This window comes from Streptomyces mangrovi, assembly GCF_900114215.1.
Classification (GTDB): Bacteria; Actinomycetota; Actinomycetes; order Streptomycetales; family Streptomycetaceae; genus Streptomyces; species Streptomyces barkulensis.
Genome location: NZ_FOSG01000003.1, coordinates 1 through 113172, shown reverse-complemented (window position 1 = coordinate 113172; position 113172 = coordinate 1). Strand labels below are relative to the sequence as shown.

Sequence of the window (113172 nt, the reverse complement as noted above, 5' to 3'; positions counted from 1 at the left end):
TACCAGGACGTGATCCTGGACCACTACAAGCACCCGCACGGACGGGGGCTGCGCGACGGCGACGCCGAGGTGCACCACGTCAACCCGACGTGCGGCGACGAGATCACCCTGCGGGTGAGGATGGACGGCTCCACCGTCGCGGACGTCAGCTACGAGGGGCAGGGCTGCTCCATCAGCCAGGCCAGCGCCTCGGTGCTGAACGACCTGCTGGTCGGCAAGGAACTGGCCGAGGCGCGCCGGGTCCAGGAGACCTTCCTGGAGCTGATGCAGTCCAAGGGCCGGATCGAGCCGGACGACGCGATGGAGGAGGTCCTGGAGGACGCGGTCGCGTTCGCCGGGGTCTCCAAGTACCCGGCACGCGTGAAGTGTGCCCTGCTGAGCTGGATGGCATGGAAGGACGCCACCGCCCAGGCCCTGGGCGACGGCTCCGCTGAGCACGTCGAAGACAAGGCCGGGCGCAAGGCCGAGGAGAGGACCGCATGAGCGAGACGCCGACCACGACGAAGCCCGCGAGCGAGGACGAGGTCCGCGAGGCGCTGTACGACGTGGTGGACCCCGAGCTGGGCATCGACGTCGTCAACCTGGGCCTGATCTACGGCATCCACGTCGACGACGACAACACCGCCACGCTGGACATGACGCTGACGTCCGCGGCCTGCCCGCTGACCGACGTGATCGAGGACCAGGCGAAGTCGGCGACCGACGGCATCGTCAACGAACTGCGCATCAATTGGGTCTGGATGCCGCCGTGGGGCCCGGACAAGATCACCGACGAGGGCCGCGAGCAGCTGCGCGCACTCGGCTTCAACGTCTGAGGCGCCGGGCGGGACCCCTGTGGGCCCCGCCCGGCGCCCAGCGCCTTCCCCGCCGGCCGGGCGGGGGCGGCGTGCGCGGGGACGGGGCGGCCGACGGCTCCGCCGCACCGCTGCGTAGCCTCGGCGCATGGCGTATCTGATGCTGGCCTGCGCGATCCTGGCCGAGGTGCTGGCGACCACCTCGATGAAGTACAGCGACGGCTTCACCCGGCTGTGGCCCACCCTGGGCACCGCCGCCGGGTACCTCGTCGCGTTCGTCCTGCTCGCGCAGACGCTCAGGACCATGTCGGTGGGCACCGCGTACGCGATCTGGTCGGGCGTCGGCACCGCCGCCATCGCCGTGATCGGCATGGTCTTCATCGGTGAGGCGGTCAACGCCGTCAGGATCACCGGAATCCTCCTGGTCATCGCCGGAGTGGTGGTCCTCAACCTCGGCGGCGGCGGTCACTGAGCGGACCTGCTCACGCGAACCGGTCCCACCGGCCCGTCCGGCCGGTGGGACCGGTTCGCGCTCGCGGAAGGTGTCCGGTTAGCGTTTGGCCATGACCGAAGCACCCGCATCCGCACCCCGTACGACCGGCGCAGTCGCCGCCGGACTGGCCACCGTCGCGCTGGAGGGGGGCGCCGTCCTCGACACCTGGTTCCCCGCGCCCGAGCTGACCGACGCACCCGGGCCCGCCGGCACCGAGCGGCTGAGCGCCGAGCGTGCCGCCGAGCTGCTGGGCGACGCCGCGCCGCAGGCCCTGGGCCCGGACCGGGTCCGCGGTGTCGAGGTCATCGCCGTCCGCACCGTCATCGCCTCGCTGGACGACAAGCCCCTGGACGCGCACGACGCCTACCTGCGGCTGCACCTGCTCAGCCACCGCCTGGTGAGGCCGCACGGCCAGAACCTGGACGGGATCTTCGGCCTGCTCGCCAACGTGGCCTGGACCAGCCTCGGCCCCGTCCCCGTCGAGAGGGTCGAGCAGGTCCGCCTCGCCGCCCGCGCCGAGGGCAGGCAGCTCACGGTCACCAGCGTCGACAAGTTCCCCCGGATGACCGACTACGTCATCCCCAAGGGCGTGCGCATCGGCGACGCCGACCGGGTGCGCCTGGGCGCCCACCTCGCCTCCGGCACCACCGTGATGCACGAGGGCTTCGTCAACTTCAACGCCGGGACACTGGGCACCTCCATGGTCGAGGGCCGTATCAGCGCGGGCGTGGTCGTCGACGACGGCTCCGACATCGGTGGCGGCTCCTCGATCATGGGCACCCTCTCCGGCGGTGGCAAGCAGACCATCTCCATCGGCAGGCGCTGCCTGCTGGGCGCCGAGGCCGGCATCGGCATCTCGCTGGGCGACGACTGCATCGTGGAGGCGGGTCTCTACCTGACGGCCGGCACCCGCGTCGCCCTGCCCGACGGCAAGGTCGTCAAGGCGCTGGAGATGTCCGGCGCGAGCAACCTCCTGTTCCGCCGCAACTCCACCACCGGAGCCGTCGAGGCCCTCCAGCGCTCCGGCTCCTGGGGCGGTCTGAACGAGGCCCTGCACAGCCACAACTGACGCCGTACCGGGCACACCCCGGCGCCGGACAGCCGGCCGGGCCCGCCGCTCCCACCGGGCGGCGGGCCCGTTACGCTGTGCGGTCATGGGCGATCTCATGACCGGAGCGCGATACCTGGGGCGGGGCCAGAAGTGGATCCTGCGCAACGGACGGTGGTTCGGCTTCGGGCTGCTGCCCGCGCTCATCACCCTGGTGCTCTACACGGCGGCCCTGGTCGCCCTCGGCTTCTGGGCCGACGACCTGGCCGCCTGGGCCACGCCGTTCGCCGACGACTGGTCCTCGCCCTGGGCCGGCCTGCTGCGCGGCACCTTCACCGTGCTGCTGTTCGCCGGCGGCCTGCTGATGACGGTGCTCACCTTCACCGCCGTCACCCTGCTGGTCGGCGACCCCTTCTACGAGTCCCTGTCGGAGAAGGTCGAGGAGGCAGAGGGCGGCTGCCCCGAGGGTCCGGAGGTCTCGCTGCTGCGCGGACTGTGGATCTCCCTGTGCGACAGCCTCTACGTTCTGGCGTGGGCCCTGCCCTTCGGCGTGGTGCTGTTCCTGCTCGGCTTCGTGCCCGTCGTCGGCCAGACCGTCGTCCCCGTCACCGGTCTGCTCGTCGCGGGGTTCTTCCTGACGCTGGAACTCGCCTCGGTCGCCATGCAGCGCCGTGACATCCCCGTCCGCGAGCGGCTGCGGATGCTGCGCGGGCGCAAGGCGCTCGCGGTCGGCTTCGGGGCGCCGCTGGCACTGTGCTTCCTGGTGCCGCTGGCCGCGGTCCTCCTGATGCCGGGCGCGGTCGCGGGCGCCGCCCTCCTGGTGCGTGACCTGACGGACGCGCCCGCGGACGGACAGCCGGCCGCGGGGGAGCCGCGGGGGCCTCACGGGTCGCAGGGGATGTGGGCCAAGCCGGACCACCGGAGCGGACCGACCGGACCGACCGGACCGGCCTGATCACGCCCGGGGCCGCCGGGCCGGATCACCGGGACAGCGTCGCCCTGAGGGCGTCTGCCAGCCGCGCGGTCAGCGCCTCGTCGGCCGGCAGCAGCGGCGGGCGCACCGGCCCGCCCGGCAGTCCCGCCGCGGCGAACAGCGCCTTGACCGACACCGCGCCGGGCACCTGGGACATCATCGCGTCGACCAGCGGCACCAGGGCCCGATGGCGCCGGGCGGCCCCGGTGTGGTCGCCGGCGTCGAAGGCGTCCAGGACGCCGCGTACGGCGGGCCCCGCCACGTTGGCGACCGTGCTCACACAGCCGTGGGCGCCGATCGCGCGCAGCGGCAGGGTCGTCTCGTCGCAGCCGGAGTAGTAGACCAGCCCGGTGGAGCCCAGCACCTTCGCCGTCTTCATCAGGTCGTAGGCGCAGTCCTTGACCGCGCGGACGCGCGGGTGCTCCGCGAGCCGCGTCAGCGTCTCCACCGTCAGCGCGGTGCCCGCCCCGGTGCGGGCGGGGATGTCGTGGAGCATCACCGGCAGGGCGGTGGCGTCGGCGACGGTGGCCAGATGGCGGGCGACGGCCTCCTGGGTGGGGCGGGAGTAGTACGGCGTGACGACCAGCAGGCCGTGGGCGCCCGCCTCCTCGGCGGCCCGGGCCAGCTCCGCCGAGTGCCGGGTGTCGGCGGACCCGACGCCGGCGACGATCCGGGCCCGGTCGCCGACCTCCTCGGCCACGGCCCGTACCAGGGCGGTCTTCTCGTCGTCGGAGGTGGTCGGCGACTCGCCGGTGGTGCCGCTGAGCACCAGGGCGTCGCAGCCGCCCCGGTCCACCAGATGGGCGGCCAGCCGCCGGGCGCCGGGGAGGTCCAGCGCGCCGGAGGAGTCGAACGGGGTGATCATGGCGGCGGCGACGCGGCCGAAGGGGGAGTCGGGCATGGGGGCGAGTCTGGCCCACGCCGAAGCGGCCGGTCCAACCGGCCGTCCGACCGGTTCGTTCAGCGGTCGCCCCGGCCCGAGGCACGTTCCCGTGGGAGGCCCCGATGCGCCGGCCGTGCCGCCTCCCCGCTTTCCGGGGAGACGGCACGGCCGGTTCTCACGGGGACGTCCCGCCTCAGGGGCGGAAGCGGATCACCTGGGGGTCGTGGTCGCTCGCCTGGTCGGCGAACTCCGCGTTGACGTGCACGATGTCGTAGTCGAAGCGGCGGATGCCCGGGGAGACCAGGGTCTGGTCCAGCACCTGGGCGTTGCCGTCGTAGACGTAGGTGTAGCGCTCGTCCTCGGGCAGCGAGAACACCGCGCTGCGCAGCGCGCCGCCCGCGGTCAGCTCGCGGGTGGTGGTGGAGAACTCGAAGTCGTTGATGTCGCCGAGAACGACGACGTTCGCCTTCCGCTGCACCGCCAGCACCTGCCGCACGAAGTGGTTGACCACCCTCGCCTGCGCGGTGCGCTGGACCTCGGAGGAGCGCTCGGGCGGCTGTACGGCCGCGTGCAGGGACTGGTCGCCGCCCTTGGAGGCGAAGTGGTTGGCGACCACGATGACGGTGCGGCCGCGGAAGCGGAACTCGCCGGCCAGCGGCTTGCGGCTGTCCTCCCAGGCCATGTCGTTCGGCGCGACGCGGGCGGGGGAGTGGGTCAGCACGGCCCGGCCGCGCTCGCGCTCCACGCCGACCGCGGTGGTGGCGTCGCCGCCGGGGCGGTCCACGAAGGAGACCCGCCCGGGGTTGAAGAGGAAGACGTTGCGGATGTTGCCGCCGGGCTGGCCGCCGTCGGCGTCGTCGACCGGGTCGACGGTGCGCCACTCGTAGCGCGGGCCGCCCGCGGCCGCGATGGCGTCGGTGAACTTCGCGAGTGTGGCGTCGGCGGAGACCACCTCGTCGTTCACCGGGCCGTTGTCGTCCTGGATCTCCTCCAGGGCGACGATGTCGGGGGAGGCGAGGCTGTCCACCACGCCCCGGGCCAGCCGGTCGAACTTCTCCTGGTCGTTGCCGGGGTGGAGGTTCTCCACGTTGTAGGTGGCCACGGCCAGTTCGCCGCGGCGCTGGGCGCGGGTGCGCTCGCGCTCCGGGCCGCGGTCCTCGACCTCGCCCAGCTCGCGGGCGGCCACCAGGTAGCCGCCGTACTGCTCGTAGTCCAGCGGGCCGGTGGTGGCGCCGGCCAGCACGTCGCCGGTGTTCGCGGCGGGGAAGGGCTGCTGGGACAGCGGGACGAGCGACTCGACCTTGAGACGGCCGGAGTTCTGCTCGTCGTAGCCGCCGTAGACGGTGCCGCCGCGCACCGAGGGGTTCTGCTCCGGCCTGACGGTCACCCACAGCTCGGCGTACCGGGTGCTGGGGCCGGCCACGCGGGCGTCGCGGATCTGTACGTCCATGCCCTCCAGGGACTCGTACAGGTCCAGCGCGTAGGCGCCGGGACGCAGTTGAAGCCCCTCGATGCTCCCGTCCGCGGCCGGGTCGCCCTGGGGCGCGTAGGCCTCGGGGACGGAGGCGGAGTCCAAGGCCACCGGGGCGGGCAGCCGGTTGCCGGAGGAGACGACGGTCACCTGGGGGCGGGATATCTGGGTGAGGGTCTGGTTGCCCGAGGAGTTGCCGCCGGGACGGTACTCGGTGACCGTGCCCGAGACGCTCACCAGGTCGCCGACGGCCACCTGGGGCGCGGAGCCGGTGTAGACGAAGAGGCCCTCGCTGGTGGCCGGGTCCGAGTCGGGGGCGGTGTCCTGCATCCAGAAACCGCGCGAGCCGTAGGTGCGTACGCCGGTGACGACGCCGGACACCTGCGACACCCGCTCGCCGGCCAGCGGCGAGAGGCGGGTGGCGCCCTGGATGTCGTGGATGCGGACCGCGTCGGCCGGTTCCGCCGCCGAGGCGGGGACGGCCAGCAGCGTCGAGGTCAGGGCTGCGACGGTGAGTGCGGCGGTACGGGCCGCCTGGGATCTGCTCAAGGGGTCCCTCCGGGACGGTGCTGTGGGTGCCGGACGCGCTGGACGTGCCAGGTGTGCCCGGCGGAAAGCCGAAGTGCGGCGCCGGGGAAGCGGTGACGCTGCCCACGGTTCGCACGGTGCGGTTTCTACGCGCGTAACGTGCCGCTCTGGTCAGGTGCTTGTCAAGCGACCCCCGGTGTACGCGGGCGGAAGGGCCGGTGAACCCGACGGCGGAAGCGGAAGCCGTCTACGCTGGGGCATCGATCACAACGCCCGCCTCATCGAATCGAGGAGCCCCTCCCCCATGACCGGTGACGACCGTCCCACCGTGCCGCCCGTACGGCTGCCCGCCGAAGCCGAACTGGCGCGGGACGCGCTGGCCTCGCCACTGCTGTCCCGGGCCGCCCGGCTCGCGCGCTGGGCCGGGGAGGGAGTCCGGGTCGGCGCCGGGGGCGAGCTGTCCGACGAGTCGCTGGAGCGGGCCGCCGCCCACCTCGGCCTCGACGGGGAGGACGGGCTCGCGCACGCCGAGCGGGCCTGGGACACGGCCCTGGACACCGGTCTGCTGGAGATCCGCGAGGACGACGGGGCGGACGGGGACAGCGGGGCGGACGAGAACGACGGAGCGGACGGGGATGGAGAGGCCGGGGACGGCACGGCGGTCCCCGGCGAGGAGCTGTCCCTGCTCACCGGGGGCGCTCCCGGTGACGTACTGGACGTCTGGCGCGACGGCCTGGAGGCGGCCCTCGCGGACGCCGCCGCCCCCGCCCTGGAGGATCTGCTCGGCGAACTGGGTGCCGAGGGCGAGGACGGCCGGATCGACCCGGACTCCCTCGACCTCGACGCGCTCGACTGGGACCCGGAGGAGGAGGCCGACTTCCTCGACGGCGCCCTGGGCAACCTCTACGTCCTGACCGCGACCGACCCCGCCGTGACGGACGGGGCGATGGTGCCGCTGCCGGTGCTCGCCGCCTCGATGGTCGCCCCGGAGGACATGGAGCACCCCACCGACTCCGTTCTGGAGGACGTCTCGACGGCGATGGTGAGGCTGGACGAGCAGTTCCGGATGCTGGAGCCGATCGGGATCGTCGACTACCGGCCCGTGGACGAGGCCCTGATCGAGGAGGCCGACGGCGGCGAACCCGGCGGACCCGACGAACCGGACGACTTCGGCGGCCCGGACGAGGAGGACCTGGCCCGCTACGGCATGGTCCGCCTGACCCCGCTCGGCCTGTACGGCTTGCGGCAGCGGCTGCTGGAGGCGGGCGTCCACGCCCCGGTCGTGGGCGATCTGGCGCGGGAGAGCGCCCGGGAGCTGCTGGCCGCCCTGCCCGGCCACGGCGAGGAGGCGGCCCGCCACGAGATCGAGCTGTGGCTCGCCCGGCGCGCCCCCCTGGAGGCCGCCCGCGAACTCCTCGCCGCCGCCCGGGGCGACGACCGGGACGCGCCGCGCCGTCGCCTGGCCTGCCAGCAGGCCCTCTCGATCACCGGCGCGGAGGCCGAGCCCGCCCTGCGCGAGGTCCTCGACGACGGCCACCTGGGAGGACTGGCCCGGGTGTGGCTCTCCGAGCGGGGCTTCGCCGACGTGCCCGCGCCGTCGGAGGAGATGGTGTTCTGGCTGACCGTGGACACCCTGGCCGCCCAGCTGGCCACCGAGGAGGGCGGGGACGACTCGGAGGAGCTGCGCGAGCTGGTGCGGGGCCTGGTCGACCAGCACAGCGGCTTCTTCGACAAGGCGTGGCGCGTCGACCACCCGGCGACCGGGGAGGTGCTGGAGGCGATGAGCCGTGTGCATCCCGACCGCAAGGCGGCGAAGGACGCCCGCAAGGCGGCGTACAGGGCGCGGTCGCGCGGCTGAGCCGCCCGGTTCGGCCCGTGTTCAACCCGCGTTCGCCGGAGGGCGGGATCGTGGTCGGCGCCGTGCCATCGCGCAGAGCCGACGGGAGAGACGATGCCGACCAGCAGCGAAGTCAGTCGCCCAGACCTCAGCAGGCGGTCGGTCGTGGCCGGGGCCGGGATCGCCCTCACCGGCAGTGCGGGCATCCTGGCCGGCACCTCGGGCGCGTTCGGCGTCCCGGGCCGCGACGACCGCGACGACCGTGACGGACACCGCGGGCGGGGGGAGGACGACGCACCGCGGGGCTACGGGCCACTGCTGCACGACCCCGAAGGGGTGCTCGCCCTGCCCGCGGGCTTCTCGTACCGCGTCCTCACGCACTGCGGCGTCACCCGGCTGGAGACCGGCGAGCCCACTCCGGCCGGGCACGACGGCACCGCCGCCTTCGACGGACCCCGGGGCAGCACGCTGCTGGTCAACAACCACGAGCTGAAGGGTCCCCGCGGCGACTGGGAGCATCCGGTGCCGCTCGCCGAGGGGCTGGTCTACGATCCGGCCGCCGCGGGGGGCTGCACGGTCGTGGAGGTCTCGCACGACGGGGAGAAGCTCGCCGAGTGGGTGGGCATCGCCGGTACCTCCACCAACTGCGCGGGCGGGGTGACCCCCTGGGGCACCTGGCTGACCTGCGAGGAGAACTCCGACCGGGCCGGCGAGAGGGGCATGACCCGCGACCACGGCTACGTCTTCGAGGTCGATCCGCGCGACCGGCGGGCCAATCGCGACCCCAGGCCGCTGAAGGCGCTGGGCCGCTTCGACCACGAGGCCGTCGTCGTGGACCCGCGGCGCGGTCACATGTATCTGACGGAGGACGACTCCGGCCCCAACGGCCTGCTCTACCGGTGGGTGCCGCCGCACGGCTTCCGGCACGGGCGGGGGATGCTGCGCTCACTGGCCGACGACGCGGGTGTCCTCCAGGCGTTCCGCTGCTTCGACTCCGGCGGCCGGTTCGTCGACGACCTCTCCCGCGCGGTGCGCCCCGGCACGGTGTACGGGGTCGACTGGGTGGACGTCCCCGACCGCGACGCCCGCGAGGTGCCCGTCCGCAGGCAGTTCACCGGGAACGAGGTCACCCGCGCCCGCAAGCTGGAGGGCATGTGGTGGGCCGACGGCGGCGCGTACGTGGTGGCCTCCTACGCCCGTGACGAGGACAGCCCCGGCGAGCCCCACGACGGCCAGGTGTGGTTCTACGACCCCCGGCGCCGCACCCTCACCCTCAGACTGCGCTTCGGGGTCAACCGCGACCCGCACGAGCCCGGCGGCCTCGACGGCCCCGACAACATCACGGTCTCGCCGTACGGCGGAGTGATCATCGCCGAGGACGGCGAGGGGCTCCAGCACCTGATGGCCGCGGACGACCGCGGCCGGGCGTTCCCGATCGCGCGCAACGAGGTGAACATCGGCACGGAGGAGGAGCCGGAGTACAGCGAGTTCGCCGGGGTCTGCTTCTCGGGGGACGGCCGGACGCTGTTCGCCGGGATCCAGGAGCCCGGCATCCTGCTGGCGATCACCGGCCCCTGGCGGCGCCACTGAGCCGCCGCCGCGCGGCTGTGACCGTGCGGAAGGGCCCGCGGGAGATGATCTCCCGCGGGCCCTTCCGCGCCGCGCCGTGTCCACGCCGTGCCGGTGCCGTGCCGGCGGCTTCAGGCCGCGGCGGTCATCCTGTGCCGCTCGGCCGCCCGCCACAGGCTCCGCAGCCGGTCCAGCTCGGCGAGCTCCGCCCGGGACCAGGGACGGTCTCCGTGAGCGCGGACGAAGGCGCGGAGCGCCTCGTTCGCCTGGGCGGGAGTCTGGGACCCGGGAGCCGGGGATCCTTGCTCGGGAGTGGTGGACATATGACCAGCGTAGGGGCTGGGTATGACAGCGGCAGGTCCCGCCGATTTCCCTTCTGCCGTGTAGTTCAAACCTCAATCGCTCCGCAAATGCCCGAAATCGTCGCTGACCTGCGAATATGACTGCCGGTGCGGGGAGTTGGGTCCATCGGGCCGGCCGACGGATGCGACGGATATCACTCCCGCCGCCTCTCCGCGGGGGTGGCGGGCGTCCCGCGGCAAGGGTCTTCACGACTCCTGCGCGACTCCTGTGCGATTTCCTCTCCGCCCTCTCCGCCCTCTCCGCCCTCTCCGCCTTCCTCCGCGACCGGCGCTCCCGCGGTCGGCCTGCGGCCCCGGCTCTCCTACAGGGCCGCGCCGCCCGGCTTCACCATGCCGCGGACGGTGCGGGAGTCCACGTAGTCACCCAGCGCCGTCATCTCCCACTCGCCCGAGAACTGGCGGATCAGCTTGCACATCAGCACGCCCGTGCGCGACTCGGACCCGGTCAGGTCGAAACGGACCAGCTCCTCGCCGGTGGCGGCGTCCAGCAGGCGGCAGTAGGCCTTGGCGACCTCGGTGAACTTCTGCCCGGAGAAGGAGTTGACCGTGAAGACCAGGCCCGTCACCTGCGGCGGCAGACCGCCCAGGTGGACGGTGATGGCCTCGTCGTCCCCCGCGCCCTCGCCGGTGAGGTTGTCGCCGGAGTGCTGGATCGTTCCGTTCAGGATGGCGAGTTTGCCGAAGTAGCAGTTGTCGATCTTCTTGCGGTTGGCGTCGTAGGCGATGACCGACGCGTCGAGGTCGACGTTCTTGCCGCGGAAGGCGGGCTCCCAGCCCAGCCCCATCCGGACCGAGGTCAGCAGCGGCTTTCCGCCCTTGACCAGGGAGACCGTCTGGTGCTTCCGCAGGTCCACCCGGCCCTTGTCCAGGTTGATCTTCCCGGTGGCGGCGGGGGCGGGAGCGGCGGCGGGCGGAGCGGCCGGCACGGCCGGAGCCGCGGGCGCGGTGGGAGGAGCCGCGGGCGTGGTGGGTGCGGCAGGCGCGGCGGGCTCCTCCACCGTCACGCCGAAGTCCGTGGCGATGCCCGCCAGCCCGTTCGCGTATCCCTGGCCGACCGCGCGGACCTTCCAGGCGTCGCCCCTGCGGTACACCTCGACGACGACCAGCGCCGTCTCCGGACCCAGCCGGGGCGGGGTGAAGGTGGCCACCACCGCGCCGCTCGCCGCGTCCCGCACGGTCGCGGTGGGCTCGGTGCCGGCGAAGGTCGCGCCCGGGGCGTCGAGGCTGGCCGTCACCACGATCTTCTCGATGCCGGCGGGCACCGCGGCGGTGTCCACGGTGATGGTGTCGAGACCACCTGCGGAACTGTGGGCCACTCCCGGGGCGGAGGGCTGGTTGTAGAAGACGAAGTCGTCGTCGGAGCGCACCTTCCCGTCGGCGGTGATCAGCAGGCCGGAGACGTCGAGCCGCGCCGGCGCGGTGACGTCCACCGCCACACGCGCGGTGGACAGCGGGAGGTTCGAACCGGGAGTCATTGCAGTCATGGTCCGGATAACGGACCGCACCGCTTTACGGTTCCATTACCCTCCGCCGTCCGGTGACACGCTCCGTACCGGCGGGGCCGGGGCGCGGGGCGGGCCGGCCTCAGCGGGACGGGCGCGAGTGGCCGAAGAGCAGACGGTAGGCGATCAGCAGCACCAGGGAGCCGGCGACCGCCGAGACCCACAGGGCCGGGTCGTAGAAGTCCCGCTCCACCGGGCGGTCCAGATAGGTCGCCGACAGCCAGCCGCCCACGAACGCCCCGACGATGCCGATGAGCGTGGTGCCCACCAGCCCGCCCGGGTCGCGGCCCGGCAGCAGGATCTTGGCGACGACCCCCGTGACCAGTCCGAGCACCAGCCAGCTCACGATGTCCACGACCGTACCCCTCCCCGCCGCGGGACTCCGCCCGCGGTCCGTGATCTTCGCGGGCCATCATGCCCGAACGGGGGCTCCCCCGAACACCGTCCGGTCAGGCAGCCGGGAGCGGTGCGGAACGCGCCGCGCCGACGGGCGCGTTCCGGGACCGTCGGAGCGGCGTGTGCCCCGGGGCCGCTCCGGGCCCGCGGCCGCACGGCGGTGCCAGCGGCCGGGGCGTGCGAGGGCGGGGGCCGACGTCTCCGTCACCGAATCCCGTTCATGTCCTTGGGAGGTGACGAGGGGTCGCTCCGCCCCCGCCCGGGGTGCCGTGAGCTGGATTCACTGGTAAAGCCCCGGACTCCGGGAAGCGGGCGGATGCCACGCACTGTTCAGGTGTGCGCACACGCGACACCGTTGTGGACGGCCGCTCAGGGGTGGGCGAGGCTGTCGCGGTCCGGTCCTCTGATCTAGCCTTCGCCCGTCCCGCCCTTCCTGTTCGTCCGGTCCACCCGGTCCACCCAACCGAACCCATCTCACACCAAGGAGCCGTCGATGCGCGCTTCCGCGTTCGTCTACCCCTGGGACGTCGTCGGTGACCCGGCCGCCGCCCGCCGGATCGCCGACCTCGGCGTCGAGCAGGTCACCCTCGCCTCCGCCTACCACTCCACCAGGGCGCTCACCCCCCGCCATCCGCGCCACCGTGTCGTCTCCGCCCGGCACTCCGCCGTCTACTACCCGGTCGACCCGGCCCGCTGGGAGGGCCGACGACTGCGTCCGTACGCGCAGGACTGGGTCGCGGGCGAGGACCCGTACGGTGAGGCCGCGGCGGCTCTGGCCGACGCCGGGCTGGAGGTGCACTCCTGGGTGATTCTCGCCCACAACACCCGGCTCGGCGGCGAGCACCCGGATCTGACCGTGCGCAACGCCTACGGCGACCGCTACCCCTGGGCGCCCTGCGTCGCACGGGAGGAGGTGCGTGCCTACGCAGCCGCCCTGGCCGCCGAGGCCGCCGTGCGGCCCGGTGCGCGCGGGGTGGAGCTGGAGTCCTGCGGCTGGTACGGGCTGGGGCACCTGAGCGCCCACGACAAGACCGGCGGGGTGCGGCTGGACGGAGCCGGCCAGTACCTGATGTCGCTGTGCTTCTGCCCGGAGTGCGAGGCCGGGTACGCCGCGCACGGCGCCGATCCCGAGCGGCTGCGGCGTGCCGCGGTCGCCGCGCTGGAGCCGCTGTGGCGCGGGGAGCGTGAGAAGCACGAGGGGCGCGAGGAGCGCGGGAGGGCGTCCGGCGGACGCGCCCAGGAGTGGGAGGAGGTGGAGAAACTGCTGGGGCAGGAGCTCGCCGGGGCTGCGGCAGCCTGGCGCGACCAGGTAGCGAGCGCTTTCCAAACCGAGGTTGTGACAGCCGTGCGGAAGGCTGCCGAGGCCCGGCGGACGGAAGGATTCCGGGTGCTGCTGCACGCCGATCCGGCGCCCCATCGCTGCGGCGCCAACGTCGGTGTGGACCCCGCCGCCGTCCTCGCCCTGGCCGACGGGGTGGTGCTGCCGTGCACCGGGGACGGCGCCGGACGCGAGGCCGTCCTGGCGCCCTTCGCCCCGTACCGCGCCCCCTTCACCGTGCTCGCCGCCAACTTCACGGTGGTCGGCGGGATGGGCGGGCGCCCCGCGGAGCTGGCCGGGGACGCCGCGCACGCCCGGGAGCTGGGCGCGACCGAGCTTCGGCTGTACCACGCCGGCCTGGCCGGTGACGCGGACCTGGCGGCCGTGCGCGCCGCGCTGTCCCGCCTGGACTGAGCCGCGCCGAGTCGGACCGGAACGCGCCGGATCGCGCCGGCGTACGAGTGTGACGCGCGACAGCTCCGCGTGATCGTCGGCGCACCTGTCGTCGCATACGGTAAGCGCTTTCAAGACGGTCCCCGAAAGTTCTGTCGGAACCGTTGACGGAGCCCGGGGGCCGCCCTACTTTCATCCCACCGCACGTCGTACGCGATACCTCATACGCCATATCTCGTGCGTCATATACGAGATATGGCGTATGCGGGCGCGTGCCGCGCCCACAGCGCCGCCCGTAAGCCCGTACGCCACAGCCGACCTGAGAGCCGACCGCATGAGAGCCCCCCTGACCGGTCTCGCACCGGTACCCGTCCCCTCCAGGACGCAGTACGTCATGGAGCATCTGACCCACGCCATCCTCACCGGGCAGCTTCCCCCCGGGCAGCCGCTGGTGGAGACCGAGCTGGCCGCGAGATTCGGCGTGTCCAAGACCCCGGTCCGCGAGGCGCTGAAGACCCTCGCGGGCCGCGGGCTGGTCGTGATGAGCGAGTACAAGGGCGCCACCGTGCGCACCGTGGACGCCTCGATGGCCCGCTCGGTCTACGACGTGCGGCTGCTGCTGGAGCCGGAGGCGCTGCGCCGCACCGTCACGGCGAAGGCGGATCTGGCCGGGGCCCGGGCCGCGCTGGAGCGGGCCGACGCCGCCGCCGACCGGGCCGACCGCTCGCTGGCCAACCGGGACTTCCACCGGGCCCTGTACCTGCCCTGCGGCAACCCGCTGCTGACGCGGATGCTCGACGACCTGCGGGACCAGGCGGCCCTGGTGTCCACCGTCGCCTGGGAGGCCGTGCCCTCCTGGGAGCACGAGGCCGCCGAGCACCGGGAGATCCTCGCCCGTGCCCTGGACGGGGACGCCGACGGCGCGGCCCGGCTGCTGCGCGACCACATCGAGGGATTCGTCCGCCGGGCCTTCCCGGTCATGGAGAACCAGGAAGGTCAGGTCCAGGCATGACGGACTTCTCCCACCGGCGGGCCGCACTCGCCGATGTCGTGGCGATCCCGGTCACGCCGTTCGACGAGCAGGGCCGGCTGGACGCCGACACCTACCGGGCCCTGGTCCGCCGGCTGCTGGACGCCGGGATCCGCGCCGTCACCCCCAACGGCAACACCAGCGAGTTCTACTCCCTCACCCCCGCCGAGCGGCGGCTGGAGGTCGAGCTGACCGTGGCCGAGGTCGAGGAGGCCGGAGGGAGCGCCGAGGTCGTCGTGGGCGTCGGCCACGATCCGGCCACCGCGGTCGCCGCCGCCGAACAGGCCCGCGCCGCCGGGGCCGGCATGGTGATGGTCCATCAGCCCGTCAACCCCTATGTCTCGCAGGCGGGCTGGGTGGACTACCACCGGGGCATCGCCGAGGCCGTCCCGGAGCTGGGCGTCGTCCCCTATCTGCGCAACCCCCTCATCGACGGCTCGGCCCTCGCCCGGCTCGGCGAGGCGTGCCCCAACGTCATCGGCGTCAAGTACGCCGTCCCCGACGCCGCGCGCTTCGCCGCCTTCGCCCGCGACGCCGGCGCGGACCGCTTCGTGTGGGTGGCCGGGCTCGCCGAACTGTACGCGCCGGCCTACTTCGCCTGCGGCGCCACCGGCTTCACCTCGGGCCTGGTCAACGTCTCCCCGCGGATCTCGCTGGAGATGCTCCGTGCCCTGCGGGCGGGGGACTTCGGCGCCGCGATGGAGGTGTGGGAGAGCATCCGCGTCTTCGAGGACCTGCGCGCCGCACAGCAGTCGGCCAACAACGTCTCCGTCGTCAAGGAGGCCCTGGCCCACCTCGGCCTGTGCCGCCGCGACGTCCGCCCGCCGAGCCGGACGCTGCCCGAGGAGCAGCGCGCCGAGATCGCCGGGATCGTCAAGGGATGGGAGGCGGCATGACCGACCAGCGCGACCGGAACGACCGGCACGAACAGTACGACCGGCACGGCCGGAGCGACGGCCCCCGCGCCCGCCGCGCCCCCGAGGAGCTGCGCAGCCACCAGTGGTACGGCACCGACGGGCTGCGCTCCTTCAGCCACCGCGCCCGCACCCGGCAGCTCGGCTACCTTCCCGAGGAGCACCTGGGCAAGCCGGTCATCGCGATCCTCAACACCTGGTCCGACATCAACCCCTGCCACCAGCATCTGCGCGAGCGCGCCGAGGCGGTCAAGCGCGGGGTGTGGCAGGCCGGCGGCTTCCCCCTGGAGTTCCCCGTCTCCACCCTCTCGGAGACCTTCCAGAAGCCCACCCCCATGCTCTACCGCAACCTGCTCTCCCTGGAGACCGAGGAACTGCTGCGCTCCTACCCGGTGGACGGCACGGTGCTGATGGGCGGCTGCGACAAGACCACCCCCGCCCTGCTGATGGGCGCGGCCGGCGTCGACCTGCCCACCGTCTTCGTCCCCGCCGGGCCCATGCTGCGCGGCCACTGGCGCGGCGAGACCCTCGGCTCGGGCACCGACATGTGGAAGTACTGGGACGACAAGCGCGCCGGTCTCATCGGCGACTGCGAGATGGCCGAACTGGAGTGCGGCCTGGCCCGCTCGCCCGGACACTGCATGACCATGGGCACCGCCTCCACCATGACCGGCGCGGCCGAGGTGCTGGGCGTGACCATGCCCGGAGCGTCCTCCATCCCCGCCGTCGACTCCGGCCACTCCCGGATGGCCGCCGCGGCCGGGCGCCGGATCGTGGAGATGGCATGGACCGACCGCAGGCTCTCCACCGTCCTGACCCGTGAGGCGTACGAGGACGCCGTCGCCGCCGTGTGCGCGCTGGGCGGCTCCACCAACGCCGTCATCCATCTGATCGCCATGGCAGGGCGGTCGGGCGTCGGCCTCACCCTGGACGACTTCGACCGGATCGCCCGCACCACGCCCGTGCTGGCCAACCTCAGGCCCGGCGGGAAGTACCTGATGGAGGACTTCCACTACGCGGGCGGCATGCCGGGCTTCCTCTCCCGGCTGCGAGACCACCTCCACCTGGAGAGGCCCACCGTGGCGCACGACACGCTGCGCGAGCAGATCGCCGGCGCCCTCGTCCACGACGACGACGTCATCCGCACCACCGGCGACCCGCTCGCGGCCGAGGGAGGCGTGGCCGTACTGCGCGGCAACCTGGCCCCGAACGGCGCGGTCATCAAGCACATCGCCGCCGAGCAGCACCTGATGAAGCACACCGGCCCGGCGGTCGTCTTCGACGACTACCGCACCATGCAGGCCACCATCAACGACCCGGACCTGGGCATCACCGCCGAGAGCGTGCTGGTGCTGCGCGGCTCCGGACCGCTGGGCGGGCCGGGCATGCCGGAGTACGGGATGCTGCCGATCCCCGACCACCTGCTCAAGCAGGGCGTGCGCGACATGGTCCGTCTCTCCGACGCCCGGATGAGCGGCACCAGCTACGGCGCCTGCGTCCTGCACATCGCCCCCGAGTCCCATGTGGGCGGGCCGCTGGCCCTGGTGGAGACCGGCGACCTGATCACCCTCGACGTGGCCGCGCGCACCCTGCGCCTGGAGGTCGACGACGCCGAACTGGAACGCCGGCGCACCGCCTGGCGCCCGCCCGGGCGGCGCTACGGGCGCGGCTACGGGGCGCTGTACGAGGAGCACATCACCCAGGCCGACACCGGCTGCGACTTCGCCTTCCTCGCCCGGCCCGGCGAGGTCCCCGATCCCTACGCGGGCTGACCGCCCGCACCGCACCACCGCACCACAGACCGTTTGAACCACCCGCCGACACGACATCTCGAACGACGTTCGACAGTCATTCGACGACAGAACGGAGCACCGGCAATGGCCCTCACCGCCGTGCCGAAGAAGCGCCCCCTGCCGGGGAGGCCGGGGAAACCGGGGAAGCCGGAGAAACAGGGGAAGCCCGGGCTCACCGGGAAGCGCGGCCTGCCGTACCTGCTGATCGCGCCCGCCGGGCTGCTGATGCTGGGCTTCATCGCCTACCCGATGCTCAGCGTCCTCTACTACAGCCTCCAGCACTACAACGTCACCAAGCCCTGGCGGAACGGCTTCGCGGGTCTGGACAACTTCCGGGAGATCTTCTTCGAGGACCCGCTGTTCTGGCAGACCCTCGCCTTCAGTGCCAAGTGGGTCGTCGCCGAGGTCGGCCTCCAGCTCGTCTTCGGCCTGGCGCTCGCCCTGATCGTCAACCAGACGTTCGTCGGCCGCGGCATCGCCCGGGCCCTGGTCTTCTCGCCCTGGGCCGTCTCCGGTGTGCTCACCACCACCATCTGGATCCTGCTGTACAACCCCTCCACGGGCCTGAGCCGCTACCTGGCGGACGCCGGCATCGGCGAGTACGGCACCTCCGTCCTCTCCGACACCGGGACCGTCTTCTGGGCCGCCGTCCTGGCCGAACTGTGGCGCGGCGTCCCCTTCTTCGCGATCCTCATCCTCGCCGACCTGCAGTCCATCTCCAAGGACCTGTACGAGGCGGCCTCGGTGGACGGCGCGGGCCGCTTCCGGCAGTTCTGGCACATCACCCTGCCGCACCTGAAGGACGCGATCATCCTCTCCACCCTGCTGCGCGCGGTGTGGGAGTTCAACAACGTCGACCTGCTCTACACCCTCACCGGCGGCGGACCGGCCGGCGTGACCACCACGCTCCCGCTCTACGTCGCCAACACCGGGATCGAGGGCCACGACTTCGGCTACGCCTCCGCGCTGACCACCGTGGCCTTCGTGATCCTGCTCTTCTGCTCGATCCTCTATCTGCGCCTGAGCAAGTTCGGAGGCGACGACAAGTGACCGCGGCGATCGTGGAGAAGGGCGCCCAGGCGCCCGCCCCGGCCGACGGGGAGACCCCGCCCCCGGCCCGCAGGAAGGCACGGCAGCGCAAGCTCGACGACGGGCCGCCGCGCTGGCAGATCTACGTGCCCCTGGGCGTCTATCTGCTCTTCACCCTCATCCCCTTCTACTGGATGCTGCTGTTCGCGCTCCGTCCCTCCGGTTCCACCTCACTGGTGCCCTGGCCGATGACCGGCGAGCACTTCGAGAAGGTCTGGACGGAACGCAGCTTCGGCACCTACTTCCTCAACAGCACCCAGGTCGGCATCGCCTCGATGGTGATGACGATGGCGGTGGCCCTGGCCGGCGGGTACGCCCTGGCGCGCTTCCGGTTCCGGATGAAGAACGTCTTCATGCTGGCGCTGCTGTGCTCGCAGTTCATCCCCGGCGCGCTGATGCTGGTCCCGCTGTTCGAGACCTTCCGGGGCCTGCAGCTCATCAACTCCATGTGGAGTGTGATCATCGCGGAGACGGTCTTCCAGCTTCCGCTGTCGATGATCCTGATCAGCGGCTTCATCAAGAACGTCCCCGAGTCGCTGGAGGAGGCCGCCTGGGTGGACGGCTGCTCCCGGCTGCGGGCGTTCGCGGCCATCGTGCTGCCGATGCTGCGGCCCGGGCTGATCGCGGTGGGCTCCTTCGCCTTCGTGCACAGCTGGAACCACTTCCTGTTCGCCCTGATGTTCCTCTCCTCGCAGGACAAGCAGACGATCCCGGTGGGCCTGAACACCCTCATCGGCTCCGACAGCGTGGACCTGGGCGCGCTCGCGGCGGGCGGCGTGGTCGCCGCCGTGCCCGTGGTGATCATCTTCGCCTTCATCCAGAAGTGGCTGATCACCGGCTTCAGCGCTGGGGCGGTGAAGGGCTGATGGCACCCGCCTCCACCGCGGCCGGCGCCGCGACCCCCGCCCTGCCGGTGGTGCTGGCCGGCGCCCGCGGCCACGGCCGCCGGCACCTGGACAACATCCGCCGCCTGGCGCGGGAGGGACTGGTCCGCCCGGCCGGGATCTGCGAGCTGACCCCGCTGGACGACGGCGAACTGGAGGGCCTGGGCAGCCCGGAGCAGTCGGCCGACTTCGCCGCACTGCTGGAGAGCACCGGCGCGCGGATCGCCGTGGTCTGCACCCCGATCCACACCCACACCGACCTGGCGCTGACCGCCGCCGAGCGGGGGGTGCACCTGCTGCTGGAGAAGCCGCCCGCGCCCTCGTACGCGGAGTTCGAGCGGATGGTGAAGGGGGTGCGGGCAGCGGGCGTCGCCTGCCAGATCGGCTTCCAGTCGCTGGGCTCGCACGCCGTCACCGCGGTGCGCGACCTGATCGCCGACGGCGCGATCGGCGCGGTGCGCGGCATCGGCGCGGCCGGCGCCTGGAGCCGGGACCTGGCCTACTGGGAGCGCGCGCCCTGGGCAGGCCGGCGCCGCCTGGAGGGCCGGGACGTGGTGGACGGCGTCCTCACCAACCCCCTGGCCCATGCGGTGGCCACCGCGCTGCGCATCGACGGCGGCGACCGCGCCGAGGACGTCGCCGGCATCGAGCTGGAGCTGTACCGGGCCAACGCCATCGAGTCCGACGACACCTCCTGCGTCCGGCTGCGCACCGCGCACGGCGACGGGACGGCGGGCGAGATCACCGCGGCCGTGACCCTGTGCGCCGAGCGGCCCGGCGAGCCCTACGTCGTCGTCCACGGCACCGGCGGCCGGATCACCTTCTGGTACAAGCAGGACCGCCTGCTGCTGGAACGCGACGGGCACGCGCCCGAGACCACCGAGCACGCCCGCACCGACCTGCTGCGCAACCTCGTGGCCCACCTCACCGGCGGCGAGGAGCTGCTGGTGCCGCCCGAACGGACCGGCGCCTTCATGCGGCTGGTGGAGGCCGTGCGCACCGCGCCCGAGCCGGCCCCGCTGCCCGGCGGCGCCTGGCGCACCGAGCCCGGTACCGGCAACGGTACCGGCGCCGAGGGCTCCGCCCGGCGCATCGTCACCGGCATCGACGAGCTGGTCGCGGCGGGGGCCGAGGAACTGGCCCTGTACTCCGAGCTGTCCGACGGTTCCGGCCCGCGCGCCCCCTGGGCCGCCGCGGCGGCCCGGGCGGGAGCCCGAGCGGAAGGGAGCCGTGGCATGACCGTGCCGCGCCCGGAAACCCCCGAAGGAACCGGCAACCCCGAAGGCACCGGTACCGAAGCCGCCGGGTCCGTCGAACTGCGCTGCGCCGGACGGGCCGTGGCCCGCTACGAGTACCGGCCGCTCCTGGCCGGGAGCCAGTCGCCGCGCCCCTACCTGCACCCCGTACGCACCCTGGGCGGCACCGCCGTCACCGAGCTGCGGCCCGCCGACCACGTGCACCACCTCGGGGTGAGCATGGCCGTCCCCGATGTCGGCGGCGCCAACTTCTGGGGCGGGCGCACCTTCGTCCGCGGCCGGGGACCGGTCGAGCTGGACAACCACGGGCGCCAGGACCACCTGGGCTGGATCGACCTGCGAGAGGACGGCTTCACCGAGGAGGTCGCCTGGCAGCGGGACGGGCGGCGGCTGCTGACCGAGCGCCGCACCGTCACCGCGCGGGCGCTGGACGCGGACTGCTGGGCGCTGGACTTCACCACCGAGCTCACCAACGTCTGCGGCGAGGAGCTGTCGGTGGGCAGCCCGGCCACCAACGGCCGCCCCGGCGCCGGCTACGGCGGCTTCTTCTGGCGTCCGCCCGTCGGCCCCCGCCCGCCGGAGGTGTTCACCGGGGACGCCGAGGGCGAGGAGGCGGTGCACGGCTCACGGGCGCCCTGGCTGGCCATGGTGACCGACGCCTGGACGCTGGTGTTCGCCGGGGCCACCGAGGACACCCGCCGCGACCGGTGGTTCGTACGCGCCGCCGAGTACCCGGGGGTGGGATCCGCGCTGGCCTGGGACGGCAGACTGCCGCTGCCGGCCGGGCGGACGGTGGTGCGGCGGGTGGTCACCGGTGTCGCCGACGGGCGGCTGGAGCGGACCGCCGCCGCCGGGGTCGCCGCCCGGCTCACCGGGAAGGAGGGGCCCCGATGACGGCCCTCCCGGTGGCCCCGGCCCCCACCGCACCCGGACCACCGCCCCGGAAACCCCGCACGATCCGTCCCCGGGACACCCCGCAGCCCCGACCCACGAACACCCAAACGGAAACGCACGACCAGGAAAGAGACTCGACGATGAGTGGAAACAACAGCCGCAGACCTCGTGCCCGCACCCTGCTGGCCCTGGGCATCAGCGCGTCCCTCGCCCTGACCGCCACCGCCTGCGGCGGCTCGGGCACCGAGACGGGCAGCGAGGGCGAGGGCGAGGGGAAGATCGTCTTCTGGGACAACAACGGCGGTGTGCGCACCGAGGTCTGGAAGAAGATCATCACCGAGTTCGAGAAGGAGAACCCCGAGATCGACGTGGAGTACGTCGGCATACCCATCGCCGATGTGCAGTCCAAGTACGACACTGCCATCCAGGGCGGCGGCGACAGCCTGCCGGACGTCGGCATGGTCGGCACGGCCTACCTCGCCAACATGGTCGCCCAGGGCGCCCTGGACCCGGTCGGCGACAGGATCGAGGACAGCCCTCTGAAGGGCAAGCTGGTCAACGGCATGGTCGAGAGCGTCAAGGCCGCCGGGGGCGAGAAGGACCAGATGTTCACCGTCCCGACCTCCGCCAACCAGGGCGTGCTGTGGTACCGCAAGGACATGTTCGACAAGGCGGACCTGCCGGCCCCCGACACCTGGGAGAACTTCTACCGGGCGGCCGAGGAGCTGACCGACCGGGAGAACAACCAGTTCGGCTTCACCATCCGCGGCGGCGCGGGTTCCGTCGCCCAGGCGCTGGAGATGATGTACGCCCAGTCGGGCATCGAGAGCTTCTGGGACGGCGACAGGACCACCGTCAACGACCCGAAGAACGTCGAGGCGCTGGAGAAGTACGTCGCTCTGTACAACGAGTACACGCCCAAGGCCGACCTGAACAACGACTTCACCAAGATGGTCGCCACCTTCACCGGCGGTGAGGTCGGCATGCTCCAGCACAACCTGGGCTCCTACACCGACCATGTGAAGGCGTTCGGCGAGGAGAGGATCGGCGGACTGCCGATGCCGCCCTCCTCCGAGGGCGGCCCGCGCACCCTGGTCTCCAACCCGGTCGACGGGATGGGGCTGTTCAAGTCCAGCGGGAACAAGGCGGCGGCCTGGAAGTTCATCGAGTTCGCCGCGTCCGCCGAGATGAACAGCCTCTGGAACGAGTCGGCGGGTGCCATCCCCGCCCACACCGACGCCGCGGACGACGAGTGGATCAACAAGGCCGAGCCCACCAAGGCGGCCATGGAGTCGCTCGACGACCCGAACACCAAGATCGTCCAGCTGCCGTACTACCTGCCGGACTGGAACAGCATCAGCAAGGCCGACACCGAGCCCAACTTCCAGAAGCTGCTGCTGGGGCGGATGACGGCCGAGGAGTTCGCCGACGACCTGGCGAAGCGGCTCAACGAGGCCCAGGTCGAGTGGAGCGAGCAGAAGGGCTGACGCCCCGCCACGGCGGGGCGGTACCGGACCGCCCCCGCCGCGGCGTCCGCGACCACCGGGCGCCCCCGGGCCCGGAGATCCCCGGGCCCCGAATGGCCAGAGAGCCCCGGACACCCCGAACGACCCGTATGACCCAAGGAGTCGCAGTGCAGAGAAAAGTGTGCCAAGCACGTGTCATGGCCCTGGCAGGATGTACCTCGCTCGCCCTGGCGGCCCTGGCCGTACCCGCCCAGGCCGCGCCGCGCCACGGCGGTGACCAGGTCCGCGCCGTCCTGCCGAAGAACGACGGCTGGGCCTCGGCCGAGGGCGGCACCACCGGCGGCGCCGCCGCCGACGCCGACCACGTCTTCACCGTCACCAACCGCGCCGAGCTGGCCGCGGCGCTGAACGACGGTGACGACACGCCGAAGATCATCAAGGTCAAGGGCACCGTCCACGGCAACGCCGACGACCAGGGGAGGCCGCTGACCTGCGAGGACTACCAGCGCGACGGCTACACCCCGGAGAAGTACCTCCAGGCGTACGACCCCGAGGTCTGGGGCGAGAACGAACCCTCGGGACCGATGGAGGAGGCCCGAGCCGCCTCGGCCGCCGAGCAGAACAAGCGGGTCAAGCTCCACGTCGGCTCCAACACCACCCTGATCGGGGTGGGCGACGACGCCACCATCCTCGGCGCCAGCCTCCAGATCCGGGGCGTGGAGAACGTCATCGTCCGCAACATCACCTTCGAGGACACCTACGACTGCTTCCCGCAGTGGGACCCCACCGACGGCGAGAACGGAGCCTGGAACTCGGAGTACGACAACGTCGTCGTCCACGGCTCCCGCCACGTCTGGATCGACCACAACACCTTCACCGACGGCCGCCGCCCCGACAGCGAGCAGCCGCGCTACTTCGGGCAGCTCTTCCAGCAGCACGACGGCCTGCTCGACATCGTGCGCGGCGCCGATCTGGTGACGGTGAGCTGGAACGTCTTCACCGAGCACGACAAGACCATCCTGCTGGGCAACAGCGACAAGGCCGAGGCCGACGACCGCGGCAAGCTGCGCACCACCTTCCACCACAACCTCTTCGAGGACGTCAACGAGCGTGCCCCGCGCGTGCGCTTCGGCCAGGTGGACGCCTACAACAACCACTTCAAGCAGAACGAGGGCGCCAAGTACGGCTACACCTGGGGCATCGGCAAGGAGGCCGCGCTCGTCGCCGAGCACAACGCCTTCACCCTCCACAAGGGCCTGACCCCGGCCGACACCATCCGCCAGTGGACCCCCGGCACCTCCATGACCGAGCGGAACAACTGGGTCAACGGCCGGTACGTGGACCTGCTGGGCGCGTACAACGCCGCCAACCCCGACCGCCTTCTGGGCGGCGACGCGGACTGGACTCCCATCCTGCGCACCCGCGTCCACCACCCGCTGGCCGTCCCGTACCTGGTGGACCGGTACGCCGGGGCAGGGGAGATCAAGGTGAAGGACGGGAAGGGCCGCAGGTGAGCGGGGCGCCGACGAGCAGGCCACGAGTGGGCACCACCCGGCGCGGCGCGCTTCTGGCCGGAGCCGGCGCCGCCCTCGGTGTGGCCCTGGCGGGCCGGGCCCACGCCGGGCCCGCCCACGCCGGTCCGCGGCTGAGGGTCGCGCCGGACGGCAGCGGTGACTTCGCCACCGTGCAGGAGGCCGTCGACGCCACGCCCGACCGTCCCGGAACGCCCTGGACCATCGCCCTGGCCCCCGGCGTCTACCGCGAGACGGTGAAGATCCCGGAGAGCAAGACCGGGCTGACCCTGCTGGGCGGCACCGGCGATCCCCGCGACACCGTCATCGTCCACGACAACGCGGCGGGAACTCCCAGGCCCGACGGGTCCGGGACCTACGGCACCTCCGGCAGTGCCACGGTCACCGCACGGCCCGACGGGTTCACCGCGCGGCGGATCACCTTCGCCAACGACTGGCTGCGCGCCGACCATCCGGAGGTCACCAGCGGCACCCAGGCGGTGGCGATCAAGGTGATGGGGGACCGGTCGCTGTTCGACCGCTGCCGATTCCTCGGCCACCAGGACACCCTGTACGCCGACACGCGGCATGTCTCGCTCACCGCGCGGCAGTTGTTCCACCGCTGCTATGTCGAGGGGGACGTGGACTTCGTCTTCGGCCGGGCGACCGCGGTCTTCCACGGCTGCGAACTGCGCACCCTGGACCGGGAGGTGGACTTCACCCCGTACGGGTTCGTCTTCGCGCCGTCGACGGCCGCCGGCACCCGGTACGGCTACCTCGCCCACCGCTGCCGGATCACCACCACCGCGCCGTCCGGCGCGTACAAGCTGGCCCGGCCCTGGGTGCCCAGCAGTGATCCGGCGGCCCGGCCGAGCCTGGTGGTGCGCGACAGCCTGCTGGGGGCCGGCATCGACGCGGCCCGGCCGTACGCGAACATGCGGGAGCAGTACCCGTGGCAGGGGTTCTTCTTCCGGGAGTGGGCCAACCGGGGGCCGGGGGCGGCCGTCGCCGATCCGGCCGAGCGTCCGCGGCTGACGGCGGCCGGGGCCGCCGAGCACACGCCGGCGGCCTACCTGGGCGGCTGGTGTCCCGCGGTCGGCTGAGCCTCCTCGCGGTGGGGTGCCGCGTCCGTCCGGCCCGTGCCGGCCGGGCGCGGCACGGGCCGGACCGGTGCGGGCCGTGCGGGGGCCGGCGCCCTTCGGGCCCGGGGCGGGAGGGGCTACAGGTGGCGGGTGGCCAGGGCCAGTCGGTCGCGCGCGTCGAACAGGGCGTCCTTGATGGTCTGTTCGTGGGCGGGGGTCAGCCGTGCCACCGGGACCGAGCAGCTGATGGCGTCCCGTGCGGGGGTGCGGTAGGGGATGGCGACGCCGAAGCAGCTCAGTCCCAGGGTGTTCTCCTCGCGGTCGACCGCGTAGCCCTGTTCGCGGATCTGGTGCAGTTCCTCGATGAGCTTGCCGCGGTCGGTGACGGTGTGTTCGGTCAGCGGTGCCAGGGTCTCGGGGAGCATCGCGCGGACCTGGTCGTCGCCGTAGGTGGCCAGCAGGGCCTTGCCCAGCGAGGTGGAGTGCGCGGGCAGGCGTCGTCCCACCCGGGTGAAGGGGCGCAGGTAGTGCTGCGACTGGCGGGTGGCGAGGTAGACGACGTTGGTGCCGTCCAGCCGGGCGAGGTGGATGGTCTCGGTGGTGTCGTCGGAGAGCCGGTCCAGGGTGGGGCGGGAGGCGGCCACGACCTCGTCGCCGTCGATGTAGGAGGTGCCCACCAGCAGGGCGCGCACTCCGATGCCGTAGCGGGTGCCGGTGGCGTCGGTCTCGATCCAGCCCAGTTCCACGAGTGTGCGCAGCAGCATGTAGAGGCTGGACTTGGGGTAGCCGACGGCTTCCTGGACGGCGGCGAGGGTGTGCATGCCGGGCTGTCCGGCGAAGAACTCCAGCAGTTCCACGGTGCGTACCGCCGACTTGACCTGTGCCCCGCCCGCCTCCGGTTTCCTGCCGGGGGCGCCCCCGTGCGCAGAAGGCATCGACCTTGACCCTTTCGCTCGACCGGCCATAGAGTCCCAGATGGTTATTCACACATAGGGACGGCGTTCAGTATATCGAACGAGGTCTCCGGGGGGACAGTCTCCGGCGCCCGGTGTCCCGGACGCGCCCCCGCCGGTCCCGTCGCCCCCTGCCGCCGCCCGGTCGGCGGCCGTTTCGAAGGAGGAGTTCAGCGGTGGCAGTACCAGTGTGGAGCGTCGACCCCAGGACGGGGAAGCGGCGTGAACAGGTCGCGGCCGAGGCCACGGCAGCCGACGTCGACGCGGCCGTACGCGCCGCCCACGCCGCCCGCGGCGAGCTGGCGGGCCGCACCGCGCGGATCGCCCTGTTGCGCGCGGCCGCTGAGGAGCTGGAGGCCGCCCGCGGTGAGATCGTCGCCGCCGCGGACGCCGAGACCGCGCTGGGCGAGGTCCGGCTGAACGGTGAGCTGGGCCGCACCACCTACCAGCTGCTCGCCTTCGCCGACGAGGTCGCCGACGGCGCGTACCTGGACGTCGTCATCGACCACGCCGACGCCTCGCTCACCCCGCCCCGGCCCGATCTGCGCCGCTACAAGATCCCCCTGGGCGTCGTGGCGGTCTACGCGGCCTCCAACTTCCCCCTGGCCTTCTCCGTCCCCGGCGGCGACACCGCCAGCGCGCTCGCGGCGGGCTGCCCGGTCGTGGTCAAGGCGCACCCCGACCATCCGGCCACCTCCGAGCTGTGCGCGGCCGCGCTGCGCCGTGCGGCCGCCCGCGTCGGTCTGCCCGAGGACGTCGTCCGTGTGGTGCACGGCTTCGACGCGGGTGTGGAGCTGGTGAAGCACCCGCTGGTCGCCGCGGCCGGGTTCACCGGCTCGATCCGGGGCGGCCGGGCCCTGTTCGACGCCGCCGCGGCACGCCCGGTGCCCATCCCCTTCCACGGCGAGCTGGGCAGTCTCAATCCGGTCGTCGTCACCGAGGCGGCGGCCAAGGAGCGCGCCGAGGAGATCGGCGGCGGGCTGGCCGGGTCGATGACGCTGGGCTCGGGGCAGTTCTGCACCAAGCCGGGGCTGGTCCTCGCCCCCGAGGGCGAGTCCGGCGACCGGCTGCTGGAGGCCCTGGCCGGTTCCGTCGCCGGGGCCGCCCGCGGGCCGCTGCTGGACACCCGGATGCGCGAGGCGTTCCTGGCCGGGGTGCGGGCCCGGGCGGAGCTGGAGGACGTGACGGCGCCGGTCGCCGCGGCCGAGGGCGAGGAGCAGACCGTGGGCGCGGGCTTCCTCACCGTCCCGGCGGAGCGGCTCGCCGGCTCCGAGCGGCACGCACTGCTGCTGGAGGAGTGCTTCGGGCCCGTCACCGTCGTCGCCCGCTACCGGGACGCCGGCGAGGTCAGCGCGGTGCTGGCCAGGCTGTCCGGCAACCTCACCGCCACCCTCCACATCGCCGGGGAGGAGGCGGGGCGGGAGGACGGCACCGCGGCCCGGCTGCTGGCCGAGCTGACGGCGCTGGCCGGGCGGGTCCTGGTCAACGGCTGGCCCACCGGTGTCGCGGTCGCCCCCGCCCAGCACCACGGCGGCCCCTACCCGGCCACCACCTCCACCTCCACCTCGGTCGGCGCCACGGCCGTCGAGCGCTGGCTGCGTCCGGTCGCCTACCAGGACACCCCGCCGGCGCTGCTGCCCGAGGAACTGCGCGACGACAACCCGCTCGGCCTGCCGCGCCGGGTGGACGGACGCCGCGAGGGCTGAGCGCCCGGGGGCCCGCCCTCCGCGGAAACGCCCGTGGCCGCCCTCCGCGGAGGGCGGCCACGGGCGTTTCCGCGGAGGGCGGGCGGAGGACGGGAGGACGGGTGGGAGGGGAGGAATCCTCTGTCCATAAGCGAGGCTTGGAGATCGTCCAAGACAATTCGCCATGGACAGGAGCGAACCGGGGCGACACAGTGGCGTGCATGGAGACCTCACTGCCGGGAGCACCGGACCTGCCGGACCTGCGGGACCTGCGGGACCTCGCGCGGGCCGAGTTCGCGCCGACGACCGTCTATCTGAACACCGCCTCGCACGGCCTGACACCGGCCCGTACCGCCGATGTCCTGCGGGAGGCGGTGGAGGAGACGGTGGAGGGGCGCATCGACATGACGCGCTGGTTCGCCGTGATCGAACAGGCGCGTGCCCGCTTCGCCCGGCTGGTCGGCCTGACTCCGGACAGGGTGGCGCTGGGAGGGGCCGTCTCCGCGCATGTCTCGCTGGTCGCGGGTTCGCTGCCGCCCGGTGCCGAGGTGCTGGTGGCCGACGGCGACTTCAGCTCCCTGGTCAACCCGTTCGCGATGCGCGCCGACCTCAAGCTGCGCACCGCCCCGCTTCAGGACCTGGCGGACGCCGTCCGGCCCGGCACCGCGCTGGTGGCCGTCAGCGCCGTGCAGTCGGCCGACGGCCGCCTCGCGGACCTCGCCGCCGTCGCCGGGGCCGCACGGGCCCACGGAGCCCGCACCCTGGTGGACACCACCCAGGCCGCCGGCTGGCTGCCGCTGGACGCGGGCGCCTTCGACTACACCGTGTGCGGCGCCTACAAGTGGCTGCTGTGCCCGCGCGGCACCTCCTTCCTCACCGTGCCCGGGGACGGCGGGGGACTGGTGGCCTCGCAGGCCGGATGGATGGCGGGGGAGCGGCCCTGGGACAGCTGCTACGGGACGGTGGAGGAGCCGGCCCGTTCCGCCCGCCGCTTCGACGTCTCCCCGGCCTTCCTGCCCTACCTGGGCGCCGAGCGCTCCCTGGGCCTGGTCGAGGAGGCCGGGCCGGAGGCGATCGGCGCCCACGACCGGGCCCTGGCCGCCCGCTTCCGCGCCGGCGCCGCCGGGCTGGGCCACCGCCCGGTGCCCGGCGACTCGGCCATCGTCGCGGTGCCCCACCTGGGCGGGGCGGTCGACGCGCTGAGGGAGGCGGGGGTGGAGGTCTCCGTCCGGGAGGGGAACCTGCGCGCGGCCTTCCACCTGTACAACACGGCCGAGGACGTGGAGCGGCTGCTGGCGGCGCTGCCCCGGGTGTGACCCCGAGCGGCCGAAGGCCCCGGGGCCGGCGTGCCCCGGGGCCTTGCGGTCACGCCGACTGCCTGCGCACCAGTTCGGTCGGCAGGATCACCGCCGACGGCTCCTCGCCGCCGATCAGACCCAGCAGCACCCGCACCATCTCCGAGCTGATCCGGTCCCACGGCTGGCGGACGGTGGTCAGCTCCGGGAGTCCGGCGACGGCGGCCGGCGAGTCGTCGAAGCCGCCGACGGCGACATCGTCGGGCACCCGCCGCCCGGCCCGCTCCAGCGCGGTCAGCGCACCGCGCGCCATCAGGTCGGAGGCGACGAACAGCGCGTCCATCCCCGGTACCCGCTCGAGCAGTTCGGCGGCGGCCCGCCGGCCGCCGGCGCGGCTGTAGTCGCCGTGGGCGACCAGCTCGTCGCCGGCCGGGAGCCCGGCCTCGGCCAGCGCCTCGCGCCAGCCCGCCAGCCGGTCCACCCCGCCGGGGGTGTCCGGCGGCCCGGCGACCGTGGCGATGCGGCGGCGCCCGAGCGAGACCAGGTGCCGCACGATGCCGCGGGCGCCGTCGCGGTCGTCGGCCGTCACATGGGCGATCCTGACGGTACGCCCGCCGCGGTCGACCGGTCTGCCGCCGGCGACCACCGGTACGCCGGCCTTCAACAGCTGCTCGGCCACCGGATCGCCGGTGTGGCTGGACACCAGCAGGACGCCGTCGACATGGCCCGCGGTGACGTAGCGCACGACACGGCGCCGCTCGGCGGGCGTACCGGCGGTCATCAGCAGCAGCGGGATGTCGTGAGCGGCCAGCGCCCGGGTGCAGCCGCGCAGCAGCACGTTGAAGTTGGGGTCCTCGAACAGCTTCTCCTGCGGTTCGGTGAGCAGGAAGGCCACCGAACCGGAACGGCCGGTGATCAGGCTGCGGGCGTGCCGGTTGACGACGTAGCCCGTTTTGCGTATCGCGGCCCTGACCGCGTCCGCCGCGGCCGGGCTGACGTTGTGCCCGCCGTTGAGGAACCGCGAGACCGTGCCTCGGGAGACCCCGGCCTCCCGCGCCACGTCGTGGATCGTCGGCGGGCGCCGCCGCTCACTGCCGCTCATGCGGTACCCATCCTCGCGTCCGTCCCCATCTCCCCATCTCCCCGTGTCCCCGTCTCACGTGCAATTGTCGGTGATCCCCGCGCACTCGCCGGCCGCCCTTCAGCGTGATCCGGCGCGGAACCCCGGGCGTTCACGCCCGGGTGCACGGGGGGCGCGGCGGTTCGTGTTCCCTCCCCGACAAGATGCTGTGAACGTGCACAGGAGGGAGAGTCGGCTGACTCTTGTCAATGGTTCGAAGCTTGGTGTTGTCTGGGTGACACAGTCGGCAAGCGTCTGTGAACGTTCCCATTCCCGTCCCGGTCCGGCCCACTCGGGCCGGAGCTTCCACCCAGGAGGTCGCATGGTGCGCCTCGCCTACGGCGGCGACTACAACCCCGAGCAGTGGCCCGAGGAGGTCTGGCACGAGGACGTCGCGCTGATGCGTGAGGCCGGTGTGACCACGGTCAGCGTCGGGATCTTCTCCTGGGCGTCGATCGAGCCCGCCGAGGGCGTCTTCGACTTCGGCCGGCTCGACCGGATCGTCGGTCTGCTGCACGAGGCCGGAATCGGCGTCGACCTGGCCACCCCCACCGTGGTGCCGCCCGCCTGGTTCTACCGGGCCCACCCGGAGGCGCTGCCCGTCAGCCGGGAGGGCGTGCGGTGGGAGTTCGGCTCACGCGGCGCGATCTGCCACAACTCGCCCGCCTACCAGGAGGCCTCCGCCCGGATCACCCGCGCGCTGGGCGAGCGCTACGGACGGCATCCCGCGGTCGTGATGTGGCACGTCCACAACGAGTACGGCGTCCCCGTCCTGGAGTGCTACTGCGAGATCTCCGCCGCGGCCTTCCGCACCTGGCTGCGGGAGCGCCACACCACCCTGGAGAAGCTCAACGCCGCCTGGGGGACCGCCTTCTGGGGGCAGACCTACGGAGACTGGGAGGAGATCGCCCCGCCCCGGGCGACCCCCACCGTCTGCAACCCCGCCCAGCGCCTGGACTACGCCCGCTTCGCGAGCGACAGCGCCCTGGCCAACTTCCGCCGCGAGCGCGACCTGCTGCACGAGCTGTCCCCGGGCGTCCCCGTCACCACCAACTTCATGGTCTCGCCCACCCAGTGCGACACCATCGACTACTGGGCCTGGGGCCGCGAGGTGGACATCGTCACCAACGACCACTACCTGGTGGCCGAGGACGAACGCAACCACGTCAACCTGTCGATGGCCGCCGACCTGACCCGCTCGGTCGCCGGCGGCGAGCCGTGGCTGCTGCTGGAGCACTCCACCAGCGGCGTCAACTGGCAGCCGCGCGGCATCGCCAAGCGCCCCGGCGAGATGGCCCGCAACTCCCTGGCCCACATCGCCCGGGGCTCGGAGGGCGCGATGTTCTTCCAGTGGCGCGCCTCCCGCTCCGGTGCGGAGAAGTTCCACTCGGCGATGGTCCCGCACGCCGGCACCGACAGCCGGATCTGGCGCGAGGTGGTCTCGCTCGGCGCGGACGTCGCGGCGCTGGAGGAGATCCGCGGTACCCGCACCGTCGCGGACGTGGCGGTGGTGTGGGACTGGCAGTCGTGGTGGGCGCAGAGGCTGGAGTGGCGCCCCAGCCAGGACCTCGACGCCCGCGAGCACGCCGAGGCCTGGTACGCGGCTCTCTTCGACCGCGGTCTGACGGCCGACTTCGTCCCGCCGCACACCGGGGCGGCCGCTCTGGCCGCCTATCCGCTGGTGGTGGTCCCCGCCCTCTACCTGGCCACGGCACAGGCCGGGGAGAACCTGCGCGCCTACGTCGCCGGCGGCGGCACCCTGGTGGTGTCGTACTTCTCCGGCATCGTCGACGAGCACGACGCCGTCCACCCCGGCCCGCACCCGGGCGCGCTGCGCGAGGTGCTGGGGCTGACGGTCGAGGAGTTCCAGCCGCTGCGGGCGGGCCGGAGCGTGCCCGTCCTCGGCCCCGGGGTCCCCTCGCTGGAGGCCGACGTATGGGCCGAGACCGTCGTGACGCGGGGCGCCGAGACGGTGTGGTCCTACGGCTGCGGACCGGCCGCGGGCGGCCCCGCCGTCACCCGTAACCGGCTGGGCGAGGGCACCGCGTGGTACGTCTCGACGCGGCTGGGGCAGGGCGGGCTCGACGCCGTGCTGGCCGCCGCCTGCGCGGACGCGGGCATCGCCCCGCGCGACGAGATCCCCCACGACGTGGAGGTGGTGCGCCGCTCCGGGGAGCCGGGCACCTACCTCTTCGTCCTCAACCACACCGACGCCGACGCCGAGGTGCCGCTGGAGGCGCCCGGCACCGAACTGCTCGGCGGCGCCCGCGTGGCCGGCCGGCTCGCGGTCCCCGCGGGCGGGGTCCGCGTGGTCCGTCTCGACGGCTGAGCCACAGGAGCCCCGCCCCGCTCGCCGACCCGCGGGCGGGTCGGCGAGCGGGGAAGGCGGAAGGGGGGCGGAACCGCCGTGGCGGTCCCGCCCCCCTTCCGCCTTCGCGTCCCGTTTCCCCGCCGGGCCGTACGGAACGGCCCGGCGGGGAAACGGGACGCCGCGCACTCCTCACCTCATGTGAGCGGCCACCTCGCGGGAGATGGTCACCTCACGGGGGTGAAGTCCCGTGCGCCGAGGAACCCCGGGCGCGGGACGGGCGCCGCGAACGGCTCCACCGCGGTGTTCTCCACGCTGTTGAAGACGATGAAGACGTTGCTGCGCGGGTACGGGGTGATGTTGTCCCCGGAACCGTGCATGCAGTTGCAGTCGAACCAGGTCGCCGAACCGGGCTTGCCCGTGAACAGGCGGATGCCGTGCTCACCGGCGAGCCGGGCCAGCGCCTCGTCGGACGGCGTGCCCGCGTCCTGCATCTGCAGGGACTTCTTGTAGTTGTCCTTCGGCGTGGCGCCCTCGCAGCCGAGGAACGTCCGGTGCGAACCGGGCATGATCATCAGAGCGCCGTTGGTCTCGTAGTTCTCGGTCAGGGCGATCGAGACGGAGACCGTCCGCATGTTCGGCAGACCGTCCTCGGCGTGCCAGGTCTCGAAGTCGGAGTGCCAGTAGAACCCCGAGGCCCCGAAGCCCGGCTTGACGTTGATCCGGCTCTGGTGGACGTACACGTCCGAGCCCAGGATCTGACGGGCGCGGCCCACCACCCGCGGGTCCCTCACCAGGTTGGCGAAGACCTCGCTGATCTTGTGGACCTCGAAGACGGAGCGGATCTCCTGGGACTTCGGCTCCACGATCGAACGCTCGTCCGCACGGATCAGCGGGTCCGAGACCAGCCGGTTCAGCTCCCGGTTGTAGATCTCCACCTCATCGGGGGTGATGAGCTGGTCGATCGCCAGGAAGCCGTCCCGGTCGTAGGACTCCAGGTCCGCGGTCTCGATCGGCCCCGGGGTACCGGGGGCGGACCACACCGTGGGGTCCTGCCGGGGGGTGATCACCTCGGAGGCGCCCCGGGTCGGGTAGAGGTCTGCGGTGCGTTCGGGTGCGGTGGTCATGGTTCTGCCTTCCTCTCCTCATCGTGCGGCCCTGTACCCGCGTGTGGCCGCTTCGCTGCGGGTTCTCTCGCCAGGGCCTCCCGTGTGGTCTCGGCTGCCGTCCGCACCGGCCCGTCTGGCTCGGCCGGTGCGGTGCGTCAGCTCTCGTCCGGTTCGGTGAGCAGGGGGTAGACGCCGTTCTCGTCGTGGTCCTCACGGCCGGTGACCGGCGGGTTGAAGACGCAGACGCAACGGAAGTCCGTCTTGGGACGAAGTGTGTGCTTCTCGTGCCCGTCCAGCAAGTACATGGTGCCGGGGGTGATCCAGTGCTTCTCGCCGGTCTCGTCGTTGGTGAGCTCGGCCTCGCCCTCCACACAGAGGACGGCCTCCACGTGGTTGGCGTACCACATCGAGGTCTCCGTGCCCGCGTAGAGCACGGTCTCGTGCAGCGAGAAGCCCACACGCTCCTTCGCGAGCACGATCCTCTTGCTCTCCCAGGTGCCGGAGGCGGACCTGACGTGGCGGTCGGTGTCCTCGATTTCCTGTAGCGATCGGACGATCACGGTGAAGTGGTGCCTTTCCGGTCAGAGGCCCATCCGCGGGAAAAGCCTGCGGGATGGGCCATTCGGGTGGTGCGTGCGGCGACCGGACGCCCCCGGCGCCGGAACGGGCGCCGGGGACGGGCGGTGCCGCGGGTGTCAGGCGGTCTCGCGGACCGCGCGGGCCAGGATGCGCAGGCCCTCGTCCAGCTCCTCGGGGGAGATCGTCAGTGCCGGGAGCAGCTTGACGACCTCGCTCTCGGGGCCGGAGGTCTCGATGAGCAGTCCGAGCTCGAAGGCGCGGGAGGCGACGGAGCCGGCACGGTCCTTGTCGTGGAACTCCATGCCCCACACCAGGCCGCGGCCCCGGACGTCGGCCACCTCCTCGGGGTGCTCGGCGGCGATGGCGCGCAGTGCGGCCTCGACCTGCTCGCCGCGGGCGAGCGTCTGCTTCTCCATCTGCCCGTCCGCCCAGTAGGTATTCAGGGTGGCCGCGGCGGTGACGAAGGCGGGGTTGTTGCCGCGGAAGGTGCCGTTGTGCTCGCCGGGCTCCCACACGTCCAGCTCGGGCCGGAACAGGGTCAGCGCCATCGGCATCCCGTAGCCGCTGATGGACTTGGAGACGGTGATGATGTCGGGGGTGATGCCCGCCTCCTCGAAGGAGAAGAAGGCGCCGGTGCGGCCGCAGCCCATCTGGATGTCGTCGACGATCAGCAGCATGTCCTGCCGCTTGCACAGGTCGGCCAGGGCGCGCAGCCACTCGGCCCGGGCGACGTTGATGCCGCCCTCGCCCTGGACCGTCTCGACGATCACGGCGGCCGGCCGGTTCAGGCCCGAGCCGGAGTCCTCCAGCAGCCGCTCGAACCACAGGAAGTCCTCGACCTTGCCGTCCAGGTAGCGGTCGAAGGGCATCGGGGTGCCGTGGACCAGGGGGACGCCGGCGCCGGCGCGCTTGAAGGCGTTGCCGGTCACGGCCAGGGAGCCCAGCGACATGCCGTGGAAGGCGTTGGTGAAGGAGACGATCGACTCCCGGCCCTTGACCTTGCGGGCCAGCTTCAGGGCCGCCTCGACGGCGTTGGTGCCGGTCGGGCCGGGGAACATCACCTTGTGGTCCAGGCCGCGCGGCTGGAGGACCACCTCCCGGAAGGTCTCCAGGAAGGCGCGCTTGGCCGTGGTGGACATGTCCAGGCCGTGGGTGACGCCGTCGCGCTCGAGGTAGTCCAGCAGGGCGCGTTTGAGCACCGGGTTGTTGTGGCCGTAGTTCAGTGATCCGGCGCCGGCGAAGAAGTCGAGGAACGCGTGGCCGTCCTCGTCGTACATGTAGCTGCCGCGCGCCCGGTCGAAGACGGTGGGCCAGCCGCGGCAGTAGCTGCGCACCTCCGATTCGAGGGTCTGGAAGATGCTCAGGTCGGGCTGGGTCATGGTCACAGCGATCTCCTGGGAGATGGATTGCGAGAGGAGTGGGAGGTCTTTCGGGTGCCGGGGCGCGGTGCGGCGCGCCGCGCGGCGGTCAGCCGTCGGCGGCGGCCGGTGGGGGCGCGGCGGCGGCCAGGGTGGGGACGGGCCCGATCCGGTACAGCACCTCGGGCTCGTGTCCCTCCTCGGGGAACAGCGCGCCCTCGAAGAGGACCTCGCGCCGCACCGGCGCGCCGTGGCGCTCGGCGTAGGAGGTGAACAGTCGGTTGGAGGCGGTGTTGTCAGGGGTGATCGTGGTCTCGATCCGGTCGACGCCCAGTTCCTCGGCGGTACGGATGGTCAGCCCGTCGAGCATCGCCGCGGCGAGGCCGCGTCCGCGCTGCCCGTGGTCGACGGCGACCTGCCAGACGACCAGGGTCCGCGGGTGCTGCGGCCGGACGTAGCCGGTTATGAAACCGACCGGCTCACCGGCGCCGTCGCGCGCCACCACCGAGGTGGCGGCGAAGTCGCGGCACCACAGGAGGTAGCTGTAGGAGGAGTTGAGGTCGAGGACCCGGGAGTCGCGCGCGATCCGCCAGATCGCTGCGCCGTCCTCCACGCGGGGCGCGTCGAGCTTCAGTCCCTCCGGCATTTCGACGGTCTTTCTGTGGGCACCTGCATGGTCTGCTTGTGCGGCGGTCATGCAAATCCAATTTACCCAGAGCGAACTCAAATCACATCGAGGGAAGGGGTTACGCAGGAGCGCGTCATATGTTATCGCGCGTGGGTGCGCACGCGCACGAAGGGCGCTGCGTTATGCCTGGTATGCCCCGTATTTTCCGGGCAAAGAGGAATCACTGTTGAGTCCGTCACAGATCCATAACGAGCACGGAACCTGTCCGAAATACGAGGTTCGCCGATATCAAATCTTAGTGTTTAAGGATCGCGCGAGCGGGCATGAGGATATGGGATTCTATTCTCGTCAGGTGCCCGTAAATTCATCTTTGATTCATGGAAGATACCTCAGCGAAACCTGATCGTGAGGTTCTTCGGGGAACTCGGCGGAAGTTCCCCCTCCGCCGCCACCGGTCCGGCCGGGCGGACCGGTCGGCCACCACGGTCACCAACCGCTCCGTCCCGCGGATCCGGCGCGCAGCGCCCCCGCGGTCCCGTGCGCGCGGCCGGAACCCGTCCGGGCCGGCGCCAGCATCCGTTCCAGTTCGGCGATACCGCGCGAGGTCTGGCTCTTGACGGTGCCGACCGAGACGCCCAGGGTGCGGGCGGTCTCCTTCTCCGACAGGTCGAAGGCGTGCCGCAGAACGACACACGTCCGCTTGCGCAGCGGCAGCCGGGCGAGCGCGTCACGCACGTCCAGTACCGCGGGCACGTCCGGGTCGTCGATGCGGTCGGGCCGGTGCGACCAGAACAGGGCGACCCGGCGGTGCTCGCGCAGCAGGCTGCGCAGCCGGGTGCGTGCCATACCGGCGACCACGCTGCGCGCGTACGCCAGCGGGTGTCCGCCGACGCGCACGCTGTCCCACCGGCGCCACACCGCGACGAGTGCGTCGGCGGCGAGGTCGTCGGCTCCCTCGGAGTCTCCCAGCAGCAGATGGGCGAAGCGGGACAGATCGGCGTAGTGCCGGTCGAAGAAGGCGTGGAACTCTTCGGCGGGGGCGTCCACGTGGCCTCCTCAGGGCTCGACGGATCCTGTGAAGTGGTGTGCCACGACCCCCTGCGGCTGCGTGAGCGTAACAGGGGACTCGTACAGTGCGGCATATGAGCGAGCGCGGGAATTTCCACATCCGGGGACGGGTCCTGACCGGGCCCGGCCCCGATGACGTCCAGGGCGAGATGTGGGTCGTGGACGGGCGGATCACCTACCAGCGGCCCACCGGGCCGCTGGAGGCGACCACGGTCGAGGGCTGGGTGCTGCCCGGCCTGGTGGACGCACACTGCCACGTCGGACTCGACGCCCACGGCGCCGTCGACGACGCCACCAGCGAGAAGCAGGCACTCACCGACCGCGAGGCCGGAACGCTGCTCATCCGGGACGCGGGATCGGCGGCCGACACCCGGTGGATCGACGACCGCGAGGACCTGCCGCGCATCATCCGGGCCGGCCGCCACATCGCCCGAACCCGGCGCTACATCCGCAACTACGCCCACGAGATCGAGCCCGGCGATCTGGTGGCGTACGTGCGGCGCGAGGCGCGGCGCGGCGACGGCTGGGTCAAGCTCGTCGGCGACTGGATAGACCGCGAGCAGGGCGATCTGACCGCCTGCTGGCCGCGCGGCGCGGTGGAGGCCGCCATCGCCGCCGCCCACGAGGAGGGCGCGCGGGTCACCGCGCACTGCTTCGCCGAGGACTCGCTGCGCGATCTGGTGGAGGCCGGGATCGACTGCGTCGAGCACGCCACCGGCCTGACGGAGGAGACAGTCCCGCTCTTCGCCGAGCGAGGTGTCGCCATCGTCCCCACCCTGGTCAACATCGCGACCTTCCCCCGGCTCGCCGAGGGCGGCGAGGAGAAGTTCCCGCGCTGGGCCGATCACATGCGGCGGCTCCACGAGCGCCGCTACGACACCGTGCGCGCGGCGTACGACGCGGGCATCCCGGTCTTCGTCGGCACGGACGCGGGCGGCTCGCTGCCCCACGGGCTGGTCGCCGACGAGGTGGCGGAGCTGGTGGCGGCGGGCATCCCGCCGGTGGACGCCCTGTCGGCGGCCACCTGGGCGGCCCGAGCCTGGCTGGGGCGCCCGGGGCTGGAGGAGGGCGCCGAGGCGGATCTGGTGGTGTACGAGGAGGACCCGCGGGCCGACGTACGGGTGCTGGCCGCGCCGCGGGCGGTGCTGCTCAGGGGGCGTCCCGTGAGGTGACGGGGTGCGTGAGGGCGTGCGGTGCGCCGGCAGGGGCCGCAGGCGGAGGGGGCGTCGTGGGCCCGCGTCTGCCCGCGTTGCGAAGAAAATAGGCGCTACCCAGGATCCACGAATCGAAAACTACCCCTGGTGTGACTCTTTCGAGTGAACTAACGCTATGTATTCGCTCTTTCGCTCTACGTGGGTCAACAATGGCGTGGTCTCAGTCACCGGTGCGGGCGATGTCCCCTATTGGCCGCCGGTGACGTCATGCAATCCGTGGGGGTTTCACCTGTGAACAAGTCTGTCTACGGCCTGCTCGCCGCCGCTCTGGTGGGGGTCACCGCCGCGCCCGCGAACGCCGCCGGCGACGAGGGCTCGGCGAGCGCGGCCGTACTCCGGGCGAACCTGGAGGTCTCCCTGCTCAAGGGCGGCGCCGCCGTACCGCTGAACATCGAGCTCAACTCGGTCAAGGCTCCCAGGAGCGCCGACGAGACCCTGCTGGAAGCCCGGGTGGACGGCGCGAACGGCGGAAAGCCGTTCACCATGCTGGACGCGAAGGCCGCCACCTCGAGGGCGACGGTGGAGGAGGGGAGGGCCGAGGGGTACTCCAACCTGGCAGAGGCCAAGGTGTACCTGCCCGGAACGGCGAAGGGGATCCCTGGTACGAAGCCGCTCGTCCACGTCGAGAAGGTCACCTCCGAGGCGGTGTGCGAGGCCGGTGCCGAGCCGACCGCGCGGTCCCTGTTCGTCGGCAAGGTCAAGGTGCTCGGCGAGAAGGTCGCGGTGACGGCCGGCGGCACCACCTCGGTCCGGGTGCCCGGTGTGGGCACGGTCGAGCTGAAGCCGGCCGAGACCGTCACCACCTCCAGCACCGCGGCCGCCACCGCGCTGAGGCTGGATGTCGCGGTGGACCCGGCGAACCTGGGCGTGGCCGAGGTCAAGGGCCGGGTGACGCTGGTGGAGGCGGCCTGCGAGACGCCCGGCGGCGGAATCGGTGACACCGGTGGCTCCACCGAAGGCGGCTCCACCGAGGGCGGGTCCACCGAGGGCGGGTCCACCGAGGGCGGCTCCGCCGCCGGGGGCTCCACGAGCGGCAGCGGCGGCTCCACAGGCGGTTCCACCGGTGGCTCGACCGGTGGGGACGGCGACTCGGCCGGTTCCACCGGTGGCTCCACCGACGGCAAGGGGAACGACCCGCAGCCGCAGACCGGCTCGGAGGCGTCCGGCGGGAAGCCCACCGGCAACCTCGCCGAGACCGGTGGCAGTTCGGCCACGCCGTACATCGCCGGCGGAGCCCTGGCGCTCGTCGCCGCGGGCGGCGGGCTGCTGATGCTGCGCCGCCGCCGTGCCGCCGGCGCGGCCGACGCCTGACCCGACCGCCGCCGGGCCGGCCCGAGGCTGGCCCGGCGGCGGTGAACGGCGGCGGTGAACGGCGGCGGGACCCCGAGCGGGATCCCGCCGCCGTTTCGCGCGTCAGCGCACCCCGAGGGCGGCCAGCGTCCGCACCAGACGGTCGGTCGTCGCCCGGTCGCGTACGGCCAGCCGCAGCCACCGCGCGTCCAGACCGGGGAAGGTGTCCCCGCGGCGTACCGCGATGCCCTCCGCGCGCAGCCGCTCCCGCAGCCCGGCCGCGTCCGCGTGCCGCACCAGGACGAAGGGCGCCCGCGGGTCCCGCGTCGCCTGCCCCAGCTCACCGAACTCCGCCAGCCGGCCGAGCAGATGGGCCCGGTCGGCGGCGGTTCGCCGTGCCGCCAGCTCCGCCTCGGCCAGGGCCGCGGGCTCGCAGCACGCCTCGGCCGCGGCGAGCGCGGGGGAGGAGACCGGCCACAGCGGCTGGTGCCGCGCCAGGGCGGCGACGGTCCGCGGGTCGGAGAGCACATAGCCGATGCGCAGCCCCGCCAGCCCCCAGGTCTTGGTGAGGCTGCGCAGCACCACGGTGCGGCCGGGAAGCTGCGTCACCAGCCCCGCCAGGGACTCGCGTTCGCCCGGCACCGCGTCGATGAACGCCTCGTCCACCACCAGGGCCCGCCCCGGCCGCGCCAGCGCCGCCAGGGCGGAGGCCGGGTGCAGCACGGAGGTGGGGTTGGTGGGGTTGCCGACGACCACCGCGGCGGCCCCGGCCGGAACGCGGGCGGGATCGAGACGGAAGCCGTCCCGTTCGCCCAGGACGACGCGCTCCACCCGGTGGCCCGCGTCCAGCAGGGCGGCCTCCGGCTCGGTGAACTGCGGATGCACCACGACCGGGCCGCCGTCGCGCCAGGCGTCCGAGCCGGGCGGGGGCAGGAACCGGGCGAGCAGGACGAACGCCTCCGCCGCGCCCGCCGTCAGCAGCACGCACTCCGGCGGCAGCCCGTGCCGGGCCGCCACCGCCCGCCGGGCCGCCCGCCCGTCGGGGTAGGCGGCCAGCGAGCCGAGCGAGGCGGCCACCCGCTCCTTCAGCCAGGCGGGGGGCGTGCCGGCGCGGACGTTGACCGCGAGGTCCACCAGATCCGCTCCGGCGCCGCGCACCTCCGCGTCGCCGTGGTGGCGCAGGTCGTGCGTGGCCTCGGGGGGCCGGAGGGGATCCAGGGGCTCAGTGGGCGTGTGCATGGCCACCATTGTGGTGATGGTGGTGCCCGTGCCCGTCGTCGTCCGGGTGGTGGTGGGGCCGCTGGGGCATGCCCACCTTCTCCTCGAAGCCGGGCAGCGCGACGCGGTAGACGCACGAGTCGCAGTTCATCCGCAGATCGCCCTGAACGGCCTCCGTGTAGCGCTCCCAGACCAGTTCCGCCAACTCGTCGGCGGGACCGATGACATCGGCGCAGAGCACCTCGGTCTCCGGGTGCGCCGCGGCCCAGCTCCCGGTCTGCTCCCGCACCCGGTCCGGCAGGATGCCGGTGAACAGGAAGTACGGCAGCACCACGATCCGGCGGGCGCCCAGCATCCGGCAGCGGTCCAGGCCGGCGGGGACGTCGGGGGCGGCGAGCGAGACGAACGCCGTCTCCACGCCCGCGTAGCCGCGCCCCTCCCACAGCAGCCGGGCCGCCTTGTGCACCTCGGCGTTGGCGTCCGGATCGGTGGAGCCGCGGCCCACCAGCAGCACCGTGGTGCCGGCGCGGCTGCTCGTGCCGTCCTCGCCGTTCGCGCCGCGCAGCGCCTCGTCCACCCGGCGCTCCAGCACGTTCAGCAGCGCCGGATGGGGGCCGAGGGGGCGGCCGTAGGCGTAGGTGGTGCCCGGGTGACGCTGCTCCTCGCGGGCCAGGGCGGCCGGGATGTCGCCCTTGGCGTGCCCGGCCGACACCAGCATCAGCGGGACGGCGGCGAACCTTCGCACGCCTTCCCCGGCCAGTCCGGCGACGGCTTCGGCGAGCGGCGGCGGGGACAGTTCGATGAAGCCTCCCGCGACGGGGAGGCCGGGCCGCCGCTCGCCGAGGTCGCGCACGAAGGAGCGGAACGCCTCGGCGCCGGCGTCGTCACGGGTGCCGTGGCCGACGAGGAGCAGGGCGGGCGGGCTGGTCACTGGGTCTTCTCCTTGGATGTGGCGGGGGCGGTACGGGGGTCGGCGGCGCCGGCGTGCTGTGCGGCGCCGGCCGGGGTGTACAGAAGGGCGTTGAGGGCGGCCGCGGCCACCGCGCTGCCGCCCTTCTCCGAGACGTTGCTGACGGCCGGCAGGCCGCTGGCGCGCAGCGCCGCCTTGCTCTCGGCCGCGCCGACGAAGCCGACGGGCAGGCCGATGACCAGGGCGGGGTCCGCGTCCAGGGCGAGCAGTTCGAACAGGGCGGTGGGCGCACAGCCGACCACCCACACCGCGCCCGGCCCGACCTGCTCGTAGGCCAGCCGCACAGCGTGCGCGGAGCGGGTCAGGCCGCCCGTCGCGCGGGCGTCGGCGAGCCGGCACACCGTCTCGCGGCGGGTGATCCCGGCGGCGACCATCTCGACGTCCGCCACGACCGGCGCACCGGCGTGCAGCGCGGTGTGGGCGGCCCGCAGCGCGCTCTCGTCGGTGACCAGGTCCTCGGCGTACGCCGGGTCGGCGCTGGAGTGGATCACCCGTTCCACCACGGCCCGGGTCAGCGGCGGGAGGTGGGAGGTGTCCAGCCGCGAGCGCAGGATGCGGTACGACTCCTCCTCGATGGGGTGGACGGTGCGGGGCGTCAAAGGCGTCACGACGGCTCCTGGGGGTCGCGTACGGGGGTCTCCTCGACGGCGTCGACCGGGCACACCTCGACGCACTCCAGGCAGCCGGTGCACAGCTCGGCCCGCACCAGCAGCCTGCCGCCCAGCGGACGTATCGCGTGGACCGGGCAGGTCAGCAGGCAGGCGCCGCAGCCCGCGCAGCGGGAGGTGACGGAGACGGGGGCGGTCGCGGTCGCGGCCGCGGGCGGGACCGGGGTCGCGGGCGCGGTCACCGGGACTCCTGCCAGCGGTAGCCGCGCGGGGTGACCATACGGCCGGCCACGGTGCGGGTGGCGGTGTTGCCGACGGTCACCACCGTCATCATGTCGACCGAGGCCGGATCGAGTTCGCCGAGGGTGGTCACGGTGGTGCGCTCGCCGGGGCGCGAGGCGTTGCGCACGACCCCGGCCGGGGTGTGCGGGGCGCGGTGCCCGGCCAGCAGTGCGAGAGCCTTGGGGAGCTGCCAGTCGCGGCCCCGGCTGCGGGGGTTGTAGAACGTCACCACCAGGTCGGACTCGGCCGCCGCCCGGACCCGGCGCTCGATCACCTCCCAGGGCGTGTGCAGGTCCGACAGGCTGATCGAGACGTGGTCGTGGCCCAGCGGAGCGCCCAGCAGCGCGGCGGCGGCGAGCGCCGCGGTGACGCCGGGGACACCGACCACGTCGATGTCGGCGGAGGCCTCGGCCAGGGCGGGCGAGGCCATCGCGTACACCCCCGCGTCGCCGCTGCCGATCAGCGCCACCGCGCGGCCCGCGCGGGCCTCGGCCACGGCGGTGCGGGCGCGCTCCTCCTCCGCGCCGAGGCCGGACTCCAGCACGCGGGTGCCCGGGCGCAGCAGATCGCGGATCTGGTCCACGTACTGGTCGAGGCCGACGACCACCGAGGCGCGGCGCAGCTCGTCGCGGGCGCGCGGGGTGAGCAGGTCGCGGGCGCCGGGCCCGAGCCCGACGACGGCCAGCCGCCCGCGGGGGCGCCGCCGCGCCACGGCGCAGGTCGCCATCGCCGCGCGTCCCTCGGGGGCGGACTTCCGCTTGGGCACGACCAGTTCGGCACCCTCGCCGCAGGCGAGCAGCGCGGCGGCCTCCGCCACGCTCGGGGTGCCCACGGCGGCCAGCGGCGCGTCGGAGGGGTGGGGCACGGGCACGGCGGCCAGCTCGTCGGCGGGGTACGTCCGCAGCGGTACGCCCAGGCGCCGGGCCGTCTCCACGACGCCCTCCTCGCCGGCCTTGGCCTCGACGGTGGCCAGCTCGGTGACGGACAGCGGCGACAGACCGGCGTCGGCGAGGGCCTGCCCGACCAGGGCGGCGACCTCCTCGGCGGGTGCTCCCCGGCTGGCGCCGACGCCGACGGCGAGGGTCGGCGGGCGCAGGACGGCCGTGCGGTCGCCGGGCGCCACGGCCCGGTCGGTGACCAGCAGGGTGTACCCGCCGTCCGCGCCTTCCCCGCTGTTCCCGCCGCCCCAGTCGTCGCTCTCCGTGTCGTTGTCGGTGGTCTCGGTTACGTTGGGTGGCAGTGCGGGGAGGGGGAGGATGTGATGACGCACCAGACGGACGGGCTCGCCGTCGAGGACCGCCCGCGACACCGCCGCGACGGAGCCCTCGACGGGCAGACCGAGGGTGTCCAGACCGGGGACGCCCGTGGCGTCGGTGGCGGTGGTGACGACGGGACGGCAGCCGGGCAGGACCTCGGCCACCGCGTGCGCCAGGTCGTTCGCGCCGCCCGCGTGGCCGCCCAGCAGTGCCACGGCGTACTGCTGCGCCTCGTCCACGCACACCACGCCCGGGTCGTCCGCCTTGTCCGCCAGCAGCGGGGCGATCAGGCGTACGGTCGCGCCGGTGGCGAGGAAGCAGACGAGGCGGTCGCACTCGGCGAAGGCGCGGGTGACCGCCTCGCGGACGGTGCCGGGGCCGTCCGTGCCGCCGGCGCCGTGGGCGCCGCCTGCGCCGCCGGTGTCGTAGACACGGACGGCCTCCGGCCAGGCGGCCGCCAGGCGGTCGCGGGCGCGCCGCCCCGCGGCGGTGGCGGAGACGAGGCCGATCAGGCCGGCCGGGGCGTTCGGGGCGTTCACGAGGATGCTCCTTCGGTGCCGGGGCGGGTGCCCCACAGGACGAAGACGGGATTGCCGGCGGCGAGCCGCACCACATCGCCGGGCAGGGGAGCCAGCCGGGAGGACTGCAGCAGCACGCCGTCGGCGGCCAGACCGGCGGCGCCGAGCGCGGCCCGCACCGCCGGTACGCGGTCCAGCGCGGCGAGCGTGACGACGACCGTACGGCGGGCGCGGAGCGCGCAGGCGGCCACGATCGCCTCCAGCTCCCGCCCCCCGCCGCCGACGAACACGGCGTCGGGCTCGGGCAGTTCGGCGAGGACGCCGGGGGCCGTGCCGTGCACGGTCTGGAGGTCCACACCGTGGGCCGCGGCGTTGGCGCGGCAGCGTTCGGCGCCGTCGGCGGTGCGCTCCACGGCGACGGCCGCCGCGCCCAGGCGGGCGCACTCCACGGCGACGGAGCCTGAGCCCGCCCCGACGTCCCAGACCAGGTCGCCCGGGCGCGGCCCGAGCCGGGCCAGCGCCAGCGCCCGCACCTCGTACTTGGTGATCATCGAGTCGCGGTGGGTGAAGGCGTCCTCCGGCAGCGCCCAGCCGGCCGGCTGGCGCCGCGGTCCGGCGAGCGCCCGGGGCGCGGGGGCCAGAGTGCGGGAGGTGTCCAGGCACAGCACCACGCTGACCTCGCCGGGCCAGGTGCGGGCGGCGGCCTCGGCGGGGGAGAGGCGCTCGACGCGTTCGCCCGCCGTGCCCAGCGCGCTCGCCACCACCAGGGTGCGCGGCAGCCCGGCGGCGGCCAGGGCGGCGCCCAGCTCGGCGGGTCCCGCGCCGGGTCCGGTGAGCACGGCGGTCTTGGGATGCGCGCGGCAGACGTTGACGGCGGTGCGCGGGTCGCGCCCGTGTGCGCTGACCACGGCGGCGTCGTCCCACGGCAGTCCGGCGCGGGCGAAGGCCACCGCGACGGACGGCGCGGTGGGCCGTACGTCCAGGGCGTGCGCGCCGAAGCGTTCGGCGAGCGAGCGGACGATCCCGAAGAACCCGGGATCACCGGAGGCGAGCACCACCACCGGCCCCCCGTCCTCCGACAGCTGCCGCTCTACGGCGTCCAGCGCCGGGGCGAGCGGCCCCAGGACCACGCGCCGCACTCCGGGGGGAGGGTCGGCCGCCTCCAGATGGCGGCGCGCTCCCACGGCCAGGCGGACCCCCTGCCAGGACAGCGCGCCGGGCCCGTGGGCCCCCGCCCCTGTCCCCGCGCCCGTACCTGTGCCCACGACCGTGATCACGGCAGCAGCCCTCCGTCGTCGGAGCACAGGGCGACCACCGTGCGGCCGGTGAAGTCCACCATGGCCGCCTCCGCGGCGATCCGGTGGTCGGTGAAGCGCTCCAGCACGTCCACCACCCGGCGGCACAGCTCCGGCGCGGCCGACTGCAGCAGCCCCGCCGCGTCCCACAGCTCGTACGCGTGGCGGGCGGTGTTCGCCTCCGCGACCTCGGCCGCCAGCGCGTCCGCGCCGCCCACCGCGCGGGTGACGTCGGCCAGGACGCTCGTGTCCACCTTCGACCGCGTGTAGTGCGTCATCAGCACCCCGGAGGCCAGCTTGGTCAGTTTCCCCACCATGCCGACGAACACCACCCGGCCCACACCGTGCTCCACCGCACGCCGCAGCGCGGCGCCCGTGAAGTCGCCGACCTCGATGAAGCACACCGGGGGCAGCCCGGGCAGCAGCTCCATGGCGCCCTTCTCGGTGCGCCCGCCGGTGCACAGCACCACGGCCGGGACGCCCTGCGCGGCGGCCACCGACACCGCCTGCTCCACGCTCGCCCGCCAGGAGGCCGTCGAGAACGGCCGGACGATCCCGGTCGTCCCCAGGATGGAGATGCCGCCGAGGATGCCGAGCCGGGCGTTGGTGGTCCTGCGGGCGCGCTTCTCGCCGTCGGGCACGCTGATGGTGACGTCCACGCCGCGCTCCGCGGTGTCGACGACCTCGCCCACCGCCTGGCTGATCATGGCACGGGGCACCGGGTTGATCGCCGGGCCGCCCACCGCCAGGCCGAGCCCCGGCCGGGTGACGACACCGACGCCGACGCCGCCGTGCAGCTCGATGCCCGGCTCGCCGCGCCAGCTCACCGTGGCGGTCAGATGCGAGCCGTGGGTGACGTCCGGGTCGTCGCCCGCGTCCTTGACCACCACCGCCTCGGTGCGGCCCGGCCGCAGCTCGGCCGAGCGTTCCACGGCGAAGGTCACCCGCCGCCCCGAGGGCAGCGCGACCTCGACCCAGGGCTGGGGTTCGCCCGTGACCAGGTGCAGCGCGGCGGCGCGGGCCGCCGCCGAGGCGCAGGTGCCGGTCGTCCAGCCGGTGCGCAGCGCCTTCGGCCGCTGCTTGGCGGTACGCGGCAGGTCCGGCTCCCGCAGCTTCGGTCCCCGGGCGGGCCCGTGCTCCGGCTCCTCAGCCACGGCCCGCCGCCTCCCGGGCCGCGCGCAGCGCCCGGCGCGCCTCCGGCCGCGCGCGGCGGTGACCGTGGAAGTGCCCGGGGTGGTACAGGTGCGAGCGCGTGCCGGAGGCGGACAGCGCGGGGCCGACGAGGAACAGGGTGTGCTTCCACAGCCGGTGCTCCTTGACGGTCTCCTCCAGGGTCCCCACCGTGCAGCGCAGCACCAGCTCCTCCGGCCAGGTCGCCTGGTGGGCGATCACCACCGGGGTGTCGGTCGGATAGCCGCCCTCCAGCAGCTCCACCGCCAGCTGCCCCGAGCGCGCCGCCGACAGGAAGACCGCCATGGTCGTGCCGTGCCGGGCGAACTCCCGCACCTCCTCGCCCGGCGGCATCGGCGTCTTGCCGCCGCCGAGCCGGGTGAGGATCACCGACTGGGCGACCTCCGGGATCGTCAGCTCCCGCCCCGCGATGGCCGCCACCGCCGAGAACGACGACACTCCGGGGACGATCTCCACCTCGACGCCCAGCTCCGCGCAGCGGTCCACCTGCTCCTGGGTGCCGCCCCACAGCGCCGGATCGCCGGAGTGGACGCGCGCCACCCGCAGCCCCTCACGGGCCGCGCGCTCGTAGACGGCGATCACGTCCTCCAGGGACATCGAGGCCGAGTCCAGGATCTGCGCGTCCTCGCGGGCGTGCTCGAGGACCTCCTCGCGCACCAGGCTGGCCGCCCACACCACGATGTCGGCCTCGGCGATGGCGCGGGCGGCGCGGAAGGTGAGCAGATCGGCGGCGCCGGGGCCGGCGCCCACGATGGTCACCTTCCCGGCACTCCCCGGGGTCCTCCCGGTGGCCTTCGGGGTCCTCCCGGTGGTCTGTGCGGCTCCGGCCGCACCGGCGGTTCCGTCGGGGGTCGTGGCGGTCACAGCTTGCCTCCTCGGCTCTCCCGGCGGGCGGGAGCGATGAGCGTGGACAGATAGGGGAGTTCGGTCCCCCCGGCGGCCGGGCCGGCCCCCGCAGCGGCCTCCAGGTCGGCCGCCGGGCGGATCGACTCCTGCGGCAGCCCCAGCGCCGAGCCCCACACCGCGCCCTCGGTACGACCCGTGGCGCGCAGCGCGGCGGCGACCTCGCCCGCCCGCCGCCCGAACTTGTAGGCCACCACCGTCCCCGGCCCCTCCAGGGCCTGCCGGAGCACCGCCGTCCCGGCCGTCACCGGCACCAGCGTCAGCGGCTCCGTCCCCTCGGTGAGCACCGCCCCGCCGCGCGCGGCCAGGTCCTGCATCGCGGTGATGCCCGGCACGGTCTCCACGACCGCCTCCGGCACCAGGGCGCCGACGGTCTGGGCGAGATAGGTGAAGGTGGAGTAGACGTTCGGGTCGCCGATGGTCGCGAACGCCACCGAGCCGTGGGCGCGCAGCAGTCCGGCGACGCGTTCGCCCGCCGCGTCCCACGCCGCCTCCCGGCGGGTGTGGTCATCACGTTCGTTGAGCGCGAAGACCACCCGCACGATCCGCTCGCGCGACACGTAGTGCAGGACGGTGGCCTCGGCGCGTCCCGTACCGCTGCCCTCCATCACGGGCACCACCACCACGTCCGCCGAGCGCAGCGCCTTGACGCCCTTGACCGTCACCAGGTCCGGATCTCCGGGGCCCACCCCGACGCCGACGAGCCGTGGCCCGCCGGCCTCCCGCGCCTCACCGCCGCTACCGTTCACGCCGCTGTTCACGCCGCACACCCTCCGACACAACTTCCGACGAAACGCCGGGCCACGGACGGCTCGGCGGCCCAGTGCACATGCAGATACGAGGCATGCACGCCGTTCTTCACAAAGCCTTCGACCCGGCGCCCGGGCCGGGAGCCGCGCGAGGTCAGCCCCCATGCCGGCGCGGCCCTGTTCCCCGGCTTCGCGTTCTCCTGCTCCCCGGTCTCCGGTCCCCCGGCGCCGGGGTCCACCGCCGTGCGGTGGAACTCGTGGCCGCGCATCCGCGTCCCCGCGGCGGCCAGGACGCTGTCGCCGACCGCCACCGCGTCGCGGTAGCCGAGGGTGAGCCGTTCGGTCATCCGTGCGGTGGCGTCGAGCACCCCGCACATCGGCTCGCCGTCCAACTCCCTGGCCAGATACAGCAGTCCGGCGCACTCGGCGGCGACCGGCGCCCCCGAGGCGGCCAGCTTCGCCACCTCCCGGCGCAGCGGCTCGTTCGCCGACAGCTCCGGCGCGTACACCTCCGGGAAGCCGCCGCCCAGGACCAGCCCGGCCGTGCCCGGCGGCAGCGCGGTGTCCCGCAGCGGGTCGAAGACGGCCACATCCGCTCCCGCCGCCCGCAGCAGCTCGGCGTGCTCGGCGTAGGAGAAGGTGAACGCGGCCCCGCCCGCGACGGCCACCACCGGACGCCCGCTCGGCCGGCTCGCGGGCACGGGCGGCGCCCACGGCTCCTGCGGCAGCGGCGGCGAGGAGTGCGCCAGGGCGAGCAGCGCCCCCAGATCGCAGCCGGACCGCACCCGCTGCGCCAACTCCGCCACCGCCCCGGTCGCCTCCGCCCGCCGCTCGGCCACCGGCACCAGACCCAGATGACGCGAGGGGGTGCGCACCAACGGTGCCCGGCGCAGCACGCCCAGCACCGGCACCCCGCAGGCGTCCAGCGCCTCGCGCAGCAGCTCCTCGTGGCGGTCGGAGGCCACCTTGTTGAGGATCACCCCCGCGACGCGGACCTCCGGATCCCAGGACGCGAAGCCGTGCACCAGCGCCGCCACCGAACGCGACTGCGAGGAGGCGTCCACCACCAGCACCACCGGCGCCCGCAGCAGCTTGGCCACCTGCGCGGTCGAGGAGAGCTCACCGAGGCCCGCCGCCCCGTCGTACAGCCCCATCACGCCCTCGACCACGGCCACGTCCGCGCCGGCCGCCCCGTGCAGGAACAGCGGCGCGACCAGATCCGGGCCGCACAGGTACGCGTCGAGGTTGCGGCCGGGACGGCCGGTGGCCAGCGCGTGGTAGCCCGGGTCGATGTAGTCCGGGCCCACCTTGTGCGGGGAGACCTCCAGCCCGGCCGCCGTGAAGGCGGCCATCAGACCGGTGGCGACGGTGGTCTTGCCGCTGCCCGAGGAGGGCGCGGCCACGACCAGCCGGGGAAGCGCGGTACTCACGATCCGATCACCACTCGATGCCCCGCTGGCCCTTCTGGCCGGCGTCCATCGGGTGCTTGACCTTGGTCATCTCCGTCACCAGGTCGGCGGCGCCGAGCAGCGCCTCCGGAGCGTTCCGCCCGGTGATCACCACATGCTGGACGCCGGGACGGGTCCGCAGCACCTCGACCACCTCGTCGGTGTCCACCCAGCCCCAGTGCATCGGGTAGGCGAACTCGTCCAGCACGTACAGCCGGTAGGTCTCGGCCGCCAGATCGCGTTTGACCTGCTCCCAGCCCTCGCGCGCCGCCTCCTCGGAGGACTCGATGCCGCGCTGCACCCACGACCAGCCCTCGCCCATCTTGTGCCAGGCCACGGTGCCGCCCTCGCCGCTCGCGCCCAGTACGCGCAGCGCCCGCTCCTCGCCGACCCGCCACTTGGCGGACTTCACGAACTGGAACACCCCGATCGGCCAGCCCTGGTTCCAGGCGCGCAGTGCCAGCCCGAAGGCGGCCGTCGACTTGCCCTTGCCGGTGCCCGTGTGGACCGCCAGCAGCGGGCGGTTGCGGCGCTGGCGTGTGGTGAGACCGTCGTCGGGGACGACACTCGGCTGTCCTTTCGGCACTACGCGGCCCTCCTGCCGGTGTTCCTGTCGGTGTTCCTGTGGGTGTTCCTGTCGGTGTTCTCGCGGTCGGTCCTGTGAGTGCGGCCGGGGGTCTGCAGGGAGCGGACGAGCCCGGTCACGGTGTCGGCGCGCAGCTCCTCCAGCGTCACGGCGGGGCCGCCCAGTTCGGCGGCGAGCGCTCCGGCCAGTCCGAGCCGCACCGGTCCGGACTCGCAGTCGATCACCACCGAGGCGGTGCCGTCGGCGGCCAGCAGCCGCGCGGCCTGCCGGGCGCGCGGCACCGGCCGCGGACCGCCCGTCGCCCGCCCGTCGGTGACGGCGACCAGCAGCGGGCGCCGCGAGGGGTCGCGCAGCCGCTCGGTCCGCAGTACGTCGCGGGCCTTCAGCAGTCCGGCGGCCAGCGGGGTGCGGCCACCGGTCGGCAGCGACTCCAGACGCGCCGCGGCGGCGTCCACCGACGAGGTCGGCGGCAGGGCCACCTCGGCGCCCGAGCCGCGGAAGGAGATCAGGCCGACCTTGTCGCGGCGCTGGTAGGCGTCCAGCAGCAGCGACAGCACCGCGCCCTTGACCGCGCCCATCCGCTGCCGTGCGGCCATCGAGCCGGAGGCGTCCACGACGAACAGCACGAGATTGGACTCCCGGCCCTCGCGCACCGCCTCGCGCAGATCCTCCCGGCGCATCAGCAGCCCGGGTCCGGAGCGGCCCCGCGCCCGCTGGTGCGGGGCGGCGGCCCGGACGGTCGCGGCCAGGTGCAGCCGGGACAGCGCGCCCCGCGGCCGGCGGGCGCCGGTGGTGCGGCCCTGCGTGGTACGGGCGCGCGAGCGCCGCCCCGCCGTGCCCTCGCCCACACCCGGTACGTGCAGCGTGCGGGCGCGGAACGGCTCACCGGCGCGGGCGGGGGCCTGCTCGCCGCCCTGTTCGCCGCTCTGCTCCGGTCCGGTGCCCTCTCCGTCGCGCGACTGCCCGGGGAGAGAGGGCTCGGAGGGCTTGGAGGTCTTGGAGGGCTCGGGTGCGTCGGCCGGTCCCTGCGGGCTGTCCTGCGGCGGCTGCCCGCCACCGTCCCCGCCACCGTCCCCGCCACCAGGGCCGCCGTCCGGCCCGTCCGGGTCCGGCTCGTCGTCCGTGCCGCCGCTGCTCCGCAGCGTCTCGTCCAGCTTGTCCTCGTCCAGGCCGGGCGCGTCGAAGGGGTTGCGGCGCCTGCGGTGCGGCAGGGCCAGCAGCGCCGCCCGCCGTACGTCCTCGGCCACCACGTCGGTGCGCCCCGCCCAGGCCGCCAGCGCGGTGGCGGTACGCGCCATCACGATGTCGGCCCGCATCCCGTCCACCTCGAAGGCCGCGCAGGTGGCGGCGATCTGCCGCAGCGCGGTGTCGCCCAGCCGCACCCCGGGCAGCAGTGCCCGCGCGGCCGCGATCCGCTCCCGCAACCCGCTCTCCTCGCCGGCCCAGTGGGCGGCGAAGGCCGCCGGATCCTCCTCGTAGGCCAGGCGCCGCCGCACGACCTCCATCCGCTCTCCGGTCTCCCGGGAGGCGGCGACTTCCACGGTCAGCCCGAAGCGGTCCAGCAGCTGCGGGCGCAGCTCGCCCTCCTCGGGGTTCATCGTCCCCACCAGCAGGAAGCGGGAGGAGTGCCGCACCGAGACGCCCTCGCGCTCGATGTGGACCACGCCCATCGCGGCGGCGTCCAGGAGCGAGTCGATGAGGAAGTCCTGCAGCAGATTGACCTCGTCCACGTAGAGGACGCCCCGGTGGGCCTGTGCCAGCAGCCCCGGCTCGAAGGCCTTCACCCCCTCCGACAGGGCCCGCTCGATGTCCAGCGATCCCACGAGCCGGTCCTCGGAGGCGCCCACCGGCAGCTCCACCATCCGGGCCGGCCGGCTCGTGCCCGGCCCCGCCTCGTGCGGCCCGTCCGGGCAGGCGGGGTCGGGGCGGCGCGGGTCGCAGGAGAAGCGACAGCCGGGTACGGCCTCGACCGGCGGTATCAGCGCCGCCAGAGCCCGTACCGCGGTGGACTTCGCCGTCCCCTTCTCGCCGCGCACCAGGACGCCGCCGACGGCCGGCGAGACCGCGTTCAGCAGCAGTGCCAGCCGCAGGTCGTCCATGCCGACGATCGCGGTGAACGGATAGGCGGTCGTGTTCGCGGGGACCGCCGTGTTCCCGGTGGTCGCCGTGGTCGTGTTCGCCGTGGTCGTGTTCGCGGTGGTCACGCGTCGCCCTCCAGATCGTCGGAACCGCTCTCCAGGTCGCCCTCGAGTTCGAGGTAGATCTCGCGCAGCCGCTCCAGGGTCCGTGCCTCCGGCTCGGCCCACAGCCCGCGGTCGGCGGCCTCCAGCAGCCGCTCGGTCACGCCGCGCAGCGCCCACGGGTTGGAGCGCTTCATGAACTCCTGGTTGGTCTCGTCGAAGACGTACTCGGCCGCGAGCCGCTGGTACATCCAGTCGTCCACCACCCCGGCCGTCGCGTCGTAGCCGAAGAGGTAGTCGACGGTGGCCGCCATCTCGAAGGCGCCCTTGTAGCCGTGCCGCCGCATCGCCGCCATCCAGCGCGGGTTGACCACCCGGGCACGGAAGACCCGGTGGGTCTCCTCGCCCAGCGTCCGCGTCCGCACCTGGTCGGGGACGGCCGAGTCGCCCACGTACGCCTCGGGGGAGTCCCCGGTCAGATGGCGCACCATCGCCACCATGCCGCCGTGGTACTGGAAGTAGTCGTCGGCGTCGGCGATGTCGTGCTCGCGGGTGTCGACGTTCTTGGCCGCCACCTGGATCCGGCGGAACGCCGTCTCCATGTCGCCGCGCGCCGGGCGGCCGTCCAGCCCGCGCCCGTACGCGTAACCGCCCCACACGGCGTACACCTCGGCCAGGTCCGCGTCCGAGCGCCAGTTGCGGGCGTCGATCAGCGGCAGCAGCCCGGCCCCGTACGCGCCCGGCTTGGAGCCGAAGATCCTCGCCGTGGCCCTGCGCCGGTCGCCGTGCGCGGCGGTGTCCTCGTCGGCGTGGGCGCGTACGTGGTTGGACTCGGCGGGCTCGTCCAGCTCCGCCACCGCCCGCACCGCGTCGTCCACCAGCGCCACCACGTGCGGGAATGCGTCCCGGAAGAAGCCGGAGATGCGGACGGTGACGTCGACGCGCGGCCGGCCCAGCTCCTCCAGGGGGACGATCTCGAAGCCCGTCACCCGCCGGGAGGCGTCGTCCCACACCGGGCGGCAGCCCAGCAGCGCCAGGATCTCCGCGATGTCGTCGCCCTGGGTGCGCATGCAGGAGGTGCCCCACACCGTCAGGCCCACCGACCTCGGGTACTCGCCGTGGTCGGCCAGATGCCGGGCCAGCAGGGAGTCCGCCAGCGCGCTGCCGACGTCCCACGACAGCTTGGACGGGATCGCCTTGGGGTCCACGGAGTAGAAGTTCCGCCCCGTGGGCAGCACGTTGACCAGGCCGCGGGTGGGCGAACCGGAGGGGCCGGCGGGCACGTAGCCGCCGGCCAGCGCGTGCAGCACGTTGCCGATCTCGTCCCCGGTGCGCTCCAGCCGGGGCACGACCTCGTCCGCGGCGAACTCCAGGACGCGCACGGCGCCCGGCAGTTCGGCCTCCAGCACCTCGGCCACCACCTCCGGGGCCGCCTCGCGCGCCCAGCCGCGGGCCTCCATCGACTCCACCAGCCGCCGCGCCAGGTGTTCCAGCAGGTCCACCGCGTCGGAGGCGGTACGGGCAGGGCCGTCCGCGAGCGCGGTCAGGGCCCCCGGCACCTTCAGGCGCGCCCCCGGCTCGGCCAGCAGTTCGGACTCCACCAGTCCCACGTGTTCGGCCAGCACCGCCCGCAAGCCCGGCAGCGCGCCGCCGACCCCGCCCCACACCTGGGCCGAACGCAGTACCGCCAGCACCAGGTTGACGCGCGGTTCACCCACCGGCCCGCCGCCCAGCACATGCAGGCCGTCGCGGATCTGCACATCCTTGATCTCGCACAGCCAGCCGTCGATGTGCATGACGAACTCGTCGAACTCGTCCTCGTCCGGCTGCTCCTCCACCCGCAGGTCGTGGTGGAGCTCGGCGGCCCGCACCAGCGTCCAGATCTGGCTGCGCACGGCCGGGGCCTTGGCCGGGTCCAGATCGCTCACCAGCGCGTACTCGTCCAGCAACTGCTCCAGTTTGGCCAGATCGCCGTAGGAGTCGGCGCGCGCCATCGGAGGCACCAGATGGTCGACGACCGTGGCGTGGCCGCGGCGCTTGGCCTGCGTCCCCTCGCCGGGGTCGTTGACGATGAACGGGTAGACCAGCGGCAGGTCGCCCAGCACCGCGTCGGGGGCGCAGCCGGCCGACAGGCCCAGGCCCTTGCCCGGCAGCCACTCCATCGTGCCGTGCTTGCCCATGTGGACCACGGCGTCGGCGCCGAAGCCCCCCTGCTCCGGCGGGGCCTCCATCCAGCGGTAGGCCGCCAGGTAGTGGTGGGAGGGCGGCAGATCGGGGTCGTGGTAGATCGCGATGGGGTTCTCGCCGAAGCCGCGCGGCGGCTGGATCATCACCACCACGTTGCCCAGCCGCAGCGAGGCCAGCACGATCTCGGCCTCCTCGCCCTCACCGTCCACGTACAGCGAGCCCGGCGGCTCGCCCCAGTGCTCGCGCATGGCCTCGCGCAGCCCCGGGTCGAGCGCGGCGAACCACCGCCGGTAGTCGGCCAGCGGCACCCGGGCGGGCGCGGCGGCCAGCTGCTCCTCGGTCAGCCACTCCACGTCGTGACCGCCCGCCGCGATCAGCCGGTGGATCAGCTCGTCGCCGGTCCCGGGCAGCTCGCCGGTGTCGTAACCGGCCTCGCGCAGGGCGCGGAGCAGTTCCACGGCCGAGGCCGGGGTGTCCAGGCCCACGGCGTTGCCGACGCGCGAGTGCTTGGTGGGGTAGGCGGTGAAGACCAGGGCGATCCGCTTGTCCGCGTTCGGCCTGTGCCGCAGGGCCGCGTGCCGCACCGCGATCCCGGCCACCCGGCGGGCCCGCTCGGGGTCGGCGACGTAGACGGGCACCCCGTCGGGGCCGTCCTCCTTGAAGGAGAACGGCACGGTGACCAGCCGCCCGTCGAACTCCGGGATCGCCACCTGCATCGCCGCGTCCATCGGGGAGAGGGCGGCGTCGGAGGCCTCCCAGACGGCGCGGGAGCCGGTCAGGCACAGGCCCTGGACCACGGGGACGTCCAGTTCGGCCAGCGCGCCGACGTCCCAGGTCTCGTCGTCGCCGCCCGCGCTCGCGTCCGCCGCGTGGGCGCCGCCGGCGGCGAGCACGGTGGCGACCAGCGCGTCGGCGCGACCCAGCAGCTCGTACAGGCCGGGGTCGGCGCTCCTGAGCGAACCGCAGTACACCGGCAGGGCGTTGGCGCCGCGCTCCTCGATCGCGTCGCACAGCGTGTCGACGAAGGCGGTGTTCCCCGACAGCTCGTGGGCCCGGTAGAACAGCACGCCCACCGTCGGCCGGGACGGGTCGTGCCCCCGGTCGCCGCGCACGCCGTACTCGGGCATCGGGCGCGGCCCGGCGAAGCCGTGGCCGGTCAGCAGCACGGTGTCGGACAGGAAGCGCACCAGCTCCGCCAGGTTCTCCGGCCCGCCCGCCACCAGATACCTCAGCGCCTCGGCGACCACACCGGCCGGGACGGTGGAGGCGGCCATCAGCTCCGCGTCCGGGACGGACTCGCCGCCCAGCAGCACCGTCGGGATCCCGGTGGCGCGCAGCGCCACCAGCCCGTCCTCCCAGGCGCGCCGGCCGCCCAGCAGGCGTACGACGGCGATGTCCGCGCCCTCCACGAGCGCGGGCAGCTCCCCGGCGACATCGACGCGCGCCGGGTTGGCGATGCGGTACGGGGCGCCGGAGGCGCGGGCCGCCAGCAGGTCGGTGTCGGCGGTGGACAGCAGCAGTACCGTGCTCATCGAGCTCCCATCGGTTCGTACGTCCTTCGCATCGGTCGCATCGGTCGTTCGGCTCGCGCCGCTCACGGCGCACCCGGCGGCACGAACGGCAGGCCCTCGGGCGCGCCGCCCTCGATCAGCCGCAGCAGCGCGGCGGTGTCGGCGTGCTCCTCCACCAGATCGCCCAGCCGGTCCAGCTGTTCCTCGCGCAGCGCGGCGAAGGAGGTGTCCGGGGCGGGGACGAACGCCCGCCCCGCGTCGGCGGCCACCCGCCGCAGGAAGGCGCGCCGGAAGCCGTCGCTCTCCAGCGAGCCGTGCCAGTGCGTGCCCCACACCGAGCCGGTGCGGCAGCCGTCCAGGAAGGGCTCGTCGCCGCCGGCGACCTCGGCCACGCCGTGGTGGATCTCGTAGCCCTCCACCCGCTCGCCCAGCGCCTCGCCCACCGGCCGGGCCAGGGTCTTCTCCGCCTCGAAGCGCACCCGCACCGGCAGCAGGCCCAGACCGTCGACCGTCCCGGCGCGCGACTCCACCTCGTCCTCGATCCGTTCACCCAGCAACTGGAAGCCGCCGCAGATCCCCAGTACCGGGCGGCCCTCGGCCGCCCGGCGGGCCAGCGCGCCGGCCAGCCCGCGTTCGCGCAGCCAGGCCAGTGCCCGCACGGTGCCGCGGGTGCCCGGCACGACCGCCAGATCGGCGTCGGCCAGTTCCTCGGGCCGGTCGGTGAACCGCACCACCACGCCCGGCTCGGCCGCCAGCGCGTCCACGTCCGTGAAGTTCGACATCAGCGGCACGGGCACCACCGCGACCCGCAGCACGTCGCGGCCGTGCGGCGGCGCGACGGCCGACTCGCGCACCCCTCCGCGCAGCGACAGCCGCAGCCCGTCCTCCTCGTCGATGCCCAGGCCGTGCGCGTAGGGCAGCACGCCCAGCACCGGCCGGCCGGTCAGGCCCCGCAGCATCTCCAGACCGGGTTCGAGGAGCGTGACGTCGCCGCGGAACTTGTTGACCAGATAACCCGCCACCAGCGCCTGGTCCCCGGGCGCCAGCAGGGCGGTGGTGCCGAAGAGGGAGGCGAAGACGCCGCCGCGGTCGATGTCGCCGACCACCACGACCGGAAGCCGCGCGGCGCGCGCCAGACCCATGTTGACGATGTCGGTGCGCCGCAGGTTGATCTCGGCCGGGCTGCCGGCGCCCTCGCAGATCACCGCGTCGTGGGTGCGGCGCAGCTCGGCCAGGCAGTCGGTGACCGTCTCCAGCAGGTCCTCCCGCCGGCCCGCGCGCCGCGCCCCGCCGGGGGACGGCGGCACTCCGGGGTCCCCGAAGTAACCGCGCGCGCTCATCTCGCCCACCGGCCGGCCCAGCAGCACCACCTGGCTGGAGCGGTCGCCGCCCGGTTTGAGGAGCACGGGGTTCATCAGCGCGCTCGGCTCCACACCGGCCGCGGCGGCCTGCATGGCCTGGGCACGGCCGATCTCGGCGCCCTCGCGCGTCACGAAGGAGTTCAGCGACATGTTCTGCGCCTTGAACGGCGCCACCTTCACACCCCCGCGGGCCAGCCAGCGGCAGATGCCCGCCGTGACCACGCTCTTGCCCGCGTCCGAGGTCGTTCCCGCGATCAGCAGCCCGCCGCCCGTCACAGCCCGCCCCCCGACGTCCTGCGCCGCCCCCGCCGCTTTCCCGGCCGTACGGCACGGGTCTCCCGCAGGGCCCCGGCGGTGCCGCAGACCGCCAGCGCCAGCGCGCACACCCGGCGCGAGAGCCGCACGGCGCGCTCGATGTCCTCCACTCGCACCGGGCGGCCGCCGGCGCCCAGGACCGGCCGGTGCTCGACGCGCCCGCCGTACGACAGCGTCCCGCCCAGCCGCAGACCCAGCGCGCCCGCGAACGCCGCCTCGACCACACCGGCGTTGGGGCTGGGATGGCGGCGGGCGTCCGCGCGCCGGGCGCGCAGTGCGCCGCGCGGATCGGGACCGGCGAGCGCGGCCAGCAGCGCGGTCAGCCGGGCGCCGGGCCATCCCGCCACGTCGTCCAGCCGGGCCGAGGCCCAGCCGAAGCGCAGATGGCGCGGTGAGCGGTGGCCGACCATCGCGTCCAGGGTGTTGACGGCCCGGAAGCCCGCCAGCCCCGGCACACCGGCGGCAGCCCCCCACACCAGCGCGCCCACCACGGCGTCGGAGGTGTTCTCGGCGACGGACTCGACCACCGCACGGGCGATGCCGTCGGCGTCCAGCGCCTGCGGATCGCGTCCGCACAGGTGCGGCAGCCGGGCGCGGGCCGCCTCCAGGTCGCCCGCCTCCAGCGCGGCGGCGATCTCGCGGGCCTCGCGCGCCAGCGTCGTACCGCCGACCACCGCCCAGACGGCGGCGGCCGTGAGGGCGGTACGGGCGGCGGGGGAGCGGCGCACGGCACGGTCCAGCGCCGCCGCGGCGGCCGTGGCGCCGCCCGCGCACACGGCGGTGTACAGCGCGCCCGCGCCGCGGTGGTCGCGCCACAGCAGGCGCTCGGCGGCCGCGGCCGCGCGCCCGAAGGCGGCGACGGGGTGCGCGCGGCGCGGATCGCCGGCGATCAGGTCGAGCAGATACCCCAGGGCCGCCCCGCACACGTAGCCCGCGGCCGGAAGGCCGGAGGGAGGGGGGAGGTCGGTGTCCGCCGGAGCGATGGCCGGGTGGAGGGCGTGATCGGCACGCATCGCGTCAGCCGGCCGTCACACCTCGTACGGGAACGGTGGCACAGCGCAGTGGAGGCGGTGCGGCAGGCAGGATGCCGGGCATGGCGGTATGTCCTCACTCAGGGTCCTCGCCCTGGCTCGACGTGACCGGCGGTGAGAGTCTCCTGGCTCCCGGATCGGCGCCTCCCCCGGCCTTCCAGCCCGGTGTGCGGGCCGTGACGCTGGGTGGGGGAGCGCTCCCCGGTGACAGTGGCGGGACCGCGCCGGATTCGCACCGGCTTCCTCTCCTGCCGCCGTTTGGCAACGGGAAGTCCACCACGGCCGGGAGGGCGCGTCAACTCACCCGTGACCTGCGGCGGCGCACTGTGCGGAAGCGCACACGGCGCACGCCGGGGCGCGAGGGGCGCGTCGGGACGCTCGCGCCCCGGGCGGGCCGGGGACACGGGAGATGCGCCGGGAAAACGCACCGGCGCCCGGCGGTGTCCGCCGGGCGCCGGTGAAGGCGTACCGATGCCTGAGGGGCCGCGGGGGTCCTGGCAGGCCCGCTCGGACCTCAGGCCGCGATGATGTAGATGCCGTACGCCACCGCGGCCGCGCACAGGGCGTAGCTGGCGTAGGCGCCGACGCGGGCCAGGGCGAAGGAGCCGCCCCGCGCCTTGCTGTTGGTACCCAGGCCGACGATGCCGAGGGTGAACAGGCCCACCAGGCCGACCGTCATCACGAGACTGACGCCGAAGACCTGGCCGAGGGCCGCCCAGTCGATGTCCATGGTGCTTCTTCCTTCGCGGGGCTCGGGCTCAGGGAGCGGAGACGGTGGTCTTCGCCGGGGTGTCGGAGGCCTTCTCGGCCTCCTCCATGGCGGCGGTGGGCGGCGGGGAGACGGCCTGCATCGCGGCCGTGACCACGCCCGTGTCCTCCGCCTCGGCCGGCTCGACGTCGTTGACGTTGGTGTGGTCGACCGGCTCCCGGCGGGAGGCGAACCAGATGGCGGCGATGGCGGCGGCGCAGACGACCGCGACCACGGTGACACCCCAGTCGCCCTGGACGGCCAGCAGCGCGGAGCCCGCGGCGATCAGACCGGCGGCCGGGAGGGTCAGGCCCCAGGCGGCGACCATGCGGCCGGCGGTGCTCCAGCGGACCACACCGCCCTTGCGGCCCAGGCCGCAGCCCATGATCGAGCCGGAGCAGACCTGCGTGGTGGAGAGGGCGAAGCCCAGGTGGGAGGAGGCCAGGATGGTGACGGCCGAGCTGGTCTGGGCGGCGAAGCCCTGTGCCGGGCGGATGTCGGTCAGGCCCTTGCCCATGGTGCGGATGATCCGCCAGCCGCCCAGGTAGGTGCCGAGCGCGATGGCGATGCCGGCCGAGGCGATGACCCACAGCGGCGGGTCGGCGTCGGCGCCGAGCACGCCGCCGGAGATCAGCGCGAGGGTGATGACACCCATCGTCTTCTGCGCGTCGTTGGTGCCGTGGGCCAGGGAGACCAGGCCGGCCGAGGCGATCTGCCCGGCGCGGTAGCCCTTGGCGACCTGCCCTTCCTCGGTGTTGCGGCTGATCCGGTAGGTCAGCCTGGTCGCGAGCATGGCCGCGATGCCGGCGACCAGGGGCGCGACGAGGGCCGGGATCAGCACCTTCATGAAGACGGCGCTGATGGAGACGGCTCCGATGCCGACGGCGGCGATCGTGGCGCCGAGGAGGCCGCCCATGAGGGCGTGCGAGGAGCTGGAGGGGAGTCCGGCCAGCCAGGTCAGCAGGTTCCACAGGATCGCGCCGACCAGCCCCGCGAAGATCACCGCGGGTTCGATGCCGGAGTCCTCGTTGATGAGGCCTTTGGAGATCGTCGCGGCGACCTCGACCGAGATGAAGGCGCCGACGAGGTTGAGGACCGCCGACATCGCCACCGCGGTCTTGGGCTTGAGTGCCCCGGTGGAAATGGTGGTGGCCATGGCGTTGGCCGTGTCGTGGAAACCGTTGGTGAAATCGAACACCAAGGCCGTGACGATCACGATCCCGATGAGAAGCGTGATGTTTTCCATTCACCCAGGCAATCGGTCGAGGGGGCAGATACTCGGTGAAGGTAAGGATGCAGGGTGAACGCAAGGTGAACTGGGAACGGCATCACGGTGTCTCATATCGCCTGTGTGCGCAGGGTCGCACGGTGCGGTAAGCCGGGCGCTCCACGCGCTCCGGCGCACCGTCCGCCCCGGCGCATCGCGTGCCCCGGCGGATCCCGCCGTCCGCCCCACCGCGCGCCCCGCCGCCGCTAGAGTGCTCCGTCGGAGGTGGCGCGGATGCGGTCGGCCTGGGCGGACGCCTGGAGGGAACTGGTGGCCACGGCCCGCCGGACGGTGGCCGACGGCCTGGTCGTGGGCACCTCGGGCAACGTGTCGGTGCGGGTCGGCGACACCGTCCTGGTCACCCCGAGCGGCATCGCCTACGACCGCCTCGGTCCGGACGAGCTGTGCGCCGTCGATCTGGACGGGCGGCCGGTGGCCGGCGACCTCGTGCCCACCAGCGAGCTGCCGATGCACCTGGCGGTGTACCGCTCCACCGGCGCCGCGGCGGTCGTCCACACCCACGCGGTGCACGCCACCGCCGTCTCCACCCTCGTCGACGAACTCCCGGCGATCCACTACATGGCCGCGGCCCTGGGCGGCCCGGTCCGCGTGGCGCCGTACGCCCCCTACGGCAGCGAGGAGCTGGCCACCCACGTGCTGGAGGCGCTGCGCGACCGCAGCGGCTGCCTGCTGCGCAACCACGGCACGGTCGTGCACGCCGACAGCCTCGGCCGGGCGTACGACAACACCGCCCAGCTGGAGTGGATGTGCCAAGTCTGGCTCGCCGCCGCCTCCGTGCCCGGCCGCACCCCGTCCCTGCTGCCGCCCGGGGAGCTGGACCGCGTCGCCGAGCGGCTGCGCGGCTACGGGCAGCACGGCCGGCCCTCCCGCGCCGAGTCGCGCGGCACCCGTCCGCCCTCGGGCGGATGACGCCGCGCGGACGGGGTACGAGGTGGGCGACACCGGCGCCGGCGGCGCCGGGCGAGGGATCCGGCCCCGGCCCGCCCCGCTCACCCGCCGGAGCCCGCCCGCTGGCCCCGGCGACACCACGCCGTCATCCTTGGAGACGATGAGTCTGCGCAGAACGGCGGCCCTGACCGCCCTCACCACGCTCGGTGCCGGAGCGGCCGCTGTCGTGGCCGGCCGGTACGCGGCCACCGCCGCCCTCAGGCCGTCCTCCGGGCGCACCCTGCCCGCCGGCTTCGAGGGCCCGCAGCTGACCGTCCACGCCACCGCGGCGGGGCAGGTCACCCTGACCCGGTCCCTCATCTCCCAGCTCCCCGGCACCTACGCCCTCACCGGTCCGGGCCGGCACGCCGTCGTCGGAAACGTGCTGGAGGTCCCCTCCTCCGCCGACACCGTCGTACGGCGCCTGGAGCGGGTGGACCGCGGCCGGCTCGCCACCGGGGACCGGGTGCGGCTGACCCCGCAGCTCCACACCGGAAACCCCGGGGACGCGCTGGGCCTGGACTACGCGGACGTCGAGGTGCCGGGCGAACTCGGCCCCCTGCCCGCCTGGTACCTGCCCGCCCTGCGCGACGTGTGGATCATCGCCGTGCACGGTCTGGGCGCCACGCGCGAGCACCCCATGAACGTCCTGCCCTTCCTGAACGCCATGGGCGTCCCCGTGCTCGTCCCCGCCTACCGGGGCGATCCCGGGGCGCCCCGGTCGCCCGACGGCACCGCGCACCTGGGCGACTCCGAGTGGCGGGACCTCGATGCGGCCATCCGTCACGCGCTCGGCCGCGGCGCCCGCGGCATCGTGCTGTACGGCTGGTCCACCGGGGCCACCATGGCGCTGCGGGCCGCCGCGAGATCCCCGGTCCGCGACTTCCTCACCGGGCTGATCCTGGACTCGCCCGTGCTCGACTGGCGGGCCACCCTGCGCGCCCTGGCGGGCGCCCGCCACGTCCCCGCCCCCCTGCTGCCGCTGGCGGTGCGCGCCGCACAGGGCCGCGCCCGGCTGCGCCCGGAGCCCCACTCCGAACTGAGCGACCCCGGCACGCTGCGGCTGCCCACACTCGTCCTGCACGGCCCGGACGACGCCGTCGCGCCCTGGGAACCCTCCCGCGAACTGGCCGAACGGCGCCCGGACCTGGTCTCGCTGCACATCGTCGGACAGGCTCCGCACGCCGCCATGTGGAACGCGGACCCGCAGGGCTACCAGGAGGCGCTGCGCCGCTTCCTCACTCCGCTCATGTGAGGCGCCGCGACCGGCGTTTGGGCTTTCGGGCCGTCATCAACAACACTGCTCCCGTGACGTCCCGTACCCCGCGAGACACCCGGCTGCGCCTCGTATCCCGTCAGCCTCTCGCCGCCGCGCGCCGAGCCGTGGGCGCGCGCCGCCGGCGGAGTGCGCCCCGGCCCCCCGAGGGGGTGCCCCCACGCGACCAACTGGCCCGTCAGGCACGGGCCTGCCTCAGCGAGGCCGTGCGCCTGGCCCGCTGGGCCGACGGCGCCGGGCTGTCGCCGGTGGCGGCCGCCGAGCGGGCGGCCGGGGAACTGCGGATACCCGTGGAGCAGATCCCCGCCCACTGGGACCGCGCCCGGCTCGCCGGTCTCATCGAACTGCACGACGGCACCGCCATGCCCGGCTGGCGGCTGCGCGCCTGGGACCGCGACGACTCGGCCGTGCTGCGCGGCTGGGTCGCGCTCTTCGACGCCTGGTCGCTGGCCCATCCCGCACCCGAAGGCGCGGATCCCGGGGCGGTCGGGGAGGTGGTCGTCGCGGCGCCGCAGTTCCTGTCGGTGATGCACCTGTCCTCCGGCCCGGTGACCGTGCCGGCCCTGCTGGACCTGCTGAGGCGGCGCATCGCGGAGATCCGCGCCGAGCGCGGCGGCGCGGTGTCCCCGGCCTGTTCCCCGGCGGGCGAGGCGGCCGGGGGCGCGGACGACTGCCTGCCCGCGCTTCTGGACTGGGCCCTGGACGGCCTCGCCTCCGTCGGCGCCCTCACCCGCTGCGCCGAGGACGACCGGGGCCGTCCCGGGCAGGCGGTGCTCACCCCGCTGGGCAACTGGGCGGTGTGGGTGAAACTGGAGCAGATCTGCGTCGCGGCCCAGAGCCCGGCGGGGAACATCGAGCAGCACGCCGAGGACATGCTGCGCGGCTGCGCCAGGCTCTCGCCCGGGGAGGCCCGTGCCGAGTACCGCGCCTGGCTGGCCGCGCGCCCCACCGGCCCGGCCGTCGCCGAACTGATCGATGCCGCCCGCGGCGACGACGCCCTCATCCGCGGCCTGGCCTTCGAGGCGCTGCGCGCCGTGGGCGCCCCCGCGGAGTCCGCCGTCCGCGAGGTGGCCGACGAGCCCGTCCTGCGCCCCTACGCCCTGCTCTGGCTCGCCGAGCACGACGGCGCCGACCCGGCGGACCTGGCGAACGGTGCCCCCGGCGTCCTGACCCGGGAGGAGGCCACCTGGCTGTGGGTGGACACCGCCGCGGCCGTCGCCGACCACGGAGAGGGAAAGGTGCTGGTGGAGCATCTGGACTCGGCCGTGCAGAACACCGTCCCCGAGCTCTTGGAGGCGGTCCGCGCCACCGGCCACCCCCGTACCGTCCAGGTCCTGGTCGCGCTCGCCGCGGCCCACCCCGACCCGGCGCTGGCCAGGGCGGTGCGCCGCGCGGCCTTCCAGGTCCACACCGGCGAGATGTGACGGGCGTCCTGGGGCCCGCGTCCCCGGCTGCCCGGCGCCCCGCACGGCCGCCGCCCGCCGTGCGGGGCCCGCGCGGCGCGGGGCTCACGCGGCCCTGCCGCCCCGGGCGCGGAAATCCGGTTGCGCGCCGCCGTTAGACTGAACCGCATGGTGAACCTCCTCGTGCATTAGCGGCGTACGCCCGTCTCCCAGCCCCCGACCGACGACGTACGCACGTCCACCCTGCCCAGGAGTATTTCCGTGATCACCGCCACCGGAGTAGAGCTGCGCGCCGGCGCCCGGATCCTCATCGAGTCCGCCTCCTTCCGCATCGCCAGGGGCGACCGCATCGGCCTGGTCGGCCGCAACGGGGCGGGCAAGACGACCCTCACCCGCTGCCTGGCCGGCGAGGGCGCGCCCGCGGCCGGGACGATCACCCGTACCGGTGAGGTCGGCTACCTGCCCCAGGACCCGCGCACCGGCGACCTCGACGCCCTCGCCCGCGACCGCATCCTGTCCGCCCGCGGTCTGGACACCGTGCTGCGCAGGATGCGCGAGAACGAGGACCGGATGGCGAACGGCCGGGGCGCCACCCGCGAGAAGGCGATGAAGAAGTACGAGCGGCTGGAGACGGAGTTCCTCACCAAGGGCGGCTACGCCGCCGAGGCCGAGGCCGCCACCATCGCCGCCAGCCTCGGTCTGCCCGACCGGGTGCTCGGCCAGCCGCTGCACACCCTCTCCGGCGGCCAGCGGCGCCGGGTGGAGCTCGCCCGCATCCTCTTCTCGGACGCCGACACCCTGCTGCTGGACGAGCCGACCAACCACCTCGACGCCGACTCGATCGTCTGGCTGCGCGACTTCCTGAAGACCTACCGCGGCGGCTTCGTCGTCATCTCCCACGACGTCGACCTGGTGGAGACGGTCGTCAACAAGGTCTTCTACCTCGACGCCAACCGCTCGGGCATCGACATCTACAACATGGGCTGGAAGCAGTACCTGACCCAGCGCGAGGCGGACGAGAAGCGGCGCAGGCGCGAGCGGGCCAACGCCGAGAAGAAGGCCGCGGCCCTCAACGCCCAGGCCGACAAGATGCGCGCCAAGGCCACCAAGACGGTGGCCGCCCAGAACATGGCCCGCCGGGCCGAGCGGCTGCTGGCCGGGCTGGAGGGGGAGCGGCAGGCCGACAAGGTCGCCAAGCTGCGCTTCCCCGACCCCGCGCCCTGCGGCAAGACCCCGCTGATGGCCGAGGAGCTGTCCAAGTCCTACGGCTCGCTGGAGATCTTCACCGATCTCTCGCTCGCCATCGACAAGGGCTCCCGGGTGGTCATCCTCGGCCTCAACGGCGCGGGCAAGACCACCCTGCTGCGGCTGCTGGCCGGGGTGGAGAAGCCCGACACCGGCCGGGTGGTCCCGGGCCACGGGCTGAAGCTCGGCTACTACGCGCAGGAGCACGAGACGCTCGACGGCGACCGCACGGTGCTGGAGAACATGCGCTCGGCCGCCCCGGACATGGATCTGGTCGACATCCGCAAGACGCTGGGCTCGTTCCTGTTCTCCGGCGACGACGTGGACAAGCCCGCGCGGGTGCTCTCCGGCGGTGAGAAGACCCGGCTGGCACTGGCCACGCTGGTGGTCTCCTCGGCCAACGTGCTGCTGCTGGACGAGCCGACCAACAACCTCGACCCCGCCAGCCGGGAGGAGATCCTGGGCGCGCTGCGCACCTTCACCGGCGCGGTGGTGCTGGTCACCCACGACGAGGGCGCGGTGGAAGCGCTCCAGCCGGAGCGGATCATCCTGCTGCCCGACGGTGTGGAGGACCTGTGGGGCGAGGAGTACGCGGACCTCGTGGCGCTCGCCTGAGCCCTGAGCGGAACCCGGTTCCGGCGCCGTCGACGCCCGACCGCACCGGGACACCCGTCCCGGCCCCGCCTCCACCACGCCCCGGCCACGCCGCGAGCGCGTTGTGATCACACCGTTCTGGATCATTCGGCCGACGCTTGATCCATCATCTGAGTGAGATCGGCTCGTATTCCGGCGCGGTCGGGCGTCGATGGCGCCAGTGATGTGGCATAGACCTCCCATTCCCGGTGCCTGAACGCCAACCAGGCCTCTGACCTGCTCTTTCTTCGTGTCGCAGGGAGGTGCGCGCCCAGGGAGCGCCGCGGAACGCCTCGCTCCGGGCCCCTTCGGCCCTTGCCCGGCCGCCGATGACGTTTTACGGACCTTGTCGAATGGGTGGCCAGAAAACCGGCAAGGGGTGATCATGAGAGTCCAGAGCGCACTTCCCATGAGGAGGCACGGGTGGCCGAGACTCTGAAGAAGGGCAGCCGGGTGACCGGCGCCGCGCGCGAGAAGCTCGCGGCTGACCTCAAGAAGAAGTACGACTCCGGTGCGAGCATCCGGGCGCTGGCCGAGGAGACCGGCCGCTCCTACGGATTCGTGCACCGGATGCTCAGCGAGTCCGGCGTGACCCTGCGCGGTCGCGGCGGTGCCACGCGGGGCAAGAAGACCGCGACGTCCTGAGACCCAGGGTGTCCCGAGGGGCGCCACCCGGTCGGCCATCCGACCGGCCGGGTGGTTACTCTTCAGTCACTTGACAGTCGTCCGACTGCGGACTGCCCCGGGAGATCCTCATGACCCTGCTCGACAAGGACGGCGTGCGGCTCGTCGCGGACGGTGCCGTGGCCACGGTCACGCTCGACCGACCGGCCAAGCGCAACGCCCAGACCTTCGCGATGTGGCGTGCCCTGGCCGAGGCCGGACGGCTGCTGCCCGGCGAGGTCCGCGTCGTCGTCCTGCGCGGAGAGGGGCAGTCCTTCTCCGCCGGACTCGACCGGCAGGCCTTCACCCCCGAGGGCTTCGACGGCGAGCCGTCCTTCATCGACCTGGCGCGCGGTTCCGACGCCGAGGTCGACACGGCCATCGCCGGCTACCAGGAGGCCTTCACCTGGTGGCGGCGCAGCGACATCGTGAGCATCGCCGCCGTCCAGGGCCATGCCGTAGGCGCGGGCTTCCAGCTCGCGCTCGCCTGCGACCTGCGGGTGTGCGCCGACGACGTGCAGTTCGCGATGCGGGAGACCAGCCTCGGACTGGTCCCCGACCTCACCGGCACCCATCCGCTCGTCTCCCTGGTCGGGTACGCCCGCGCGCTGGAGATCTGCGCGACGGGTCGTTTCGTGCGCGCCGAGGAGGCCGAGCGGACCGGCCTGGCCAACCTCGTGGTGCCCGCCGCGGAACTGGAGGCGGCCACCGCGGACCTGGCCGCGGCGCTGCTCGCGGCCCCGCGCGACGCGGTGATCGAGACCAAGGCGCTGCTGCGCGGCGCGGTGGACCGCACCTACGACGAGCAGCGCGCCGCCGAGCGGGCGGCCCAGACGCGCAGGCTGCGCGACCTGGCCGGCATCGGCGACTGACCGCTCTCACCCCGGGCCCCGCCCCACCTCCGTCACCACGGCGGCGACCGTCACGGGCCCGGGGGCGCCGGTCGCCGCGGCGCGTGCCGCCGCGGCGCGGACCGTGCGCGCCACATCGAGCGCGCGGTGGTCCGCGGCGACCGCGAACTGGATCTGTACATGGCGGCCGGGGGCCGCGCCGGCCCCGTCGCCGGGGCCGGCGTCCACGATCCGCAGCGCCCGGGCCGCGCCCCCCAGCTCGGGGGCCAGGCGTGTCACGCCCACAACGGCCAGTGCCGCGGCGCCCACCGCGGTTCCGGCCTCCCCGGTGTCCGGGACCTCCCCGGCACCGGTCTGCCCCCTGGAAGGCTCCTCGGGCCGGGGCTCGTCGCCCGGCCCGTCCAGCAGCCCGGTGATCCGCAGGTCGACCGCCGCCACCACCAGGCCCAGTCGGCTGTCGGCCGCTTCGGCCAGGGCCGAGCGCAGCCGCTCGGCCGCTGTCGGCAGCGGCTCCTGCGCACCGGCCTCGAACTCCGCGGAGATCCTGAGCGGGCCGGGCGGAAGGGCGCTGGGAGGCATCGGTACAGCCGGCTTCCCGCCCGCGCCGGGCTCGGCCGGGGAGAGCCGCAGCCTGCCCGGCCGAATCCCCGGCAGTTCGTCCGCCGCCTGCCGCAGCACACCGGCCGCGGCCCGTTCCGCGATCCAGGCGCCGTCCTCCGCCCCGCCCAGCGGAAGCAGGCGTCCGAAGCCGATCTGCCGCCGTACGGCCTGAGTCAACCGGTCCGTGGCCATGCTCTGCGCTCCTCTCCGGGGTCCCGGCGTCCGTCCCAGGGCCTCCGGTGCTCTGCTGGGGCTCTCCGGGGTTCTCCATCAACGGTGCCCAGCCTTGCGCCGCGGGCTCCCCGCAGACACGTGCTTCCTCCAGGTGGCGGTGCATTCATGAGGCAAAAGTGGGCGATCGTGTCTAGCGTGGACATATCGGAAGCAATATTCCCGTAGCGAAGGCAAGGGGTGACGGAGATGGCGGAGATGGCTGAGACCGCACAGCAGAACCGCTCGGGCCCTTCCGGCGGACGGCTCGGTGAGGGGCGGGGCGCGAGCGACCCGCGGGTCCGGGGGAAGACCACGATCGCCGACGGTGTGGTGGAGAAGATCGCCGGGATGGCGGCCCGCGAGGTCGACGGCGTCCACGCGATGGGCGCCGGCGCGAGCCGGGCCTTCGGCGCGATGCGCGACCGCGTCCCCGGGGGCGGAGGCGGCCAGTCCGTCACGCGGGGGGTGAAGGTCGAGGTCGGCGAGACCCAGGCGGCCATCGACCTGGACATCGTGGTCGAGTACGGGGTGTCGATCACCGATGTGGCGAACGACGTGCGCGAGAACGTCATCGGCTCGCTCGAGCGGATGACCGGGCTGGAGGTCGTCGAGGTCAATGTCACGGTCGACGACGTCAAGCTGCCCGACGACAAGGACGAGGAAGAGCAGCCGGAGCAGAGGCCGCGGCTGCAGTAGTGCGCCGCGGACCGCAGGGGCCCGGCGGAGCAGGAAACTGAGGAGCGCACGATGAGCATGGCCGCAGTCGGCTTGATCGCAGGCATGGCGCTGGGCTTCGCCGGATACTTCGGCGGTTTCTGGGCCTTCCTCCTGGTGGCGGTACTGGGTGCGGTCGGCTTCATCGCCGGCCGGGTCCTCGACGGCGATCTGGAACCGGGAGAGATCTTCCGCTCCGGCGGCGGACGGCGGTGACCGGTGGCACAGGAATTCCGCAGGCCGGAGATCTCCTGGGTCCCCGCGGCCGAGCGGGGGGCGACGAGAATCGCCGACCGGGTCGTCACCAAGATCGCCGCGCGGGCCGCCCGCGAGGCGCTGGACGAGGACTCCGAGACGTCCGGGGTACCGCGCGCGGGAAAGGATCCGCGGGCGAAGGTCGCCGTCCGCCGCCCTCCCGACCGGAACGGGCTGAACGGCGAGGCCCGGGTGGTGGTCGCGGTCGAACTTCCCTACCCCTGCGACATCGGCGCACGGTGCGGCTCGGTGCGCGGAAGGGTCGCCTCACGAGTGCGGGAACTGGCCGGTATGGCGGTCCGGCAGGTGACCGTCGAGGTCACACGGCTGCACACGGACCCGCTCGGCGGCCGGAGCGGAGGGAGGGTGCGGTGAGGGCACGATGAGTCACGACGCCCGGCGGCAGCAGGCCCCGGAGAGCGCCGCCGGCACGGACCCGGACGGTGTGGAACCGCCCTCACCGAAACCCTCCGGCGCGGACCGCCGACCGGACGACGGCGGGAGTGACGGCGGAGGCGGAAGCACCCGGCGCTTCTGGTCGGCTCGGCGGGTGCCGGCCGCGATCGTGGCACTGGTGCTGGCCGTCGCGGCGGCCGTACTGCTGTACGAGGCCGTCGCCGCGAGCATCGACAAGGCCCCCTCCGCATGGCGGCGCGAGATCACCGCGGACCTGGCCGCCCGGCCGCTCGACGACCCCTGGGCGATCGCCGGTGCGGCGCTCGCGGTCCTGCTGGGACTGTGGCTGGTGGTGCTGGCGGTCACCCCCGGGCTGCGCGGTCTGCTGCCGATGCGCGGCGGTTCCTCCGACGGGGTCCGGGTGCGCGCCGGACTGGAGAGATCCGCCGCCGAGGCGGTGCTGCACGACCGGTTGCTGGACGTGCCGGGGGTGCGGTCGGTCCGGGTGGACACCGGGCGGCACCGGGTCAGGGTGCGGGCGCGGGCGCACTTCCGGCCCCTGGAGGAAGTGCGGGGAGATCTGGACAGGGTTCTGCAGGAGGGCGTGCGGCAGCTCGGGCTCGCCCGGAGGATGCGGCGCTCGGTCCGGGTGCGGCGCCCGAAGAAGGGCTGAGGAAGGGCGAGGTGGACCGGATGCTCACGGTGGTGAACCGGATTCTGCTGGGGCTGGTCGGACTGGCGCTGCTGGTGCTGGGACTGGCGGCCCTGGTGGGCGGGCTCGACCTCCAGCGGCGCTGGGGCTTCGACATGCCCCGGGAGCTTTTCTGGGACGGGCCGGACGAGGTACTGCTCGGACAGGGGGAACCCGCCTGGTGGCGGGACGCGGACTGGTGGCGGTGGCTCCTGGCGATCGGCGTGCCCGCCGCCGCGCTCCTGCTCGCCCTGTGGTGGCTGTCGGCGCAGCTGTGGCGGCAGCGGCCGGACACCGTACTGGTCGACAGCGGCGACGGCTACGGCGCCCTGGTCGGGACCCGGACCCTGGAGGACGCCGTGGCCGGGGAGGCCGGGGCCCTGCCGGGCGCGGAACGGACCCGGGTGAGGCTGGGCCGCCGCCGCGCCGGGGTGCGGGCCCGGGTCGCACTGGTGGTGGCCGCTCACGCGAGCCCCGCCGAGATCCTCGCGCGGGTGCGGGACGAGGCGCTGGAGCACGCCCGTGTCTCGGCGGGCCTGGACGGACTGGCCGCGGAGGTCCGGCTGCGTTCGGCGCGGCGGTGGGGCGCAGGGGCGGGCTGAGGCACCGTCCCTGCCCGAGCCCCCGCCGAGCCCCCCCGCCGTCCCTCTCCGGCGCAGGTCGGGGGGAGGGCGGCGGGGCGTGCCCGGCGGGGACGATCAGAAGCCGCGGCGGGCGCCGCCGTCGACCGGGAACATCACACCGGTGATGTACGAGGCGGCGGGGGAGAGCAGGAACGCCGCCGTCCTGCCGAACTCCTCCGGGGTGCCGTAGCGGCGCAGCGGGATCGCGGCCGAGGTCCGCCTCCGAGCGGCGTCGGCGTCCCCGGTCATGGCGTCCAGGCCGCGCACCCGGTCGGTGTCGATACGGCCCGGCAGCAGCCCGACGACCCGAATGCCGCGCGGCCCCACCTCGTCCGCCAGCGACTTCGCGAAACCGGCCAGCCCCGGCCGCAGTCCGTTGGAGACCGTCAGTCCGGGGATCGGCTCGTGCACCGAGCCGGAGAGGACGAAGCCGATCACCCCGCCCTCGCCCAGCCGTGCGGCCGCGGTGCGGGCCAGCCGCACCGCACCGAGGAAGACCGTCTCGAAGGCCGCCTGCCACTGGTCGTCGGTGACCGTCTCGTGGGATCCGGCCGGCGGCCCGCCGACGCTGATCAGCACCCCGTCCAGGCGCCCGTGGCGCTCATGGGCGGCCGTCACCAGGCGGTCGGCCGCGGCCGGATCGGCGTTGTCCGCCACCATGCCGAAGGCGTCGTCGCCCAGCCGTCCGGCGGCCTCGGCCACCGTCTCCTCGCTCCGGCCGGTGACGATCACCTTCGCGCCGTCGGCGGTCAGTTCCCGTGCGGTGGCGAAGCCCAGCCCGCGGGTGGCGCCGGTGACGAGGTACACCCTGTCCTGAAGTCCGAGATCCATGGGGATCAGTCTGCCGGTCGGTCCGCCGTTTGGGCAGCGGAGGGGGCCGGAACGGCGGACCGGCCGACAGCGGCCTCACCGTCCGCCCGTTCATCCGTCCGCCCGTCCGCGGCGGCCTGCGCCCCGAGGTCCCGCGCCAGGCGGTCCCGGCGCTCGCGGCGGACCAGCACCACCCAGCCGACGGGGACGGCGGCGGCGAACAGCCACCACTGGAACGCGTACGCCAGGTGCGGGCCGATGCCGCTGTGGTCCGGTTCGGGAAGGCGTTCGGGCTGCTCGGCGGAGGGCTCGGGCGAGGTCTCCTCCAGCGCGACGTAGCCGCCCAGGACCGGCCGGTCCAGTTCCTCGGCCATCCGCGCGCTGTCGATCAGCATCACCTGGCGGGGCGGCAGCCCCCGCTTGTCCTTGACGCCGCTGCCGGCCTTCTCGTCGGCCATCAGCCGCCCGGTCACGGTGACCTCGCCGGAGGGAGGCGCCGGCACCTCGGGGAACTTCGTCAGATCCTCGCCCGCCGGGATCCAGCCGCGGTTGACCAGCACGGCCGTGCCGTCCTCGCGGACCAGCGGGGTCAGGACGTGGTAGCCGATGCTCCGGCCGTCCCCGCCGGTGCGCTGGCGCACGACCGTCTCGCCGCCGGTGTCGTAGACGCCGGTGGCCGTCACCCGGCGGTACCGGTCGGCACCGGCCGGGCCGCGGCCCGGAGCGGCCAGCTTCCCCACGGGCACCGGATCGGCGGCCAGGCTCTCGGCCACCAGTTCGTTGCGCGCCACCCGGTCCTCGTGCCTGTGGAGCTGCCAGAAGCCGAGTCTGACCATGCCCGGGATCAGCAGCAGCGCGACGAGGGTGAGGACCAGCCACTGCCGGGACAGCAGGAAGCGGTACGCGGAAGCGGACGGTGCGGACGATACGGGTGGCACAGTCATCGACGGTACCCCGCCGGCCGTTATTCCCCCGGAGCGGGGGCCACCTCCCGCAGCAGCTGGGTGAAGGCCGCCTCGTCGATCACCGGGGTGCCGAAGGCGCGCGCCCTGGCCACCTTGGAGGTGCCGGAGTCGGGGTCGTTGGTGACCAGGAGGCTGGTGAGGCGGGAGACGCTGCCGGCGATGTGGAGCCCGGCCTCGACGGCCCGGTCCTCCAGCAGCTCCCGGTCCACGGAGGTGTCCCCGGAGATCGCCACCCGCATGCCCTGGACCAGCGGCTTGCCCGGCTCGTACCGGCCGGGGTTGGGGTACGGGCACGGGGGGCGCTTGCGCGAGGGGCGCCAGCTGCCCGCGTAGGGCCGCGTGTCCCGTCCGCCGAAGGCGCCGGAGGAGGGGCCCGGGGAGACGATGGAGTCGGTCCACTCGGTCAGCGGCCGGCAGGCCAGCAGGGGCAGGCGTATGCGGTCGGCGGCCGCCAGGTGCAGGCTCGGCCGGAACGCCTCGGCCAGCACCCGGGCGTCGTCCAGCGCGTGGTGCGCCCGGCGCTGGACGACGCCGTAGTGCGCGGCGAGGGTCTCCAGCCGGTGGTTGGCCAGCGGCAGGGCCAGCTCCTTGGACAGGGCGATGGTGCACAGCCGCTGCCGCACGGGGACCGGCAACCGGGCACGGGCGTACTCGCGGGCGATCATCGACCAGTCGAAGACCGCGTTGTGCGCGACCAGCACCCGGCCCCGCAGCCGCTCGGCGAACTCCTCGGCGATCTGCGGGAAGAGCGGGGCGTCGGCCAGCATCTCGCTCGTCAGCCCGTGTATCCAGGTCGGGCCGGGGTCCCGCTGCGGATTGACCGGGGTGTACCAGTGGTCGATCACATCACCCCGTGCGTCCAGCCGGTAGACGGCCGCGGAGACTATGCGGTCGTCCCGGGCGAGCCCCGTGGTCTCCACGTCCACCACCGCGTAGGCGTCGGGGTATTCGGTGGGCCAGGCCGGGGTGCTGGGCTGCGCTGCGGGCCGCGCTTCGGCCGCCGACTGGTCATCGAGCATGGTTCCAGAGAATACGGGCCGCCACTGACACCCTCGCATCACCGCAGGTCGCCCCGGGCGAGCGGAACTGCTGACGGCCCGTCTCGCATACTTGTCGGTAACAGACCCTGGCCGCCGGCCCCGGGCGGTCCTACGGTGCATGCATGCCGAGCGTGCCGAACCTCCCCGACGTCGTGCTGTGGTCCATCCCCGCCTTCCTGCTGCTGACGGCCCTGGAGGTGGTCAGCTACCGCCTGCACCCCGGGGAGCCGGCCGGCCCCGTCGCGGGCTACGAGGCCAAGGACGCCGCCACCAGCATCTCCATGGGCCTGGGCAGCCTCTTCTTCGACGCCCTGTGGAAGATCCCGATCGTGGCGGTCTACTCGGCGGTCTACGCGCTCACCCCGCTGCGGATCCCCGTCGAGTGGTGGACGCTGCTGCCGATGCTCCTCGCACAGGACTTCTTCTACTACTGGTCCCACCGCGGCCACCATGTCATCCGCATCCTGTGGGCCTGCCACGTGGTGCACCACTCCAGCCGGAAGTTCAACCTCACCACCGCGCTGCGCCAGCCCTGGACGTCCCTGACCGGCTGGCCCTTCTATCTGCCGCTGATCCTCCTCGGCATGCACCCGGCCGTGCTCGCCTTCTGCCACTCGGTCAACCTGGTCTACCAGTTCTGGATCCACACCGAGCGGATCGGCAGACTGCCGGGGCCGGTCGAGTACGTGTTCAACACGCCCTCGCACCACCGGGTCCACCACGCCTCCCAGGGCGGTTACCTGGACCGCAACTTCGGCGGGATCCTCATCGTGTGGGACCGGCTCTTCGGTTCCTTCGCGCCCGAGACCGAGCCGTGCGTCTACGGGCTCACCAAGAACATCGACACCTACAACCCGCTGCGCGTGGCCACCCACGAGTACGCGGCGATCGCCCGGGACCTGCGGGCGGCACGCGACTGGCGCGAGGCCGCCGGGCGACTCTTCCGCGGTCCCGGCTGGCGGCCGCCGGTGCCGGGACCCGCCTTCGGGCCGGCCTCCGCGGCCTCCACGGCCCCCGGGACCGTCCCGGGCGCGTCGCGGACGGCGGGGGCGGCGGAAACCGCGGAAACCGCGGAGGCGGCCGGAACCGCGGAAGGGGCCGGGCCCGCCGGGCCCGACCCCTCGATGTCCGCCGCTTCCTGACGGACCGCCGGGCTACTCGACGGCGTCCAGGGCGTCGACGATGCCGTGGCCGTAGAAGCCGTTGACGCGCTTGCCGCCCTCGCAGGTGGAGTCCTCGACGCCGTTGCCGTCCGGGTCGTAGGTCTCCGGGCAGCCGGGGTTGTCCGCCTGGGCCTTCATCATGAGCTGGAGCATCGCCGGGCTCGCCCAGGGGTGCCTGCTCTTGAGCAGTGCCGCCACGCCCGCGACGTGCGGGCTGGCCATTGAGGTGCCCTGCAGGAAGGCGTAGGAGTCGTTCGGCATGGTCGACAGGATCCGGCCGTTGCCCGACGGGGTGTCCGGGATCTGGAACCGGTCGCCGCCCGGCGCCGCCACGTCGGCGACGCGGTGCCCGTAGCTGGAGTAGTACGACTTCAGATCCTGCACGCCCGTGGCCGTCACCGTCACCACGCCCGGCAGCTGGGTGGGCAGGTCCAGGCACTCCGACGGGTCGATGGTGCGCTCGACCGGGGTGGTGTCGTTCGGGCTGGAGCCGTCGACGATCGCGTCGGAGGCCAGGTCGTGGTTGGAGTTGCCCGCCGAGGCGACGTGCAGCGTGCCCCTGCGCTCGGCGTGGCGAGCGGCCCGGCGGATCGCCTCCACGACCGCGCCCTGGTCGGCGTCGTCCTCGCAGTTGTACAGGTACGGGTCGACGTAGTAGCTGTTGTTGGTGATCTCCACCCCCTTGTCGGCGGCGAAGACGAACGCGCAGATCACGGCCTCCGGGTAGAAGAGGCTGGTGTCGGGCTCGCTCACCTTGATGGAGGAGACCTTCACGCCCGGCGCGACGCCCGCCACGCCGATGCCGTTGCGCGCCGCCGCGATGGAGCCCGCGACGTGTGTGCCGTGGTAGTCGCCGTCGGTGTACGGCCGCCAGGCGCCCTCGGAGGTGTCGGCCACGCCGCCGACGCAGTTCGCCGACTGGCCCGCCGAGAAGTTCGGGGCCAGATCCGGGTGGGTGTCGTCCACACCGGTGTCGATGACCGCGACGGTGACCTTGTCGCTGCCCGGGTTGACCTTCGCGGCCTCGTCCGCGCGGATGGCGCGCAGGCCCCACAGGTCGGCCTCCATCGGCTCGCCCTCGGCGGCGGCCGTGGCCGCGCCGGTGCGGGCCGACTCCGACACGTACTGCGGGGCGCCGACCTCGGTGGTGCCCGCCGACCTGAGCGGCGCGGTGCGGGTGGCGCCGGCGGAGTGCACCCCGCGCACCTCGCGCATCCGCTCGGCGAAGCCGGGGTTCGCCGAGTGGACGACGATCACGCCGATGTCCCGGTGGGTGACGACGACCGTGCCGCCCGCCCTGGCTATCTCCCGCTCCACCCGCCTGATCGTGCCGGGGTGTGAGGAGGTGTTGACCACGTACGACAGCTGCTCACCGTCGGCGGCCGCCGTCGCGGCCGCCGGGACGCCGGCTTCCTGCGCCAGCGCCGTTCCGGCGCCCGGCAGCAGGGCCAGGGAGGCGGTCAGCGCCAACCCGACCGGCACCGCGATGGCGCGGCGTCGGCTGGAAGGTCTCGATGCCATGGGTTCTCCGTGTCTGTGTGAACGCAGGGGTTCTCAACAACCCGTTCGGTTATCGGACTTGACCGTACGGATGTATGACGACGGAAGCTATCGCTCACACGGGGGGAGCGGCAATGGCCGAACCGCCTCCCGGACACCGAACCCCCGTTCCCGCCGTGGCGCCCCCGACGGACGGCGCGGGCGTCGCGTACGCTGCGAGGCAGATGTCCAACCGCGGGAGGGTACTGTCGGCATGCTGCTGGACACCTACGGCCGGGTCGCCACCGATCTGCGCGTGTCGCTCACCGACCGGTGCAATCTGAGGTGCACCTACTGCATGCCCGAGGAGGGCCTGAAGTGGCTCGCCAAGCCCGAGCTGCTCACGGACGACGAGATCGTCCGCCTGGTCCGCGTCGCGGTGACCCTGCTCGGCGTGGAGGAGGTGCGCTTCACCGGCGGCGAGCCGCTGCTGCGCCCCGGACTGGTGGGCATCGTCGAGCGCTGCGCCGCCCTGGAGCCGCGCCCGAGGCTGTCGCTGACGACCAACGGCATCGGCCTGGGGCGCACCGCCGACGCGCTGCGCGCGGCCGGACTGGACCGGGTCAACGTCTCCCTGGACACCCTCGACCCCGAGGTCTTCTCACGGATGACCCGCCGCAGGCGCCACGCCGACGTCCTCGCCGGTCTGGCGGCCGCCCGCGCGGCGGGGCTCTCCCCGGTCAAGGTCAACGCCGTGCTGATGCCGGGCCTCAACGACACCGAGGCCCCCGACCTGCTCTCCTGGGCCGTCGAGCACTCCTACGAACTGCGCTTCATCGAGCAGATGCCGCTGGACGCCCAGCACGGCTGGCGCCGCGAGGGCATGATCACCGCGGGCGACATCCTCGCCTCCCTGCGCACCCGCTTCTCCCTCACCCCGGAGGGGGAGGACAGCCGGGGCTCGGCGCCCGCCGAACGCTGGATCGTCGACGGCGGTCCGCACCGCGTCGGCGTGATCGCCTCCGTCACCAGGCCCTTCTGCCGTACCTGCGACCGCACCCGGCTGACGGCCGACGGACAGGTGCGCACCTGCCTCTTCGCCCGCGAGGAGTCGGACCTGCGCGGCGCGCTGCGCTCGGGCGCCGACGACACCGAGATCGCCCGGCTGTGGAAGGCCGCGATGTGGGGCAAGAAGGCCGGCTCCGGCCTGGACGACCCTTCCTTCCTCCAGCCGGCCCGCCCGATGTCAGCGATCGGCGGCTGACCCCTCCGGATCCTGTCCGCCCTCCCGGCCCTCCCACTCGGCGAGGGGCACCACGTCCTTCAGGAAGCTCCGCACCCCCAGGAACCGTGACAGGTGCTCGCGGTGCTCCTCGCACGCCAGCCAGGTCTTGCGGCGCTCCGGAGTGTGCAGCTTGGGATTGTTCCAGGCCAGTACCCACACGGCGGCCTCACGGCAGCCCTTGGCGGAGCAGACGGGGGCGGCGGCGCCGGGCGGGGGGGCGGTCACGGGATCGGTCACGCCCCCATCCAAACACGGTCCGAACATGATCCGAACACGACGACGCCGGGCAGCCACGGGGGGAGCCGCCCGGCGTCGGTCTGTCGCTCCGACGGGGGATGCGGAGCGTGTACGCAGTATGGCACGCGCACCCGTCGCCGGGGCACCGGAACAGCATGATTGATCTGAGGTTTTCCTGAGCTTCCGGGCCGCGGTGGATCAGTCGCGCCGGCCGGGGCCCGAGCGGCTCGGCTCCTGCCCCGGTTCCGGGCGCCGGTACTCCTGGCGGCCCGGATCCTGCTCACCGCCTGCTTCCGCCCGGGGATCCGGTCCCCGCCCGGCCTCCGGTTCGTCCTGCTCCAGCGGATCCTGCCGTATCGTGCGCGCCTTCGGACCGCCCTCGCGCTCCCCGGCGTCCGCCGGGCGTCCGGCCGGCCCCAGCGCCTGCCGGGGCGGGGCGGGGACGAGGGAGTCGGGGAGCGCGGGCGTGTTCTCCCGCCCCGCGTTGGCGATCACCACCGCCACGTACGGCAGGGCCGCGCCGAGTACCAGGGCGGCCACGGCGAGCGGACGCTGCACGTCCCACAGCACCACGGTCAGAAGGACCGCCGCGGTGCGTACCAGCATCGAGACCACGTAGCGCCGCTCCCGGCCCCGGACGTCCTCCGCCAGCCCCTGACGGGCTCCGGTGATCCGGAAGACCTCGGGACCGCGCTGCCTGCGCCTCACACTCACCACCTGCTCCTGCGGCCGGTATCCGGGAGCGTTCCCGCCTGGTTCCCGGCCTTTTCCACACTACGCCCGGACTCCGCCGCATACGACGCCGGGTAGAGGGCACCCGATGCGCCGGGGACGGCTCCCACCCGGACGGCTCAGCGGCCGTGCGACGGAGGCGCCCCACCGCACGAACCGAACGCGCCGCGCACGGAGCGCACCGCACGAGGAGGCGACATGAGCTGGTTGTGGGCGATCATCGTGGGTCTGGTCCTGGGTGTGCTGGCCCGCGCCATCCTTCCCGGCAAGCAGAACATCCCGCTGTGGCTGACCGCCATCTTCGGGATCATCGGCAGCGTCATCGGGAACGCCGTGGCCAGCGGGATCGGAGTGGACGACACCGCGGGCATCGACTGGATCCGGCACCTGCTCCAGCTTGCCGGCGCCGTCCTGATCGTCGCGCTGGGCACGCCCCTGTACGCCAAGATCAGGGGCGGAGGCAAACGGACGGCCTGACGGACCGGACCTTCCGGCGCGAGCGCGAGAGGGAAGCCTCCCGTCGCCGGGGGAGGGACCGGCGGAAGGGGACGGTGCGGGAGAACGCACCGTCCCCTTCCGCCGCCGCTCACACACCCCGGCTGACGGAACTCATGTTGAAGTCCGGCACCCGCAGGGCGGGCATCGCCGCCCGTGTGAACCAGTCCGACCACTCGCGCGGCAGGGTGCGCTCGGTCCGTCCCGCCTCGGTGGCCCGCGACAGCAGGTCGACCGGCGACTCGTTGAAGCGGAAGTTGTTCACCGCGCCCGTGACCTCGCCGTGCTCCACCAGATAGACGCCGTCGCGGGTCAGCCCCGTCAGCAGCAGCGTCGCCGGATCCACCTCGCGGATGTACCACAGGCAGGTCAGCAGCAGGGCCGGGCCGTCGTGCCCGGAGCCGGCGACCATCTCCTCCAGCGACGCGGTGCCGCCCGCGTCCAGAAGCAGGTTGTCGATCCCCGGCGCCACCGGCAGACCCGTCAGCTCCGCCGAGTGCCGGGTGGTCAGCAGATGACGCAGCTCGCCGTCGCGCATCCAGTCGGTGGCCCGCAGCGGCAGGCCGTTGTCGAAGACCGAGACGTCGTCGCCGGAGGAGTGCGCGATCACGAACGGCGACGCCTCCAGACCGGGCGCGCCCGGATCGCTGTAGAGCCTCAGCGGCAGCTGTGACAGCCGCTCGCCCACCCGGGTGCCGCCGCCGGGCCTGCTGAACACCGTGCGCCCCTCGGCGGCGTCGCGCCCCGCCGACGACCACATCTGGTAGATCAGCAGGTCCGCCACGGCACTGGGCGGCAGCAGCGTCTCGTACCGCCCTGCCTCCAGCTCCACCTGCCGCCCGGCCCACTCCAGCCGCCGTGCCAGCTCCGCGTCCAGCGCCAGCGGATCGACGTCGGCGAAATCGCGGGTCGCCCGCCCCGCCCATGCCGAGCGGGTGCGGTCGGGGGACTTGGCGTTGATCTCCAGGGTGCCGGTGGGCTGGTCGTGGCGCAGCCGCAGTCCGGTGGAGGTGCCCAGGTAGGTGGAGACCATCTGGTGGTGGGCGAAGCCGTACAGCTCCCGGCCCCCGGAGCGGGCCCGCGCGAAGGACTCGCCCAGCGCCGGGGCGAAGGAGTCGAACACCGACGAGGATGTCTCGGCCGGGGCTTCGGTGAAGTCGGCGGAGGCGGGAGTGCCCTCCACCAGCGGCCGGGCGTCCTCGGCCGGGCCCGCCGTACGCGCCGCCTCCTCCGCGGCCCGCACCAGCGGCTCGATGTCGTCGTCGGTGACGGCCGAACGGGAGACCACCCCCGACGCCGTCCCCTCAAAGCCGCCGACGGTGGCGACGACGGTGAGGGTGCGGCCGCGGGTGACGCCGTTGGTGGTCAGCGTGTTGCCCGCCCACCGCAGGTTGGCGGTGGACTCCTCGTCGGCGATGACCACGCAGCCGTCGGCCCGCGACAGCGCCAGGGCGCGCTCGACGACCTCGTGGGGAGCGGGAGACGTGGAAGAGCTGGTCATCGGCCGGCCTCCTGGGCGGTGTTGAGGATGTTGACGCCCCGGAAGAGCGCGGAGGGGCAGCCGTGCGAGACGGACGCGACCTGGCCCGGCTGGGCCTTGCCGCAGTTGAAAGCGCCGCCGAGCACATACGTCCGCGGCCCGCCCACGGCCTCCATCGAGCCCCAGAAGTCGGTGGTGGTGGCCTGGTAGGCCACGTCTCGGAGCTGCCCGGCGAGCCGTCCGTTCTCGATCCGGAAGAAGCGCTGCCCGGTGAACTGGAAGTTGTGGCGCTGCATGTCGATCGACCACGAGCGGTCGCCGACCACGTAGATGCCCCGCTCCACCCGGGAGATCAGTTCCTCGGTGGACGGCCCGTCCGGATCGGGCCGGAGCGAGACGTTGGCCATGCGCTGCACGGGGACGCTGGAGGGGGAGTCGGCGTAGGCGCAGCCGTTGGAGCGGCCCAGCCCGGTCAGCCTCGCCATCCGCCGGTCGAGCTGGTAGCCCACCAGGATCCCGTCCCTGACCAGATCCCAGGACTGCGCCTCGACGCCCTCGTCGTCGTAGCCGATGGTGGCCAGCCCGTGCTCGGCGGTGCGGTCGCCGGTGACGTTCATGACCGGCGAGCCGTACTTCAGCGTGCCGAGTTTGTCGGGCGTGGCGAAGGAGGTGCCCGCGTACGCCGCCTCGTAGCCCAGCGCCCGGTCCAGCTCGGTGGCGTGGCCGATCGACTCGTGGATCGTCAGCCACAGGTTGGAGGGGTCGACCACCAGGTCGTACGAGCCCGCCTCCACACCGGGCGAGCGCATCTTCTCGGCCAGCAGCTCCGGGATGCGCGCCAGCTCCGCGTCCCAGTCCCAGCCGGTACCGGTCATGTACTCCCAGCCCCGGCCGGCGGGCGGGGCCAGGGTCCGCATCGAGTCGAAGTCGCCGGAGTCGGTCACGGACACGGCCGTCAGCTCCGGGTGCAGGCGGACGCGCTGCTGGGTGGTGACGGTGCCGGCGGTGTCCGCGTAGAACTTGTTCTCCTGCACGGTCAGCAGCGAGGCGTCCGCGTGGGAGACGCCGTCCGCCCCCAGCAGCCGCTCGCTCCACCGGGCCAGCAGGGCGGTCTTCTCCGCGTCCGGCACGTCGAACGGGTTGACCTCGTAGGAGGAGACCCAGGTGCGCTCACCGTGCACCGGCTCGTCCGCCAGCTCCACCCGTCCGCCCATCGCCCACCGGTCCCCGGCGGAGCCGTTCCGCGCGGCCGCGCCGTCGCCGGCGGCCTCGGCGACCCTCGCCGACAGCTTCGCCATCTCCACGGCCCGGCCCGCCACCTTCGCGGCGGCGTCCATCGTCAGATCCACTCCCGAGGCGAAACCCCACGCGCCGCCGTGCACCACGCGCACCGCGTATCCGGCGTCGGTGATGTCCGACGACCCGGCAGGCTTCGCGTCGCGCAGCCGCCAGGAGGCGCTGCGGTTGCGCTCGAAACGGAAGTCGGCGTGCTCGGCCCCCAGCGCCCGGGCCCGCGCGAGCGCCGCGTCGGCGAGCGCGCGCAGCGGCAGCGCCAGGAAGGACTCATCGATCTCGTGGACCACGGACGCTCCTCCTTGTCGGTGCATGACCGCAGTGAACCATGCCCCATCGGCCGCGGCCGGCAACCGGTCTACCCTGCCCGGTGAAGGGTCGGGGCAGTGGAGAGGGAACCGCGGGAGGGGCGTATGGGAAACGACGGCGAGAACCGGCCGGACTTTCCGTGGGTGTGGCTGCTGCCGCAGCTCGCCGTGCTGGCGGGGCTGACGGTCTGGGGCGTTGCGGTGTACCCGAGCCTGCCGGAGAGGGTGCCGCAGCATATCGGCCCCGGCGGGATCGACGCCTGGGCGGACAAGTCCGTCGGCGCGGTCTTCGTCCCCGTCCTCGTCTACGCCGGGGTCATCGCGGTGATGGCCCTCACCTCGGCCGCGGCGCTGCGCATGCGCTCCGAGGACGAACTCGCCCCCGGCGAGCGGGCCTCCTCCCTGATCAACCGCCCCGCCACCCGTGCCTCGGCGCTGCGGGGTGCCAGGGCCACGCTCCAGCTCGGCTTCTGCATCGGCCTGTCGATGGCCGTGACATGCGCGGTGATGTGGCGGACCGAACCGGACCCGCACGTGCCCGCCTGGCTGCTCGCCGCGGTACTCGCCCCGATCGCGCTCGGCCTGGTGCCGGTGCTCGCCGTGGCCCTCCGGGACCGCCGTGAGAGCCGCGAGAGCCGGAAGTGATCCGGCCGCCGGTGTGTTCCCGCGGTGCTCCGGGGTACTCGTGGCCGGGCCGGCCCGCGGGCCGGCCCACCGGAGAGAACCGCGGGAAGGAGCGTGCCGTGAGCGACTACTCAGGGCCCTACGACGGCAGGCAGCACGACCCGTCCGAGATGAGGAGCGGCACGGACAAGAAGGGGAAGGAGGAGCGGAAGGAGCGCCGCCCCGAAGGGGAGGAGCGGTCCGCGAGGACCGGACGCGAACGCCCCGGGGACGAGGGCGAGGGCGAGGAGGCCGGGGAGGGGGACCGGAGTCCGGGCGCCGGGCCCGCCGTCACCGGTTCGCCGCCGGTCCCGGAGGGCTGATCCGGCTGATCCGGGGCAGGCGCCCCCGCTCACCGGTCCCCGGCGGAGCCGCTCCGCCTCACCGGTCTTCCGCGCCGTCCGGCTTCCCGGCGGGGGTCTTGAAACCGGAGGTGTCCAGGTCGCAGCCGAAGGGCTCGGGGATGCGCAGCGGGTCCCCGAAGGGCGTGGTCAGCCGCGAGTCGTAACCCCGCTCGGACGGGCGCCAGAACACCGTGGCGGCCTGCTCCTCCATGTCCAGCAGCAGGTACACGGGCACGCCGCTGCGGCCGTACGCCGAGACCTTGTCGGTCCGGTCGGTCTCGCGCGTGGAGTCCGAGGTCAGCTCCGCCACCAGGGAGAGCGCCTCACCGTCGACATACCGCTCCTCCGTCCGGAACGCGCTTGCCGCCGCAACGTAGACATCGGGCCCGTAGGCCCGCTCGGCACGGGGAAAGGCGAACAGGAAAGGCGCGTAGTCGACCGTGTGCCCGGGGGGCAGATGCGGCTCCAACTGGCTTCGCAGCGACTGCATGATCGGCAGGTAGAACCCCCTTGACCACGGCGACATGACGATGTTCCCCCCGATGATCTCCGCCCGGTAGCCGTCGGGCACCTCCATGTCCAGCAGAGTGCGGCACAGCGCCCGGAAGCGGGCGGTGCCGGAGGGAACGTCTATGGCCGTCGGTCGTTCGAGCATCACTGTCATGATGCGCTTCCTCGTGCTCTTGCACCACGCGCCACCCAGGGTCGTGGGCCAGAACGCTGTGTGTTCGTCCGATTCCCGTACAGTCGCTCCTCGTACGGGCCCCGGGGCCGGGTGTACGCCCCGGCGCGGGGCGCCTTTCTGTAGGAATCCCACAGGAGTCCGGCAAAGCCCCTGTCGGGGACCCGTTCTCCGGCTCGCGGGGCCGGACGATAGTTTCTTGCGGAGTACATGCTCCCTACGGAAGAGGGTGTTCCCTTGAGCCGCTCGGTTCTCGTCACCGGAGGCAACCGCGGCATCGGCCTGGCCATCGCCCGGGCGTTCGCCGACGCGGGCGACAAGGTCGCCGTCACCTACCGGTCCGGTGAGCCGCCGGAGGGTTTCTGCGCCGTCAAGTGCGACATCAACGACGCCGAGCAGGTGGAGCAGGCCTACAAGGAGATCGAGGAGAGGCAGGGCCCGGTCGAGGTGCTGGTCGCCAACGCCGGTGTCACCCGGGACCAGTTGCTCCTGCGGATGTCCGAGGAGGACTTCACCTCCGTGGTGGAGACCAACCTCACCGGCACCTTCCGGGTCGTCAAGCGCGCCTGCCGGGGCATGCTCCGCGCCCGCCGGGGCCGCATCGTGCTGATCTCCTCCGTCGTCGGCCTGCTGGGCTCGGCGGGGCAGGCCAACTACGCCGCCTCCAAGGCCGGCCTGGTCGGCTTCGCCCGCTCGGTCGCCCGGGAGCTGGGCTCCCGCAGCATCACCTGCAACGTGGTCGCACCGGGTTTCGTGGACACCGACATGACGCGCGCGCTCACCGACGAGCAGCGCGCCAAGATCGTCGAACAGGTCCCGCTGGGCCGCTACGCCCGGCCCGAGGAGGTCGCCTCCTCGGTGCGTTTCCTGGCCTCGGAGGAGGCCGCGTACATCACCGGAGCCGTCATTCCCGTGGACGGCGGATTGGGCATGGGTCACTGAACGTCATGAGCGGACTTCTCGCCGGAAAGCGCATCCTCGTCACCGGGGTGCTCACCGACTCCTCGATCGCCTTCCACGTCGCCCGGCTGGCGCAGGAGGAGGGTGCCGAGGTCGTCCTCACCGGTTTCGGGCGGCTGACGCTGGTGCAGCGCATCGCCAAGCGGCTTCCCAAGGAGGCCCCGGTGATCGAGCTGGACGTGCAGAACAGCGAGCACCTGGACACCCTGGCCGACAAGGTCGCCGAGTACCTCGGCGAGGGCGTCGGACTGGACGGTGTCGTGCACTCCATCGGCTTCGCGCCGCAGGACGCCCTGGGCGGCAACTTCCTCAACACCGGCTGGGAATCGGTCGCCACGGCCGTTGAGGTCTCGGCGTACTCCCTGAAGTCGCTGACCATGGCCCTGCTGCCGCTGCTGGAGAAGCGCGGCGGCTCGGTCGTCGGCATGGACTTCGACGCGCAGGTGGCCTGGCCCAAGTACGACTGGATGGGCGTGGCCAAGGCCGCCCTGGAGTCCACCTCCCGCTACCTCGCCCGCGACCTGGGGGACAAGGGCATCCGCTGCAACCTGGTGTCGGCCGGGCCCATCAAGTCCATGGCCGCCAAGTCCATCCCGGGCTTCGAGGAACTGGCGGACGTGTGGAAGACCCGCGCCCCGATCGGCTGGGACCTCACCGATCCCGAGCCCGCCGCGCGCGGCGTGGTCGCCCTGCTCTCGGACTGGTTCCCGAAGACGACCGGCGAGATCGTGCACGTGGACGGCGGCGTCCACATGATGGGCGCGTAGCGCGCCGCGATCGGACGAACCCGGGGCCGCCCCCGGTCCCGCGCCGGGGCCGGGGGCGGCCCGGTGCACGTGCCGAGCCGGAGCCGGGCCCGGGCGCGGGTCAGTCGCGGGAGCCGGAGCCCCGGCAGGCCCGGGCGTACGAGCCCGCCTCCCGCGCGGCCGTCTCCGCGTCGCGGTCGGCGATGGCGTCCACCAGCCGCCCGTGGTCCAGATACCCCTCCGAGCGCAGCTCCTCGCCCACGTCGTTGCGGAGGAAGGTGCGCACCACGGTGCCGAGGTCGGCGTAGAGCGCGGTGAGGACCTCGTTGTGGGACGCCCGGACGATCGCCAGGTGCAGTGTGACGTCGGCCTCCACGAAGCGTTCCACCTCGCCCGTCTCCCAGGCCGCCTCGCGCCGGCGCAGCAGTGTCCGCAGCTGGCGCAGGTCCTGCTCGGTACAGCGGTGCGCGGCCAGCCGTGCGGCCTCGGCCTCCAGCGCCGAGCGCAGCTCGGCCACGTCGCGAGGATCGGCGTCCGCGAAGCGGCGGTGCATCACCCCGGCGAGTTCGCTGGTGGCCACCACGTAGGTGCCCGAGCCCTGCCGGATGTCCAGCAGTCCGTTGTGGGCGAGGGCCCGTACGGCCTCGCGTACGGTGTTGCGGGCCACGCCGAGCTGTTCGACCAGCTCGGGCTCGGTCGGGATGCGGGAGCCCACCGGCCACTCGCCGGATGTGATCTGGTCGCGCAGGGCGTCGATGACCTGGTCGGCCAGGGCGGAGCGGCGGGGCGAGGTCAGGGGCATGGCACTTCCCGGGTCGGCGGGTGCGGTGGGCACGGCGGGCGAGCGGAGAGGCGCACCAAGTGGCCTCAATTCATCCGATGATTCTATGATGCATGTCATGGCTGAGGATCCCGTGACCATCGACCGCCGGGCCGAAGGGGGGAACCCGGACAGGGTAGGCACCCACGCCGCTCCGGGCGCTTCGCCGGGTGCGGCCGCGAGCGCCTCCCCGTGGGCGCGGCGGCTGCTGGTCGCGGGCGTCGTACTCGCCGCCTTCAACCTGCGTCCCGCCATCACCGCGCTCGGCCCGCTCCTGGCGGAGGTCCGCGAGGCGCTGGCGATGAACGGCACCGTCGCCGGGCTGCTGACCTCCGCGCCCGCCCTCTGCTTCGCGGTCTTCGGCGGCGCCGCGCCCCGGCTGGCCCGCCGCTGGGGCCCGGCCACCGTGGTGCTCGCCGGAATGGCCGCCGTCACCGCAGGGCTGGCGCTGCGCCCCCTCGCCGGCGGAACGGCCTGGTTCCTGGCCTCCAGCGCACTGGCGCTGGCGGGCATCGCGGCCGGCAACGTCCTGATGCCCGTGGTCGTCAAGCGCTGGTTCCCCGACCGGATCGGCCCGATGACCGGCCTGTACTCCATGGCGCTCTCCGTGGGCACCGCCGCGGCCGCCGCCCTCACCGTCCCGGCGGTCCGGGCGCTGGAGGGGGACTGGCGCCTCGGGCTCGGGATGTGGGCGCTGCCCGGCGCCCTGGCCCTGCTGGTGTGGGCACCGGTCGTACGCGGCGCCCGCGCCCGTACCGCCGCATCCGCCGGGGCCGGGGCCGACGAGGGCGGTCCCGGCCCCGGCGTCCGCATCACCCGCTCCGTCACCGCCTGGTCGCTCGGAGTCTTCTTCGGTTTCCAGGCCACCGCCGCCTACGTCGTCATGGGATGGCTGCCGCAGATCTTCCGCGATGCCGGGGTCCCCGCGCCCACCGCCGGCCTGCTGCTGGCGGTCACCATGGGGATGAGCATCCCCCTGTCCTACGTACTGCCGCGGATCGCCGCCCGGCTCGGTCACCAAGGCCCCCTCGTCGCCGTCCTGGCCTGCTGCGGACTGGGCGGATACGCCGGACTGTGGTTCGCCCCCGCGCAGGGGGCCTGGGCCTGGGCACTGCTGCTGGGCGTCTCCAACTGCGCCTTCCCCCTCGTCCTCACCATGATCGGGATGCGGGCGCGGACCGGCGCCGGGGTCGCCAAGCTCTCCGCCTTCGCCCAGGGCACCGGCTACCTGATCGCCGTTCCCGGGCCGCTGCTGGTCGGGGCCCTCCACCAGCACACCGGAGGCTGGCACGCGCCCCTGGCGCTGATGGCCGTCCTGATGACCGCCCAGCTCATGGTGGGCCTGGTGGCGGGCCGGGACCGATGCGTCGAGGACGGCGGCTGAGTGCGACACTGGGCGCATGCCAGTGCTCGAACCCAACCCGCCCAACGGCCAGAAGAAACTGCTTCTCGTCCTCGGCGCGATGCTCGGCGTCACGGTCGTGATCGGCGTCCTCGCCTCCGTCATCGCCCCGTAGGACCCTGGCGCCGCCGCGCCCCCTCAGGCCTCCCGCCGCCGCGCCGACCCGCCCGCCCGTACGCCCCTCCACCGCCCGGTGGAGGGGCGTACGTGCTTTTCCGGGGCGCCGGACGGCCCGCGGATCACGGTGGACGGCGGGCCGGCCCCGGGCCACCGCCCCTTCCTTCCGGTGCTCCGGGGGGGATTGACAGGCCCGGAACCGGTCAGTACGTTTCCGCGAAACCGATCGATCGATCGATCGGTTCCGGCTCGCAGAACGTGGAGGCTCGGCCATGCGGACGTCATCTGCAGGACGTGTGACCAGGAGAACGGCGGCGGCGCTGACCGGCTGCCTGATAGCGGCGGCCCTGGCCACCGGGTGCGGCGGTTCCTCCGCCGAGGCGGAGGAGGGCGGGTACCGGCTCGTCGAGGACGGAAAGCTGACATTCGCCATGAGCGGTCAGTACCGGCCGTTCAACTACTTCGAGGACGACGGTGAGCTCGCCGGCTTCGACGTGGAGCTCGGCAACGAACTCGCCGAGCGGCTCGGCCTGGAGCCGAACCCGGTCACCGGCCCGTTCAACTCACTGGTCGCCGGACTGAAGGCCAAACGGTACGACCTCATCGTCGGCTCGATGTCACCGACCGAAGAACGCAGGAAGCAGGTCGACTTCACCGGCGAGTACTACGTCTCCGGCGCCCAGCTCTTCGTCGAGAACGACTCCGCGGTCGCCTCGGTCGACGACCTGAAGGACGCCAGGGTCGGTGTGGTGCTCGGCACGACGTTCGAGGAGTACGCCCAGAAGCAGCCCGGGGTCGCGGAGGTGAAGACCTACAACAGCGACAACGAGATGCTGACCGAGCTGTCCAACGGCCGGGTCGACGCGGCGATCACCACCAAGCTGCTAGGGCTGTACCAGATCAAGCAGACCGGCATCGACGTCAAACCGGCCGGCGAGATCCTCTTCCCGGACCCTGCGGCGATCGCGAGCCAGAAGAGCAACTCCGAACTCACCGCCGAGGTGGACAAGGCCCTGGACGAGATCAGGGACGACGGCACCTACGCACGGCTCAGCGAGAAGTGGTTCGGGACCGACATCAGCCAGGACGCCCGCTCCTGACCGGTCCCGCAGACGTCCGACCCGGCTGCCGAGGAGAACCCCGCCATGTCTGTCCTGGACGGCATCAGCCGTTCCCTTCCGCTCATGCTCGAAGGGCTGAAGATCACCCTGTCGCTGGCCGCACTGGCGGTGGTGTTCGCCCTGGCGGTCGGGTTGGTCGTCGCCTGGATGAGGATGAGCCGCTTCGCCGCCCTGCGCTGGCTGGCACAGGGCTACCTCGCCCTGATCAGGGGGACCCCTCTGGTGGCGCAGCTGTTCGTCATCTACTACGGCCTGGTCACCGTCGTCGACATCTCCTCCTTCTGGTCGGCGGTGATCGGACTCACCGTGCACACCGGGGCCTACATGGCGGAGATCTTCCGCTCCGGTGTGCAGTCGGTGCCCAAGGGGCAGACCGAGTCGGCGCGCTCCGTGGGCATGAGCCGGACACAGGCGCTGCGGATCGTGGTGGCGCCCCAGGCGTTCCGCTCGATCCTCCCGTCGCTGGGCAACCAGTTCATCATCGCGGTCAAGGACACCGCCGTGGCCTCGTTCATCACGGTTCCCGACCTGTTCATGCAGGCGCAGAAGCTGGCGGCCGCGACCTACGAGCCGCTGACGTACTACCTGATCTCGGCCGTCTACTACCTGGCCGTCGTGATGCTCCTGACGGCACTGCTGCGCCGCCTGGAGCGCCGGCACACCCGCTACGCGATCTGAGAGGCGGCATCCCATGCCACATCCCGACACCGCCCCGCAGGACACCGCTCCACAGGACGTCCCCCCGCTGGTGCGCATGCGGGACATCCGCAAGTCCTTCGGCGCGCACACCGTGCTGGACGGGGTTGACCTGGACATCGGCACCGGTGAGGTCGTCGTGCTGATCGGGGCCTCCGGGGCCGGCAAGAGCACACTGCTGCGCTGCGTCAACGGACTGGAGCGGATCGACTCCGGCGAGATCGTCATCGACGGCCGGGAGCTGCGGTACGACGAGAAGTCGCTCAACCTGATGCGCCGCCGGGTGGGGATGGTCTTCCAGCACTTCAACCTCTGGCCGCACAAGTCGGTTCTGGACAACGTCACGACCGCCCCGGTCAAGGTGGCCGGCCGGGACCCGCGCCAGGTCAGGGACGTCGCGCTGGAACTGCTGGACCAGGTGGGACTGAAGCGGTTCGCCGACCGCTACCCGATGAGCCTGTCCGGCGGGCAGCAGCAGCGGGTGGCCATCGCACGGGCGCTGGCCATGCGCCCGAAGGTGATGCTCTTCGACGAGCCCACCAGCGCGCTCGACCCCGAACTGGTCGGCGAGGTGCTCGCGGTGATGCGGGACCTGGCCGACTCCGGGATGACCATGGTGGCGGTGACCCACGAGATGCGCTTCGCCCGCAGCGTCGCCGACCGGGTGGTCCTCATGGCCGACGGCAAGATCGCCGAACAGGGGCCGCCGACCGCGGTGCTGGACAACCCGCGCAGCGAGCGGGGCCGGGCCTTCCTCCGGCAGGTGGAGTCGGTCTGACCGGGCACGGCGGCGCCGGCGGACCCCGGCGGAGGACACGACCCGGCCATGCGGCACGACAGGACAGAAAGCAGAAGAAGGACAGGATGTCGACACTGACGGAGACGGACCACCAGGAACGGCGGCCGGTGCGGTACGACAGGACCGGGCCGGTGGCCGTGGTCGAACTGCACCGTCCGCACCGTCTCAACGCGGTCACCGACGAGGTCAGCCGCGAACTGGCCGTCGCCGTGAGGCGAGCCGTCGCCGAGGGCGCGCGGGCCGTGGTGCTCACCGGGGCCGGCCGGGCCTTCTGCAGCGGCCACGACCTCAAGGAACCGGCCCCGGCGGAGGACCCGCTGGAGGCCAGGGAACGGCTGGAACGGCTGCAGGACGTCACCCGGACCATCAAGCGCAGCCCGGTACCGGTGATCGCGGCGGTGCACGGCTGGGCCGTGGGCGCCGGATGCGAATGGGCCCTGGCCTGCGACCTGGTGGTGGCGGCCGAGTCCACCCGCTTCACGTTCCCCGAGGTCGGGGTGGGGCTCACCGTGACCAACGGCGTCTCCCAGCTGCTGGCCGCGGTCCTCGGCCCGCAGCGCGCGAAGTACCTGCTGATGACAGGCACGGGGTTCGGCGCCGAGGAGGCCCGCGACTGGGGCCTGGTGAACGAGGTGGTCCCGGCCGGCGAACACCTCCGGCGCGCGCTGGAACTGGCCGGAAGGCTGGTCGGCCGGCCGCCGCTGGCGCTCGCCCTCGCAAAGGAGTCCCTCGACCGCGGGCTGGGTGCCGCGCTGGAGGAGGCGCTCGCCACGGAGGTGGACCTGTCCATGCGCGTCGTCGCCGCCGGCACCCCGGACCGCTCCGGCGCGGTCCCGCAGCACGAACGGAGGACCCCGTGACGGCCCGTACACCGGCGGACACCGCCCCCGCGGCCGGGCCGCGGACCCTGGGCGCCCTCCTGGACCGGGCGGCCCGCGACCACGGCGACCGGGTGGCCTGGGTCTTCCCGCACGCCGACCGGCCCGCCTGGACGTTCGCGCGGATCGACGCGGTGGTGCACCGGATCGCCGCGTTCCTGCGCCGGAGGACCGAACCGGGCGACCGGGTGGCGGTGATGCTGCCCAACGTCCCGGAGTTCCCCCTGGTATGGCTGGCGGCGGCCCGGTCGGGGCGGATCGCCGTCCCCGTCAACACCCAGGTCCGCAGCGCCGACGCGGCCCATCTGCTGCGCGACTCCGGACCGCGGCTGGCGGTCACCGTGCCCCGGTACGCGGACACCCTCGCACAGGCCGCGGCCGAGGCGGGCGTGCCGCTCACGATCGTGACGGCGGACGAACTGCCGACCGCCCCGGACGCCCCCGGCGGCCCCGACAGCCCCGACGGTTCCCAAGTCTCCGCGGGCGACCCGGTCAACATCCAGTACACCTCGGGGACGACCGGCCTGCCCAAGGGATGCGTGCTCAACCACCGCTACTGGCTCACCATCGCGCACGCGCTGCGGATCAACTTCCCCCGGCTCACCGAGACCGATGTCCTGTACACCGCCCAGCCGTTCAGCTACATGGACCCGCAGTGGAACGTCGTGGCCGCGCTGCGTTCCGGCGCCCGGCTGGTCGTGGCCGACAGGTTCAGCGCGAGCCGGATGTGGGCCGACGTACGCGAGCACCGGGTGACGGTGTTCTACTGCCTGGGCATGATGCCGGCCGCCCTGCTGGCACAGCCGCCCCACCCCGGCGACCGACGGCACCGGGTACGGGCGGTGCTGGCCTCCGGCATCCCCGCCGAACTGCACCGGGACCTGGAGGAGCGCTGGGGGGTGCCGTGGTACGAGGCGTTCGGCATGACCGAGTCCGGCGCCGACCTCATCGTCACCCCGCGGGACCACGACGAGACGGTCGGCACCGGATGCATCGGCCGGCCGCAGCCCGGCAAGCGGGTCGCCGTCGTCGACCCCGGCGGCCGGCCGGTGCCGCCCGGGGAGGAGGGCGAGCTGGTGATCTCCGGAACCGGCCTGATGGACGGCTACTGGCGGCAGCCCGAGGCCACCGCCCGGGTCCTGCGCGACGGGTGGCTGCACACCGGGGACAGGGTGCGGGAGGACGCCGCCGGCCGGATCCACTACCTCGGCCGGGCGAAGGACATGGTGCGCCGCTCCGGGGAGAACGTCTCGGCGCGGGAGGTGGAGGCGGTCGTCGAGTCCCACCCGGCGGTGCGGATGGCCGCGGTGGTGCCCGAGCCGGACCCCGTGCGAGGCGAGGAGGTGAAGGCGTTCGTCGTGCCGGCCGGCCAGGACGCCCTCGACGTGCGGGAGCTGCTGGAGTTCTGCCGCCTGCGGCTGGCGCCGTTCAAGGTCCCCCGCTACTGGTGCGTGCGACCCGCACTGCCCCTCACCCCGTCCGAGCGGGTGGCCAAGGGCGAACTGCGTGCCGACCGCGGCCCCTGCTGGGACGCGGCCGGAGCGGACCCGCACACCGGAGGAGGACGGCCGTGACACCAGCCGGACCCCGCACCGGCAAGGGCGCCGAGGCGCTCCCAGGCCGTTTCCGAACCACTACCGAGGTCGCCTGGGACGAACTCGACGCACTCGGCGTGCTCCACCACACGCGGTTCGCGGTACACGCCGAACGGGCCTTCAGCCGCCTGCTGGACGCCCTGGGCTACCCCTACGACCCCGACCCCGCGGTACGGCCCGAGCGCCACCACGTGGTGGCCGGACTGAGCCTGTCCTTCGCCCGTCCCGTCGACCGGCCCGGTCCGCTCCTCGTCGAGCAGCGGGTGACCGCACTGGGACGCACCAGCCTGACGGTGGGCTTCACCGTCACCGTCACCGTTCCCGGCGCCCGCGGGGCCGTCGCTGCCGAGGGCACCCGCACCGCCGTCCACATCGACCGGGCGACGCGCCGCCCGCGGGCCTGGAACGAGGAGTTCCGGCAGCGGCTGCGCGCCCTGCTCGCCGCAGCACACACGGAGGTCGCACCATGGACGCGGACGTCGTCTACCGCAACGCGCGAATCCTGACCATGGACCCCGCGCGGCCCCGCGCCGAGGCGTTCGCGACGCTGGGGGACCGGGTGGTGGCGGTGGGCGGGCACGAGGTCGCCGGTCTGTCCGCGCGCCGCACCGTCGACCTGGCGGGGCGGTGCGTGCTGCCCGGCTTCCACGACGCCCACAACCACATGGCCTGGTACGGACTCTCCCTCGGCGAACTCGACCTCTCCCCGGGCCGGGTGGCCACAGTGGAGGACGTCTACGAGCGGGTGGCCCGGGAGGCGGCACGGCGCCCGGCCGGCGAATGGATCACCGGGGCCGGCTACGACCAGAACCGGATGGCCGGCGGGCACCCCACGGCGGCCGGCCTGGACCGGGCCGCGCCGCACCATCCGGTGTGGCTCAAGCACACCAGCGGGCACATGTGCGTGGTCAACTCCCCGGTCCTCGCCCGGTGCGGGGCCGGCACCGCACCCGACCCGGACGGCGGGCGCATCGTGCGCGACGCCTTTGGCGCCCCCACCGGACTGCTCCAGGAACGCGCCCAGGAACTGGTGCGCGGCCTCCTCTTCCCGTTCCCGGCCGACATGCTGGCGCGCGCCGTCGCCGCCGCCGGACGCCGCTATGCCGCCGAGGGGATCACCTCCGTGCAGGAGGCGGGCGTCGGAGGCGGCTGGATCGGACACAGCGGCGTGGAGGTCGCGGCCTACCAGCAGGCCCGGGACGAGGACTGGCTGCCGCAGCGCGTGACGCTCATGGTGGCCTCCGACGTGCTGCACCCGCTGGAGGCGCACGAGTCCGACCCGTACCGCCTGGGCATCGACCTGGGCATCCGTACCGGCTTCGGCGACGACCGGCTGCGCATCGGTGCGGTCAAGGTGTTCTCCGACGGCTCGCTCATCGGCCGCACCTCGGCGATGTGCTGCGACTTCGCCGACGACCCCGGCAACCGCGGGTACCTCCAGGCGGGCGAGGAGGAGCTGACCGCCACGATCGTCGCGGCGCACCGGGCCGGCTGGCAGGTGGCCACGCACGCGATCGGCGACCGTGCCGTGGACGTGGTGCTGTCGGCGTACGAACGGGCGCAGCGTCGGTACCCCAGGCCCGACCCGCGGCACCGGATCGAGCACTGCGCGGTCACCTCGCCGCGGCAGGTGGAGCGCATCGTCCGGCTCGGGGTGATCCCGGTGCCCCAGGGCTCCCTGGTGCGGGAGGCGGGAGACGGCATGGCCGAGGCCCTGGGGAGTGAGCGCGCCCACTGGTGCTACCGGGTCCGCAGCTTCACCGACCGCGGGGTGCCGGTGCCCGGGAGCTCCGACCGCCCTGTGGTGGGCGGCCTCCCCCTGGCGGGCGTCCACGCCCTGGTGACCCGGCGCACGCTCGGCGGCCGGACGCTGGCCGCCGGCGAACGGGTCGACGTGGCGACCGCCCTGCGCTGCTACACGGTCGGTTCGGCCCACGCGGCGCACGCCGAACGGTCCCGCGGGCTGATCGCCCCCGGGTACCTGGCCGACTTCACCGTGCTCGACCGGGACCCCACCCGGGTGCCCGCCGACGAACTGCCGGGAATCGGCGTGCTGGCGACGGCCGTTGGCGGGCGGTCCGTTCACGACCTCGGCGTCCTGGCTTAGGGTTGGCCCATGTCCTCGTACGCGCGTCTTCGGTCCAGTGCGCTGGAACTGTTCGCCACCCGCGGTTTCCAGGCCACCGGCATCCGGGACCTCGCCGCGGGCGCGGGGGTTTCGCTGGCGACCCTCTACCACTACATGGACGGCAAGGAGGACCTGCTGGTCCGGCTGATGAGGGAGTCCCTGGAGCGGCTGAACGGCGACGCGCGCACCGTGCTGGCGCGGGTCGGCTCGCCGGTCGAGGGGCTGGCCGCGCTGACCATAATGCACGTCCTCGCCCACGGGCTGCGCCGGACCGAGACGGTCGTGGTCGACCGGGAGCTGCGGTCGCTGGGGGAGGAGAGCCGCAAGGCCGTGGTGGCCCTGCGCGACGAGTACGAGCAGCTGTGGGGGGACCGGCTCGTGGCGGGCCTGGCCGAGAGCAGCATGTCGGTGCCCGACATCCGTGTGACTCGGCTCGCGCTGCTCTCGACGTGCACGGGGGTCGCCTACTGGTACTCCGAGGAGGGCGAGCTGGACCTCGACCGGATAGCCGCCGTGCACGCCGATCTCGTCCTCGCCCAGGTCGAGGCCCGGCTGGGGACCCGCCGGGTCCGGCTGGACGACCTCGACCTCCCCCCGATCGGCTGGTTCCGCGACCTGGTCACCCGGGCGTGAGGGCCCGGTCGCGCCCGCCCGCCGGGGCCCTCGTGCCCTGAGGCGCGCCTTCGCCCGTGGTGGGGCAGGCCCCACCATCCCCTAGGGGGCCGGGCTCAGGGGGCAATGGGTGGATCACCGGATGGAGCGGCCGCCCCGCGGTCCGTAGCGTCGGAGCACACCGCCCAAGACGCCACGGAAGACGACGGAGGCGAGCCCGATGACGGCCCACGCACCCACCCGGCACACCCCCCGGCCGGCGGCCGGCGGCGCGGACGCACGGCTGCCGTGGTGGGCCGCGGTGCTGCCCGTGATCGCCTTCGCGGCGCTGCTGGCCCTGCTCGCCGGCGCGGGCGGGGCCGAGGCCGCCGACGCCGGGTCCCAGGGGTATCTCGCGGATCTGCTGGGCCGGCTCTGGGAACTCCTGTCGCGCTGACCGGTTGCCTCCGCCCCTGGGGTCACCCGGTCGGGGAGGGTTCCCAACCCCCCGCGCCACACGCCGCCGTTCGTGCGAAGCTGGAGGCATGAGCGCCGATGTGTCACGCAGGATCGTCATCCTCCGACATGCCAAAGCCGACTGGCCCGACGACGTGGCGGACCACGACAGGCCCCTCGCGGAGCGGGGGCGCAGGGACGCACCGGCCGCCGGCCGCTGGCTCGCAGCCAGCGGCATCGTCCCCGATCTCACCCTCTGCTCCACCGCCGCCCGCACCCGCGAGACCTGGAAGCTGGTCGTCCACGAACTGCCGCAGCGGCCGAGGACGGTCTACGAGGAGCGGCTCTACGAGGCCTCGCTCGGCGAACTGATCGCGGTGGTCAACGAGGTGCCGGACGACATCGTGGACCTCATGCTCGTCGGCCACAACCCCGGTATGCACGCCATGGCCGACGCCCTCGCCGGAGAGGCCGAGGAGGACGCCAGGAGCCGGCTCGACCGCATCGGCTTCCCCACCTCCGCCGCGGCCGTGGTCTCCTTCACCGGCTCCTGGAAGTCCGTGGAGCTCGGGAAGGGCCGCCTCGAATCGCACTGGGCACCGCACGACTGACGCGCACGACTGGCGCCGCACGGCCGACGCCGGACGGCGGAGGACGGAGGACGGCGGAGGACGGTGACGGGCCGCCGGTCCGGACTCGACCCCGCTCCGGCGGTCCCGTGTGTCCGCGTGGATGCCGCGCCCGGCGGCCTCACACCGCGGTGTCGGCCGCCTCGACCTCCTCGCGCGTGACGCCCAGCAGATACAGCACGGTGTCCAGGAACGGCACGTTCACCGCGGCGTGCGCGGCCTCCTGCACCACCGGCTTGGCGTTGAAGGCGACCCCGAGTCCCGCGGTGTTGAGCATGTCCAGGTCGTTGGCGCCGTCGCCGATCGCCACGGTCTGGGCCAGTGGCACCCCGGCCTCCGCCGCGAAGCGGCGCAGCAGCCGGGCCTTGCCCGCCCGGTCCACGACCTCCCCGACGACCCGGCCGGTCAGCTTCCCGTCCACGATCTCCAGGGTGTTGGCCGAGGCGAAGTCCAGCCCCAGCCGCTCCCGCAGATCGTCGGTGACCTGCGTGAAGCCGCCCGAGACCACCCCCACCTGATAGCCCAGGCGCTTGAGCGTGCGGATGAGGGTGCGGGCCCCCGGCGTGAGCCGGACCTCGGCGCGCACCTTGTCGACCACCGACTCGTCAAGCCCTTCCAGCAGTGCCACCCGGGCGTGCAGCGACTGCTCGAAGTCCAGCTCGCCGCGCATCGCGGCGGCGGTCACCCCGGCGACCTCCTCCTCGCAGCCGGCGTGCGCCGCGAACAGTTCGATCACCTCGTCCTGGATGAGCGTGGAGTCCACGTCCATCACCACCAGGCGCTGCGCCCGGCGGTGCAGCCCGGCGGCGACGACGGCGACGTCCACGCCCAGGGCCGCCGCCTTCGGGGCCAGGGCGGTGCGCAGCTCCTCCGTCCCGGTGCCGGACACGGCGAACTCCACCGCCGTGACCGGGTATTTCGCCAGCCGGAAGATCCGGTCGATGTTGCCGCCGACACCGGTTATCCGGGCGGCGATGGCGGCCGTGGCCTCGGCGGTCAGCGGATGGCCGAGCACGGTGACGTGGGAGCGGCCGGTGCCGCGCGGCCGGTTGTCGCCCCGGCCCGAGATGATCTCCGCCTGGAGCCGCATCGACTCCGCCCAGGAGTGCACGGTCGCCCGCAGTCCCCCCTCGGCGCCGCTCCCGCCCGGCGTGGTGACCAGGGCGCACAGGGTGATGCGGCCGCGGGTGACGACCTGCTCGATGTCTATGACATCCAGCGAGTAGGCGGCCAGCGTCTCGAAGAGACCTGCGGTGATGCCCGGCCGGTCCTTGCCGAAGATCTTCACCAGGAGGGTGGGGGTGTCGGCGTCCGCACCGGCGGGGACGGCGGCGGGGACGGGCGGCGGGGTCTGCGAAGCGCTCATGATGATCCCTACGGTATCGAGCACCAGGGCGGTTCCGTACGCACGTCCGTACCCCGGACAGCCCCGGTCAGGCTCGGCCGGAGGCGTTCCGCGCCTTTGGCGCCGCTTCCCCGTCGCCGCTCCGTCCGGTCCTCCCGGCGGCCGGGGAGCGGACCGTAGCGGTTCGGCAACCATCCGGCGGGGGCGACTTCATGTCCTGCCGCGAAGCCTGGAATAGTTCCCCCACGATCGTTCACCATCCCTAGCCCCCTCATCACAGGGGGTAGCTCGGGGGACAACTTTGTGGGGCATGGAGTGCCGGAACTCGTACTGGAACTGAACGGACGGACCTGGACGCTCGACCCGTCCAGGCCCTACACCCTCGGACGCGATCCGCAGGGTGACCTCGTGGTCGACGACGCCAGGGTCTCCTGGCGTCACGCCACACTGCGCTGGGGCGGCGAAGGCTGGCTTCTCGAGGACCACGGCAGCACCAACGGCACGTACGCACAGGGACGGCGTGTCCAGCAGATGGAGGTCGGCGCGGGCTCGGTGGTGCACCTCGGCAACGCCACCGACGGGCCCCGGCTGGCCTTCTCCGGCCGGACCGCGGCGGCTCCCGCGCAGGCGGTGCCCGTCCCGCAGCCGGTGGCGCGGCCGCAGGGTGGCCCCGGCCGGGGCCACCAGCCGCAGACCCCGGCCCCACAGCAGACCCCGCAGCACGTACAGCAGCCGGTGCCGCAGCAGTACGCGCCGCAGCCTCCCCGGGGAGCGGTCCCCCCGCACGGCGGCGGGCCGCAGCAGGCGGGTGTCCCGGTTCACGACGACCATCGCAACCCGACCACGTTCCACCAGCTCTCGCTGGGCCGGGTGATGCGGATCGGCCGCGCACTGGAGAACGAGCTGGTCGTCTCCGACCTCCAGGTCTCCCGCCACCACGCGGAGTTCCGCTCCGCCCCCGGCGGCCGCTTCGAGATCCGCGACCTCGGCAGCCACAACGGCACGTACGTCAACGGCCAGCCGCTGCCCAAGTCGGGCACGGCGGTCCTCGGCCCGGACGACATCGTCGGCGTCGGCCACTCGACCTTCCGGGTGGTGGGCGACCGGCTCGAGGAGTTCGTCGACACCGGCGAGGTCTCCTTCTCGGCCCGTCATCTGACCGTCAAGGTCGACGGCGGCAAGGTGATCCTCAACAACGTCACCTTCGGCGTGCCCGAGAAGTCCCTGGTGGCCGTCATCGGCCCGTCCGGCTCCGGCAAGTCCACACTGCTGCGCGCCCTGACCGGCTACCGCCCGGCCGACGTCGGCGAGGTCCTCTACGACAACCGGAACCTCTACAAGCAGTTCGCCGAGCTGCGCCAGCGCATCGGCCTGGTCCCGCAGGACGACATCCTCCACAAGGAGCTGACCGTCCGCACCGCCCTGCGCTACGCCGCCAAGCTGCGCTTCCCCGGCGACGTCGCCGAGGCCGAGCGCAACGCGCGGGTCGAGGAGGTGCTGGCCGAGCTCAAGCTCGACATCCACGCCGGAAAGAAGATCACCTCCCTCTCCGGCGGCCAGCGCAAGCGCGTCTCGGTCGCACTGGAACTGCTCACCAAGCCGTCGCTGATCTTCCTGGACGAACCGACCTCCGGCCTGGACCCGGGCATGGACCGCGACGTGATGAAGCTGCTGCGGGAGCTGGCCGACGACGGCCGCACCGTGCTGGTGGTCACCCACTCCGTCGCCGAGCTCGCGCTGTGCGACCGCGTCCTGGTGATGGCGCCCGGTGGCGGCGTGGCCTACTTCGGCCCGCCCGAGGAGGCCCTGAACTTCTTCGGTTACGAGAGCTGGGCGGACGTCTTCTCGGCCTTCGAGAACTACCGCGACTACGACTGGATCGGCCGCTGGCAGGGCTCGCAGCACTACCGGCTCTACGCCGCCGACCTCGACACCACCGCCCCGCAGCAGGCGCACCCCCAGCACCTCCAGCATCCTCAGTACCCCCAGCACCCCCAGTACGCGGCGCCGCCCGCGCCGGCGTCCCGGCCGCCCAAGCCGCAGAGCTGGGGGTCCCAGCTGTGGACCCTCACCCGGCGCTACACGTCGGTCATCGCCTCCGACAAGGGCTTCCTCGCCCTGATGGTCGTCCTGCCCGTGATCCTGGGCGTGGTCAGCACGGTGATCCCCACCGACCACGGCCTCACGCGCAACCCCGAGGGCTTCAACCAGCACGCGGGCACCATCCTGCTGATCCTCGCGGTCGGCATGTGCCTGTCCGGCGCGGCCAACTCGGTGCGCGAGCTGGTCAAGGAACGGGTCATCTACGAACGTGAACGGGCCACCGGCCTGTCCAGGTCCGCCTATCTGATGTCCAAGGTGATCGTCCTCGGGGTGATCACCGCCTTCCAGGGCGTGATCATCTGCGCCATCGGCTTCTCGGTGCGCGAACTGCCCGAAGAGGGCCTGATCATGCCCACGGCCGTCGAACTGTGCGTGGGGATCATCGCGTTCGGTCTCACCTCCATGATGGTCGGCCTGGTGATCTCCTCGCTGGTGAAGACATCCGAGATGACCATGCCCCTGCTGGTGGGCTTCGCGATCATCCAGCTGGTCTTCACCGGCGTGCTCTTCCAGGTCTTCGACGCGCCCGGCATCGAGCAGGTCGCCTGGCTGATGCCCTCGCGCTGGGCGGTCGCGGCCACCGGAGCCACCGTCGACCTGTCGCACACCATGGCCCCCTGGGACCGCGAGAACCCCACGAACCTCGACCCGCTGTGGGAGCACAGCGCTGGAGTGTGGGTGATGGACATGCTGATCCTGCTCGCCATCGGCGTCGCCTGCGGCTTCGCGGTGGCCCGCCTGCTGCGCCGCCACGAGCCGGAGGTCATGCGCAAGTAAGCGCGCCGCGCGACTGCGCGGCCGCGCAGCACAAGCACCGCCTCCCGCCCCGCCGGACCCTTCCGGCGGGGCGGGGGTGTTCAGGTGGCGCTCGGGGCGCTCGGGGCGCTCGGGGACGGGGAATCCGCGAGAGCCGCCGGGCCGGCGGTCACGGTACCGGCGGCGCGTCCGCCGCCGGTCCTACGACCACCGCCCAGGCCCTCCCGGGCGGTCGGCCGATCCGCCCGCGAACCCCCGCCGGTACCGTGACCGCATGCTCCCGAGAACCGGGCTGGCGGCCGTCAGCGCCGCCCTGCTCGCCATGAACCGCCGTCTGGAGGTCCGCGAGGTCCTGCAGACGATCACGACCTCCGCGCGCGAGCTGCTGGACGCCGAGTACGCCGCTCTCGGCGTCCCGGACGACCACGGTGGCTTCGCGCAGTTCGTGGTGGCCGGGGTCAGCGACGAGAGGTGGCGCGCGATCGGGCCGCTGCCCCGCCAGCACGGCATCCTCGCCGCCATGCTGCGCGACGCCTCCCCGCAGCGGCTCGCCGACGTCCGCCGGGATCCGCGCTTCGAGGGCTGGCCCGACGCCCACCCGGAGCTGGCCGACTTCATCGGCATGCCGATCGCCGACGGCGAGGAGGTGCTCGGGGCGATCTTCCTCGCCAACAAGCGGTGCGACCGCCCCAAAGGAGGCTGCGGTTTCACCGGTGAGGACGAGGAGTTGCTGCGGCTGCTCGCCGAGCACGCCGCCATCGCGCTGACCAACGCCCGCCTCTACGAGCGCAGCCGCGAGCTGACCATCGCCGGGGAGCGCGCCCGCATCGCCCACGAACTGCACGACGCCGTCTCCCAGAAGCTGTTCTCCCTGCGTCTGACCGCTCAGGCCGTCACCGCCCTGGTCGGCCGCGACCCAGGCCGTGCCAGGGAGGAGCTGCGCCGGGTCGCCGGGCTGGCGGCCGAGGCCGCCGACGAGCTGCGGGCCGCCGTCGTCGAGCTGCGTCCAGCCGCCCTGGAGGAGGACGGACTGGCCGCCGCCCTGCGCAGCCAGGTGCAGGTCCTGGACCGGGCACACAGTGCCCGTGTCCTCTTCGACGCCGAGGGCGTGCGGGCGCTGCCCGCCGCCCAGGAGGAGGCGCTGCTGAGGGTCGCGCAGGAGGCCCTGCACAACGCCCTGCGGCACTCCGGGGCCCGGCGTGTCTCCGTTCTCCTCGCCCGCCGCGGTACCGGTGCCGTGCTGCGGGTGGCCGACGACGGAAGCGGCTTCGACCCCGCGGCGGTCCGCCGCGCGGGCCGCCGCCTGGGCCTGGTGTCGATGCGCGACCGGGCGGACGGGGTCGGCGGCACGCTGAGGGTGGACTCGGAGCCCGGCGGGGGCACGGTGATCGAGATGGAGGTGCCCGGTGGCTGACGCGGCCGGCGAGGTGATCAGGGTCCTGCTGGTGGACGACCACCAGGTCGTGCGCCGGGGACTGCGTACGTTCCTGGAGGTCCAGGGGGACATCGAGGTGGTCGGCGAGGCCGCCGACGGGGCGGAGGGCGTGGACCGGGCCGAGGAGCTGCGGCCCGACGTCGTCCTGATGGATCTCAGGATGCCCGGCGCGGACGGTGTCGAGGCGCTGCGCAAGCTGCGTGAACTGGGCAATCCCGCCCGGGTGCTGGTCGTCACCAGCTTCACCGAGCAGCGCACCGTCGTCCCCGCCCTGCGCGCGGGCGCCGCCGGCTACGTCTACAAGGACATCGACCCCGACGCGCTGGCCGGGGCCATCCGCTCGGTGCACGCCGGGCACGTCCTGCTGCAGCCGGAGGTCGCCCATGCCCTGCTCAGCCAGGAAGGGGCCGGCGGCGGGCCGGGCCGTGGCACCTCCCTGACCGAGCGGGAGCGCGAGGTGCTCGCGCTGATAGCCGACGGCCGCTCCAACCGGGAGATCGCACGCCATCTGGTGCTGTCCGAGAAGACCGTCAAGACGCACGTGTCCAACATCCTGATGAAGCTGGACCTCGCCGACCGCACCCAGGCGGCGCTGTGGGCCGTCCGGCACGGGATGGCCGGCTGACGGGCGGCCGCCACCGATCCGGCACTCCTGCCCCTCCGGCGGAAATCCGTACCTAAATTCATACGAACGTGTGGATGTCACCGGTGTGGCGTATCGCAACCGGCCCCGACCCGTTCTCCAGTGCGTGCCGCGGCGACCGGCCGCGGCGAACGCAAGGAGGATCGAGAAGTGAAGAACCTCAAGAGGGTCACCGCCGTCGCGATGGTGGCCGGCGGGCTCGTCGCCGCCGGTGCGGGCGCGGCCTCGGCCAGCTCGGGCGCACAGGGCGCGGCCGCCCACTCGCCCGGCGTCGGCTCGGGCAACGTGATCCAGGTGCCCGTCCACGTGCCGGTCAACGTCTGCGGCAACACCGTCAACGTCATCGGCCTGCTGAACCCGGCCTTCGGCAACGCCTGCGCCAACGCCTGAGCACGCGCGCGGGCGGGCGCGGCGGGCGGCTCCGTACGCGCCCGCCCCGCACCGCCGGCCTCCCGGACCCGACCGGGAGGCCGGATCCCGCGCTCAGCCCCGCTCGCGCTCCTCCACATACGCGTTGTACGCGGCCACCACAGCCCGCCTGGCCGTACGCTCCACCGGCCGCAGCACCTCGCCCCGCGCCGCCATCGCCCCCGCGCTCACCGCGCCGCCGTGGTCCGGCCCGCCCGCGATCTCCACCAGCGCGCCCACCCGCTGCGCCAGCTCCAGAACACGTACCGCACGCGGCGGATAGCCCGGCGCCAGCAACGCGCGCCCCGCCTCCGCCCGCGCCCGGTACGCCTCCAGCGCCGCCGCGGCCACCGGACCGGAACCGGCCACGTCCAGCCGCGTCAGAACCTCGGTCGCCTCGCGCAGCGCCTCCGCCAGCTCCCGTTCGGCCTCCCCGAGCGACGGCACGTCCGCGGGCGGGGCCTCGCGCACCGGAAGGCAGTGCCACACCACCTCGGTGTGCACATCGCCCCGCGGGCCCGCCTCGCGCACCAGCGGCACCAGCCCCAGCGGCGCGCCCGTCCCGACCACGGCCTCGCCGGCGTCCAGGGCGCGGGCGTTGAACCCGGGCGGCCCGCTCAGCCCCAGCGGATGCCCCGGCGCGGGCAGCGCCAGCCGCAGACCCGTCACCCCCGAGGCACGCAGCCGGCCGAGCGCGAGGGTGAGACCCACCTCACCGGGCTCGCCCGGCAGGCCCGCCACGCGGTGCACCGTGTCGCCGCCCACGATGCGCGAAGCGGCGTCGTCGGGCGACACCACTCCGGCGAACAGGGCATTTCCCCAGGCGGCCAGCCGCCCGGAACGAGGTTCTTCGAGCATGCCCCCAGCCTAAGGACAGCCGCGCGGAAGAGGTGGCGTAGGTTTTCCCTGGGGACTGTGCCCACAGGCACAGGCGACAGCCGCGACTGCAATGGGAGACAACGCGCCATGAGCGATGTACTGGAGCTGGTGGACGTATCCGTGGTCCGCGAGGGTCGGGCTCTGGTGGAGGACGTCTCCTGGTCGGTGAAGGAGGGGGAGCGCTGGGTCATCCTCGGCCCCAACGGCGCCGGCAAGACCACCCTCCTCAACGTCGCCTCCAGCTACCTGTTCCCGACCTCCGGCACCGCCACCGTCCTCGGCGAGAAGCTCGGCTCCGTCGACGTCTTCGAACTGCGTCCGCGCATCGGCATGGCCAGCAGCGCGCTCACCGAGAAACTCCCGCGCGACCAGACCGTCCTCCAGACCGTCCTCACCGCCGCCTACGGCATGACCGCCGGGTGGCGCGAGGACTACGACGCGGTCGACGAGCAGCGCGCCCTGGCCTTCCTCGACCGCCTCGGGATGAACGAGTACCTCGAGCGGAGGTTCGGCACCCTCTCCGAGGGGGAGCGCAAGCGCACCCAGATCGCCCGCGCGATGATGGCCGACCCCGAGCTGCTGCTCCTGGACGAGCCGGCCGCCGGACTCGACCTCGGAGGCCGCGAGGACCTGGTGCGCCGCCTCGGGCGGCTCGCCCGCGACCCGTACGCCCCTTCGATGATCATGGTGACCCACCACGTCGAGGAGATCCCCCCGGGGTTCACCCACGTCCTGATGATCCGCCAGGGCAAGGTGCTCACCGCCGGGCCGGTCGAGACGGAGCTGACCTCCGCCAACCTCTCGCGCTGCTTCGGCCTCCCCCTGGTCGTGGAGTACAACGGCGGCCGCTGGACCGCGCAGGGTCTCCCGCTCGGCTGACCCGGGCCCTACCATGGCGGTGTGGACGCATGGGTGTGGTGGCTGTTCGCCGCCGTAGGACTCGGAATCCCGCTCGTACTCACGGCCATGCCCGAATTCGGCATGTTCGCGGTGGGTGCCGTCGCGGCCGCGGCCGTCGCGGCGCTCGGCGGGGGGCTGACGGCCCAGGTGGTCGTCTTCGTGGTGGTCTCCACCGCGCTGGTCCTCGTCGTCCGCCCCGTCGCCAGACGCATGCAGACGCAGCGGCCCGAACACCGCAGCGGTGTCGACGCGCTGACAGGGCGTCAGGCCGTCGTGCTGGAGCGGGTCGACGGCTCCGGGGGACGCATCAAGCTCGCGGGCGAGATCTGGTCCGCGCGCACCCTCGACGCGAGCGCGTCCTACGAGCCCGGCGACCAGGTGGACGTGGTGGAGATCGACGGGGCGACCGCCGTCGTGATGTGATAGCGGGTGACCGCACGGTCACAACCGCCGGCGACGCCGACGGCGCAGTCAGCCGCGCTGGTCAGCCCGGTTAGCGCGAAATCCTAGGAACGCAGGGGGAGCCACGATGGACGCCATCATCATCGTGCTGATCATCCTGGTGGTGCTGGTCTTCATCGCACTCATCAAGACGATCCAGGTCATTCCACAGGCCAGCGCGGCGATCGTGGAGCGCTTCGGCCGCTACACCCGGACACTGAACGCCGGCCTCAACATCGTCGTCCCGTTCATCGACACCATCCGCAACCGCGTCGACCTCCGAGAACAGGTCGTCCCCTTCCCGCCCCAGCCGGTGATCACCCAGGACAACCTGGTCGTGAACATCGACACGGTCATCTACTACCAGGTCACCGACGCGCGGGCCGCGACGTACGAGGTCGCCAGCTACATCCAGGCCATCGAGCAGCTCACCGTCACCACCCTGCGCAACATCATCGGCGGCATGGACCTGGAGCGCACCCTCACCTCCCGCGAGGAGATCAACGCGGCACTGCGCGGCGTCCTGGACGAGGCCACCGGCAAGTGGGGCATCCGCGTCAACCGCGTCGAGCTCAAGGCGATCGAGCCGCCGACCTCCATCCAGGACTCGATGGAGAAGCAGATGCGCGCCGACCGCGACAAGCGCGCCGCGATCCTCCAGGCCGAGGGCGTGCGCCAGTCGCAGATCCTCACCGCCGAGGGCGAGAAGCAGTCCTCCATCCTGCGCGCCGAGGGCGAGGCCAAGGCCGCCGCGCTGCGTGCCGAGGGCGAGGCCCAGGCGATCCGCACGGTCTTCGAGTCCATCCACGCCGGCGACCCGGACCAGAAGCTGCTGTCCTACCAGTACCTCCAGATGCTCCCCAAGATCGCCGAAGGCGACGCCAACAAGCTGTGGATCGTGCCCAGCGAGATCGGGGACGCCCTCAAGGGGCTCGGCGGCGCACTGGGCAACTTCGGCCCCGGAACCGGCCCCGCGGCCCCCTCCGGCAACTCCTCCGCAGACGGCGGCGCGGGCCACGCCGGCCTGACCAAGCGCCGGGAACAGCCGCCGATCGACTGACGACACGCCCCGCGCCCTACGCCGCACCCGGATACACCGCGACCACGCCCCTCGGGCATGATCGGTGCACCAGACACCGACCGGCTGAGGGGCGTTGCGCGTGAACATCTGGGAGGCGCTGGCGGTCTGCGTCGCCGGCATAGGCGCGGGCACGATCAACACGATCGTCGGCTCGGGGACCCTGATCACCTTCCCCGTGCTGCTCGCGGTCGGGCTCCCGCCCGTCACCGCGAACGTCTCCAACACACTGGGGCTGGTGCCCGGCTCCATCAGCGGCGCCGTCGGCTACCGCCGGGAACTGCGCGGGCAGCGCGACCGCGTGCTGCGGCTGAGCGCCGTGGCCCTGGCCGGGGGAGTGACCGGGGCCGCCCTGCTGATCGCGCTGCCCTCCGCGGCGTTCGACACGATCGTCCCGGTCCTCATCGCGCTGGCCCTGGTGCTCGTCGTCGCCCAGCCGCGCCTGGCCCGCGCGATCCGGCACCGCCGCGAGCGCAACGGCGGTGCCGCCCATCCCCACGGCGGCCCGGCGCTCCTCGGCGGCATGACCCTGGCCAGCATGTACGGCGGCTACTTCGGAGCCGCCCAGGGCGTCATCTACCTCGCGCTGATGGGCCTGCTCATCAACGACGACCTCCAGCGGATCAACGCCGTCAAGAACATCCTCGGCGCGATCGTCAACGGCTCGGCCGCGGTCTTCTTCCTCTTCGTCGCCGACTTCGACTGGACCGCCGTCCTGCTCATCGCCGTCGGCTCGGCGGTCGGCGGGCAGCTCGGCGCCCGGGTGGGACGCAGACTGCCGCCGACCGCCCTGCGCGCGGTCATCGTGGCCGTCGGCGCGGTGGCGATCGTCCAGCTCGTACTGAACTGAACAGACCGGACCGGCCACCGCACACGGTGATCTCGCGAGGACCCTCAGGCGGAGGTGGGCAGCGCCAGCCACTCCGGCAGCGCATCACCGTCCCGCAGCCCCAGCGCGAGGACCAGCGCGTCCGCCGGGGTCGGCTCGAACGGCTGCGTCAGCAGCCGCATGCCCGCCTGAGCGGGGGTGCGGTCGGCCTTGCGGTGATTGTCCTCCGCGCACGCCGCGACCGTGTTCAACCAGGTATCGCCGCCCCCGCGCGAGCGCGGCACGACATGGTCCACCGTGGTCGCCCGGCGCCCGCAGTAGGCACACCGGTGCCGGTCCCGTACGAGCACACCGCGCCGCGACCACGCCGCCCGTTGTCGGAACGGGACCCGTACGTATCTGCGGAGCCTGATCACCTGCGGCACCGGGATGTCGACCCGCGCCGCCCGTACGCGCAGTCCGGGGTGCGACTGCTCCACCACGGCCTTGTCCTGCATCACCAGCACCACCGCACGCCGCAGCGACACCGTCGACAGCGGCTCGAAACCGGCATTGAGCACCAGCGTCTCGCGCATCTCACCCACCTCCGGACCCGCCCCCGCGGCGGGGTGGGACCACTGTGCCGCTGCCCGTGCGGGTGGACAACGCAATTTCCGCACGGTGTACGGGAGATGGGAACACTGCGACACCCGGATGACGCGGATGCCGGGAAAAGCGGGGAGGAAGAGGGGGAAGCACCCAGGAGCGGGAACGGGGCGGGGTGGTCGACAGGGACAGCCGACGCTCACGCCCGTCCCCGACGGGCTCCGGCGGGCGGCGGACGTGAGCGCGCCCCGTCGCCCCCGCCACTGCGGTGCCGACCGCCCGGCCACCACTGTGCGATCCGGAGACGACGGGGCGCGAACAAAGGCCTTTCCCGCCCGTGGCACGGCCACCGGAAAAGTCCTCGGTCCTCGGATCTCGACTCCTGGACATCGGACTCCGGGCTCGGACTCCGGGGCGGCCGGGTGTCAGCCCCCGGCGGGCACCTCGTACTCACCGATCAGCTGTGCGCGGGCCAGTGTGTGGAACCGCAGGTTGAAGCCGACCACGGCGGGCGACGCGTCCGCGTCCACGCCCAGCTTCTCGGTGTCCACGGCGTAGACCGTGAACACATAGCGGTGCGGGCCGTCCCCGGGCGGCGGCGCGGCCCCGCCGAAGTCACGGGTGCCGTAGTCGTTGCGGACATGCACGGCCTCCGCGGGCATCCCCTTCATCCCACCCGTGCCGGCACCCGCGGGCAGCTCCGTCACGGTCGCCGGGATGTCGAACACCGACCAGTGCCAGAAACCGCTGCCGGTCGGCGCGTCGGGGTCGTAGCAGGTGACGGCGAAGCTCCTGGTCCCCTCCGGAAAGCCCTCCCAGCGCAGGTGCGGAGAGGTGTTGCCCTCGGCGTGGACCTGATCGGGCTTCAGCCGGGCGCCCTCCGAAACGTCGTCGCTCACGACCGTGAACGACGGCACCGGAGGGTGGAAGTCGTGGGGGAGCGGGCGCCGCTTCTGCTCGGTCACGTGGGAAAACCTCCTCGGTAGCGCGACATCGCTGCACCGGCCAGCCTAACGATCCCGGCCCTCCGGACAGCGCAGGGCGCGGCCCGGTACGGCACCGGACCGCGCCCTGCGCGAAAAACGCCCGAGTCCCTCAGAACCAGTTCCGCCTGCCGCCGACCTCGGCCAGCCACTGGTTGAGGTAGGCGGCCCAGTCGGTCTGCTGAAAGTCCGACAGGCCCACGGTGAAGGAGCGGTAGGTGTCGCTGCCCTCGCTGAACAGACCGGCCTTCTTGTCCATCTCCAGCACGACGTCCATTCCGTGCTCGTCCGCGACGAAGCTCAGCTCGACCTGGCTCAGCCCGCGGTACTGCTGCGGGGCCAGGAACTCGATCTCCTGGTAGAAGGGCAGCTTCTGCCGGGTGCCGCGGATGTGCCCCTGCTCCATGTCCGCGCTCTTGAACCGGAACCCCAGGGCCCCGAAGGCGTCCAGGATCGCCTGCTGGGCGGGGAGCGGGTGGACGTTCACCGGGTCGAGGTCACCGGAGTCCACCGCCTTGGCGATCGCCAGCTCCGTCGTCACCCCGATGTTCATCCCGGTCAGGTGGCGGCCCGTGAACATGGTGATCGGGGTCTCCCACGGCACCTCCAGCCCGAAGGGCACCGTGTGCACCGCGCCCGGCTGCAGCTCGAAGGCCCCGCCGAGCTGCATGCGGTGGAACTCGACGTTCCTGGTGTACTCCTCCTCCCCGCCCTCCACCTCGACGCGGGCCTGGAGACCGACCGACAGCCCCTGGATCTCCTGGGCGACCGATCCGCCCTGGATCCGTACCTCCCCCTGGACGACGCCGCCCGGAACCACGTTCGGCTCGGTCAGCACCGTCTCCACCGACGCACCGCCGATGCCCACACTCGCGAACAGCTTCTTGAAGCCCATGTTCTTCCTCCCCCAGGCCCTGGCCTGTGTGTCGTGCCGATCTCTAAGAACGCCCGCAGTCTGCCGGACGGTTCCGCCGGGCAGGGCCGCCGCCCGCAGTTGTTACCCGATGGCTGCACTACGCTCGACAGGCGTGAGCGCCGACCACGACCGTAAGCCCCTGCCCCGGGCCTTCTTCGACCGGCCCGTTCCGGAGGTCGCTCCGGACCTGCCCGCCGGCCGTGTCCCGGTCCGCACGACCGACGACGGCCCGATCGAGGTCGGTCTGACCGAGGCCGAGGCGTACGCGGGCCGTGTCGATCCGGGATCGCACACCTGCCGGGGCCGCACCGAACGCAACGCCGTGATGTTCGGCCCTCCCGGCCACGGGTACGTCCACCTCACCCACGGCATGGCAAGGCAGTCGGCATGAACGTCGCCGACCTCGCTCACCCCGCCGAAGAAGTCGCCCCCAGACTGCTCGGTGCCGTCCTCACTCACGAGGCACCCGGGGGAACCGTGAGCATCACCATCACGGAGACCGAGGCGTACTCCGGTACGGCCGACCCGGCCTCCCACGCCTACCGAGGCCGGACACCCCGTAACGCCGTCATGTTCGGACCCGCAGGACACCTGTACGTCTACCGGTCCCACGGACTCCACTGGTGCGCCAACGTCGTCACAGGGACGGATGGCATCGCCTCGGCCGTCCTCGTGCGGGCAGGCAGGGTCACCGAGGGGGAGGACCTGGCACGCAAGCGACGGGGAGAGAAGGTCGAGAACTCACGTCTTGCCCGAGGGCCGGGGAACTTCTGCCAGGCGCTCGGCATCACGGGAGAGCACAACGACGCGGACCTCCTCGCAGGCACCTCTGTCATGCTGTCCGAGGGTGAGCCGGTACCAGCCGCGCTCATCCGGGTCGGCCCCCGGGTGGGCGTGAGCAAGGCCCACGACTGGCAACACCGTTTCTACCTCGCCGGTGATCCAACGGTCTCGGCGTACCGGCTGAGCCCGAGAGCCAACCCGTCCGCCGGAGCCTGAGCCGCTGTGCGCCTTGCTCCCGGCTCGCCGGCGAGCCGGGAGCACCGGCGCGGAGTCGAGTCAGAAGACGCGCGACCGTTCGCGAGCGCTGAGTGCCGACGGCCGGCTCGATTCGGCCACGTCGCCGCCGGGCGCGGCTTGACGCTGGACCGACCGAGGTCTAACGTAGAACGAGCCGCTGGAACGGGACGAGGTCCACGGCGACCGGACAGGTCGCGTGAGAGAGGCCCGGAGCGGACACCACCAGATACGGACTCCCCGATTCGGGGGTCGTTTCCGTTGCGTTCGAAACGTACGGGAAAGCGATCCGAATGGCTCGATTATGAGTCGCCGGAGAGATCCGCTAAGGTAGTGAACACACCGAAGGGAAGCGCCCGGAGGGGCCCCGAAAGGGGTGCCGAAGGAAGCGTCCGTTCCTTGAGAACTCAACAGCGTGCCAAAAGTCAACGCCAGATATGTTGATACCCCGTCGCTCCTCTCTCGAGGGGAGTCGACGAGGTTCCTTTGAAACATCACACAGCGAGGACGCTGCGCACCGCGGAAATCATTCCTTTCCGCCGGTGCCGCTCTGCGCGGATGTGACACCCCGAGTACGGGGAAAGGCATTCACGGAGAGTTTGATCCTGGCTCAGGACGAACGCTGGCGGCGTGCTTAACACATGCAAGTCGAACGATGAACCTCCTTCGGGAGGGGAAGAGTGGCGAACGGGTGAGTAACACGTGGGCAATC

Annotated in this window: 105 protein-coding genes, 1 rRNA gene, 3 pseudogenes and 1 riboswitch (1 of these 110 only partly in view); of the genes and pseudogenes, 64 read left to right on the top strand and 45 right to left on the bottom strand. The window is 73.4% G+C overall.

Annotation, left to right across the window (positions count from 1 at the left end; all coding sequences use genetic code 11):
* The 5 genes from sufU to BM237_RS05210 all read left to right on the top strand — a co-directional run.
* On the top strand, window positions 1-483 hold the 3' portion of the coding sequence (gene sufU / locus BM237_RS05230) for a Fe-S cluster assembly sulfur transfer protein SufU (protein ID WP_093848326.1). 18 nt of this gene lie to the left of the window's left edge; the window shows 483 of its 501 coding nt (coding positions 19-501); its start codon lies off the left edge, out of view; the stop codon is at window positions 481-483.
* Window positions 480-815: a metal-sulfur cluster assembly factor gene (locus BM237_RS05225; protein ID WP_093848325.1), complete on the top strand. Its 336-nt coding sequence runs from the start codon at window positions 480-482 to the stop codon at window positions 813-815. The genes sufU and BM237_RS05225 overlap by 4 nt, the downstream gene beginning before the upstream one ends.
* A 127-nt stretch (window positions 816-942) precedes the next feature.
* The gene (locus BM237_RS05220) at window positions 943-1266 is read left to right on the top strand and encodes a DMT family transporter (RefSeq protein ID WP_093848324.1); all 324 of its coding nucleotides are present in this window, start codon (window positions 943-945) and stop codon (window positions 1264-1266) included.
* Between the two features lie 91 nt (window positions 1267-1357).
* Window positions 1358-2356 (top strand): 2,3,4,5-tetrahydropyridine-2,6-dicarboxylate N-succinyltransferase, encoded by a 999-nt coding sequence (gene dapD / locus BM237_RS05215; protein ID WP_093848323.1) that lies wholly within the window; start codon window positions 1358-1360, stop codon window positions 2354-2356.
* An 85-nt stretch (window positions 2357-2441) separates the two neighbouring features.
* Window positions 2442-3290: an EI24 domain-containing protein gene (locus BM237_RS05210; protein WP_093848322.1), complete on the top strand. Its 849-nt coding sequence runs from the start codon at window positions 2442-2444 to the stop codon at window positions 3288-3290.
* 25 nt (window positions 3291-3315) lie between these two features.
* Here BM237_RS05210 and dapA read toward each other — a convergent pair whose 3' ends face one another.
* Both dapA and BM237_RS05200 read right to left on the bottom strand, forming a co-directional pair.
* Entirely contained in the window at window positions 3316-4209 is an 894-nt protein-coding gene (gene dapA / locus BM237_RS05205; protein ID WP_093848321.1) for a 4-hydroxy-tetrahydrodipicolinate synthase, read from the bottom strand.
* A 175-nt stretch (window positions 4210-4384) separates the two neighbouring features.
* Window positions 4385-6211, bottom strand: a complete 1827-nt coding sequence (locus BM237_RS05200; RefSeq protein ID WP_093848320.1) for a DUF8508 domain-containing protein — start codon at window positions 6209-6211, stop codon at window positions 4385-4387.
* A gap of 283 nt (window positions 6212-6494) precedes the next feature.
* Between BM237_RS05200 and BM237_RS05195 the strand changes: the two genes are divergently transcribed.
* Window positions 6495-8048: a hypothetical protein gene (locus BM237_RS05195; RefSeq protein ID WP_093848318.1), complete on the top strand. Its 1554-nt coding sequence runs from the start codon at window positions 6495-6497 to the stop codon at window positions 8046-8048.
* A 93-nt stretch (window positions 8049-8141) separates the two neighbouring features.
* Window positions 8142-9617, top strand: a complete 1476-nt coding sequence (locus tag BM237_RS05190; protein WP_093848316.1) for an alkaline phosphatase PhoX — start codon at window positions 8142-8144, stop codon at window positions 9615-9617.
* Between the two features lie 110 nt (window positions 9618-9727).
* Here BM237_RS05190 and BM237_RS05185 read toward each other — a convergent pair whose 3' ends face one another.
* The 3 genes from BM237_RS05185 to BM237_RS05175 form a co-directional block, all read right to left on the bottom strand.
* Window positions 9728-9919: a hypothetical protein gene (locus tag BM237_RS05185; protein ID WP_093848314.1), complete on the bottom strand. Its 192-nt coding sequence runs from the start codon at window positions 9917-9919 to the stop codon at window positions 9728-9730.
* 341 nt (window positions 9920-10260) lie between these two features.
* A complete protein-coding gene (locus BM237_RS05180; RefSeq protein WP_093848312.1) occupies window positions 10261-11433 on the bottom strand; it encodes a TerD family protein in 1173 nt (390 codons plus the stop codon).
* Between the two features lie 109 nt (window positions 11434-11542).
* Window positions 11543-11815: a GlsB/YeaQ/YmgE family stress response membrane protein gene (locus BM237_RS05175; protein ID WP_093848310.1), complete on the bottom strand. Its 273-nt coding sequence runs from the start codon at window positions 11813-11815 to the stop codon at window positions 11543-11545.
* A 534-nt stretch (window positions 11816-12349) separates the two neighbouring features.
* Here BM237_RS05175 and BM237_RS05170 point away from each other — a divergent pair.
* From BM237_RS05170 to BM237_RS05125, 11 genes and pseudogenes are all read left to right on the top strand, one after another.
* Complete coding sequence (locus tag BM237_RS05170; RefSeq protein ID WP_093848308.1) at window positions 12350-13588, top strand: hypothetical protein; 1239 nt, start codon at window positions 12350-12352, stop codon at window positions 13586-13588.
* A 313-nt stretch (window positions 13589-13901) separates the two neighbouring features.
* Window positions 13902-14579 carry a GntR family transcriptional regulator gene (locus BM237_RS05165; protein ID WP_093848306.1) on the top strand — a complete coding sequence of 226 codons (678 nt, stop codon included), beginning with the start codon at window positions 13902-13904 and terminating at the stop codon, window positions 14577-14579.
* Window positions 14576-15493, top strand: a complete 918-nt coding sequence (locus BM237_RS05160) for a dihydrodipicolinate synthase family protein (RefSeq protein WP_093848304.1) — start codon at window positions 14576-14578, stop codon at window positions 15491-15493. Before BM237_RS05165 ends, BM237_RS05160 begins: the two co-directional genes overlap by 4 nt.
* Window positions 15490-17283, top strand: a complete 1794-nt coding sequence (gene araD / locus BM237_RS05155) for an L-arabinonate dehydratase (RefSeq protein WP_093848541.1) — start codon at window positions 15490-15492, stop codon at window positions 17281-17283. The genes BM237_RS05160 and araD overlap by 4 nt, the downstream gene beginning before the upstream one ends.
* Window positions 17284-17388: 105 nt before the next feature.
* A complete protein-coding gene (locus BM237_RS05150; RefSeq protein WP_245793420.1) occupies window positions 17389-18354 on the top strand; it encodes a carbohydrate ABC transporter permease in 966 nt (321 codons plus the stop codon).
* Window positions 18351-19259: a carbohydrate ABC transporter permease gene (locus tag BM237_RS05145; protein ID WP_093848302.1), complete on the top strand. Its 909-nt coding sequence runs from the start codon at window positions 18351-18353 to the stop codon at window positions 19257-19259. Before BM237_RS05150 ends, BM237_RS05145 begins: the two co-directional genes overlap by 4 nt.
* A pseudogene (locus tag BM237_RS30485) lies at window positions 19259-20467 on the top strand (Gfo/Idh/MocA family protein); the annotation flags it as partial. The gene BM237_RS05145 and the pseudogene BM237_RS30485, both read left to right, overlap by 1 nt.
* 45 nt (window positions 20468-20512) lie before the next feature.
* The gene (locus BM237_RS30480) at window positions 20513-21427 is read left to right on the top strand and encodes a DUF6807 domain-containing protein (RefSeq protein ID WP_217655801.1); all 915 of its coding nucleotides are present in this window, start codon (window positions 20513-20515) and stop codon (window positions 21425-21427) included.
* Between the two features lie 140 nt (window positions 21428-21567).
* Complete coding sequence (locus BM237_RS05135) at window positions 21568-22914, top strand: ABC transporter substrate-binding protein (RefSeq protein WP_093848298.1); 1347 nt, start codon at window positions 21568-21570, stop codon at window positions 22912-22914.
* 176 nt (window positions 22915-23090) lie between these two features.
* Window positions 23091-24407: a pectate lyase family protein gene (locus BM237_RS05130; RefSeq protein ID WP_245793419.1), complete on the top strand. Its 1317-nt coding sequence runs from the start codon at window positions 23091-23093 to the stop codon at window positions 24405-24407.
* A gap of 26 nt (window positions 24408-24433) precedes the next feature.
* Complete coding sequence (locus BM237_RS05125) at window positions 24434-25507, top strand: pectinesterase family protein (RefSeq protein WP_093848294.1); 1074 nt, start codon at window positions 24434-24436, stop codon at window positions 25505-25507.
* Between the two features lie 116 nt (window positions 25508-25623).
* On the opposite strand, the gene BM237_RS05120 is transcribed toward BM237_RS05125, so the two are convergent.
* A complete protein-coding gene (locus tag BM237_RS05120; protein WP_093848292.1) occupies window positions 25624-26421 on the bottom strand; it encodes an IclR family transcriptional regulator in 798 nt (265 codons plus the stop codon).
* A 194-nt stretch (window positions 26422-26615) separates the two neighbouring features.
* On the opposite strand from BM237_RS05120, the gene BM237_RS05115 reads away from it, so the two are divergent.
* Complete coding sequence (locus BM237_RS05115; protein WP_245793418.1) at window positions 26616-28145, top strand: aldehyde dehydrogenase (NADP(+)); 1530 nt, start codon at window positions 26616-26618, stop codon at window positions 28143-28145.
* A 200-nt stretch (window positions 28146-28345) separates the two neighbouring features.
* Window positions 28346-29440 carry an aminotransferase class V-fold PLP-dependent enzyme gene (locus BM237_RS05110; RefSeq protein ID WP_093848288.1) on the top strand — a complete coding sequence of 365 codons (1095 nt, stop codon included), beginning with the start codon at window positions 28346-28348 and terminating at the stop codon, window positions 29438-29440.
* Between the two features lie 49 nt (window positions 29441-29489).
* On the opposite strand, the gene BM237_RS05105 is transcribed toward BM237_RS05110, so the two are convergent.
* A complete protein-coding gene (locus BM237_RS05105; protein WP_093848286.1) occupies window positions 29490-30521 on the bottom strand; it encodes a LacI family DNA-binding transcriptional regulator in 1032 nt (343 codons plus the stop codon).
* 340 nt (window positions 30522-30861) lie between these two features.
* Between BM237_RS05105 and BM237_RS05100 the strand changes: the two genes are divergently transcribed.
* Window positions 30862-32868 (top strand): beta-galactosidase, encoded by a 2007-nt coding sequence (locus BM237_RS05100; RefSeq protein WP_093848284.1) that lies wholly within the window; start codon window positions 30862-30864, stop codon window positions 32866-32868.
* 206 nt (window positions 32869-33074) lie between these two features.
* Here the strand turns inward: BM237_RS05100 and thpD are convergent, their stop codons facing one another.
* The 5 genes from thpD to BM237_RS05075 form a co-directional block, all read right to left on the bottom strand.
* Entirely contained in the window at window positions 33075-33974 is a 900-nt protein-coding gene (thpD, locus tag BM237_RS05095; protein ID WP_093848282.1) for an ectoine hydroxylase, read from the bottom strand.
* A 137-nt stretch (window positions 33975-34111) separates the two neighbouring features.
* Window positions 34112-34516 carry an ectoine synthase gene (locus BM237_RS05090; RefSeq protein ID WP_093655460.1) on the bottom strand — a complete coding sequence of 135 codons (405 nt, stop codon included), beginning with the start codon at window positions 34514-34516 and terminating at the stop codon, window positions 34112-34114.
* 135 nt (window positions 34517-34651) lie between these two features.
* Window positions 34652-35920 carry a diaminobutyrate--2-oxoglutarate transaminase gene (ectB, locus tag BM237_RS05085; protein ID WP_093848280.1) on the bottom strand — a complete coding sequence of 423 codons (1269 nt, stop codon included), beginning with the start codon at window positions 35918-35920 and terminating at the stop codon, window positions 34652-34654.
* A gap of 82 nt (window positions 35921-36002) precedes the next feature.
* On the bottom strand, window positions 36003-36539 hold the full coding sequence (gene ectA, locus BM237_RS05080) for a diaminobutyrate acetyltransferase (protein WP_093848278.1): 537 nt from the start codon (window positions 36537-36539) through the stop codon (window positions 36003-36005).
* A 468-nt stretch (window positions 36540-37007) separates the two neighbouring features.
* Complete coding sequence (locus BM237_RS05075) at window positions 37008-37568, bottom strand: SigE family RNA polymerase sigma factor (protein WP_093848276.1); 561 nt, start codon at window positions 37566-37568, stop codon at window positions 37008-37010.
* A 95-nt stretch (window positions 37569-37663) separates the two neighbouring features.
* Here BM237_RS05075 and BM237_RS05070 point away from each other — a divergent pair, with 95 nt between their 5' ends.
* Together BM237_RS05070 and BM237_RS30230 are read left to right on the top strand one after the other, a co-directional pair.
* Window positions 37664-38761 carry an amidohydrolase family protein gene (locus BM237_RS05070; protein WP_093848274.1) on the top strand — a complete coding sequence of 366 codons (1098 nt, stop codon included), beginning with the start codon at window positions 37664-37666 and terminating at the stop codon, window positions 38759-38761.
* Window positions 38762-39034: 273 nt separating this feature from the next.
* Window positions 39035-40114, top strand: coding sequence for an SCO1860 family LAETG-anchored protein (locus tag BM237_RS30230; protein ID WP_281253894.1), 1080 nt, complete (start codon window positions 39035-39037; stop codon window positions 40112-40114).
* A 102-nt stretch (window positions 40115-40216) separates the two neighbouring features.
* Here BM237_RS30230 and cobC read toward each other — a convergent pair whose 3' ends face one another.
* From cobC to BM237_RS04980, 17 genes are all read right to left on the bottom strand, one after another.
* A complete protein-coding gene (gene cobC, locus BM237_RS05060) occupies window positions 40217-41332 on the bottom strand; it encodes an Rv2231c family histidinol phosphate aminotransferase CobC (RefSeq protein ID WP_245793416.1) in 1116 nt (371 codons plus the stop codon).
* Window positions 41316-42242, bottom strand: a complete 927-nt coding sequence (locus tag BM237_RS05055; protein ID WP_093848268.1) for a sirohydrochlorin chelatase — start codon at window positions 42240-42242, stop codon at window positions 41316-41318. Before BM237_RS05055 ends, cobC begins: the two co-directional genes overlap by 17 nt.
* Entirely contained in the window at window positions 42239-42889 is a 651-nt protein-coding gene (locus tag BM237_RS05050) for a precorrin-8X methylmutase (RefSeq protein WP_093848266.1), read from the bottom strand. The genes BM237_RS05055 and BM237_RS05050 overlap by 4 nt, the downstream gene beginning before the upstream one ends.
* Window positions 42886-43131, bottom strand: coding sequence for a DUF362 domain-containing protein (locus BM237_RS05045; RefSeq protein WP_093848264.1), 246 nt, complete (start codon window positions 43129-43131; stop codon window positions 42886-42888). Before BM237_RS05045 ends, BM237_RS05050 begins: the two co-directional genes overlap by 4 nt.
* Window positions 43128-44939 carry a precorrin-3B C(17)-methyltransferase gene (gene cobJ, locus BM237_RS05040; protein ID WP_093848539.1) on the bottom strand — a complete coding sequence of 604 codons (1812 nt, stop codon included), beginning with the start codon at window positions 44937-44939 and terminating at the stop codon, window positions 43128-43130. Before cobJ ends, BM237_RS05045 begins: the two co-directional genes overlap by 4 nt.
* Window positions 44940-44962: 23 nt before the next feature.
* Window positions 44963-46222, bottom strand: coding sequence for a precorrin-6y C5,15-methyltransferase (decarboxylating) subunit CbiE (cbiE, locus tag BM237_RS05035; RefSeq protein ID WP_093848262.1), 1260 nt, complete (start codon window positions 46220-46222; stop codon window positions 44963-44965).
* A complete protein-coding gene (locus BM237_RS05030) occupies window positions 46219-47394 on the bottom strand; it encodes a cobalt-precorrin-5B (C(1))-methyltransferase (protein WP_093848260.1) in 1176 nt (391 codons plus the stop codon). Before BM237_RS05030 ends, cbiE begins: the two co-directional genes overlap by 4 nt.
* Window positions 47387-48190 carry a precorrin-4 C(11)-methyltransferase gene (gene cobM, locus BM237_RS05025; RefSeq protein WP_093848538.1) on the bottom strand — a complete coding sequence of 268 codons (804 nt, stop codon included), beginning with the start codon at window positions 48188-48190 and terminating at the stop codon, window positions 47387-47389. The genes BM237_RS05030 and cobM overlap by 8 nt, the downstream gene beginning before the upstream one ends.
* Before the next feature lie 101 nt (window positions 48191-48291).
* Window positions 48292-49095, bottom strand: coding sequence for a precorrin-2 C(20)-methyltransferase (cobI, locus tag BM237_RS05020; protein WP_245793415.1), 804 nt, complete (start codon window positions 49093-49095; stop codon window positions 48292-48294).
* Window positions 49092-50516 carry a cobyrinic acid a,c-diamide synthase CobB gene (locus BM237_RS05015; RefSeq protein ID WP_093848258.1) on the bottom strand — a complete coding sequence of 475 codons (1425 nt, stop codon included), beginning with the start codon at window positions 50514-50516 and terminating at the stop codon, window positions 49092-49094. Before BM237_RS05015 ends, cobI begins: the two co-directional genes overlap by 4 nt.
* Before the next feature lie 4 nt (window positions 50517-50520).
* The gene (cobO, locus tag BM237_RS05010; protein WP_093848257.1) at window positions 50521-51117 is read right to left on the bottom strand and encodes a cob(I)yrinic acid a,c-diamide adenosyltransferase; all 597 of its coding nucleotides are present in this window, start codon (window positions 51115-51117) and stop codon (window positions 50521-50523) included.
* Window positions 51117-53216 carry a putative cobaltochelatase gene (locus BM237_RS05005; protein ID WP_093848536.1) on the bottom strand — a complete coding sequence of 700 codons (2100 nt, stop codon included), beginning with the start codon at window positions 53214-53216 and terminating at the stop codon, window positions 51117-51119. Before BM237_RS05005 ends, cobO begins: the two co-directional genes overlap by 1 nt.
* 101 nt (window positions 53217-53317) lie before the next feature.
* The gene (gene cobN, locus BM237_RS05000) at window positions 53318-57016 is read right to left on the bottom strand and encodes a cobaltochelatase subunit CobN (protein WP_093848255.1); all 3699 of its coding nucleotides are present in this window, start codon (window positions 57014-57016) and stop codon (window positions 53318-53320) included.
* A 62-nt stretch (window positions 57017-57078) separates the two neighbouring features.
* Window positions 57079-58632 (bottom strand): cobyric acid synthase, encoded by a 1554-nt coding sequence (locus tag BM237_RS04995; RefSeq protein WP_093848254.1) that lies wholly within the window; start codon window positions 58630-58632, stop codon window positions 57079-57081.
* Window positions 58629-59684 carry a cobalamin biosynthesis protein gene (locus BM237_RS04990; protein WP_093848252.1) on the bottom strand — a complete coding sequence of 352 codons (1056 nt, stop codon included), beginning with the start codon at window positions 59682-59684 and terminating at the stop codon, window positions 58629-58631. The genes BM237_RS04995 and BM237_RS04990 overlap by 4 nt, the downstream gene beginning before the upstream one ends.
* Before the next feature lie 137 nt (window positions 59685-59821).
* Window positions 59822-59947, bottom strand: a riboswitch (cobalamin riboswitch).
* 269 nt (window positions 59948-60216) lie between these two features.
* Entirely contained in the window at window positions 60217-60432 is a 216-nt protein-coding gene (locus BM237_RS04985; protein WP_093848250.1) for a hypothetical protein, read from the bottom strand.
* Window positions 60433-60460: 28 nt separating this feature from the next.
* On the bottom strand, window positions 60461-61696 hold the full coding sequence (locus BM237_RS04980; protein WP_093848248.1) for an inorganic phosphate transporter: 1236 nt from the start codon (window positions 61694-61696) through the stop codon (window positions 60461-60463).
* 255 nt (window positions 61697-61951) lie between these two features.
* Here BM237_RS04980 and BM237_RS04975 point away from each other — a divergent pair, with 255 nt between their 5' ends.
* From BM237_RS04975 to BM237_RS04950, 6 genes are all read left to right on the top strand, one after another.
* The gene (locus tag BM237_RS04975; protein WP_093848246.1) at window positions 61952-62647 is read left to right on the top strand and encodes a class II aldolase/adducin family protein; all 696 of its coding nucleotides are present in this window, start codon (window positions 61952-61954) and stop codon (window positions 62645-62647) included.
* A gap of 139 nt (window positions 62648-62786) precedes the next feature.
* Entirely contained in the window at window positions 62787-63920 is a 1134-nt protein-coding gene (locus BM237_RS04970) for an alpha/beta hydrolase (protein ID WP_093848244.1), read from the top strand.
* A 53-nt stretch (window positions 63921-63973) separates the two neighbouring features.
* Window positions 63974-65365, top strand: coding sequence for a hypothetical protein (locus BM237_RS04965; protein ID WP_093848535.1), 1392 nt, complete (start codon window positions 63974-63976; stop codon window positions 65363-65365).
* A 240-nt stretch (window positions 65366-65605) separates the two neighbouring features.
* Complete coding sequence (locus tag BM237_RS04960) at window positions 65606-67204, top strand: ABC-F family ATP-binding cassette domain-containing protein (protein ID WP_093848242.1); 1599 nt, start codon at window positions 65606-65608, stop codon at window positions 67202-67204.
* Window positions 67205-67645: 441 nt separating this feature from the next.
* Entirely contained in the window at window positions 67646-67867 is a 222-nt protein-coding gene (locus BM237_RS04955) for a helix-turn-helix domain-containing protein (protein ID WP_175540892.1), read from the top strand.
* A 110-nt stretch (window positions 67868-67977) separates the two neighbouring features.
* Window positions 67978-68757 carry an enoyl-CoA hydratase/isomerase family protein gene (locus BM237_RS04950; protein WP_093848238.1) on the top strand — a complete coding sequence of 260 codons (780 nt, stop codon included), beginning with the start codon at window positions 67978-67980 and terminating at the stop codon, window positions 68755-68757.
* 6 nt (window positions 68758-68763) lie between these two features.
* Here the strand turns inward: BM237_RS04950 and BM237_RS04945 are convergent, their stop codons facing one another.
* Window positions 68764-69528 (bottom strand): hypothetical protein, encoded by a 765-nt coding sequence (locus BM237_RS04945; protein ID WP_093848236.1) that lies wholly within the window; start codon window positions 69526-69528, stop codon window positions 68764-68766.
* Window positions 69529-69765: 237 nt separating this feature from the next.
* On the opposite strand from BM237_RS04945, the gene BM237_RS04940 reads away from it, so the two are divergent.
* The 5 genes from BM237_RS04940 to BM237_RS04920 are packed head-to-tail and all read left to right on the top strand — an operon-like array spanning window position 69766 to window position 72207.
* On the top strand, window positions 69766-70245 hold the full coding sequence (locus BM237_RS04940; protein WP_093848534.1) for an Asp23/Gls24 family envelope stress response protein: 480 nt from the start codon (window positions 69766-69768) through the stop codon (window positions 70243-70245).
* Between the two features lie 51 nt (window positions 70246-70296).
* Window positions 70297-70479, top strand: a complete 183-nt coding sequence (locus BM237_RS04935) for a hypothetical protein (protein WP_093848234.1) — start codon at window positions 70297-70299, stop codon at window positions 70477-70479.
* Between the two features lie 3 nt (window positions 70480-70482).
* Window positions 70483-70893 (top strand): Asp23/Gls24 family envelope stress response protein, encoded by a 411-nt coding sequence (locus BM237_RS04930; protein WP_245793414.1) that lies wholly within the window; start codon window positions 70483-70485, stop codon window positions 70891-70893.
* Between the two features lie 7 nt (window positions 70894-70900).
* Complete coding sequence (locus tag BM237_RS04925; RefSeq protein ID WP_093848232.1) at window positions 70901-71587, top strand: DUF6286 domain-containing protein; 687 nt, start codon at window positions 70901-70903, stop codon at window positions 71585-71587.
* Window positions 71588-71607: 20 nt separating this feature from the next.
* Window positions 71608-72207 carry a hypothetical protein gene (locus BM237_RS04920; protein ID WP_093848532.1) on the top strand — a complete coding sequence of 200 codons (600 nt, stop codon included), beginning with the start codon at window positions 71608-71610 and terminating at the stop codon, window positions 72205-72207.
* A 96-nt stretch (window positions 72208-72303) separates the two neighbouring features.
* On the opposite strand, the gene BM237_RS04915 is transcribed toward BM237_RS04920, so the two are convergent.
* From BM237_RS04915 to BM237_RS04905, 3 genes are read right to left on the bottom strand one after another with little or no spacing between them, the layout of a single operon-like run.
* A complete protein-coding gene (locus BM237_RS04915) occupies window positions 72304-73059 on the bottom strand; it encodes an SDR family oxidoreductase (protein WP_093848230.1) in 756 nt (251 codons plus the stop codon).
* Between the two features lie 5 nt (window positions 73060-73064).
* Window positions 73065-73976 carry an SURF1 family cytochrome oxidase biogenesis protein gene (locus tag BM237_RS04910; protein WP_245793413.1) on the bottom strand — a complete coding sequence of 304 codons (912 nt, stop codon included), beginning with the start codon at window positions 73974-73976 and terminating at the stop codon, window positions 73065-73067.
* 26 nt (window positions 73977-74002) lie between these two features.
* Window positions 74003-75022, bottom strand: a complete 1020-nt coding sequence (locus tag BM237_RS04905) for a DEDDh family exonuclease (RefSeq protein ID WP_093848226.1) — start codon at window positions 75020-75022, stop codon at window positions 74003-74005.
* 143 nt (window positions 75023-75165) lie between these two features.
* Here BM237_RS04905 and BM237_RS04900 point away from each other — a divergent pair, with 143 nt between their 5' ends.
* Entirely contained in the window at window positions 75166-76185 is a 1020-nt protein-coding gene (locus BM237_RS04900) for a sterol desaturase family protein (RefSeq protein ID WP_093848225.1), read from the top strand.
* Between the two features lie 12 nt (window positions 76186-76197).
* On the opposite strand, the gene BM237_RS04895 is transcribed toward BM237_RS04900, so the two are convergent.
* Complete coding sequence (locus BM237_RS04895) at window positions 76198-77727, bottom strand: S8 family peptidase (protein ID WP_093848223.1); 1530 nt, start codon at window positions 77725-77727, stop codon at window positions 76198-76200.
* 232 nt (window positions 77728-77959) lie between these two features.
* Here BM237_RS04895 and moaA point away from each other — a divergent pair, with 232 nt between their 5' ends.
* Window positions 77960-78949: a GTP 3',8-cyclase MoaA gene (gene moaA, locus BM237_RS04890; protein ID WP_217655792.1), complete on the top strand. Its 990-nt coding sequence runs from the start codon at window positions 77960-77962 to the stop codon at window positions 78947-78949.
* Here the strand turns inward: moaA and BM237_RS04885 are convergent.
* Both BM237_RS04885 and BM237_RS29685 read right to left on the bottom strand, forming a co-directional pair.
* A complete protein-coding gene (locus tag BM237_RS04885; RefSeq protein WP_245793412.1) occupies window positions 78932-79207 on the bottom strand; it encodes a hypothetical protein in 276 nt (91 codons plus the stop codon). The two genes, moaA and BM237_RS04885, sit on opposite strands and share 18 nt — an antisense overlap.
* 366 nt (window positions 79208-79573) lie before the next feature.
* Window positions 79574-79915, bottom strand: a pseudogene (locus tag BM237_RS29685) (DUF3099 domain-containing protein); the annotation flags it as partial.
* Between the two features lie 222 nt (window positions 79916-80137).
* Between BM237_RS29685 and BM237_RS04875 the strand changes: the two are divergent.
* The gene (locus BM237_RS04875) at window positions 80138-80416 is read left to right on the top strand and encodes a GlsB/YeaQ/YmgE family stress response membrane protein (protein WP_093848219.1); all 279 of its coding nucleotides are present in this window, start codon (window positions 80138-80140) and stop codon (window positions 80414-80416) included.
* Between the two features lie 109 nt (window positions 80417-80525).
* Here BM237_RS04875 and BM237_RS04870 read toward each other — a convergent pair whose 3' ends face one another.
* Complete coding sequence (locus BM237_RS04870) at window positions 80526-81935, bottom strand: metallopeptidase TldD-related protein (protein WP_093848217.1); 1410 nt, start codon at window positions 81933-81935, stop codon at window positions 80526-80528.
* Window positions 81932-83497, bottom strand: coding sequence for a TldD/PmbA family protein (locus tag BM237_RS04865; RefSeq protein ID WP_093848215.1), 1566 nt, complete (start codon window positions 83495-83497; stop codon window positions 81932-81934). Before BM237_RS04865 ends, BM237_RS04870 begins: the two co-directional genes overlap by 4 nt.
* A 123-nt stretch (window positions 83498-83620) precedes the next feature.
* Between BM237_RS04865 and BM237_RS04860 the strand changes: the two genes are divergently transcribed.
* Complete coding sequence (locus BM237_RS04860; protein ID WP_093848213.1) at window positions 83621-84160, top strand: DUF1648 domain-containing protein; 540 nt, start codon at window positions 83621-83623, stop codon at window positions 84158-84160.
* Between the two features lie 98 nt (window positions 84161-84258).
* Window positions 84259-84501, top strand: coding sequence for a hypothetical protein (locus tag BM237_RS04855; RefSeq protein ID WP_093848211.1), 243 nt, complete (start codon window positions 84259-84261; stop codon window positions 84499-84501).
* A gap of 58 nt (window positions 84502-84559) precedes the next feature.
* On the opposite strand, the gene BM237_RS04850 is transcribed toward BM237_RS04855, so the two are convergent.
* Complete coding sequence (locus tag BM237_RS04850; protein ID WP_093848209.1) at window positions 84560-85186, bottom strand: Uma2 family endonuclease; 627 nt, start codon at window positions 85184-85186, stop codon at window positions 84560-84562.
* Between the two features lie 255 nt (window positions 85187-85441).
* Between BM237_RS04850 and fabG the strand changes: the two genes are divergently transcribed.
* Entirely contained in the window at window positions 85442-86146 is a 705-nt protein-coding gene (fabG, locus tag BM237_RS04845; RefSeq protein WP_093848207.1) for a 3-oxoacyl-[acyl-carrier-protein] reductase, read from the top strand.
* A 5-nt stretch (window positions 86147-86151) separates the two neighbouring features.
* A complete protein-coding gene (gene fabI / locus BM237_RS04840) occupies window positions 86152-86931 on the top strand; it encodes an enoyl-ACP reductase FabI (protein ID WP_093848205.1) in 780 nt (259 codons plus the stop codon).
* A gap of 100 nt (window positions 86932-87031) precedes the next feature.
* Here fabI and BM237_RS04835 read toward each other — a convergent pair whose 3' ends face one another.
* On the bottom strand, window positions 87032-87712 hold the full coding sequence (locus BM237_RS04835) for a FadR/GntR family transcriptional regulator (protein ID WP_093848203.1): 681 nt from the start codon (window positions 87710-87712) through the stop codon (window positions 87032-87034).
* Between the two features lie 97 nt (window positions 87713-87809).
* On the opposite strand from BM237_RS04835, the gene BM237_RS04830 reads away from it, so the two are divergent.
* From BM237_RS04830 to BM237_RS04775, 12 genes are all read left to right on the top strand, one after another.
* The gene (locus tag BM237_RS04830) at window positions 87810-89114 is read left to right on the top strand and encodes a CynX/NimT family MFS transporter (RefSeq protein WP_245793411.1); all 1305 of its coding nucleotides are present in this window, start codon (window positions 87810-87812) and stop codon (window positions 89112-89114) included.
* Between the two features lie 16 nt (window positions 89115-89130).
* Window positions 89131-89247 (top strand): SGM_5486 family transporter-associated protein, encoded by a 117-nt coding sequence (locus BM237_RS30225; RefSeq protein WP_093848199.1) that lies wholly within the window; start codon window positions 89131-89133, stop codon window positions 89245-89247.
* A 298-nt stretch (window positions 89248-89545) separates the two neighbouring features.
* Window positions 89546-90349: an ABC transporter substrate-binding protein gene (locus BM237_RS04820; protein ID WP_175540891.1), complete on the top strand. Its 804-nt coding sequence runs from the start codon at window positions 89546-89548 to the stop codon at window positions 90347-90349.
* 45 nt (window positions 90350-90394) lie between these two features.
* Window positions 90395-91048 carry an amino acid ABC transporter permease gene (locus BM237_RS04815; protein WP_093848195.1) on the top strand — a complete coding sequence of 218 codons (654 nt, stop codon included), beginning with the start codon at window positions 90395-90397 and terminating at the stop codon, window positions 91046-91048.
* 13 nt (window positions 91049-91061) lie between these two features.
* Entirely contained in the window at window positions 91062-91844 is a 783-nt protein-coding gene (locus BM237_RS04810; protein ID WP_093848193.1) for an amino acid ABC transporter ATP-binding protein, read from the top strand.
* Between the two features lie 86 nt (window positions 91845-91930).
* Window positions 91931-92725, top strand: a complete 795-nt coding sequence (locus BM237_RS04805) for an enoyl-CoA hydratase/isomerase family protein (protein ID WP_093848191.1) — start codon at window positions 91931-91933, stop codon at window positions 92723-92725.
* Window positions 92722-94317 carry an AMP-binding protein gene (locus tag BM237_RS04800; protein ID WP_093848189.1) on the top strand — a complete coding sequence of 532 codons (1596 nt, stop codon included), beginning with the start codon at window positions 92722-92724 and terminating at the stop codon, window positions 94315-94317. Before BM237_RS04805 ends, BM237_RS04800 begins: the two co-directional genes overlap by 4 nt.
* Complete coding sequence (locus BM237_RS29150) at window positions 94314-94844, top strand: acyl-CoA thioesterase (RefSeq protein ID WP_175540890.1); 531 nt, start codon at window positions 94314-94316, stop codon at window positions 94842-94844. Before BM237_RS04800 ends, BM237_RS29150 begins: the two co-directional genes overlap by 4 nt.
* On the top strand, window positions 94805-96445 hold the full coding sequence (locus BM237_RS04790) for an amidohydrolase (RefSeq protein WP_093848187.1): 1641 nt from the start codon (window positions 94805-94807) through the stop codon (window positions 96443-96445). Before BM237_RS29150 ends, BM237_RS04790 begins: the two co-directional genes overlap by 40 nt.
* A gap of 9 nt (window positions 96446-96454) precedes the next feature.
* The gene (locus BM237_RS04785; protein ID WP_093848185.1) at window positions 96455-97099 is read left to right on the top strand and encodes a TetR/AcrR family transcriptional regulator; all 645 of its coding nucleotides are present in this window, start codon (window positions 96455-96457) and stop codon (window positions 97097-97099) included.
* A gap of 199 nt (window positions 97100-97298) precedes the next feature.
* Window positions 97299-97514 carry a hypothetical protein gene (locus tag BM237_RS04780; protein WP_093848183.1) on the top strand — a complete coding sequence of 72 codons (216 nt, stop codon included), beginning with the start codon at window positions 97299-97301 and terminating at the stop codon, window positions 97512-97514.
* An 88-nt stretch (window positions 97515-97602) separates the two neighbouring features.
* Window positions 97603-98124: a SixA phosphatase family protein gene (locus tag BM237_RS04775; protein ID WP_093848181.1), complete on the top strand. Its 522-nt coding sequence runs from the start codon at window positions 97603-97605 to the stop codon at window positions 98122-98124.
* A gap of 139 nt (window positions 98125-98263) precedes the next feature.
* Here BM237_RS04775 and serB read toward each other — a convergent pair whose 3' ends face one another.
* The gene (serB, locus tag BM237_RS04770; protein WP_093848528.1) at window positions 98264-99508 is read right to left on the bottom strand and encodes a phosphoserine phosphatase SerB; all 1245 of its coding nucleotides are present in this window, start codon (window positions 99506-99508) and stop codon (window positions 98264-98266) included.
* A gap of 294 nt (window positions 99509-99802) precedes the next feature.
* Between serB and BM237_RS04765 the strand changes: the two genes are divergently transcribed.
* The 4 genes from BM237_RS04765 to BM237_RS04750 all read left to right on the top strand — a co-directional run bounded on the left by BM237_RS04765 (window position 99803) and on the right by BM237_RS04750 (window position 104814).
* A complete protein-coding gene (locus BM237_RS04765) occupies window positions 99803-102367 on the top strand; it encodes an FHA domain-containing protein (protein ID WP_093848179.1) in 2565 nt (854 codons plus the stop codon).
* 253 nt (window positions 102368-102620) lie between these two features.
* Complete coding sequence (locus tag BM237_RS04760; RefSeq protein WP_093848177.1) at window positions 102621-103760, top strand: GAF domain-containing sensor histidine kinase; 1140 nt, start codon at window positions 102621-102623, stop codon at window positions 103758-103760.
* On the top strand, window positions 103753-104406 hold the full coding sequence (locus tag BM237_RS04755) for a response regulator (RefSeq protein WP_281253893.1): 654 nt from the start codon (window positions 103753-103755) through the stop codon (window positions 104404-104406). The genes BM237_RS04760 and BM237_RS04755 overlap by 8 nt, the downstream gene beginning before the upstream one ends.
* A 201-nt stretch (window positions 104407-104607) precedes the next feature.
* Window positions 104608-104814: a chaplin gene (locus BM237_RS04750; protein WP_093848526.1), complete on the top strand. Its 207-nt coding sequence runs from the start codon at window positions 104608-104610 to the stop codon at window positions 104812-104814.
* Window positions 104815-104907: 93 nt separating this feature from the next.
* On the opposite strand, the gene BM237_RS04745 is transcribed toward BM237_RS04750, so the two are convergent.
* Window positions 104908-105690 (bottom strand): Rv1486c family protein, encoded by a 783-nt coding sequence (locus BM237_RS04745; RefSeq protein WP_093848175.1) that lies wholly within the window; start codon window positions 105688-105690, stop codon window positions 104908-104910.
* Window positions 105691-105798: 108 nt separating this feature from the next.
* Between BM237_RS04745 and BM237_RS04740 the strand changes: the two genes are divergently transcribed.
* The 4 genes from BM237_RS04740 to BM237_RS04725 all read left to right on the top strand — a co-directional run bounded on the left by BM237_RS04740 (window position 105799) and on the right by BM237_RS04725 (window position 108980).
* On the top strand, window positions 105799-106590 hold the full coding sequence (locus BM237_RS04740) for an ABC transporter ATP-binding protein (protein WP_093848173.1): 792 nt from the start codon (window positions 105799-105801) through the stop codon (window positions 106588-106590).
* Window positions 106591-106611: 21 nt separating this feature from the next.
* Complete coding sequence (locus BM237_RS04735; RefSeq protein ID WP_093848171.1) at window positions 106612-107034, top strand: NfeD family protein; 423 nt, start codon at window positions 106612-106614, stop codon at window positions 107032-107034.
* Window positions 107035-107140: 106 nt separating this feature from the next.
* Complete coding sequence (locus tag BM237_RS04730; RefSeq protein WP_093848169.1) at window positions 107141-108112, top strand: SPFH domain-containing protein; 972 nt, start codon at window positions 107141-107143, stop codon at window positions 108110-108112.
* A 100-nt stretch (window positions 108113-108212) separates the two neighbouring features.
* The gene (locus BM237_RS04725) at window positions 108213-108980 is read left to right on the top strand and encodes a sulfite exporter TauE/SafE family protein (RefSeq protein WP_093848167.1); all 768 of its coding nucleotides are present in this window, start codon (window positions 108213-108215) and stop codon (window positions 108978-108980) included.
* Window positions 108981-109024: 44 nt separating this feature from the next.
* On the opposite strand, the gene BM237_RS04720 is transcribed toward BM237_RS04725, so the two are convergent.
* From BM237_RS04720 to BM237_RS04710, 3 genes are all read right to left on the bottom strand, one after another.
* Window positions 109025-109534 carry an HNH endonuclease gene (locus BM237_RS04720; RefSeq protein ID WP_093848165.1) on the bottom strand — a complete coding sequence of 170 codons (510 nt, stop codon included), beginning with the start codon at window positions 109532-109534 and terminating at the stop codon, window positions 109025-109027.
* Between the two features lie 435 nt (window positions 109535-109969).
* Window positions 109970-110509 (bottom strand): YbhB/YbcL family Raf kinase inhibitor-like protein, encoded by a 540-nt coding sequence (locus tag BM237_RS04715; protein ID WP_093848163.1) that lies wholly within the window; start codon window positions 110507-110509, stop codon window positions 109970-109972.
* Between the two features lie 130 nt (window positions 110510-110639).
* On the bottom strand, window positions 110640-111422 hold the full coding sequence (locus tag BM237_RS04710) for a sporulation protein (RefSeq protein WP_093848161.1): 783 nt from the start codon (window positions 111420-111422) through the stop codon (window positions 110640-110642).
* A 109-nt stretch (window positions 111423-111531) separates the two neighbouring features.
* On the opposite strand from BM237_RS04710, the pseudogene BM237_RS04705 reads away from it, so the two are divergent.
* From BM237_RS04705 to BM237_RS04690, 3 genes and pseudogenes are all read left to right on the top strand, one after another.
* Window positions 111532-111816 (top strand): annotated as a pseudogene (locus BM237_RS04705) (DNA-3-methyladenine glycosylase); the annotation flags it as partial.
* 14 nt (window positions 111817-111830) lie between these two features.
* Window positions 111831-112442: a DNA-3-methyladenine glycosylase gene (locus tag BM237_RS04700; protein ID WP_093848157.1), complete on the top strand. Its 612-nt coding sequence runs from the start codon at window positions 111831-111833 to the stop codon at window positions 112440-112442.
* 605 nt (window positions 112443-113047) lie between these two features.
* A 16S ribosomal RNA gene (locus BM237_RS04690) occupies window positions 113048-113172 on the top strand; the annotation flags it as partial.

Excerpts from the sequence above, each read along its gene's own strand:
- BM237_RS30225 (WP_093848199.1), top strand. The coding sequence starts at position 89,131 with ATGCCAGTGCTCGAACCCAACCCGCCCAACGGCCAGAAGAAACTGCTT.
- BM237_RS05120 (WP_093848292.1), bottom strand. The coding sequence starts at position 26,421 with ATGCCTTCTGCGCACGGGGGCGCCCCCGGCAGGAAACCGGAGGCGGGC.
- BM237_RS04740 (WP_093848173.1), top strand. The coding sequence starts at position 105,799 with ATGAGCGATGTACTGGAGCTGGTGGACGTATCCGTGGTCCGCGAGGGT.
- BM237_RS04815 (WP_093848195.1), top strand. The coding sequence starts at position 90,395 with ATGTCTGTCCTGGACGGCATCAGCCGTTCCCTTCCGCTCATGCTCGAA.
- BM237_RS04730 (WP_093848169.1), top strand. The coding sequence starts at position 107,141 with ATGGACGCCATCATCATCGTGCTGATCATCCTGGTGGTGCTGGTCTTC.
- BM237_RS05190 (WP_093848316.1), top strand. The coding sequence starts at position 8,142 with ATGCCGACCAGCAGCGAAGTCAGTCGCCCAGACCTCAGCAGGCGGTCG.
- BM237_RS05160 (WP_093848304.1), top strand. The coding sequence starts at position 14,576 with ATGACGGACTTCTCCCACCGGCGGGCCGCACTCGCCGATGTCGTGGCG.
- BM237_RS05105 (WP_093848286.1), bottom strand. The coding sequence starts at position 30,521 with ATGAGCGGCAGTGAGCGGCGGCGCCCGCCGACGATCCACGACGTGGCG.
- BM237_RS04925 (WP_093848232.1), top strand. The coding sequence starts at position 70,901 with ATGAGTCACGACGCCCGGCGGCAGCAGGCCCCGGAGAGCGCCGCCGGC.
- BM237_RS05210 (WP_093848322.1), top strand. The coding sequence starts at position 2,442 with ATGGGCGATCTCATGACCGGAGCGCGATACCTGGGGCGGGGCCAGAAG.
- BM237_RS05110 (WP_093848288.1), top strand. The coding sequence starts at position 28,346 with ATGGAGACCTCACTGCCGGGAGCACCGGACCTGCCGGACCTGCGGGAC.
- serB (WP_093848528.1), bottom strand. The coding sequence starts at position 99,508 with ATGAGCGCTTCGCAGACCCCGCCGCCCGTCCCCGCCGCCGTCCCCGCC.
- BM237_RS04990 (WP_093848252.1), bottom strand. The coding sequence starts at position 59,684 with ATGCGTGCCGATCACGCCCTCCACCCGGCCATCGCTCCGGCGGACACC.
- BM237_RS05225 (WP_093848325.1), top strand. The coding sequence starts at position 480 with ATGAGCGAGACGCCGACCACGACGAAGCCCGCGAGCGAGGACGAGGTC.
- BM237_RS04970 (WP_093848244.1), top strand. The coding sequence starts at position 62,787 with ATGAGTCTGCGCAGAACGGCGGCCCTGACCGCCCTCACCACGCTCGGT.
- BM237_RS05180 (WP_093848312.1), bottom strand. The coding sequence starts at position 11,433 with ATGACTCCCGGTTCGAACCTCCCGCTGTCCACCGCGCGTGTGGCGGTG.
- ectA (WP_093848278.1), bottom strand. The coding sequence starts at position 36,539 with ATGCCGGAGGGACTGAAGCTCGACGCGCCCCGCGTGGAGGACGGCGCA.
- BM237_RS05195 (WP_093848318.1), top strand. The coding sequence starts at position 6,495 with ATGACCGGTGACGACCGTCCCACCGTGCCGCCCGTACGGCTGCCCGCC.
- BM237_RS04900 (WP_093848225.1), top strand. The coding sequence starts at position 75,166 with ATGCCGAGCGTGCCGAACCTCCCCGACGTCGTGCTGTGGTCCATCCCC.
- BM237_RS05165 (WP_093848306.1), top strand. The coding sequence starts at position 13,902 with ATGAGAGCCCCCCTGACCGGTCTCGCACCGGTACCCGTCCCCTCCAGG.
- BM237_RS05005 (WP_093848536.1), bottom strand. The coding sequence starts at position 53,216 with ATGGACGACCTGCGGCTGGCACTGCTGCTGAACGCGGTCTCGCCGGCC.
- BM237_RS04980 (WP_093848248.1), bottom strand. The coding sequence starts at position 61,696 with ATGGAAAACATCACGCTTCTCATCGGGATCGTGATCGTCACGGCCTTG.
- BM237_RS04950 (WP_093848238.1), top strand. The coding sequence starts at position 67,978 with ATGACCCTGCTCGACAAGGACGGCGTGCGGCTCGTCGCGGACGGTGCC.
- BM237_RS04870 (WP_093848217.1), bottom strand. The coding sequence starts at position 81,935 with ATGACCAGCTCTTCCACGTCTCCCGCTCCCCACGAGGTCGTCGAGCGC.
- BM237_RS05170 (WP_093848308.1), top strand. The coding sequence starts at position 12,350 with ATGCGCGCTTCCGCGTTCGTCTACCCCTGGGACGTCGTCGGTGACCCG.
- BM237_RS04860 (WP_093848213.1), top strand. The coding sequence starts at position 83,621 with ATGGGAAACGACGGCGAGAACCGGCCGGACTTTCCGTGGGTGTGGCTG.
- BM237_RS05100 (WP_093848284.1), top strand. The coding sequence starts at position 30,862 with ATGGTGCGCCTCGCCTACGGCGGCGACTACAACCCCGAGCAGTGGCCC.
- cobN (WP_093848255.1), bottom strand. The coding sequence starts at position 57,016 with ATGAGCACGGTACTGCTGCTGTCCACCGCCGACACCGACCTGCTGGCG.
- dapD (WP_093848323.1), top strand. The coding sequence starts at position 1,358 with ATGACCGAAGCACCCGCATCCGCACCCCGTACGACCGGCGCAGTCGCC.
- BM237_RS04790 (WP_093848187.1), top strand. The coding sequence starts at position 94,805 with ATGGACGCGGACGTCGTCTACCGCAACGCGCGAATCCTGACCATGGAC.
- BM237_RS04700 (WP_093848157.1), top strand. The coding sequence starts at position 111,831 with ATGAACGTCGCCGACCTCGCTCACCCCGCCGAAGAAGTCGCCCCCAGA.
- fabI (WP_093848205.1), top strand. The coding sequence starts at position 86,152 with ATGAGCGGACTTCTCGCCGGAAAGCGCATCCTCGTCACCGGGGTGCTC.
- BM237_RS04850 (WP_093848209.1), bottom strand. The coding sequence starts at position 85,186 with ATGACAGTGATGCTCGAACGACCGACGGCCATAGACGTTCCCTCCGGC.
- BM237_RS04760 (WP_093848177.1), top strand. The coding sequence starts at position 102,621 with ATGCTCCCGAGAACCGGGCTGGCGGCCGTCAGCGCCGCCCTGCTCGCC.
- BM237_RS04985 (WP_093848250.1), bottom strand. The coding sequence starts at position 60,432 with ATGGACATCGACTGGGCGGCCCTCGGCCAGGTCTTCGGCGTCAGTCTC.
- BM237_RS04945 (WP_093848236.1), bottom strand. The coding sequence starts at position 69,528 with ATGGCCACGGACCGGTTGACTCAGGCCGTACGGCGGCAGATCGGCTTC.
- BM237_RS04750 (WP_093848526.1), top strand. The coding sequence starts at position 104,608 with ATGGTGGCCGGCGGGCTCGTCGCCGCCGGTGCGGGCGCGGCCTCGGCC.
- BM237_RS04830 (WP_245793411.1), top strand. The coding sequence starts at position 87,810 with ATGGCTGAGGATCCCGTGACCATCGACCGCCGGGCCGAAGGGGGGAAC.
- BM237_RS05220 (WP_093848324.1), top strand. The coding sequence starts at position 943 with ATGGCGTATCTGATGCTGGCCTGCGCGATCCTGGCCGAGGTGCTGGCG.
- BM237_RS04805 (WP_093848191.1), top strand. The coding sequence starts at position 91,931 with ATGTCGACACTGACGGAGACGGACCACCAGGAACGGCGGCCGGTGCGG.
- BM237_RS04720 (WP_093848165.1), bottom strand. The coding sequence starts at position 109,534 with ATGCGCGAGACGCTGGTGCTCAATGCCGGTTTCGAGCCGCTGTCGACG.
- BM237_RS04940 (WP_093848534.1), top strand. The coding sequence starts at position 69,766 with ATGGCTGAGACCGCACAGCAGAACCGCTCGGGCCCTTCCGGCGGACGG.
- BM237_RS04780 (WP_093848183.1), top strand. The coding sequence starts at position 97,299 with ATGACGGCCCACGCACCCACCCGGCACACCCCCCGGCCGGCGGCCGGC.
- BM237_RS05185 (WP_093848314.1), bottom strand. The coding sequence starts at position 9,919 with ATGTCCACCACTCCCGAGCAAGGATCCCCGGCTCCCGGGTCCCAGACT.
- BM237_RS04875 (WP_093848219.1), top strand. The coding sequence starts at position 80,138 with ATGAGCTGGTTGTGGGCGATCATCGTGGGTCTGGTCCTGGGTGTGCTG.
- BM237_RS04785 (WP_093848185.1), top strand. The coding sequence starts at position 96,455 with ATGTCCTCGTACGCGCGTCTTCGGTCCAGTGCGCTGGAACTGTTCGCC.
- araD (WP_093848541.1), top strand. The coding sequence starts at position 15,490 with ATGACCGACCAGCGCGACCGGAACGACCGGCACGAACAGTACGACCGG.
- BM237_RS30480 (WP_217655801.1), top strand. The coding sequence starts at position 20,513 with ATGACCGTGCCGCGCCCGGAAACCCCCGAAGGAACCGGCAACCCCGAA.
- BM237_RS04935 (WP_093848234.1), top strand. The coding sequence starts at position 70,297 with ATGAGCATGGCCGCAGTCGGCTTGATCGCAGGCATGGCGCTGGGCTTC.
- BM237_RS05130 (WP_245793419.1), top strand. The coding sequence starts at position 23,091 with ATGGCCCTGGCAGGATGTACCTCGCTCGCCCTGGCGGCCCTGGCCGTA.
- BM237_RS04975 (WP_093848246.1), top strand. The coding sequence starts at position 61,952 with ATGCGGTCGGCCTGGGCGGACGCCTGGAGGGAACTGGTGGCCACGGCC.
- cobC (WP_245793416.1), bottom strand. The coding sequence starts at position 41,332 with ATGCACACGCCCACTGAGCCCCTGGATCCCCTCCGGCCCCCCGAGGCC.
- BM237_RS04920 (WP_093848532.1), top strand. The coding sequence starts at position 71,608 with ATGCTCACGGTGGTGAACCGGATTCTGCTGGGGCTGGTCGGACTGGCG.
- BM237_RS04915 (WP_093848230.1), bottom strand. The coding sequence starts at position 73,059 with ATGGATCTCGGACTTCAGGACAGGGTGTACCTCGTCACCGGCGCCACC.
- BM237_RS05150 (WP_245793420.1), top strand. The coding sequence starts at position 17,389 with ATGGCCCTCACCGCCGTGCCGAAGAAGCGCCCCCTGCCGGGGAGGCCG.
- BM237_RS04835 (WP_093848203.1), bottom strand. The coding sequence starts at position 87,712 with ATGCCCCTGACCTCGCCCCGCCGCTCCGCCCTGGCCGACCAGGTCATC.
- BM237_RS04905 (WP_093848226.1), bottom strand. The coding sequence starts at position 75,022 with ATGCTCGATGACCAGTCGGCGGCCGAAGCGCGGCCCGCAGCGCAGCCC.
- BM237_RS04775 (WP_093848181.1), top strand. The coding sequence starts at position 97,603 with ATGAGCGCCGATGTGTCACGCAGGATCGTCATCCTCCGACATGCCAAA.
- BM237_RS04810 (WP_093848193.1), top strand. The coding sequence starts at position 91,062 with ATGCCACATCCCGACACCGCCCCGCAGGACACCGCTCCACAGGACGTC.
- BM237_RS05070 (WP_093848274.1), top strand. The coding sequence starts at position 37,664 with ATGAGCGAGCGCGGGAATTTCCACATCCGGGGACGGGTCCTGACCGGG.
- dapA (WP_093848321.1), bottom strand. The coding sequence starts at position 4,209 with ATGCCCGACTCCCCCTTCGGCCGCGTCGCCGCCGCCATGATCACCCCG.
- BM237_RS04745 (WP_093848175.1), bottom strand. The coding sequence starts at position 105,690 with ATGCTCGAAGAACCTCGTTCCGGGCGGCTGGCCGCCTGGGGAAATGCC.
- moaA (WP_217655792.1), top strand. The coding sequence starts at position 77,960 with ATGCTGCTGGACACCTACGGCCGGGTCGCCACCGATCTGCGCGTGTCG.
- BM237_RS04710 (WP_093848161.1), bottom strand. The coding sequence starts at position 111,422 with ATGGGCTTCAAGAAGCTGTTCGCGAGTGTGGGCATCGGCGGTGCGTCG.
- BM237_RS05135 (WP_093848298.1), top strand. The coding sequence starts at position 21,568 with ATGAGTGGAAACAACAGCCGCAGACCTCGTGCCCGCACCCTGCTGGCC.
- BM237_RS04895 (WP_093848223.1), bottom strand. The coding sequence starts at position 77,727 with ATGGCATCGAGACCTTCCAGCCGACGCCGCGCCATCGCGGTGCCGGTC.
- thpD (WP_093848282.1), bottom strand. The coding sequence starts at position 33,974 with ATGACCACCGCACCCGAACGCACCGCAGACCTCTACCCGACCCGGGGC.